Here is an 85,578-nt window from a genome sequence, read left to right as displayed (position 1 = left end):
CCCGTTTTTTGGAGGCGAAAGTTTTTTCAGGTCGTTGTAGGGTTGTCGCAGGTAAACCGTTTTGGGTTGGTTTTTCAGGTTGTTCGATGTTCGATAATGTTCCTGAGATGCTTCCTTATATATATTAGGACCGTAAATATTCTTCCATAGCCCCGATTGAAGCGGGTATCCCACGCCTTTTCGCGTGGATACGAGCGGAAAGCGGGACTGAATGTTCTTGAAAAGGGTCTGGTTGTAGCTCCTGAAGAAAAGAAAACTACTTCTTAGTAGCGGCTTTTTTATACCAATGATCCATCAGCGCATCATAATCGACAGGGTTTGCAGATTCCTGTCTGACCAATCTCCCGCTGATGAAGGCACGTTCCAATATGGTTTCGATCAGATAATCCTCATTGACATCGTACGGAGCGTACTTTGTTTTAAGGTTAATGTCGAATAATTTGGCGGTGCTGTTAGACCAAAAGGCCTTCCAGCCGCTTTTATATTCCTTAATAAGGTCAAAGGTAGTGTTGCCGGTTTGGCGATGAATCAGTTTTACCAGGATTTGGCCCTGCTTTCTGGATAGTTTCTTGAGTTTCTCTGTAAATTCATTCTCGATATAGTCTTCCACTATCTTCAGATACTTTTTCTTCTCTCTATTTGTTTTCAGGTTGGCCATAGTCCTGTTGAGGACAGTCAGCCGTTCCGAAGCGATTTTCGCATATGGGTACACCTTATATACCCTGTTCTGAAGGATCAGGTATGCTTTTTTACTTTCGTAACTCAGCTTCTCTTTGCTGATGATCACCTCTTCCAATAATATAGGTGCACCGAGTATGGTATCGTTCTCTTCTGAAATTTCTTCGGTTTTAATACTGTCTTTTTTTACCACTTGGGCAACGGTACTGATTGAGATAAAGGAAATAAGCAAAAGATACTTGAATACATTCATTGGTAAGGATATTTGTTTTGTCAAAATTATACATTAAATATAACAACTCTAATGCCAAATTTATAAATTAGCAAAAAATTATTATATGAACTCTAAATCAATATTGAAGGAATCTTCCATCAAATTTCTTGAAAAATATTTAAACAATGCTTCCCCTACCGGTTTTGAAGCCGAAGGTCAAAAAATATGGATGGAGTATCTGAAACCTTATGTGGATACCTTTATTACCGATACGTATGGAACCGCAGTAGGAGTCATCAATCCTGATGCTCCTTATAAAGTTGTGATTGAAGGGCATTCCGATGAAATTTCATGGTATGTCAATTACATAACCGATAACGGATTAATATATGTGATCCGCAATGGGGGTTCCGATCATCAGATTGCACCATCAAAAATCGTAAACATCCATACTAAAAAAGGAATTGTCAAAGGTGTTTTCGGATGGCCGGCGATTCATACCCGCAACCGCGACAAAGAGGAAAACCCAAAAATCAGCAATTTATTTATTGATACTGGTTGTGAAACCAAAGAAGAAGTTGAGAATATGGGAATTCATGTGGGTTGCGTCATTACGTATCCCGATGAGTTTTTCATCATGAACGGAAATAAATTCGTTTGCCGCGCCATCGATAACCGTATGGGTGGATTCATGATTGCCGAAGTGGCGCGTTTGCTGCATGAAAACAAAAAGAAATTGCCTTTCGGATTATACATTACCAATTCGGTTCAGGAAGAAGTGGGCTTGCGTGGGGCAGAAATGATTACCAAAACCATCAAACCGAACGTTGCCATTATTACCGATGTTTGCCACGACACCACTACTCCAATGATCGATGTCAAAATTGAAGGAGACACCAAAATAGGAAAAGGCCCTGTAATTACGTATGCTCCGGCGGTACAGAACAACCTGAGGGAATTAATTATCAATACGGCTGAAGAAAAGAAAATCCCTTTTCAGCGCGCGGCTTCCTCCCGCGTAACCGGAACAGATACCGATGCATTTGCTTATAGTAATGGTGGCGTGCCGTCTGCGTTGATCTCGCTTCCGCTGCGTTACATGCATACGACAGTCGAAATGGTGCACCGTGAAGATGTGGAGAATGTGATCAGATTAATCTATGAAAGTTTATTGAAAATGGAGAATAATGAAACCTATTCTTATTTTAAATAATATAAGGAGCTTTTCCTGCTGTGTGCTGTATCCACGCGAAAATGCGTGGGATGCCGCTTCCATCAGGGCTAAAAAACAAAACAAATGAGGTACATCTATATCATGTTGAACATATTTGTCGGAACTTTCCTTTGGTCGATTATCAATCCAAAGGAAAGTTTCACTTGTTTTTTGGAAATTATTCCCGCCATAATAGGGGTTTTGATTTTAATATTGACGTTCAGGAGATTCCGATTTACGAATTTCACGTACTTCCTGATTCTGATTCACTGCATCATCCTTTTAATTGGTGGTCATTATACGTACGCTGAAGTTCCTTTCTTTGATTATATCCGGGAAGTTTTTCATCAGAGCAGAAACAATTATGACAAAGTGGGCCATTTTGCCCAGGGATTGGTTCCGGCAATGATTATCAGGGAATTGTTTATCCGTAAAATGGTGATCAGTAATAAAAGCTTTTTCAACTTCATTATCGTATGCGTTTGTCTGGCCATCAGCGCCGCTTACGAATGGATTGAATGGCTGATATCGATTTTAACCGGTGATGGCGGCGATGCGTTTTTAGGGACGCAGGGTTATGTATGGGATACGCAGTCGGATATGTTATTTGCAACCATGGGCGCGATAATTGGATTGATTTTGTTTTCAAAAATTCAGGACCGACAGATAGCCCAATTATAACCAAAAAAGCATCATTACGCTCCTTGGTAATAATGCTCATAGTAAACTTTCTTTACTCTCGCTATTTGTAGTTTTTTCAGATTTGGTCTAAAGGCTGTATATCTATTAGATTACTTTCGATTATTTGATTGTCTGCCGCAATAATTTCTTCAATAGTTTTGTCAATCAAAAAGGGCTGTACTTCATCCGAAATCGTACTCTCAATAATCTGATTGTCTTCTGCTATAAGATCTTCCGCCGATTTTTCGATGTATAAAAAAGTTACATCATGAGAAACTGCGCTCTCCGTAATTAAGTTGTTCTCCTTAATGAGTTCTTCGATTGGTTTATTGACGTCCAAAGAAATAACTTTTGCGGGATCCATTGTTGTGATTTCTTCGTCATATGTAAAGTCTTTAGGCTCCGAATTTACTGTTTCAGTCAGCATTTTATTGCTTAGTGCTGCCCTAACCTGTAACGAAGTAAAATGTCCAGGTCCATCCACATTAGTAATAGCGGTAGCATGGCTTAGATTTGCAAATGCTGCCACCGCTATTGCTAAATAAACTGTTGATTTTTTCATGATGATTTTTGATTTATGATGATTGATGATTGATTTTGATGATTGATTTTACATTGAAAGCTATAAACTTTAGACGCTTTAAATCGGTCGAACGTTACCGGATTTTTTAATTTTAACTTAATTTTAATTTTCTGGTGTTTTTTACCTTTATTACCAACACATAGTTTCAAATACCAGCTTGTATTTTAAAGGCTTAATGGTTTTGCTTCACTTGAAATAGTGCTTTCAATTATCCTATTATCTTCTGCGATGATTTCTTCAATTGGTCTTTCGATAAAAAGAAGACTTACTTCAGTAACTGGAGTACTATCAATAATCTTATTATCCTCAGCAATTACTTCTTCGATTGATTTTTCGATAAAAAGAAATGTCATTTCGTTGGAGATGGAACTTTCTGTTATCTGATTGTTTTCTGCGATTATCTCTTCGATGGTTTTTTCATAAGAAGTAAAAGCCAGGGTTTCCATATGAATGATTGTAGGGTCTTCTGTATTCACTGAATCTTTTGCATCGATGTCGCTTGAAGCTAAAATTGCTTCCTGATCTAACTGAAAAGTCTGTGCTGCTTTAAAATCATCCTGAGTGAATGATTGGCGTACATTAGCTGCTGAAAGAGCATTTGTGAAAGTAACTAAAGCGATTCCTAAAATGATTGAATTTTTCATGATAATTGAATTTAAATTGTTGTTGTTTTTTTCTGATTTTTTATTGTTTTTTACAACTGTGTAAAAGCATATAATAATATCCTATACAAATATATGTCTTAAAACAGGTATTGTGTATCGCATAGTACTTATATTTAACAAAATATTAACAAAATATCAATCTGCCCATACTTTAGAATATAAAAAGAGATAATTTTTAAGTAGTGGTTCTGAACGCCTTACTCTAAATAGATTGGGACAGTCCGTTACGACAAACGCAGAATAACTCCCCTGCATTCACTCTTAGGAGTTATTTATATAGCAAAAAAAAAACACCATCGAATAATGGTGTTTTCTGTTTTTGGAATAAATCAAAAAAAATTAGCCTTTTTTCAGCAATGCTATCGCTTCTTTTGCTTGCGACAACTCTGCATATTTCAATGCTGTGTATCCTCTTTCGTTAGTGGCGCCTGCCTTAGCCCCACTCGCCAATAAGATTTTAATGATTTCCACATTGTTGTAACGGGCGGCTATCATTAAAGGAGTCATTCCGTTGGAGGTTTCATTCACGTCTGCCCCATATTCGATAAACTTCTTAACCAGCTCCACTTCTCCTTTACTGATGGCAACCGCAAGCGGTGTTGCTTTGTCAAAAGTAATTACTTTTTGAATTGGAGCATGATCTCCGGCTGCCATAGAAACATTTGCAAAAGCTACTAAAGCAATTCCTAGATAAACGATTGATTTTTTCATAATGTTTTTGATTTTTTCCGCTGCGCTCCAAACTGTTCGGCTACGCCTCGGGTTGATTGATGATTGATTGTTTGTCAGAATATTAAAACTGATTAATATCCTATACAAATATATAGCTAAAAGATGGTATCATGTTTTACACAGTACCAAAATTAACTAAAATTTAACTTAAAGAAAACATTTGGAATCCAATAAAAAAACCGCCCAGAAGGCGGTTTGTATACTGTTACAGAAGATATTATTTATTCAGATAGGCCAACACATTCTTTTCGATACGTTCCTGAATGTTCGAAATATCGGCCTTGACAAAGGGTTCTCCCAATATCTTTCCATACAATTCGATGTAACGCTCCGATACGCTTGCAATATATTCCTCTGACATTTCGGGGATCTCCTGCCCGTATTTGCCTTGGAAACCGTTTTCAATCAACCAGCGTCGAACGAATTCTTTTGATAATTGCTTTTGCTCTTCCCCTTGGTCCTGTCTTTCCTCGTATCCTTCAGCATAAAAATAACGCGAAGAGTCCGGAGTGTGGATTTCATCAATAAGGACAATTTTCCCATCTTTGGTTTTACCGAATTCATATTTGGTATCCACCAAAATAAGTCCACGGCTCGCTGCAATACTGGTTCCTCGCTGATACAAAGCATAGGTATAATTTTCTAAAACCAGATAATCTTCTTCAGATACAATTCCTTTTGACAGAATTTCTTCTCTGGAAATGTCTTCGTCGTGTTCGCCGTTATCTGCTTTCGTAGAAGGTGTAATTATAGGAGTTGGTAATTTATCGTTTTCTTTCAGTCCATCGGGTAATGCAACACCGCATAAGATTCTTTTTCCCAATGCATATTCACGTGCCGCATGACCTGCCAGATATCCACGGATTACCATTTCCACCTTAAAAGGTTCACATAAATGTCCAACGGCAACATTTGGATCCGGCGTGGCAACTAACCAATTGGGAACAATATCCTGGGTCAGTTCCATGAATTTGGTTGCAATCTGGTTTAGGATTTGTCCTTTGTACGGAATTCCTTTGGGCATGACCACATCAAAAGCCGAAAGCCTGTCGGTGGCCACCATAACCAAAAGGTCATTGTTGATATTATAGACTTCACGTACTTTGCCGTGATAGACTGATTTTTGATTCGGGAAATTAAAGTCAGTAGTGGTGATGGTATTCATTTAGGTTGTTGTGTTGTTGTTTGCGCAAAAATAAGTCGTTTCCAACAGATTCACAACGAAGAACGGAAGTTTCCTGCAATAAAATTCCAAATGGACCCTTCTTATCATGTCTAGCCCCGAGTGCAGTGGAAATCCTTTCCCTTTTTATTTAAAAAGGAAAAGATTGAAGCGAAAAGCGGGACTATGATTTCTCGTTATTCCGATGCTTTTCGCTCCAATTATATTTTAAAAAAGTTGAGTAATATTCTAATCGTTATTCTCAATCTGTTTATAAGCATCAATCACCTTTTTAACCAAACGGTGTCTCACGATATCTTTATCATCCAAATAAATAATCCCGATTCCGTCCACATCTTTCAGAACCAAAATAGCTTCCTTAAGTCCTGAAATGGTTCTCCTTGGTAAATCGACCTGCCCCGGATCTCCGGTAATCATGAATTTGGCGCTTTTTCCCATACGGGTCAGGAACATTTTCATTTGGGAATGGGTCGTGTTCTGCGCTTCATCCAAAATTACGAAAGCTTCGTCCAAAGTTCGTCCCCGCATGAAAGCCAACGGTGCAATCTGAATAATTCCTTTCAGGATATAATCTTCCAGTTTTTCGTTGGGAAGCATATCGCGCAACGCATCATATAAAGGCTGCATGTACGGATCGAGTTTTTCTTTCATATCACCCGGAAGAAAACCAAGGTTCTCCCCTGCTTCTACAGCGGGCCTTGTCAGAATGATACGCTTGACTTGTTTTTCCTTCAAAGCTTTTACTGCCATCGCAACTCCTGTATAGGTTTTACCGGTTCCCGCAGGCCCGATGGCAAAAACCATATCATTCTTGTTTAACGAATCCACGAGTAATTGCTGATTGGCTGTCATCGCTTTGATGATCTTTCCGCCAACACCGTGAACTAAAATTTTGTCCTGGCCTTCCATTCTTCTGTCGTCCTGCACATCGCTTTGTATGACTCTTTCGATAACGTTGTTGTCAATATTATTATAACGTGTGAAATGGAGCATCAGTCGGTGGAAACGCTTCTCAAACTCGTCCAGTGCATCTTTTTCTCCAAAAACCTTTATCGTCGTCCCACGGGCAACAATTTTCAATTTCGGATAGTACTTTTTAATCGTTTCAAGATGAGTGTCTTGAGCGCCCCAAAAATCTTTAGGAGCGATGTCTATGAGCTCAATGGTTCTTTCGTTCAAATGGAGTCGTATTAAATTAAAAAATAATCACTTTATAATTATTAGCTTTGCATATCTCAAATTTAAGAAATTTTAAGATAAAATCCTTGTAATAGTTATAAACAATTTTATGTCAATAATTACCCTTACTACCGACTACGGGCTCAAAGATCACTTTGTTGGTGCTTTGAAAGGGAAAATCCTATCTGAATTCTCAGAAGCTACAATAATTGACATTTCACACAATATAGATCCCTTTAATACCGTCGAAGCCAGCTACATGATCAGCGCTGCTTATTCCAGCTTTCCGAAACGAACGGTACACCTTATTGGCGTGGATTTGGAACTCAATAAAGAGAACCAGCATCTGGCGATTCAATGGAACGATCATTTCTTTATCTGTGCCGATAATGGGATCCTCAGTATGCTGATGCAAAAAATGGTTCCGCAGAAAATGGCGGCCATTAATATACACGACCGCTTGCCTGTCGAAGCCACCGATCTGGACGTATTTGTTACCGTCGCCTGTCATCTGGCCAAAGGCGGACTCCTGAATGTCATCGGAAAGGAAATTACCGCCATCAAACAGGTAACCGAATTACAGCCTTTGGTATCAACCGACAAAAACTCCATCAAGGGCTATGTCATCTATATTGATCATTTCGGGAATGTCGTGACCAATATCTCCAAAAAAATGTTTCTGGATGTATCCAAAGGAAGACCTTACGAAATCGTCTTAAACGAAAGGCTGAAACAAAGCAATAAAAGAAACATCAAAAATATCTGGCCCAAATATTCCGACATCGCCAATACCGGGAATTATCCCGTAAAAAATTACGAAGGCGATAAACTGGCGATATTTAATGAAGCGGGATTCTTGGAAATTGCCATTTTCAGAAGCAACCCGGCCACCGTTGGAACAGCCTCGAGTTTGCTTGGAATCGGTTACAGGGATGTCATTACCATCAATTTTAATTAAAATATATGTTTGTACGAATAGTAAAGTTGAGTTTTCACGAGGAACATATTCCTGCTTTTCTGGAAAATTTCGAATTAATGAAAGAAAAAATCCGCAGTGCGCCCGGAAATAAATTCCTCGAACTGTATCAGGACAAAAACAATAAAAGTATTTTCTTCACCTATAGTTATTGGGAAACCGAAGCCGATTTGGAGAATTACCGGAATTCGGAACTTTTCTATGATGTCTGGACTTTTACCAAAAAATTTTTCAATGACAAACCCGAAGCGTGGAGCGTCGATAAATTAGTAAGTTTGCACTAATCATTTTCAAAATAACATTATCCAAATCTTATAAATGAAAGCCATATTATTACGTGAAATAAAATCCTTTTTCGGTTCGCCGATAGGATACTTGGTGATCGCCATTTTCCTTTTGCTCAACGGATTGTTCCTTTGGGTTTTTCAGGGCGATTACAACATCCTGAATTCCGGTTTTGCTGATTTAAGCCCATTCTTTACCATTTCGCCGTGGATTCTTATCTTCCTGATTCCTGCCGTTACGATGCGCAGTTTTTCGGATGAAACGAAACAAGGAACTTTAGAATTATTACTGACCAAGCCTTTAAGCATCTGGCAGATTGTCAACGGCAAATTTCTTGGAGCGATGCTGTTAATCGTTATCGCTATCATTCCGACTTTTATTTATGTATGGGTAATTTCCGGATTGGGAATGCCGGAAGGCAATATCGACATGGGAAGCACTATGGGTTCGTATTTTGGTTTATTGTTTCTGATTGCTGCTTATTCCGCAATTGGAATTTTCACTTCCACCCTATCCGACAATCAGATTGTGGCTTTTCTCCTTTCGGTATTTTTATGTTTCCTGTTTTATTTTGGATTTGAAGGTTTGTCAACGTATGTTCCAAGCATTGAAAATTTTATCTCTAAATTAGGAATGGAAACTCATTTCAAAAGCATGAGCCGTGGCGTTCTGGATACCCGGGACATCTTATATTTTGTGAGCGTAACCGTTTTATTCCTTTCGTTTACAGTGTTTAAATTAAAATCTTTGAAATCATAATGGTACCAATTAAAAATAGCAACGGGAAGACCTTATTGTTCATTATTGCCGCTTTATTGATCCTGAATGGCATCGGAAGCCAGTTTTTTCATCGTTTTGATTTAACCAAAGACAAAAGATACACGCTTTCGCCAACTTCGCTGAACATCATCAAAGAGATAAAAGATCCGTTGATTATTGATGTTTTCTTGAAAGGGGAATTTCCGGGCGAATTCAAAAAACTGCAGACTGAAACCCAGCAGTTATTGGAAGAATTCAAAGCCTACAATCCGAATATCGTTTTCCAGTTCGTCAATCCGTTGGAAAAGGAAGAAGAACGCGACACCATCATGCAATTTTTCATGGACAGAGGCATGACCCCACTCAATGTAACTTTGGATGACCGGGGAAAACAAACCCAGGAAGTGGTTTTTCCGTGGGCAACCGCGACTTATAATGGCCGTACCGTAAAAGTTCCGTTGCTAAAAAATATGATGGGCGCTTCGACTGCAGAGAAAGTTGTAAGTTCAGTACAACATCTGGAATATGCTTTCGCGAATGCTTTTAATACTATAGCTAAAGCCAAAGAAAAGAAAGTCGCCATCATCAAAGGTAATGGCGAATTACACGATTTATTAATGGCCGATTTCATAAAACAGGTCCGTGAGAATTATTACATCGGAACCTTCACCTTGGATTCTGTTGCCAAGAAACCCAACGAAAGTCTCGAATACCTGAAGAAATACGATTTGGCGATTATCGCAAAACCAACGGAGAAATTCTCAGATGAAGAGAAACTGGTGTTGGATCAATATGTAATGAATGGCGGTAAAACGCTTTGGCTTATCGATCAGGTGAACATGGAAATGGACAGCCTGTATAACGAGCAAGGTTCTACTTTGGCTTTCCCAAATGATCTGAACCTGAACGATATGTTCTTTAAATATGGTGTTCGTATCAATCCGGATTTGGTCAAAGATTTACAGGCAACGCCAATCGCGTTGGCTACAGGAGACAAAGGCAGCGCCGCACAATACACGCAATACCCATGGTTTTATTCACCTATGGTATATCCATCAGAAACCACAAAACATCCTATTGTAAATAATCTCGATGCGTTAAAATTTGAATTTGCAGGCGGGATAGACACGTTAAAAAACGGAATCAAAAAAACCGTTTTATTGCAGTCTTCCCCGTACTCCAAATTGGTCGGAGCCCCTGTTGAAGTGAAACTGGATATGGTTCAGGAACGTCCGGAACAAAGTGAATTCAAAGACACCGGAAACATTCCCGTAGCCGTTTTAATGGAGGGAGAATTTAATTCGATGTTTGAAAACCGGGTTTTGCCTTTTCAGGAAAAAACATTCACAACCAAAGGAAAAACCAACAAGATGATCGTTGTTTCCGATGGGGATATCATTAAAAATCAATTGGATAAAAACTACCAGCCACTGGAATTGGGTTATGACAAATGGACCAATAATCTTTACGGCAATAAGGAATTCCTGATGAATTGCGTCAATTACCTACTCGATGATAACGGACTTATTAACATTAGAAGCAAGGTTGTCGATTTGCCGATTTTGGATAAGGAAAAAGTATATGCCAATTATACCGCTTCGCAAATGATAACCGTCGGATTACCAATTGTTGTCCTGGCCATTTTCGGGGTAGCTTTCACATTCTTACGCAGAAGAAAATATGCCAAGTAATGTTAATAAAAACATTTTTAATATTTGATTGTTTAGGATATATTTGTAAAATGTAAAAATTAACGGTGACACTATTGTAGTGCCGTTTTGATTTAAAAAAAAGACCACAGATGAAGTTTATAGTATCGAGTTCGTACTTATTAAAACAATTGCAAGTATTGGGTAGTGTGATTAACAGCAGTAACACCTTACCTATTTTAGATAATTTCCTTTTTGAATTGGACAGTAAAACCTTAACCGTTTCTGCCTCTGATCTGGAAACTACAATGTCAGCCACTTTAGAAATCGATTCTACCAGCCAGGGAAGTGTGGCGGTTCCTGCAAAATTGCTTTTGGAAATCCTTAAAACGTTTCCGGAGCAGCCTTTAACTTTCACGGTTGAAGAAAACAGCACCATCGAAATCAGTTCTAATTCGGGAAAATATGCCTTGGCATACGCTCCCGGAGCAGAATTCCCAAAATCAGTAAACCTTGATGATCCGTCAACGACTTTAGTTCCTGCGGATGTTCTGGCAACTGCGGTAAGCAAAACTATTTTTGCAGCCGGAAACGATGATTTACGTCCGGTAATGTCAGGGGTTTTCTTCCAGTTTTCTCCGGAAGGTTTAACTTTCGTTGCAACGGATGCCCACAAATTGGTGAAATACGCGAGAACGGATGTAAAAGCGTCTCAGGTAGCGGATTTCATTATGCCAAAGAAACCGTTGAATATCCTGAAAAGTATTTTGGGTTCTTCGGATGCCGAAGTGAAGATTGAATACAACGACAGTAATGCAACGTTCTCTTTCGACAATTACATTTTAATGTGTCGTCTTATAGATGGAAAATATCCAAACTATGAAGCGGTTATCCCAAAAGAGAATCCAAATAAATTAATGATTGACAGAACGCAATTTTTGAATTCTGTACGTCGTGTGGCGATTTTCTCGAACAAAACCACACACCAGATCCGCCTGAAAATTGCCGGTGCGGAATTGAACATATCTGCAGAGGATATCGATTACTCCAACAAAGCGGAGGAACGATTGACATGTGATTACCAAGGTGATGACATGCAGATTGGCTTCAACTCCCGTTTCCTTACCGAAATGCTGACGAACCTTCAATCGGATATGATCATGTTGGAAATGTCATTGCCAAACCGTGCCGGAATCCTTACTCCTGTTGACGGATTGGAGGACGGAGAAACAGTAACCATGCTGGTCATGCCGGTAATGCTGAACAACTAGCTAATTAACCCCCTTTATATTTAGAAAACCGCAATTTCCCTAACCAGAAATTGCGGTTTTTTTTTTTATTACTCCACGTGAGTAAAAGTAAATTTATAATCAGGATGTTTAGCCAATAGCTCTTGTGCATCCTTATGGTTTTCTTCAAAAGTTTTCAGGTCTGTCCCTTTACAAATGCCATATGAGTAATGATATTTAAGAATTTCCAGATCTTCTTTAGTTACTTCCTTATCCATGGTACTGCAGCTCGACAGGAAACTTTTACAATCCCTGTTGTTCTGCAGGTAAAAATTGCCTAATGTCTGGATGAAGTTTTTCTTTAAAATCATCAGTTGCTGTTTCTCATTGAACACTTTTTGGGTATCCAGTTTAAGGCTTGCATTGTAAATCCGTTGTCTCACGTTCCACAAGATATAATACCCATCGTTAGTTGTAATTCTGTTTTCCCAATTGATGTCGGTCGGTTTATTGATACAGTAAATGAAGTAATTTGATTTCTCTTTTTTGTGTACCACCGATATTTTCAGCGAATCTACTTCCATATCCAAATATTTAAAAAATTTGGTCATTTCTCTTTTTTGGGAAGAAGTCACCGTCGAATCAAAGTAGACCTTAATCTCATCTTTCCAGATTTTCATCGTTGGTTTCGAAGTACTGTTTGGTTTTTGATTGGATTTATTATAAACAATCTCTTTATAAATCGCCAGGAAGGCAGGATCTTTCCTTTCATAGGCTACCTTAATTCCTTGTGGCTGCTTATATCCTGTAATGAATATCAGGGTATCATTTTTTACCACCAGAAACCCCAACGAATCAATCTTCCGGGTTTTATCGTTTTTCAGATTTTTATAACTGTCATAAGTGACAGCGGCATCATATTTAGGAAGTGGGTTTCCACCAGTTTTGCGCTGTGCAAAGGATAAAAACAAAAAAATGATAGAATAAAAAAGAAAAGGAATTTCATAGGATGGGTATAAGAGCCTCAAATATAGCACATTTAATCATCCTGAGAGCAAATCATTCATGTCGCGCAAAATCGGAATTTTCACCTATTCGTTATTCTTTCAGCGCTTCACTTTCACTACCCAACAATTTCATTTTTTTTATTTCCGGTTCATGCAGAGCGAGAATCGGTATTTCACAATGGTACGATAATTTCTTAGTCATGCTCGTATGAAACAAGCCATCGAGAAAACTGCGTTTGTAGGTCAGCATCGACAGCATATCAATTTTTTGGGACTTCAGGAACTCAAAAATAGATTCCTGCACATCATCGTGCGCCACGACAAAAAATTCTACAGGCTCGGCTGCGTAACGTTCCCGCCATTTTTCAATCTGTGCGGTCTTCACATCCGAATCAAACGTCTGCACATAGAGGCATTTGACCTGAGCCTTCATTTTTTTGGCCACTTCCAATACTTGCTGTAAGGCGGCCCGGTCCTTATTTCGGAATCGCGTGGTAAATCCTATTGTTTTGATTTCGGTAAATTTGGACTTCACCGGAACGCTCAGGACCGGCATCGGAACTTTCCCGATAACGGCCCCGGTATTGGAACCGAAAACTTTTTCTTTCCATCCCGAAACACCGTTGGTGCCCATCACAATCAGATCAATGTTTTCGGATTCAGCCAGATGCTCAATCGCGGGAACCAGATCACCCTGTTCCAGGACATGGCTCATTTTGATGAAACCCAGCTCGTTCTCTTCTGCTATTTTTCGCAGCGAAGGAATATGGTCCTTGAAGTTTTCAAATTTATTCAGTTCCAGAGTCTCATATACCTCCGCCACATACGATGGATAGCCCTCATAGGAAATTGGCGGCAGGTCGTATACATGAAGGCAAATTACTTCAGCATCCATAAATTTGGCCATCTGCAGCGCATACACAAATGCATTATTGGCCGTCTCAGAAAAATCAGTCGGAAAGAGTATTTTTTTCATGATCATCGGTTTACATTTGGCTGTATAAATTTACAGATTTTTTTTTACAAAACGACCTAACATACACTTTTTCAAAGAGTTAAAATCACACTATTTTCACCCAAATCCTTCGCTAAAAATATCCGGTTAAATCTTTGTAACTTTGCCGCCTTGAATACCAACTTATGATTTCACAAGATACTATTGTTGCTTTGGCCTCCCCTTCCGGCGCGGGTGCAATTGCCGTTATCCGGATTTCCGGTGAAGATGCCATTACTATTGCCGCTGCTGTTTTCCAATCGGTTTCCGGAAAGAACATCACCAAACAGAAAACGCATACGCTGCACTTGGGACATATCGTCGATGGCAGTAAAACAATAGATCAGGTGTTGTTATCCATTTTTAAAGGAACCAACTCCTATACAGGCGAAAATACGATCGAAATCTCCTGTCACGGTTCTTCCTATATCCAACAGCAGATTATCCAGTTATTGCTGCGCAGAGGCTGCCGTATGGCGAATGCCGGTGAGTTTACGTTGCGTTCTTTTCTCAATGGCAAAATGGACTTGTCGCAGGCCGAGGCTGTAGCGGATCTGATTGCTTCCGACAATGAGGCGTCGCACCAGATTGCGATGCAGCAGATGCGCGGGGGGTTCAGTAATGAGATTGCCCGACTTCGGGAAGAATTATTGAATTTCGCCTCGCTGATCGAATTGGAACTGGACTTTGCCGAAGAAGATGTCGAATTTGCCGACCGCACGCAATTCCGCGAATTATTGAACCGGATTGAATTTGTGCTCCGACGATTGATTGATTCGTTTGCAGTGGGGAACGTTATCAAAAACGGGATTCCCGTAGCGATTGTGGGTGAACCCAATGTGGGGAAATCGACGCTGTTGAATGCGTTGTTGAATGAGGAACGCGCCATCGTTTCGGAAATTGCAGGTACCACGCGCGATACCATTGAGGACGAATTGGTGATTGGCGGCATTGGTTTCCGTTTTATTGATACCGCGGGAATCCGGGATACGCAGGATGTCGTGGAAAGCATCGGAATCCGTAAGACCTTTGAAAAAATAGAACAGGCCCAGGTTGTTTTGTATTTATTTGAAAGTTTAAAGTTTAAAGTGCAAAGTTCGGAATACATAACGGAAATTGAAAAAATAAAGAATCAGTTTCCTTTAAAGCCTTTGGTTGTGGTTATCAATAAAATAGATCTGCTTTCAGAAAGTGAATTACTAAATATTAGAAAACAACTTGAAACTTTAAACGTTAAACTACAAACAATTTCCGCCAAGGAAAATCTGGGTGTCGAAGACCTCAAAAACCAGTTGCTGTCATTTGTCAATACCGGTGCGTTGCGCAATAACGAAACCATTGTGACCAACACGCGTCATTACGATTCGCTACTGAAAGCGTTCGAGGAAATCCAGAAAGTCAATTACGGGCTGCAGACCAATTTATCGAGCGACCTGATGGCCATTGATATCAAGGAAGCCTTATACCATTTCGGGATGATTACCGGTCAGGTTACCAATGATGAATTGCTGGGGAATATATTTGCTAATTTTTGTATTGGCAAATAACACAACAAAACTACACAAACTAAAATAAAAAATAACACACTAAAGCCTTTTAAATAAAGGCTTTTTTATTTTTATACAAAAACACGGTTTGTAATATTTTGTTATTTTTTGCAATATTTTGTACCATATTTGTACCTCAAATAAATATTTTTATTATTTTTGAACTCGCAGGAGAAATTTTGCCCCTTATTTACCCTTATTTCTTCTTATGTCGTTTTATATCGTTTTAAAGCCTAATAATATGAGTTCAAATATCATTGTAAAAAGAATCTGTGAACATTGCAAAAATGTCTTTGATGCCAAAACAACAAAAACTAAATATTGTTCACATATTTGTAATAGCAGAGGTTATAAGTTAAATCAAAAATTGAAAAAAATTGAAGTAAGCGATACAGAAACAAAATTAAAAGTTTCTAATTACGTTGTTGATGTAAATTCAAAAGATTTTTTAACCGTTAAAGAAGCCTCTACACTACTAAATATGTCTTCCAAAACTGTTTATAGATTAATTGAGCAAAAAGAATTAAATGCTTTCAATTTTTCGGTTAGAAAAACACTAATCAGGAGAAAAGATATTGATAGTTATTTTGAAAATAATTTGATAAATCCTGATTATGTTAATCCTAATAGAGAGAACGAAATTAATCGAGATAATTCTTATACCATCAATGAAGCTATTGAAAAATTTAATATTTCAAATGGGGCATTATATAACATTATCAAAAAACACAACATCCCAAAAAAGAAGTACGGAAAATATACGTTAGTAAAAAGAGAGGACTTAAACAAAATTTTTCAATAGCCGATTATGAGCAGAGTAACATTAAGAGAAAAAAAATTGAGTACTGGAAAAATAAGTCTTTATTTAGACTACTACCCTCCTATCATTAATCCTAAAAATGGAACGGAAACCCGTAGAGAATTTTTAAAGTTATATTTATTTGGCAATCCGAAAACAGCAGAAGAAAAAAAGCAGAATACAGAAAATTTTGACCTTGCAGAAATAATCAGATCCAAAAGAAATGTTCAACTCAAAAACAAAGAATTTGGTTTTAAAGATAATGTGGTATTGAATGTTAATTTTATAACTCTTTATAAAAGTGTTGTTGACGACTATTTTAATACTGGCGGTAAATCAAATCACAATTCGTGGAAAGCTTCTTTAAATCATTTAGAAAATTTTAGTGGAGGTATGATATTAACAAACAATTTAACCCTCGATTATATAAAAAAATACAGAACCTATCTTTTAAACGCAAAAAGCACAAGAAATTCAAAAGTTGACAAAAAGCTAACCAAGAATACTGCTTCATCTTATTTTAAAAATTTTATTGCTGTCTTAAAGATTGCATATAAACAAAATTTGATAGAAAAAAATTTAGCAGAAGATGCGGAATACATAAAAGAAGAAGAAACACATAGGGAGTACTTAACCGAAGAAGAAATTTCTTTGTTATGGAAAACTGAAATTAAAATTGAAAAAGTAAAATATATGGCAATATTTTCCGCTTTGAGTGGTTTGCGTTTTGTAGATATAAACAATCTCTATTGGGAGAACCTATTTAAAGACAAACACCAAGGGTATTACATATCATTAAGAGAAGAGAAAACAAAATCAATAAAAAATCATCCTATTTCTGATACTGCTTACAATATTTTAAAAACACAAAAAACTGATATTGGGCTTGTATTTGGAGGTGTTGAATATTCTCAAATAACCAGACCTTTAAAAGAATGGATAAAAAAATCAGGTATTAAAAAGAAAATTTCATTTCATAATTTTAGACATAGCTATGCAACTTTACAACTTGCAAATGGAACAGATATATATACCGTATCGAAATTATTAGGTCATAAAAACGTTTCTACAACACAGATTTATACCAAAGTAATGGACAAAAATAAAATTGAAGCCGCTAATCGCATAAATATTCAACTGGATGGATTATCTTAATATTTACAATTCAAATTACAATAAAGCATATAGAATTGGAGAAAGTTTTTTTAAACACAAATTAATACAATTCAACAAAGAAACCTTATCCTTTGGCAGAGCTTCCAATATTACACGAGAATTGATTGAAAATTTTGAAAAAAATTTTTCAATCAATAAGGAACATCAACTTTTTGAACTTAAAAATGTTTATCAAAATTCCCTACGCAATTATTCAAAAAATGAAATTGAATTGGTATTAAAAAATGAAGTAAAAAAAGGCTTTTTAAAACTCTCTTTAGACATCCAAAATACTAATTATACCCTTGAATCATTTATAAAAGAATTAGCCATACATAATGCAATAAATGAATTTTCAAGATTATTCAATAATCATTCTGATTTATTTAAAATGATGTATGATAATGATTATTTTGATTTGTTTGAAATAAAAGACTACAATCCCATTGATTTTAGGGATTCAAAAAATTATACCGATTTGTTAAATAGATTTTATCCATTAAAAAAATCGCCTGAAACATATTCAGAAAGTTTTTTAGAAACCTATACTGATGATATTATTGATGATTTAGAAAACAATCTCCCTTATTTTAATGAAAAAGAAAAAGCTTTTTTACTCCATTCAATCTATAAAATCATTGAAGAATCCAAATCAAACACAAAACTAAATAATACTGAATTTTACAAAGTATTGTCAATCGTGAATTTAAAAGATGATTCCTGTTTAGTGAGTGATAATTACAAAAACTCCGATTATTATAGAATATTAAGCGGTGGTTTAGAAAAAATAAGTTTAGATATTAAACTTCAAGATAACTTTATTGATATTTTAATATCTAAAACAAGGCAATTAAAACTTAAAAATATAACAAAGTATCTATCAGAAAAAAGTACTTTTTTAAAAGCTTCCATAGCAAGAAACAACAATAAAGCAAAATAACGCTAAATTTCACGTAAAATCCCCACACAAATTTATCATTTTCTCTAAAGTTTGATTTTAAAATTCAAATTTTAGAGAAATATTCGTTTTATATCCTAAATAAAAACGAATAAAATCAAAACTTTACAAGTGTTTTTTAAAACACACTAAAGAACACGGAAACGAACACACTTTTTCTGAATCAATTTTGGGATATGAAAAATCAACAAATTTATATGCTCTCAGAAGAAGGAATAAAAGTACTTGTAGAGCAAATTACGGAGAACATTAAAAAGGTACTTAATCCCTCTATTTCTTCAACCGAGGATGTCTTTATGAACATTGACGAAACGGCTAAACTTATCAATTTAGCCAAACCCAGTATTTATGGATTAGTTCATCAAAACAGAATTCCATACCATAAAAAAGGAAAGCGTTTATACTTTTTGAAATCACAAATTATTGATTGGTTAAAATCCGGAAAGAAAGATTCTAAAGATGATACAGAAGCCAAAGCCAATGAGTATTTAATGAAAAACCAACTATTTAATCGTTAATTATTAATCATGGATGTAAAAAATCTTAAAGATATTGATGATAAAATTGGAAACGCTTTTAAAACAAACAAAGAAATTGCAATTAATCAATTGGAACAAATAATTTCCAAGATGCCAATTGAAATCAAAACACTAATTAACGATGCGTTTGCTTTAAAAAGGATTCCAAAAGAATATTTATTAAGTTCAATATTGTTTGCTTATAGCAATGCTTGCGGTCTTGCCTTTTCAATAAAAGCAATGGGATATATAAATTATGCCAATTTATATTTTTCTATAATTGGAAGTCGTGGAGATATTAAGTCCCCAGCAATGGATTTAGCAACATTTCCTTTGGTAAAATATGACAATGAAAAATATAAAGAATTCAAGAAAAATAATATCGAATTGGAAGAAACTGAAAAAAGCGATAGAAAACAGTTATTTCTTCAAGATGCTACAATTGAATCGGCAATTTTTACCCATTATAAAAATAAATATTCAATTGGGATTTTTATAGATGAACTCTATTTCATTATTGAAAAAATGGCAAATAAAAGCAGTACGGAAGGCACAGCTTGGAGAACGTTCTTTTTGCAAGGAAACACTAATAAGTACATTGATATATCACGTAAAATCAATACTGAAACCATTGAAATTGCAATCCTGATTCTTGAATTTTATTTTATAAACTTCAAAATCGTTTTAGATGAAAATATCAATAAAAAAGAAAAATTACCAACTACCGAAGATATTATCCGATTAGCCATAAAAAACAATGCCAGTCAAAAAGATGTTGTTGCCATTACTGGAATGAATAAATCATCAATATCAAGAAAATGGAATAACGAATTAATGCAACTTGCAACTTGAGATTAACGCACAAAACCTCTAAAAAGCTAATAAAAACAATACTTAACAAGGATTAATTAAAATATTGCAAGTTGCAGGTTGCAAACCAAAAACAAGATAATTATGCTTCAAAAAACTAAATTGGAACTTGTATTTAATTCAAAAAGAGATTATAAATTAATTACTCCTTGTTGTGGTAGAAATAATACAGACGGAAAATTTATCAACTATAAAAATTTAAGCCCAGAGTATGGCTATTGTCATTCTTGCGGGAAAGCTTCATTACCCCCTGCTATATATGTTGATGAAACTGGAGAACAATACATTTGGAATGAATTAGAAAATAAATTTCAAACCGATTTAATTCTTCCTAAAAAAAGCATAATAAATGTGCCAAAACTAACGGTTCAAAAATTTGTAAATGAATCAATAATTTGGCAATATTTCAAAGTAAACCCCGAAAACAACCTCTTACAATATTTACGCAAAACTTATGGAGATATAAAAACTGAAGATGCGAAAGAAACTTATGCATTAGGTACAAGTAATGACGGAGGTATAATATTTTGGAGCATAAACAGTAATTTAAAAGTTCAAAAAGCCAAAATAGCTTACTATGAGACAAACGGTAAGCGAACTAATCAGTTTAAAGTTCCTTATAAAAATGAAAATGGATATTTCAACTGTTTATTTGGAGAACATTTGGTTTATGATAAAATTAAATCAAAGAAAACAATTGTATTAACTGAAAGCGAAAAAACAGCTATTATTGGCTACATTTTATTTCCTCAATATGTTTGGGTGGCTTATGGTGGAATTAACGGATTAACAGAAAATAAAGTAAGCCCTTTAATTGGTCATAATGTGCTAATCATTCCCGATATGAGCGAAAATGCGGTCAGTATAATTTTAAATAAAATACTATTTCTTATTTCATTGGGAATCAATGCTAAAATATGGGATATGACTGAAAGTAAAACTGACGAACAATTAAAACTTGAAGGAGTTTACAATAATGATTTGGAAGATGTTTTTAGAAAAACAATTGTTTAGTTATTTTTTCTATATTTTTTTGCAATTATAATAATAAATTATTGCAATGGCATTGCAATTAATATTAAGAAGCATTGCAATACCATTGAAATATCTCGCAATCCCTTTAAAATAAGGTATATTCATATTAAACATAATGCAAATAATTTATTATCATAATAATAAAAAATACTACTTTTACAATCGTGAAATGGATTAGTATAATATTTTCAGTCTACTTAATTGTGCTTTCCTGTATGCCTTGCGCAGATGGTGAAGCGTTTTCGGTATTGAAAAGAACTACCATAAGTGCTCAATCAAGCCAACATCAGGACAACAATGATGTTTGTTCTCCGCTGTGTATTTGTAATTGCTGTGGTTGTCAAGGCTTTGCTTTCGCACCTATCTATTCTTATAATTTTATTCCAAGTAGAATTTCAATTGAGAAAAAAGTACCGGAATACAAATCAATAATTGCTTCCAATTTCTTCGGAAGCATTTGGCAACCACCCCAAATAGCATAATGAAATCCGAGTAATTTCGGGTTATAGAGTTGTGGACTTTCCACATATCCAATAGGCATTAGTGCCTAATTACTCATTCATTATACAATTACAATGATAAATAAAATCATTAATTTTTCCGTAACCAACAAACTCATTACAGGAGTTTTGTTGGCAATATTTGTGATGTTTGGCATTTATTCATTCACACAATTAAGCGTAGATGCGTTACCCGATGTTACCAATAATCAAGTGCAGGTAATCACAAATGCACCCAATCTCGCCACACAAGAAGTCGAGCAGTTCATAACATATCCGTTAGAAACTGAGTTTAAATCATTATCCGATATGGTCGAATTGCGAAGTACAAGCCGTTCGGGTTTGTCTGTAATTACGATTGTCTTTAAAGATAATGTTGCGGTCAACATTGCTCGTCAGCGAGTAGATGAAAAAATAAAAACCGCTACAGATAATATCCCAAAGCAATACGGAACACCTGAATTATTGCCGCCAACAACAGGACTGGGCGAAATATTTCAATATGTTTTAGTGCCACAAAAAGGATATGAAGAAAAATATGACCTATCCGAATTAAGAACCATTCAAGATTGGATTGTGCGCCGTCAATTGTTGGGAACAGTTGGCGTAGTCGATGTAAGTAGTTTTGGTGGCAAATTAAAACAATACGAAGTTTCGGTAAAACCCGAACGCCTTTCTGCTAATAATTTAACACTGATTGAAGTTTTTGATGCCTTGCAAAACAACAACGAAAATACTGGTGGTAGTTACATCGACAAAGGTCCAAATGTATATTTTATTCGAGGAGAAGGATTAATCCAAAACCTAGATGACATCAATAATATTGTAGTGAAAAACAATTCAGGTGTTCCCATTTTAATAAAAGATATTGCCGAAGTAAAATTTGGTTTTGCACCTCGTTACGGAGCAATGACAAGAAACGGAAAAGGAGAAACTGTTGGTGGAATAGTTTTAATGCAAAAAGGAGAAAACGCAGTACGAGTAATTGAACGAGTAAAAGAAAGAATGAAATCCATCGAAAAATCATTGCCACAAGGAGTAAAATTAGATGTATTTATCGATAGAACTAAACTCATTGAGAAAACTGTCAGCACAGTTTCAACCAATTTATTAGAGGGTGCATTAATCGTTATTTTAGTTTTAGTCTTGTTTTTAGGAAGTTTAAGAGCTGGTTTAATTGTAGCTTCAGTAATCCCTTTGGCAATGTTATTTGCAATAATCATTATGAATATGTTTGGGTTAAGTGCAAACCTGATGAGTATGGGAGCATTAGACTTTGGGCTTATCGTCGATGGAGCTGTGATTGTAGTAGAAGCCACATTACATATTTTCTCGAAGCATTATAAAAACAATCATCTTACCCAAAATCAATTGGACAAAGAGGTTATCAAAAGTTCATCAAAAATTATGAGTAGTGCCATTTTCGGTCAAATCATTATCTTAATTGTGTACATTCCTTTATTTGTTTTAAGAGGTATAGAAGGTAAAATGTTTATGCCAATGGCACAAACAGTAAGTTTTGCCATTGTTGGAGCATTAATCCTTTCACTTACTTATGTGCCTTGGGCAAGTAGTCTTTTTTTAAGTAAAAAAATCAGTGACAAACCCAATTTTACCGATAGGTTTATCAATAAATTAAACAATTGGTATCAACCTTATTTGGTTAAAGCTTTAGAACGAAAATTTGCGGTTATCGGTGTTGCAATATTCTTATTCATAACCTCATTATTTATTTTCAATTCATTGGGTGGCGAATTTATTCCCGAATTAGACGAAGGCGACTTCGCAATCGAAGCCACTTTAAGACAAGGTACTTCACTCCCTCAAACGGTAGAAACATTTACACTAGTTGAAAAAATATTAAAACAATTTCCAGAAGTAATAGAAGTGGTAAGTAAAATTGGTAGTAGTGAAATTCCAACCGACCCAATGCCAATAAACAATGGAGACATTATTGTAGTTTTAAAAGATAGAAAAGAATGGACATCTGCTAACAATAACGAAGAATTAGCAGAAAAAATGAATGAAAAATTAAGTGTAATCCCAGGTTGCAATTTATCATTTGAACAACCCATTCAAATGCGTTTCAGTGAATTAATTGCAGGTGTAAAATCGGATATTGCCATAAAAATATTTGGTGATGATTTAGATAAGTTGTTTTCAGAAGCTAATAAAGCAGTTCCAATGTTAAAAAAAATTAAAGGATTAACCGATATTAAAGTAGAACAAGTTTCGGGAATGCCACAATTGGTCGTAAAATATAATCGTAATAAAATTGCACAATATGGTTTGAATATTGCCGATGTAAACCGAATTTTAAACACCGCTTATGCAGGTGGTACAACAGGCGTTGTATATGAGGGAGAACGAAAATTTGATTTAGTCGTTCGTATTCCTAAAAGTGAAAATACTGATATTGACGCTTTAAAATCATTATTAATTCCAACACCAAAAGGCAATCAGATTCCATTAAACGAAGTTGCTGAAATCACTTTCAAAACCGCACCATCACAAATAAGTCGTGAAGATGCACAACGCAGAATAGTAATTGAAGCAAATGTTCGAGGTCGTGATGTAGAAAGTGTAGTTTTAGAAATTCAACAAAAATTGGATGCCAAACTAAAATTACCCGAAGGCTATTTTATTAATTATGGCGGTCAATTTCAAAACTTGCAGGAAGCAAAAGGAAGATTGCAATTGGCTGTTCCTGTTGCACTTTTACTGATTTTCTTTTTACTCTTCCTGTCGTTCCGTTCGCTCAAAGAAGCCACCATTATTTTTTCAGCAATTCCTTTAGCATCCATTGGCGGAATTATTGCTTTATGGGTTCGTGGAATGAACTTTAGTATTTCGGCAGGAGTTGGTTTTATTGCTTTATTTGGAGTAGCGGTTTTAAACGGAATTGTTTTAATCAGTTACTACAATCAATTAAAAGACGAGGGCGAAGACAATCTTTTACAACGCATTTACAAAGGCAGTAGCGCAAGATTACGACCTATTTTGGCAACGGCAACTGTTGCTTCATTAGGATTTTTACCAATGGCATTAAGTACAAGCGCAGGTGCAGAAGTGCAAAAACCATTGGCGACTGTCGTTATTGGTGGTTTGCTTACTTCTACACTATTAACATTATTTGTTTTACCAGTTTTATATTATTTAGTAATGACACCAAAAAACATAAAAGTAAATCCAAAAATCGCAACAATTGTGGTGCTGTTTTTTAGTTGTTTTTCTTTCAATGCCAATGCACAATCGCAAGATTTAACTTTGCAAAACGCTTTGGATTTAGCAACCAAAAATTATCCAACAATCCAACAAGCAACATTGCAAACAGAACAACAACAGACACTAACTAAAACAGCAACAGTACTTGACCCTTTCAATATCAACAGTAATTTAGGGCAAATCAACAGCAAATTATTTGATTATAATATTGGCGTGGCACAAGGTTTTAAACTGTCCAATAAAGCCGAAAGAAACCTATTAAATCAAAATGTAGCAGTTGCGAAATCTTTTGAAGGCGTTACAAAAAACGAGTTGATAAAAAATGTTTCCAATGCTTATTTCTTTTGGCTTTACAATGTGCAACATTATAATTTATTGCTCGAAACGGATAACATTTTTGCCGATTATGAAAAGTATGCAGACAAGAAATTTCAAGTCGGAGAAACTAGTAAATTGGAAAAAGTAAACGCCTCTCTGCAACGCAAAGAGTTAAAAATGCAATTGGCTGAAGCCAATTCGCAGGTAGCTTTTTATGTAGCCGAATTACAAAAATGGACACGAAGCAACACAGCATATCAAGCACCAAAAAAATATGAAGCGTTACCCGAAATTAATGTAAGCGATAGCACATTAGTAAAAGACCATCCTGTTTTGCAGTTTTTGCAACAGCAAATTATCGCTAAAGAATTAGCCATAAAATCCGAAAAAGCAAAAGCAAATCCATCTTTCAATTTAGGTGTAAACGCACAAAGTTTAGACAAGGAAAATCCATTTTATTATGGTAGTGTTGGCATCAACATTCCATTATTCAGAAACGGAATAAAAGCAAAAACACAAGTCGCAAGGTTAGAAACCGAAATTGCTAAAAAGGAATTAGATAAATCACAACAAGAATTGTCAACCTTATTTTTACAACAATTTCAACTGCAAAAGCAATATTCGGAGCAGCTCAATTTTTACAAAACAGAGGGTTTGCCAATGGCGGAAACAATTGTGAATTCTGCACAACGCTTGTATAAATCGGGTGATATTGGTTATATTGAATATACTCAAAACCTAAAAGATGCCAACAAAATAAAAACCGATTATTTGATTGCAATGAACAATTACAATCAAACCATAATCAACATTCAATATTTATTAAACAAATAAAATACTAACGATGAAAAATAATATAGCACTCATAATCCTTTTGTTTTTGGGCGTAGTTTCGTGCAAGAATAATGATAAAGAAGCAACAATGAATGAAGCTTCAAAGGAAATACCGACCGAAAAGCCAACAACAGCAGTTGTAACCTTCACTGATGCACAGATAAAAGCCATCGATTTACAGTTAGGTAATTTTGAAAACAAAAATCTAACAACAACTTTAAAAATCAACGGAAAACTATCCTTACCACCACAATACCAAGCACAAGTAAGTATCTTGACTGGTGGAGTTGTAAAAAATATTTTCGTTCAAGAGGGCGAATTTGTAAGCAAAGGAAAAACTTTGGCAACAATCGCTAATACTGATGTTATACAACTGCAACAAGATTATTTAGAGAATAACGCCAATCTTTCGTATTTAGAAAAAGAATACGTACGTCAAAAGGAGTTGCGTGATGATAATATAAACGCAGGGAAAATCTACCAACAATCACAAAGAGAATTGCAAATTGCACAAGCCAAAAAAGAAACTTTAAAATCTAAATTAGCCCAATTAGGAATTAATGCCAATAATTTATCATCCAAAAATATTGCTTCAAGTATTGCAATTTCAGCACCGATTAGCGGTTATATTCAACATATCAATTTGAGTATGGGTAAATTTGCCGATGCGAATGCAATACTATTTGAAATTATCGATAACCGTTTTTTACATTTAGATTTAAAGGTTTTTGAAAAAGACATCCACAAAATTAAAATCGGACAACAAATAGAGTTTAGCGATGCCAACGATGTTTCTCATTCGCATCCTGCAACAATTTACGCTGTCAACAAAGCCTTTGAACCCAACGAACAAGCGGTATTGGTTCACGCCAAAATAAATGAAACAACCGAAACACTTTTACCCGGAATGTATGTAGAAGCAAGAGTGAAAATTGACAATTCCAATACAACAGCATTACCAACCGAAGCAATAGTAAATAATGGCAACGACCATTTTATATTTATTGCTACTGGCAAAAACACTTTCCAACAAATAAAAGTAACTATTGGTTCAACTGATTTGGGTTACACCGAAGTAAAAGCAATCGATGAGATTCCTGCAAATGCCAAGGTAGTAATTAAAGGAGCTTATTATTTACTATCAGAGTTAACCAAAGGAAGCGAAGAAGAATAATTAAAAACTAACAATAACAAAAAATAACTAATAATATATTAAAGATGAAAACATCAATAAAGTTTGCTTTAATACTTGGCTTTCTTGGTTTTACTACCTCTTTTGGAGCTCATATTGTAGCAGTTAATCTCCCTTTTTATGCAGAGAAAGTTGGTATAGGTTTAACTATGATAGGCTTGCTAATAGCCATTTATGATTTTGCAGAAATAATTGCAAAGCCTATATTCGGTGGATTGGCTGATAAAAAAGGAATGAAAAAAGCCTTATACCTTGGTATAATTATTTTTACACTTGCTTCGTTATTATATCCTTTTGTACCACCAAAATTATTAATAGTAGTAAGGTTTCTTCAGGGGTTAGGCGGTGCTTCGATTTCTGCTGTTTCACTAGCTATGGTGGGCATATTATATAAAGACAATAAAGGAAAAGCTTTTGGTATTTATAGTGCAATAAAAGGATTTGGTTATGTTGTAAGCCCAATCATTGGTGGAGCTATTGTTTTGAAAAGCAGTTTTACAGGCATATTTTATGCTTGTGCTGTTATAGGCATTATTGCATTGTTGCTTGCTTTTGCTTTACCCGCCGATAAACAAAAAAGCAGTGCTGCTTTCGACGATGATGATGACTTTTCATTTAAAAACCTTTGGATAGTTTTAAAAAATAAGACCTTAATGCCTTGGTTCTTAATTATAGTAATAAACATGTTTTTTGTTGGTATATTATTTGGTTTTTTACCTGTACGAATCCATGAATTGGGATATAACTCTTTTAATACAGGTTTAATATTATCCATAACAGCTATTTCCTATTTATTAGTACAGCCGATTGCAGGTTGGTTCGCCGATAAATTTAATGCTGTTATTATCCTACGCTGTGCCATGTTATTATCCTGCATTTCCACCGCATCGATACCATTTGTCAGCGGAATATTTTTAATCATAGTTTGCATTATTGCAGGTATCGGTATCGGTATTGTCTGGACAAATTCTGATGCTATGGTGAGTAATTTATCTGATGAAAAACAAATGGGAGCAACAATGGGTGTGGCAGGCTCATTTAAAGAATTTGGCGACATGATAGGTCCTTTGTTGATAGGTGTTATTTCGCAAGCAATAGGTTTAAAATGGGGCTTTGTAATTTGTGCCGCATTAGGATTTTTAGCATTACTAGTTACAATCATTGTTAGTAAGAATACAAAACCACACGTTAAATGACGCTGTTGCGACAAACACAGCACAAAAAATAATCATAACAAAAATGAAACACCAACACAAATACGATGCAAACGGTAAACAGCTTTGTTGCACGTTAGAAGAAAAAATTCATCATAAAACAGATAAAAAAACAGGTTGTTGTACAACACACAATGACCATGAACATTCAGATGATGACGGACACGACCATTCAGATACTGACCAAACTACATTGCAAATGTTTACACCTGCAATCATAAGTTTTACATTATTACTTATTGCAATTGTTTTCGATAACTATTTTCCTCAAACTTGGTTTACAGGCTGGGTGCGAATAGTGTGGTACATTGTCGCTTATATTCCTGTTGGATTTCCAGTTCTTAAAGAAGCATTTGAAAGCATTCGCAAAGGCGAAATATTTTCAGAATTTTTATTGATGTGCATTGCAACCATTGGAGCATTTTCAATCGGACAATTCCCCGAAGGTGTTGCCGTAATGCTGTTTTATGCTATTGGCGAAATATTCCAAACATTAGCAGTTCAAAGAGCAAAATCTAATATCAAATTATTATTAGACCAACGACCAGACGAAGCAACGGTTTTAAATGTCGGAAATGCAACCATCAAAAAAGCATCGGAAATTACCGTTGGTGAAATCATCCAACTCAAATCGGGAGAAAAACTGGCTTTAGACGGAAAACTGCTAACCGATTACGCTACATTCAATACAGCGGCACTAACTGGAGAAAGCAAGCCCGATACAAAAGCAAAAGGCGAAACCGTTTTAGCAGGAATGATAAACCTGAACACCATTGCACAAGTTGAAGTTACAACGGCTTACACCGATAGTAAACTGTCTAAAATACTCGAAATGGTGCAGGAAGCCACAGCCAAAAAAGCACCAACCGAATTATTTATCCGAAAGTTTGCTAAAATCTATACGCCTATTGTAGTGTTTTTAGCAATTGCAATTTGTGTGTTACCTATGCTTTCTGTTGATAATTATGTATTCAGAGATTGGTTATACAGAGCTTTGGTGTTCTTGGTTATTTCTTGTCCTTGCGCTTTAGTAATCTCAATTCCTTTAGGTTATTTTGGTGGAATTGGAGCAGCAAGTAAAAACGGAATTCTTTTCAAAGGTTCAAGTTTTCTTGATATAATGGCATCTATTCAAGTGGTTGTTATGGACAAAACAGGAACACTAACCAAAGGTGTTTTCAAAGTTCAAAAAGTAGTTGCTGTTGATGTTTCGGAAGCGGATTTAGTCAAATGGGTTGCAGCACTCGAAACCAAATCAACACATCCAGTCGGAACAGCTATCATTGAACACGCAAAAGGAACTGAAAAAGGCGCATCTGTAACCGATGTAGAAGAAATTGCAGGACACGGACTAAAAGGAAAAGTGGATGGAACCGAAATCTTAGCAGGAAACATAAAATTAATGGAAAAATTCAACATTAATTACGATGTCGAAATCGAAAACACTCCATTTACAATTATCGTCATTGCAATTAATCAAAAGTATGCAGGATATTTTCTAATTGCTGACGAAATCAAAGAAGATGCAAAACAAGCCATAGAAAGTTTACACAAAATAAACATCAAAACCGTAATGCTTTCGGGAGATAAACAAGCTGTTGTAAATGCCGTTGCAAAAGAGCTAAATATCGATTTAGCACACGGCGATTTATTACCCGAACATAAAGTTGAAAAAGTAGAGGAATTAAAATTGCAAAATCTGAAAATTGCCTTTGTTGGCGATGGTGTAAATGATGCTCCAGTAGTTGCTCTTGCTGATGCAGGAATTGCAATGGGTGGTTTAGGTAGTGATGCCACTATAGAAACTGCCGACATCGTAATTCAAAATGACCAACCGTATAAAATCTTTACTGCTATAAATATTGGTAAACAAACCAAGAAAATTGTTTGGCAAAATATCGGTTTAGCATTTACAGTAAAAGCAATCGTTTTGATTCTTGGCGCAGGTGGTTTAGCAACTATGTGGGAAGCAGTTTTTGCTGATGTAGGAGTAGCGTTATTGGCTATACTAAATGCGGTCAGAATACAAAGAATGAAGTTTTAGCTTAAACTATAATTAAAGACAGAAAACAGTTTTGAGAATTGCGGAATAAATCAAGAATTGATTTTAGTATCAAAACCATTGCAATGGCATTGCAATTAATATTTGAAAACATTGCAATACTATTGCAATATCTCTTAATTCCTTGTAGATTTGCAGAGTAATGAAATTTTTAACATTCATATTAGCAACAATAATTTTATTCTTGACTGTAAAGCCTGGAGTAGATATTTTATCATTGCAATCAAAGATTAGCAATAATTGTTGTGTTGATGGATGTTCATCATTAAATATTATTAAAAAATCTCACGATAAACAAAAAAAGTCGAAAGAACAGAAAAGTAAAACTTGTAATCCATTCCAAAATTGTAGCACTTGCATTTTAAGTATTTTACCAAGTACAATTACTATTCAAGCTTCAAAACATACAATTACAACTTTACAAAATTTTAATTACCAAACTACTTTCAACCCTCAGTTCAAACCTGATTTTTGGCAACCTCCCAAAATTGTTTAACAATATAAAATACTTCTTATTACCCTGATAAATTCAGAGTAACTATTTATTGTTAACAATTTAAAATCAAAAAAATGAAATTTATAAAATCATTAGTTTTGGCATTCATCATATTGATTGTCACAACAAGCATTGTGTCTGCTCAAGAAAAAACACAAAATACCGATAATACAAAAACTATCACTGTTAAAGTTAAGGGGATTAACTGTTCGATGGACTTGAAAATGATTTCTGCCAATGTAGAAAAATTGAAAGGTGTTAGCAGTTGCAAATCAGGCAAAATGGGAACAACTTCTTCATTTGTAGTAACATTTAATCCACTATTAGTAACTGAAAAAGAAATTAACAAGGCTATTGAAAATACCGGTAGTTGTGAAAATCCAGAAGAGAAATCATATAAAGTAAAACAGTAAACAAATAATATAGCAGGGTTTGTTCTTTCGGATAAACCTTGCCTTATTTTAAAAAAAATCACAATGAAAAAATATATCTTCATTGTTGTTTTACTGTTCCCCTATGGTGTATTCTCACAAACCATTTTAGGAAAAGTAACCAACGACAAAAAAGAACCTCTTATTGGTGCAAATGTGTATTGGCTTGACACAACCGTAGGAGCATATACTGGTCAAAAGGGAGAATTTGAGATAACAACCCAAGACATCGGCAATAAAAAATTAATTGCTGATTTTGAAGGACACATATCGGATACGATTGAAATCTCAAATCAAACCTTTGTTGTGTTTAAATTAAAAGTAGCAAAAACCCTTGATGAAGTAGTAGTCAAAAAACAGCGAGACGGAGTAATTATTTCTAACATTACACCAATCAAAACAGAAATTATTACTCAAACGGAATTGCAAAAAGCTGCCTGTTGTGATTTGGCTGGTTGTTTTGAAACGCAAACAACTGTACAACCACAAACGACTAATGTAATTACCAACTCAAAAGAGCTTCGTATTCTGGGATTATCAGGTATTTACAATCAGGTTTTAATTGACGGCTTCCCAATGATACAAGGATTATCATACACATACGGGATTAGCGGAATTCCTGGCACATTGGTTGACAATATCTATGTGTCAAAAGGGGCTAATAGCGTTTTGCAAGGATATGAAAGTATTAGCGGACAAATTAATGTTGAAACCAAAGACCCTGATAAAACTGATAAATTATTGCTTAATGTGTATATGAATAATTTTGAGGAAAAACATTTTAACGCCAACTATGCTTTTAAAAAAGCCAAATGGAGTAATCTTACAGCATTCCATACAGTACAACCTGCAAATAAAATTGACAGGGACAAGGATAACTTTCTTGATTTACCACAATTGACCCGCTATATGATTTCAAATAAATGGAAATACGGAAACGACAAAGATTGGGGTTGGAGCAGTAGAATTGGTTTGCGCTTTTTGAATGAAAAACGTATTGGTGGACAAACATTTTACAATCCAGATAGCGATCAGGGTAGCTCTTCTGTTTACGTGCAAACGATTAATACTAATCAGCCCGAAATTTGGACAAAAACTACTTATCGCTTTAATGACAATCATAAAATAACTTTGTTCGTTTCTTCATTTCACCAAGACCAAAAATCTTTTTTCGGAACGGTAAAATATAACGCACAGCAAACAAATTTTTATAGTAATCTGCAATATGAATTGGTTTATTCACAAAAACATTCATTAAAAACGGGTATTAGTTATCGTCTATTAAATCTTAATGAAGACATTGCTTTTACTGACACATCCTTGCAAAGAACTTACGCAGGGAATTACAAAAAAGCAGAGAATATTCCGGGTGTATTTGCTGAAAATTCGATGAGTTTTTTAAATAACAAATTAACTTGGATAGCTGGTATCCGAGGCGACCAACATAACCAATTTGGTTTTACTCTTACTCCAAGAACCTTATTAAAATATGATGTTAGCCCGAAAACTGTTTTTCGTGCCAGTATCGGAACAGGTTGGAGAACAGTTAATTTATTTAGTGAGAATATAGGTTTATTAGTTAGTTCCAGAGATATTATTTTTTCAGAACAATTAAGACCTGAAAGAGCAACAAATTTTGGAATTAACGTAACTCAAAAATTTGAAAGCAATAATCTTTCGGGTTATATTAGTGCAGATTATTATCGGACTAATTTTAAAAATCAAATTTTTCCTGACTATGACACCAACCCAACAAAGGCAATCATTAAAAACTTTACTGGAACAAGCATAAGTAATGGTTTTCAAACAGAACTTTATTTAAAAATTTGGAAACGCTTTGAATTTAAAGTTGGTTACAACTTTTTAGATGTTTACAGAGAAATAAACGGTACTAAACAATACTTGCCATTTAATCCTGCACATAAAGTTTTGACAACATATAGTTATAAACCTTTAACAAATAAATTCCATTTTGATGTAAATATCCACTGGTATGGTGAACAACGCTTACCTGATACAAAATCAAATCCCGCAGAATTTCAACGCCCTGATTTTTCACAACCTTATACTTTAGTAAATGCGCAATTTACTTATATTTTTAAGAAGGTTGAAGTTTATACAGGATGTGAAAATGTATTTGACTTCAGACAGAAGCAACCTATTATCAGTTGGCAAGACCCATTTAGTCAATACTTTGACACTTCGTCTGTTTGGGGTCCGACAAGAGGAAGAGAAATATATGTTGGCATTCGATTTAGAGTATTAAATTAAATGATGTTATAATCCCCCAATTTTAAAAGGATTGGGGGATTATTTAAGAAAAATTGAATTAAAAGTGTTACCTCTTTTCTTGAAATATTAAATGCAACAGGTTAGTATTTTTAATGTAAAGGCTTTTATAACAATTTAAGTAACTAAATTCTACTTTGATAAGTTGAAATTGGCAATATAGAATAGGGAGTTTCGCTTGCCAAGTTAGTGAGCAAACTCACAACTGATAAAACCCAGATTGTCCGTGTAATATATTTCATTTTGAAATTGTCAAGCCAAACCACATAGCAAGCAGTCCCCCGAAAATACTTGAACCGATGTAAAAAATTGCTGTTAAGTAATTATTTGTGTGTAATAATGAAATGTTTTCGGAAGCAAAAGTTGAAAAGGTTGTATAGCCCCCGCAAAATCCTGTAATGAGTAAAAGTTTTAAACTATTGTTTGATTGAATATTTTGACCTAGAATACCAACTAAAATTCCGATTAAAAAACAGCCAAAAATATTTGCAGCAAATGTCGCTAAAGGAAATGCGTTCGAATAATATTTAGCTGTCAATAAAGAAGTCAGGTAGCGAAAAATGCTTCCAAGTCCGCCACCAAGTCCAACGAGTATAATCTGTTTTATCATTCCTATTTGTCTGTCTTTAAGAGTTGAAGAAAAAACTCAAAAACCGTGTTGAGATAACAACACGAGATAAGAGTAAACATAACTATTTTGAAAAATAACTTCATTAAGACAAAGATATTAATTTACTATATAGATAGTTCTTAAGCATGGGAGAAAAAATTACGGGTGCAAGTCATGGAGTGTGCGAGGTATTGCATCAATAACTGTGACAGTAATTTTTTTTAGGAGCGTTGGGAAGGAGGCGCAACTGAAATCTAAAACGAATCCCTATTCCAAGTCGCCTAATGCCCGCTAAAGAAAATCCATAGTGGAAATATAAAAACTGCCATCATGGGTTAGTTATGTAGTTAAATATTTTCATAAAGATGCAATTAAAATCTTAGATATCGTGTTGCATTTACTCGAATTCCAAATCTGAATTCGTCGAATTGATTTTGTGATGTAGTGATTATGGTTTGTGAACCATTTAATTTATGATGTGCATATTCAATATGGAAATTGATTAACTTGTTTGTGTATGACAAATTATAATTGAGACCTAATTTTATGGCTTCTTCTGTTGCATTCTCTATTTGATTATTTAGTGCAACTAAATCATATCGTATAAATGGAACTAAATCTCCCAATTTATTGCTATCAAAAACTTGAAATTGTATTTGCCCGTAACCGCCTGTAACATTTAAATTTTGGTTGGAATAATTAGAATATATTGCTTCATATTCTACTGTATAATAATGACTTCCGATTTTGTTAGTATAATCTACATTGTTTTCAAATGTGAGTTTGTTTCCTGTTGCCAATGTATTCCCGAGATTTTCATTGTTTATTGCCGAAAGTAGCGTAAAACTTTTATTTTTAATGTTGCGTGTATGGTCGATTGCTAAACCTATATTTAGTTTTTCAGCACTTTTATCGTTTGAATTAATTAGTGATTGTGTTATTTTGACAGTTAGCGAATTCCAAAATTGAAAACTTGGATGGTCTTGATTAAGCGAGCCTCTATTGTCTTGCATTGATGCTTGTAAGAATGTTTTTTTTGACACTTGTGATTGAATTTGTAAGCCCCATTGTGTGCCGAAACTATTTGTACTGCCGTGCTGTTCGAGTATTAAACTTCGGTTTATTGTTGGCAAATTACCCGACGACAAATTATCTTCTCGTGAAAGTATGCTTGTGTTTTCCCCAAATAATATTCTGAATTTATTTGGATCATTTGCGTTTTGAAAAGTAACAAATAAATTTTCCCAAATTTTGAAGCGTTTGCTGTCTTGAAAAAAATTATTGTCCGTAAAATCAACTTCATAGAATAGTGTTGAACGGTACTTATTTCCATTTATTTTGAATGGGTAACTAGGTAACTGAAATTCCATTCCTTGTCGAGCTCTTCGCCACGCAGGAAGTTGATTTGGCGAAAATAATCTTTCGGCAAACGCCCAAGTTGTCCATTGAAAATCATTTTTTTTATACTGTAAACCTGCATAAGGATTATAAATAAAATGTTTGATGCTGTCATTCTGTGCAATTGAATTAATAAAACATAAGAGCAATAGTGATAGATATAAATGTTTCATTAGGTTTTTTTGGTATTAATATGAAATTTATATCGAATAAAACTTGCAACTATTAAAAGTATCAGACAAAGTTCCGAAACTAATTTCTCGGCATCGAAAACATCAATAGGGCGGTCTTTTAATTGCGGGTCCATTACTATTCCGTGAATTACAAATAACATTGCAGTACCATAAGAAATGAGGTGTATGTTTTTCCAAGTGCGAAAACTCATTTTATCTCTTACTTTTTTTTGTGTTGTTATGATAACCGTAAATATTGCAAACATGGAAAGAGTTCCAAGCGCAACAAATATTTTTTGTGTTGGCGCATTTATTGGAAAAATGATGTCAATAAATTTGAATTTTGCTGAAACATCAAATAGTAATAATGTTGGATGCAATACGACTAAAAATAAAGCGAAATATGCTGTCCAATTATGAAAATTGAACAGATTAATATTTTTAATTTTTTTGGGTAGCGTTTTCCAATAGGTTTGTCGTTTATAGTTTGTACTTAACAACATTCCTAAAATAAAATTAAAAGTTAACACCATGGTAGCGACTAGTCCTGTTAACGAAGAAAGGTCTAAAAATGATATGTTAAGCATTTTAGTATAATTTGATAATTAATAACACAGAAAGTTTTGTTTGAAGAACGTAATCCCTTTTCGGAGGTTGAGAGAATTTATTTTGGTAATTATTTAATGAATTTTTCATAGATAAATTTATTTTAAATTTAGTAGTAACCCCAACCCAATTTCTTTACCATTATAAAATGGAACTATCATTGATACTGTTTTTGCATCTTCAGTTGAATTGAATATTTTTGCTTTCATATAAGGATTTAGCCAATACGCAATTTTTGTGCTTAGTATTCCTATACCCGCACCTGCCGCAACATCAGTAAGCCAATGTTTATTATTTATTATTCTAAAAATACCCGTTGCTGTTGCGACCGCATAACCTGAAATTCCGTACCAAATAGATTTATCTTTGTATTCTTGCCAAAGGAATTCCGCACCAGCAAAAGCGGTCGCAGTATGTCCTGATGGAAATGAATATGACGTGCCATCAGGCCTTTCTATATTGGTTATGCGCTTTAGTGCTGTTACCGAAGTAAAAACCAACAAGAATGATGTTCCCAAAATAACACTTCTGTCTTTCAAATTATTTTTTCCTTGTATTCCGAGATTATTTAATGCGTAAACTGTTGCTGCTGGAGCATACTGCGAGAAATCATCAAAAGTGGTTCTTCCGTCAATATCATTTATAACTTCTTCCCTAATTTCAAGATTTAAATCTTTTAGGTAGTCGATTTTTTCAATACCTATAGCTCCGTAACTAATTAAAACGGTTGGAATAATAAGTTGCTTGTAATTGAACTTTAAATTTTGTTTGATACTATCCTTTTTAACTACTTCTTGTGCGGTTAAAGAAATTGTAATTAAAAGTATAGTAAGTAAAATTATGTTTTGTTTCAATGCTTTCATTTTTTAGTTTAATTAAAATGTCATATTTACTACTGCTAAAGTGTAATTTGAATTTGATGAAAATGAATAATGAAATTTTGGTTTTAAATTTTTTATCATTCCAACATTTGAATTTGTTTTTTCTGTAATTCTTCCCTTTACAATACTTTTCCCAATAATATACCCCATGAAAATTGCTATGGGATAATCTGATGCCCAATGCACTTTACTTTGCAACATTTCAAAACTCATCAAACCCATCAAAACAAATCCTACTGGCTTTATCCATTTAATTTCTTTATAATTTTCAGAAATTATCATAACTGTTGTCATTAGTGTTGTTAGATGACCCGATGGCATAGCATCATAATTAGGAGTGTTTTTTTGGTAAGCGCTGAATGAAGGAAATGGTCTCCAAGCTCCACCAGAGTTTCCATTCTCTTCTGCAATAAATGGACTTTCTCGACCAGTAATTCTTTTGAAAGGTTGAACTAATAGACCTGATGCAATTAAGCCTTCCATTATTTCACTAGATGTGTGAATCGCTCTGTAGTTTTTATTTATTAAACCATAAGTTAACAATCCACCTCCAACCAAAAGTGCTGTAAATCCATTTCCAACTCTATATATTCCTGAATTTATGTTTTTGGGGAACATTTTTATTGGTCCCGAGTAACTATGGTCAGGTTGAAAGCCGATTTGATTACCAAAAGTTCGTGAGTTGTCCGTTATTTTTTGGTCGAAAGGGATGATAGCTAATGTAGTTCCTACTGACGCACCGAACCAAATTAGATTGTTTTTTTGTATAAACATATTTCCCATTATGCCAAAATCATTTGGGATTTTGGTAATGAAATCAAAGAGTTTTGGCTTTTGATATTGATAGGATAAATTGTTATTAATCTTGAACTCTTGAGTATCTAATTTTTCAATTTTTGGGATTAAAATTTTTGAACTATCTTTTTCTTGTGCCAGCCCAATTTCTGTAAATGAGATAAAAAGTAATAATAGTACACACTTTAATGCGATTGAATTGCGTGCTAATTTTGAGATTTGTCTCATAATACATTTCTTTTAATTATTTCAACAACTTATGAGTAAAAAGATAATCTGCTGTTTGATACCACGAAATGGTTTCGTTTAGGAAATTTTCATCCATTGGTATCAACTTCAAACTATTATCTGCTTTATTCCACTTGTAAAAGTTTTGTCTTTTTTGGTCTGATAAAATCATCACTTTATCATTTTTCATTAAAACCAATTTTCGGTATGTGCCCACCAATGCACGCTCTTCAAAACTTGATGCTAAAATGTTTTTACCAAAGAAATTGCTTTCATAATTCCAATGAAGTAGCGAAAAGAATGTCGGAAAAACATCAATTTGAGAACACTGCTTTTTGATTTTTTGATTTTCATATTCTGACAGATTGACAATGAACGCAGGAATATGATAATTAGCAACATCTATTTCATCTTTACCTGCACTACTAGCACAGTGGTCAGCTATAATTATGAAGACCGTATTTTTGAACCACGGCTTGTTTCTAACTTTCTCAAACATTTCCCTAATGGCATAATCGGTGTATTTTACTGCTCCCTCACGACCTGTTCCTGACGGTATGTCTATTTTATTGTCAGGATAAGTATAGGGTCTGTGATTGGATGTAGTCATCACAAAATTTAGAAAAGGTTTACTTGATTTATAATGCTCGTCTGCAACTTTTATCATTTTAGAATAAATATCTTCATCACATATTCCCCAAGCATTTTCAAAAGTGACTTCATCATCATTTATATTATTCCTAAGCGTTTTAATTTTGTCATTCAAAATACTACCACGACCACGATCATAAATCGTAAAACCATTTCCACCAAAATATGCGTTCATATTATCAAAATATCCATCGCCACCATAAAAGAAATTCGCATTATATCCTTTCGATTTAAAAACATTTGAAATAGTGTATAAGTTTTGATTTTCAGGTCTTTTCACAATACTTTGTCCCGGTGTTGGCGGAATACATAAAGTCATTGCTTCCATACCACGAACCGTTCTTGTACCCGTTGCATATAAATTATCAAAAAAGATACTTTTTTGAGCCAGACTATCTAAAAATGGTGTTACATTTTGCTTATTGCCAAACTCTTTCATAAAACTTGCACTTAAACTTTCAACAAGAATAAAAACTACATTTTTCTTTATTGGTTGTTGATTTGTTGTATCTGAAATTGTTCGATGAATTGAGAGCGCATTGGATTGATAATTGCTGTTTTTATCATTTAATTTATTTCTAACTATACTAAAAGCTTCTTTGTTTTTTACGGAAGTGTAAAATTCATCGTAAACCATTTGATTGTTTCTGAAGGCAGCAAAAAAGGAATAAATCCCCGATTTCGAGATTTCTGAATTATAACGGTTGGATGACCATTCCGCCTGATAGTTTTTGATAAAAGCAATATAGATGAATGAAACTGTGATAGCAGAACCAAATAATACTATCCGACTTTTCCAAGTTGCCGTATTTGAAAATGTATTTGTAAAGGCAAGTCGTTTATGAAACAGCCATAGCACTAACGCTGTAATAATTAAGACACCGCCGATTAATAAAGGAAGCGGATATGATTCTTGAATATTGGCGATAACTTCATGGGTATAAATTAGGTAATCAACTGCAATAAAATTGAATCTTGTCTTGAATTCATCCCAAAATGTCAACTCGGCAAAAAAAGTAAATATCAAAATGAAAACAGTGAGTGAAGTAAAAAACCAAACCAATACTTTATCTACCCACGAACCAATCCAGCGATTCGGCATTAAAGAATAATATAGAATGGCAGTAAGACTTATAAAAGCAATGGTTCCTATATCGAAAAATAGCCCAGTAATTAATGTCCTGAATACATTAATAATATTCCACGAAACTTCGTCATACTCCCAAACTAAAAAAGCTATTCGTAAGATTTGTGAAGTGATAAGAAACCAAATTACGAAGTTATAAAGCAGGGCAAATCTTCCCTGCATAGATTTTTTTGCAAACATATTTTAATTTTAAATAGTTATTAATTTGAAAAAAATTATAAACTATAATGCAATCAATAAAACTCACTAAATCTTCAATTGAAGTTAGTCAAAGCCGATAAAGGCTATCTCTTATGTTTTATTTTGATTATAGCAGTAGAAAATTTGTTGCACAAGATTATGGCAACAAAGAATCCCTAAATAATTAAAATCAAATTAATAATGAGGCGTAAAGAATATAACGCCTTTGTGGAGGTTGACAGAAATTATTCTGGAAATTGTTTGTAGTTATTTTGGAAATAACTACAGGATAAAGGACAATTCGAGGTTGAAAATCAGATTCAACAACAGCTACTTTACTTTGAGTTGTAGTTTCGGGTATATTTAACTTTAAAGTATTTTGAGAAATATAACAATGACTTTCTTTTTCAAAATTTAGCTTTTCTTCATTATCTGAAAATTCAAAAACCGTGTTGAGATAACAACAGGAGATAAGAGTGAAAATGATTATTTTGAAATATGCCTTCATTAGGGCAAAGATATTAATTTGTTATCCAAATCATCTATTTTTTTATAATTCCTGAAGAAAAAAGCTGTGAAACATTTCTGTAACACGGCTTTTCCAATCAACCCAAATCAAAAACACGTTCAATGCAAAAATTATGGGTAAGGAATTGGATAAGGCAGTTGACAATTATATTTATAATAAAACATTCCAGTTTAATCATTGCAATTATCAAGATAAAACATTGCAATACCATTGCAATTATTGTTAGAAAATATTGCAATACTTTTTCAGGACGATACCAATACTATCATTGCTAATTAAATTAACTAAACTTGTTGCAAAACTTGTTGCAAAACTTGTTGCAAAACCATTGCAAAACCTTTGCAAAGAAACAAAGACTGAATTATTAAAAGGTAACACTAATGAGATTTTAAATAAGCAACCAAACTGAAAACGAGAAAAATTTGAAAGCAGAAATAAGAAAGGAAATTATGATACAAGTAAAACCTTTGCTAAATTTATGCACTCACTAAGTAGTATATTCAAATATTGTTGATGATTAAACTTTTCATTTCCATGTACCTTATTTGTACCTCATATCATTGAAGCCCTTTAAAATCAATAACTCTTTATTTCTGTATCGGGAAGTAGAGTAATTATGCATCTTTTCTTTACATCGAGTGTTGCTATTTTTTCTACCATTTTCATTAATGAAATCAAACAAAGATTTGTGTACAGGAATACTTTGACAAACGAGGATTTTGTGCAGATGAATGAGGTAATGATTATTTACAACTAATTTTATTCTGAAACTTCTTCAAGAAATTTACCAGCATTTTTTTCAAATACTAAATCAGCAACTATGTTGGATTCTTCTGGATGAATTAGAGTAACTAACTCATTTTTAACAATACTTTCCCATACAGTATGTTCTTCACTATTTATTTCTGATGGTTCTTCAGTTATCAAATAAAATTTATTATCTTTTAGAGACTTATTATATTTACTTGATAGCATTGAAATTAAAGTAAAATAATGACTTAAATTTTTGTCAAGTGTAGTTTTAGATTTCTCAAATGACATTGACTTTGCACCAATTAAAGAACCATTTAAACCAATACAATCCATTTCAAAAGGAAAATAAATTGAATTTAAGTTACTTGGAGAAAATTTATAATTAGTATGTATTTTATTGTTTACTTTTTCAATTAATTCATTTTGAACAATCGCTTCTATATTTATCTCGTGATGAATTACTATTTCATTTTTAAAAATAGTTTCATTAAAAAATAAATTTATAAGATTGTTAAATTTAAAGTCATCAACCTCATCAAAAAAGATAGTTGGCTTTGAAAATTGTAAAAGTCCGTTAGAATAATTACTTAAATAATTAATGTATGATACATCAGAAATTTTATCATATTTATTAAACAGGTTACGTTCATCGATATCATTATTTATAATATCACATTTGTTAGTTATCTGTTTTATAAAAAAGTCAATATCTACGTTCTTATCATTTAATAATTTTAGTGCAATGTTTTTCTTTTTATCTGATATGTAATATTTAAGTTTACTACCATCAAATAAAAGCATACCAATTGCAACGGTATCTCCTGCCGCTTTATTTGGTGCTAATTGAACTATTGTATAAAACTTTTTCATTGTCCTAATCGATAAACGTATTCTTCAAAAACTTTTTTATTTCTTTCATCGTTGAATAAAAATAACCTTAATTTTTCAATTTCAGTGTTATCTAAATCATAAAAACCACAAATTTGGCCTATAAAAGTATCAAAGTCTTGTTTACACTTTTCGATGCAAATATAGAAATATTCTTTTTCTTTGTTAATAAAGTCCGTGTTAATGTTAATATGTCTCTTTATTAATTTACCTAATTCTGAAACTAATATATGTTCGTTGTCAATTGGTGTGAATAAATCTGGGTCTAAACTTTGGTATTTTAAAGTGCTGAAAATAAATGCGTGATCAATTGGTATAACAGTATATTTATTATTTTCAAGCTTAAAAATAAGATTATAATTAGTGGGTTTTCTGTCGTCATTTTCAACCCAAGTATCAAATAATGCAATATGTAAAAATTCAAAAGGATTGCTGATTTTATTAAAAACGTTTTTTTTATGTGTAATTAATAATTCATTTACATCAATAGGATTTTGAATGTATTCAGATGCAAAACAAATAGTATCATAAAAATATGGTTTGTGATTATTAGATAATTCAGAATTTTCTATTAATTCTCTTGAAAAATTCATCAAAGCAAAATTAGCTCTTTCTATATTCCAATGTTCAAGACAAAATTGTGCAAAACATTCATTTATTAATGAAATTGGGGGAATTTTACCTTTGTCGTTTTTTGCAACGTAAATTTTATTATCGCTATCAATAACCAATAATGGACTATGCCCATCGGTATATATTTCTTCAATTATTGAAAATGCTTTGGTTATTTTAAATATCATTTCTAATTATATAAATAGTGCATTATTCTCTCATCTTCTAAAATATAGTTTCTCCATTTATCCTCAAATGTCAAATATCTATCATTAGGTGTAACATAAAGTAAATTAAACCAATCAACTACATCGTTAGGGCTGATTTTCATATTTTTTGTTGTTTCTAATTTTTTAAAGAAAATTTCGGTTACAACCATAAATAATTCTACTTGATTCCAATCAAATTTATCCCAAGTGATCGTGTATTTTTTTACTTTCGCATAGGCATTAAACATCTCTATTAGCATCTGTTTATTGATTTCTGTAGAATCTATTTTTATATGTTCCTTAATCCCAATTCCTTTATTAATATTTTTTCTTATCGAGAATATTTCTTCATTACTGAAATGTGCAAATTCAAAAGTAGGTTTTCTGCTATCTTCACAATCCTTCAATATTTTATTTTTTAATTCTTCATCAATTTCAACATCCTCAACTTTTCTTGATAAAAGTTCAGAAAATCCCTTTTATAGCAACTCTGTTTTTTCATCATTTAACTTGTAGTTTCTATCTAAATTATTTAATATAAAATCAAATGGATTATTTGGTATTATTGGTCCACAATTTTCATAGATAGACCGCAATACATCTTGATAATATTTTGTATTATGAACCATTAATTTTGAAGTTGCAATTTCCTCTAAAGAAAATGAAGTTGGAATCAATAAAACATCATCTGGTTTTTTGAATTTATTATCAACAATATAGTACCAAACATTTGTGTCACATATTACTAAAGGTTTTTCAAATTCATAAATTCTTTTTATTCTAACCTTTGCCATTTTTGTTTTATTATACAATTTCTTTTTAAAATATTTTTTTATTTTATCCCAAAACATATGCCCATCAATAGTTAACTGTTTGAAAAATTCTTAAGCGCAATCAATTTTTATCTGTTCAATTTGTCATAATGAAGAGTTGCTACCAACATCCTTTGTTTCACAACAACGTTTAATGTTTTGCACCATCTGTTCTTTCCCTTCCTAAGCCACCATACCCTTAACAAACACCTCAACAAATTCCTTCATTTTGGCTATGATACGATCACCGATTGTTCGCGCCTGAAGAACACTGGGTCTGTTGTCTAAACATTGAATAACTTCTTCTTTTATAGGTTCACGTCCATTATAGATATAAGCATCTATTAATGATTTGAATTGCGCATTGTCGAGATGCTCGTCTTCACACAGTTTACCCAAAGCCAGTACTTTTTGCTCTTGCCAGAATTTTTCAAATTCATCCTCAATATTATCCCCATCCTTTATGTGTGGCATGTTCTCATCAATGAATTTTTGAATCAATTCCCGTTTGCTTCTTAGTTGGATATCGCCACCCAATAAATCAATAATAACTTTTCTTTGTGCAGCTAAATCAGAAGCCTTAGCTCCTTTCATTTGTGCTAACAATTTCAGGATATAGGCAACGTTAATTTGATCTCTATGGATTAACTCCAGTTCAAAATCAATATCGTCCAGAATGGATGTTTTTTGTTTTTGATTGTCTTGTTTTACTTTTTCATACAAGTCCAGGTACTTGCTTTTATAATCTTCAAATTCCTGCTCATCAATTAGTAAATCATCCCAATCAAAATCTGTGTACGATTGCAATACATTCATCGCCCGCATCAATTTCCGGAAAGCCTGCACAAATTGTGCCTCTGCTTCTTCACTCTCTAGATCATTAACGCTTTGATAAGTCGGTGTAATCTCGCGTAATAGTTTCAATGCTTCATCGAATTTTTCGGCAATGGCTTCATAATCTGGCATCGTAACAACTTCAATGGCATCTTTGTTCGAAAACAAAGTAATGGCATCATCCGTAGATTTTTTGAGGTTTCTAAAAGATAAGATGTTCCCCTGCGACTTCTGCTCGCCCAATATTCGATTGGTTCTGGAATACGCCTGGATTAAGCCGTGTTGTTTCAGGTTTTTATCTACGTAAAGCGTATTTACTTTTTTAGCATCAAAACCAGTAAGCATCATGTTGACCACGATGACTATATCCAAACGGTCTTTTTCGTGGTCGAAGTTTTCTTTTTCACGATCTTTTAATCGTTTACTGATGTTTTGGAAATATTTTTGAAATGACTCACTGTCTTTGGTCGTATAACTGGTGTTGTACATTTTATTATAATCGCCAATGTATCGTTCCAGTTTGTCTCTGGTGTGGCTGGACTGATAAATGGTTTGTGGTTCAGCGGCGATATCAAATTCTTCATCATCGGGAAGAAAATCCTGTGCTTCGTCTGAATCTTCATTAGTGCCATACGTAAAAATTGTAGCAATCCGTAAATCGTGTTCTCCTGCATCCTTCTTTTGTTGAAAGAGGTCGTAATACTGAATAACATTATCAATACTGCTAACTGCCAGTAAAGCCGAATAGTCTTTACTAAAGGTTTTCTGATCGTGATAGGCAATGATGTAATCTACTATTTTATTAATTCTTTTGTTGGAATCGAGCACTTCTTTTTTGTCAATATCTTCTACTTCAATATCAATAAAAGCATTACTCTTGTTTTTGTACTTTCCAATATACTCAATCCCAAAACGCAATACATTTTGATCCCGAATAGCATCAGTAATCACGTATTTATGTAAGCAATTACCAAACAAATCTTTGGTGGTTCGTTTTCCTAAATCATTTTTAGATGCGTTTTCAGCAAATATGGGTGTCCCTGTAAATCCTATTAATTGGCTTTTCTCAAAGAATTTGGTAATGCGGTCGTGTGTGTCCCCGAATTGAGAACGGTGACATTCATCAAATATAAAAACGATTTTCTTGTGTCTCAAGGACTCAATGCTTCCTTTAAAACGTTCGGAAACTGCATTGTTTAATTTTTGAATGGTGGTTAAAACCAACTTTGTATTATCTGTCAATTGTCTTACCAGCGATTGCGTATTATCTGTAACGTCAACACTGTCTTTCTTGAAAGCGTTAAACTCGTTCATCGTCTGGTAATCCAAATCTTTTCTGTCAACTACAAAAACCACTTTATAGACTTCAGGCAATTCCATTACAATCTGGCTTGCCTTGAATGAAGTTAAGGTTTTACCGGAACCTGTGGTGTGCCAAATGTAGGCGTTATCGTTAGATTTTTTGATTTGATGGATAATAGCTTCGGTGGCAAAATATTGGTACGGACGTAACACCATCATGACTTTATGGGTCTCGTTAATTACGATATAATGTGCAATCATTTTACCTAAATGATCCGTGTTTAAGAAAGCCGCAGTAAATTCGGTTAACTCGGTGATGTTTTTATTTTTGTCATCAGCCCAAAAGAAGGTTTGTTTAACCGATTGCAATTTGTTGTTCGCTAAATATTTGGTATTAACTCCATTGCTTATCACAAACAATTGAACGTATTGAAACAAACCGTGATTGCTCCAAAAAGAATGGTTCTGGTAGCGATTGATTTGATTGAAGGCTTCCTTTATTTCAATACCCGAGCGTTTAAGTTCTATTTGTACTAATGGCAATCCATTGACCAAAAGTGTCACATCAAACCTGTTTTTGTAACTGCCTTCCAGACTGATTTGGTTGGTGACCTGAAATAAATTTTTACTGTTATCCTCACTATTGAAAAAACGAACATAAAACGAAGTACCATCTTCTTTGGTTAACTGAAAGCGATCTCGTAGCGTTTTGGCTTTCTCGAATACATTTCCTTTAGCTAAATGATTCAAAACCGCATCAAATTCTTTCTGAGTAAAGGTGGTTTGGTTAAAAAGTTCTAGTTGATTTTTGAGGTTGTAAACCAAAGCAACACCATCTTGAATTTGGACAGAGGTATAATCTAAGCCACGCAATTGCTTGATTAAGTTATTTTCTAGTACTGCTTCAGATTGGTGGCTCATTTACTCTTTAGTTTTTACTCTTCGTTTAAAATGAATTAATTCGAATTCTGCAATAGTTGGATATTCTTTGTTTATTAATCTTACATGATTAATAATATTCATATAATCAACTTCATCCTTAAATCTTGTCCAAGAAACTATAGGTCTAAATTCTATATTTTCTTGTATTCTTCTATCAACCGGAAAATGTGGAGGTTCACTAATTTTCCCATAACACCACAAATATTTCAAATAGAGGTTCAACATTTTTTGACTTACCCCAAAATTTAATTTTCCATTCTGAAGAATATTTGAAAATTGCCCAGTGAAATTACTTAATTTAATAATGTTATCGATATGTACCTCATCACTAACATGTTCATAAGAATAGACAGCTAATAATTCATTTTCAATATAATGTCTTGTTACCGTTTTAAATTGTTCTTTATTCTTATCAGATACATTCTTTTTATATACATAAGCCCGCTGAAAAGCAGCACCAAATGTTAATGTCCAAAATTCATTATGCAGAAATTTTTCTTTCATATAAATATCTTCTGCAACAACCCTTTTTTAAACTTTTTCGTTTGGACAAGTTGTTGGTTTACACTATGTATTTTTGAATCAATACTTGATAAAAAATTGGCGATTTTTTGTTGTTCTTTTAAACAAGGAATTGGAACTATAAAATCAGTTAATACTTCTTTTGTAATTGTTTTTATTGTTCCACCGGGAGCTTTTGTCTTTTCGATTTCAAAAAGTAAAAAAACAACATATTTAAAATAATCTACATCTGTTGGAAATTTATATGATTGAAAGATTAATAATGTTCTATCAACATAAGCGTCATATTGAGTCTTTGCAATTCTACCAATTGAACCTTGTATTGTAATTACCAATGTTCCTTCTTTAACAAAAACACTGTGTTCTGCACCTAACTTACTTATTTTATTTTTGGTTGTCTTTTTTAGAAGCATATTATTATCAACATCATACACTTGAATAAAAGGCATCCCATTTTCATCATCATACCATTTCGGTAAACCATAAGGTTGTGGAAAGCTACCTCTTCTAAATTTAGCAACCTCCCCCAACTTTTTCTCTTCCCAATCAGCATATTCTTCCCCATTCTCATCTTTAAACCGCAATGTACCCGAGAACAGTTGTTGCATTACCCCTTTTTTGTATTGTTGTAATAAAGCTGCTTTGCGGGTGAGTTGCTGTATTTTTTCATCCACGGAACTTAAAAACGAAGCAATTTTTTGTTGTTCTGGAAGGGAAGGGGTGTTAAAAGGTGTATTCTTTGCTTGTATAACAGTATAATGAGCTATAGTTCCAATGTGGGAAACACTTTTAAGGTGATTTTTAAATAATGGAGTTAGAAAGAAAGAGTATAAAAAATATCCACTTATATTTTCATTATTTTTAATCCACAATAGGTCAGCATCTTTAAAGTAAAGAGGATCATTTTTTTTTATTAAAAATGGAATGCCTATCGACCCACCTCCTGTAATTAGAAGATCATCTATTTTAACCTTACCTATCTTTTTTGAAAGAGAATTATACAACTCAAAAGAAATATACGCTTTTATGTTTTGTTTTCCATTGAACGCAGCTACTACATCACTTGACCTAAAAAAAGGAACACCCTCTTCGGTCCACTCCTCCTTGTGAACTCGTGCTGACGATGAAATTTGCACAATGTCTCCCAACTTCTTTTCATCCCAATCCCCATCAAATTCCTCAAATCGCAATTTAGGAACCAACGTTTTTTTAGCTGCGCTCCGTTCGCCTGCGGCTTGGGTCTTTTCTATTTGTAAGTTTGCTATACTCATTAAAATGGGGTTTCAATTCCTAATTCGGTACAAAACTCGGCAATCGCAGCATCAGTAGTTTTACTAACAACTGCTAACTCCCTTAATTCAGTAGTTACAGCCGCTAAATTTACAGCATCTTCTTCCTCAAACGTATCTACATAACGCGGTATGTTCAGGTTGTAGTCATTATCGGCTAGTTCGCTTAACAAAGCAACATGACTGTATTTTTCTTCAACCAAACGGTTTTCGTATGTACTGATAATTTTGTCAATGTCTTCGGATCGCAACATATTTTGGGTTTTCACCTTTTCAAAATATTGGCTGGCATCAATAAACAAAATATCTTTGGGATGGCTTCTTTTTTTCTTTAAGACTAAAACACAGGTAGGAATACTGGTTCCGTAAAAAATATTGGCCGGTAAACCAATTACGGCATCCAGGTAATTTTTATCTTTTATTAAATATTGTCGTATGTGTCCTTCGGCTCCTCCTCTAAATAAAACACCGTGTGGCAAAACAATGGCCATGGTTCCGTTATCGTCTAATTGATGTACCATGTGCTGTACAAAAGCAAAATCGGCTTTGCTGCTTGGTGCAAGTTTCCCATAAGCGGAAAAACGCTCATCGTTCATGTGCAAAGGACTGGCACTCCAATTAGCAGAAAATGGTGGATTCGCCACAATAGCTTCAAAACGCATATCATAGTGCTGTGGTCGTTCCAAAGTATCTTCGTTCTTAATATCAAAACGCTTATAATGCACATCGTGCATGATCATGTTCATACGACATAAATTGTAGGTCGTAGGATTCATTTCCTGTCCGTAAAAGGCACTCACATCGTTTACTTCTTTCGCCACACGCAACAATAACGAACCGGAACCACAGGTTGGGTCATAAACGCTCTTGAGCTTGTCTTTACCCACGGTTACCAATTGTGCCAAAACACTGCTGACTTGTTGTGGAGTATAAAATTCTCCGGCCTTTTTTCCGGCGCCACTGGCAAATTTTCCGATTAGGTATTCATATGCATCACCTAAAACATCACTGTCAGTATTTTCTAAATCAAAATCGATTTCATCTAAATGCACAAGTACTTTTACAATCAGTTCGTTCTTGTCGTTTTCTGATTTTCCTAGCTTATGGCTGGTTAAATCCAGGTCGGAGAACAGGTTGCCAAAATCTTCCTCGCTTTCAGAACCCATAGTACTTTGCTCAATGTGCGTCAATACAGCTGCTAAATCACCTAGGATAAAATTATGTTTTCCGCCTCCGTTACCGCGTTTTGCCAGTTGGGAGAATAATTCGGAAGGTTGTAAAAAGTAACCCAACTTATCTAAAGCCAATTGCTTAATTTCTTCCATCAGTGCTGCTTCGTCAGGATGTCCTTCAATTTCCTGAAAAGTCAAACCGTCTGGTTTGAGTATTTCATTGGCATACAAATCCATTTTTGTACTCAGGTACTTGTAGAAAATAAAACCTAATATGTAATCTCTAAAGTCATCGGCATCCATTTTCCCTCTCAAGGTGTTTGCAATATTCCAGAGTTGTTGTTCTAATTTGTGTTTTTGTTCAGCTGCCATTATAGGTTATTACTATTATGTTATGATGTAATGTTTAAAAATGTTGGTAACCCATCCCAAAGTTGATTAGATAAAGACAGGAATTTGTAAACTAACTATGTTAGATGCAGTATAGTAGGTTTTATTAACTCGAGAGTCTTCATTAAATTTTATTTATTGGGGCGGATATAATTTAACTTCCCAAACATACCAATAATAAAGTACTTACACAATCCCTAAATTTAGGGATATGAGATTGCTTCGTCGTTCCTTCTCGCAATGACAACTAAAACTTGTGACAAAAAAAATATTATTAAAATTTTATCACAACTTCTGTGACAAAATTTTTATTTTAAAATAAATGTCACAATATTTGTGACACGATTGCAAATACAGTAAAACTTGTCACAAATGAAAAATAACGTTTCAATCAAAAGTATCATTGGTTTATCCCAAGAAGAAACCGCAATGCTATTGGGCATTACTCGTAGCCAATGGGCGATGTATGCTTCCGGAAAACGGGATTTGCCGTTGACCTCCAAAAACCAACTGGCCACACTATTGTCGCAATTGCAAAAACCCAAACACAAATCTGCCGAAAGACAAAAAATTGCAGAAGCCGAACAAAAGGAAACGCAGGAATGGGTGAAACAGCAACTCCATAACCTAAAACATAATGAACTACTCCTAGATAAAAAGATCACTACCATTGAAAATAAAAGACAGGAATGTTTCGCGGCATTGGAAGCGGTTTCTTTTTTGGAATCACAACCCAATCCCAATACTTCCCTATTGAAAAGCATCCAAATCTGTGCAACGAATACCCTGCAAAAAAACAGTTTGTCCCAATTATTGGATCTTCAGCTAAAAAAAGAAAACGTCGAAATGTTAAAATTGAAAATTGGCAACAAAATTTCTCAGCCAGAAAAGTAATTGAATTTCAACCACATAAATATAACTTAAAAAGGGTTATTTTCTTACAAAATGTTAAAATTTCAAAACAGATGATTTGTCAGAATTTTTTGGCATCGATTTTGGAAACCGTAAGAATAATATTAACTTTTAAATTGAATTATTATGTATTCATTAAACAAGATTACCACAGTGGCCGATTGCGATGTATTATTAGCATGGGCAGAAAAAGAAAAATCCGATTTGACCTTCAAACAATTATCGGTGGAACGCGTTACCACAAACTACAGCAGCATCTCCGTAGAAATCGATGCGATCCTACAAGGTGTTGTAGCAGAAATTGCAGCAGTAGAAATGGTTATCGGTGTGTTACCGGACGGCCCGACCAAAGAGGATGAGATCAAACGAAAGACGCGATTGGAGTACAAACGGTTCTTATTGGAAAACCGGAAAGAGAGTTATGGTTCTGTAGCGCTTCTTGAAAAGGAACTGGATCTGGAACGTATCAATAAGGAACTGGATGAAACGGATGTTTTTATTAGTGGGGTTACGGTTCATAAAAGTACATTGTAGAGAAAGAGGTCTTCGGACCTCTTTTTTATGTTCATCCCTCATTACGGAGTGACGCCGAAGTAATATCCTGAGATTGCCACGCTTCGTTCCACTCCGCTCGCAATGACACTTAGGTACTGTCATTGCGAGGAGGAACGACGAAGTAATCTCACGCACTGTCATTACGAGGAGGAACGACGAAGTAATCTCAGATTGCCGCGCTTCGTTCCACTCCGCTCGCAATGACACTCGTGGTAGGCACCGTAATTGCGAGAAGGAACGACGAAGCAAAAAAGTAATTTCTTACATTTACACATAATCTGAATTATGAAACCCGGCTTTATTTACATCATCACAAATAAAAACAATACTACATTATATGTAGGTGTTACGTCAAACCTCCCTAAACGTATCAGTGAACACATTGAAAAAAGATATGCAGGTTCTTTTTCTTCGCACTACAATCTGAGCAAATTGGTTTACTATGAAGCTTTTCAGATGATTGGAGATGCTATTGCCAGAGAGAAGCAATTGAAAGCAGGCTCGAGAGCAAAGAAAATTGCTTTGACTAATATTGTAAATCCCGATTGGAAGGATTTGTATGAAGAAATAATGAACATTTGAAGTAATGAGATTGCCGCGCTCCGTTGCTCTACGCTCGCAATGACTCTCGAGGTAGAGACCGTCATTGCGAGAAAGAACGACGAAGTACTTAATGAGATTGCCGCGCTTCGTTCCACTGCGCTCGCAATGACATTCGAGGTAAGCACCGTAATTGCGAGAAGGAACGACGAAGCAATCTAAATACTTTCTCTCAAAATAGTATACACTAATTCTTTGGTAGCTTTTTGATCCTTTAATTTCGCCCTCACTACATCAAAACCCACTTTAAAATCACATCCCATTTTATAGTCGCTGCAACCATAAGCGGTTTTTCCTTTAAGAACGGTTCCTTTCGCACATTTCGGACAGAGTAAGGCGTCAGGTGTTGTCTTCGCGTCCGTTTTCTTAGGTTCTAATACGAGTTTGAAATTCTCATCAAAGCGAAGCAAACCTTCCACGGTGCCGGAATCGGTTTTGAAGTCTTTCAAGTTTACTGTCGACCCTTTTTGAAGTAATCGCAGGTATTGGTTCTCGGATATTTTTTTCTCTGCAAAAGTATAGGGCAATACAAAATTACAACCGGCTTTATAATCACCACAGCCATAAGCCGATTTTCCTTTTACGAGTGTCGCTTTTTTGCATTTCGGACAGGTTTCCGCCAAAATTCCTGCGGCTTTCTTTTTCTCCACGACCGCTTCTTGTTTTTGGATACTTCCGGCATGCGAAATATTGGCGCGGGTGGTTTCACTGCGTACTTCATACACCAGCGCTTCGACCATACGTTTCATATTGGCAATAAATGCTCCCGCCGTAAAAGTTCCTCTTTCAATATCTTTCAACTGCTTCTCCCAGGAACCCGTCAATTCTGCCGACTTGACCAATTCATTTTGGATGGTGTCAATCAATTGAATCCCCGTTGGCGTTGGCAATACCTGTTTTTTGTTCCGGACGATATATTGGCGTCTAAACAACGTTTCAATAATATTGGCCCGGGTGGATGGACGTCCGATACCATTTTCTTTCATCAATTCGCGTAAATCTTCATCGTCTACCTGTTTGCCCGCGGTTTCCATGGCCCGCAATAAAGTGGCTTCGGTAAACTGGTTGGGTGGCTTAGTTTCTTTTTCCAAAAACGAAGGTTCGTGTGGCCCTTTTTCGCCTACCACAAAACTGGGTAATATATCGGCTTCTCTTTCTTTGGAATTGGGGTCTTCAAAAACGACGCGCCATCCTTTTTTCAGGATTTCTTTTCCGGTGGTTTTGAAGGGTACATCAGCTGCTTTTCCGATTACGGTGGTATTGGCTACCAGACAATCGTCATAAAACACCGCAATAAAACGTTTAACTATTATATCATATACTTGTTGCTGATTGTACTGCAAATTGGATTGTACGCCCGTTGGAATAATCGCATGGTGATCGGTTACTTTTTTATCGTTAAACACTTTAGCCGATTTTATAATCTTTTTTCCCAACAGCGGTTGCGTCAACGCAGAATAATTGGTCAGCTTTTCCAAAATACCGGGTACTTTTGGATAGACATCGTTGGGTAAAAAAGTGGTATCGACTCTCGGGTAACTGACTACTTTTTGTTCGTACAGGGTTTGGACAATTTTTAAGGTATCATCTGCCGAAAACCCAAACTTGGTATTGCAATACACCTGTAAGCCTGTCAAATCAAACAGCTTGGGCGCAAATTCATTGCCGTTCTTTTTATCAACGGAAACAATTTCAAATTCACTTTCCTTGACTTTATGGGCCAGAATTTCGCCATCTTCCTTTTTCAGAAAACGTCCTTCCTCATAGTTGAAAAGTGTCTCCCGGTATAAGGTCTGCAACTCCCAATACGGTTGCGGTTTGAAATTCTCAATTTCCTTGAATCGGTCCACCACCATCGCTAAAGTTGGGGTTTGCACCCGGCCGATAGACAATACCTGTTTGTAACCGCCATGTTTTACCGTGTACAAGCGGGTGGCATTCATCCCGAGTAACCAGTCGCCAATGGCTCTGGAAAAACCGGCATAGTATAAATTATCGTAATTGGCGGATGGTTTTAAGTTTTCAAAACCTTCTTTAATCGCTTCGGTGGTTAAGGACGAAATCCATAGGCGTTGTACTTCGCCTTTATACTGGGCTTCATTCATGACCCAGCGCTGAATGAGTTCTCCCTCCTGCCCCGCATCCCCACAGTTGATGACCACATCGGCTTTATCAAACAGACTTTTTATAATCCTAAATTGCTTTTGAATTCCTGCATTTTCGACCACTTTAGTTTCGAATTTTTCGGGAAGCATGGGCAGGTTGTTCAGATTCCAACTTTTCCAATGGGGTTTGTAATCGTTCGGTTCTTTTAAGGTACATAAATGCCCAAAGGTGTAGGTTACGGCATAACCATTGCCTTCGAAATACCCATCGTGTTTGGTATTGGCTCCTAAAACGGATGCGATTTCGCGGGCTACACTTGGTTTTTCGGCAATACAGACCTTCATTTTTTTCTGTTGATTTGAAGGTGCAAAATAGGAATTTAGAATTTGGTATTGAAAATATTTTTATCAGCGTACTGTCATTACGAGGAGGAACGACAAAGTAATCTCAGATTGCCACGCTTCGTTGTACTCCGCTCGCAATGATAGTCGTGGTAGGCACAGTCATTGCGAGAAGGAACGCCGAAGCAATCTCGCTATGTTACACTTCACTCACAATGACTGTTGTGTTTAGATTTTCGTTAAAAAAAAATATCCCCGCTTCTGGGGATATTGTCTAGCTGAATATCGTGAGGCATCATTAGATAAGGTATTTGCATTATTTTTTAACATAGTGCAAATTGCTCTTAACACCCTTTGTTAAGCTGTATGTGATTGAGGCAAAATAACCAACTCTCGTTCTGGTTTCTGTAAAAGCCGATATCTCTTTAGGACCAGTGGTAGGAATTTGTTCATTCACTCCATAACCACTTTTTAGGACTTCAATTCCTTTAACACTTCCGCCAACAGTAAAACAAAACCGTTCATATCTCCCTAAAACAGCGCTTGGGCCGAAATAGAAATTATTACTCTGAATTTTTCCGTCAACTATATTAACACCAATTCCTGCAGTAATGCCAAAGGTAGTCAAAGACGAACTCCTAAAAGTGGTGGTAACTGTACCAAGGACAGAAGAGAAGTAACTATAATCAGCCTCTTTTCGTATGTAGTCTTTTGTAATGGTATAAACAGGGGCATCTCCAAAATAGCTTCCTGCCAAACCTACTCCAAAGTCTAATCGCATTCCTCCTCGGGTAAACTCCCGGTGAGAAAACTTTTTCTCATCGTGATAACCATTCTCATCAATTTTTCGTTTTTTGATTGAAACATGAAATATAGCTACATCATTCATTGGCTGAACCGGAGATGATGTAAAAACATAAGACTGAGGATCTTTTAGTGTTTTAATAGCTAATTTCATTGTTTCTATACTCTCTAAAACATTTGTTTTTTTTAGTTCTTCATACATTTTATTAGCTTCATTTTTAGATGATTCAAAGTCATCAAACAACTTTCGCCGACCGCCGAAGTCAAAAAAGATTGCCAATTCCATATAGCTTTCCTTTAAAGCGTCAAAGTGAGAGGATAGAGAACTATATTCCTTTTTGAAATCATCATAGGCATCCGTTATTTTTTTAAATTCATTGTTCAACGAGTTTACTTGTTTTTCATCGCATTTAATATTAAAGTCAGTTGGTGTTAACAAAGGATCTTTACAGAATGTCCGCAAATCAGAATAAAGATTCTCAATTTTAATAATTTCAAAATATTTATTTTTTAAAGTTGAAAAATTTTTGTTATAGAGTATCCCATCTTCAGTATATTTTTTGATATAATGATCGTAATCGGGAATATCATTAGAAGCGGTGTCAATTTTTAAAGTTGTATCTCTGATAAGTTCTTGTTTACTTTTAATCATATCATTATTTTCTTTAATCTTGGTTTTAAGAGCAGAATCTTGATTAACTTCTACTTTACTAGCAGTGAGAGAAGAATCTTGATTAACTTCTACCTTTTTTAACTCTTGATTAAGCGTTTCTTTTATGTGTTCTAGCTCTGTTACAGTGCGCGTGTCCTGCAACAATTGTTGATTTAAATTAACAAGTTCCTTAAATTTTTTCTTGAATCCATCAGTAATGTATTTGGATAAATCCTCTTCCAAAACTGAAACAGGTTGTTGACTTGTAACTGAAGATGGAAAGACAGAACTTTCTACTTTTTGTTGCTCAGAAACTTCCATGTCTTTTTTTAATTTTGTTATATCATCTTCTTTCCAGGATGAATCAGCAAGTACTGAGTCCACACCTTTGATGACAACGTTATAAGCCAGTCGATTAATGTTTTTTATTCTATAAACAACAGGCGCATCTACTTTTGGGGATAAATTATTTCTTGTATAAGATCCTTTTGTAAAATCATATTCTACAACATAAGTATTGGTGTTTGCTATGTTAACATTTCTGTTTTCATTTGAATTATCCCTCTTTTCATCGATAGCCTTATCAATCTTTTCCTTTGCTACTGTAATTATTTTATTGATAATTGAATCATCTGCTGCAGATTTAATATTTTTTTCCTGGTTTTCATCAAGGTTCGTGTCTATTTTTTTACCGGCTTTGTCACTGGTTGTCTCACTGGTGGTCTCACTGGTTGTCTTACTGGCAAGAGTATCATCACTGAGTTGACTGTTGATTTTTTCATTGATTTTCTCCTCAATTTTAACATCAATATTTTTGTTGACGCTACAATTAGTAAAGAACAGTAATAGACAACTGCATGACCAAAGCATTGTGTAATTGGTAATTTTTCTCATAAGTTGGTTGTTTAGGTTAATCCCCTACTACGATTTGTAAGAGAATTCTATAAAATTAAAAAAAAATATTAATTGTAAGAAAATATCTACTACAAAAGCATGAAATAGTAAGATTGCCGCGCTCCGTTGCACTGCGCTCGCAATGACATTCAAAGTATACACGTCATTTCGAGAAGGAACGAGGAAGCCAGTCATTGTGAAAAAGCGGAACGATGCGAGGAGGAACGACGAAGCAATCTCACACTCCTACACTGCGCTCGCAATGACAGTCGTGATAGGTAACGTCATTGCGAGGAGGAACGACGAAGCAATCTCACACTCCTACACTGCGCTCGCAATGACAGTCGTGGTAGGCATTGCGAGTAGGAATAACGACCCAGTCAGATTGCCAACTCCGTTGCACGACGCTCACTATGACATTCTAAATTGTTAACCCTACTCTCTCTTTAAACTTAAACTCCACAACAATATCAAACTGTTTCTTCTCACTACTGAACTTTCTAATCACCACACTGTCACACCAATAGTGCAGGTTAACGGTAGGAAACAGACGTTTGGCACTTTCAAGCTTTTCGGGAGTCAGGCGTCTGGCAATCGAAATATGCGGCTCATTGTTTTTAAACTCGGTATCCACCTGCAGTGAATCATGAATTTGGTTCATAAGTATTTTAAGACTGGCTGTTGAAGCCGCATCGGGAGCTATAAAAAATGCGCCGTTTTTGGGATACGTGCCAAAGTCATTAAACGTCACTTCAAATGGTTGCAAAGGATCACAGATAGCCATCAATTCCGTTTTGACAGTTTCCAGTTCCGCTTCAGAAGCCAGGAATTGATTGATGGAGATGTGCGCCCACGAGTGTATGCTGTTGAACCAGCCTACCTCACTGTTCAGTTTTTCTTTCATTTCCTTTACTTCAGAAATGATATCTTGGGATGGGGATATCGCTATGGAATACAGCTCTTGCATGGTAATGGGTTTTGTAGTTAGATAAAAAATAACGATGAAACAAATAGTCAAATTGCTCAAAAACAATAAACTGAGATTGCCACGCTTCGTTACACTCCGCTCGCAATGACATCCGAGGTATTGGCTGTGCACGCCACGATTGCGACGAGGAACGGGATTGCCGCGCTGCGTTACACTCCGCTCGCAATGACATCCGAGGTACTGGCTCCGTTGCACTGCGCTCACAATGACACTAAACCCTCAGTTCCCCTTCATTCATTAAATCCGGTTCCTTTCCGGTAACCGCCGCAACTCCCATTTTCAATAAAGTAACCAATTTATTATCTTTGGGATCCCAATAAAAAGCATGCAGTGGCTGAACCCGTATCGCGGTAAGATTGGGATCATTTACTCCTTCAAACCAGGCATCATCGGAACTTTGATAAAGCTCTTTTATCATATTTATATCCGTACTGATAAAACCTTTTCCGTACACATTTAAGAACCGCATCGCACTTTTATCTGCATACAGCAGGTGCATGTCATTATCAATTGCAAGGTTACTATTGTGATGGCTGTCCTTTCCGCTCAAAAACCAGATATCACCATTATCGTCTACTTTTTTAGTACTCATCGGCACCATATGCGACGGCTTATTGCCGAGTTTGGTGACCATGATCGCAAAATCAATACCAACGGCTAACTCCTTGATTTTTTCTTTTGCTTCTTCGCTATACAGATTTTTAGTACTCATAACTTATGGTTTTTAAAGGTGGAAATTGTAACTCCTAAAGTTAAATAGATATTCGCTAACGTTTAAAATCTTAACCAATAATTAACTCATTTACTGACACTTACGCAGAATATTATTCAGCATAATGCTGTAATTTTACATAAAACAAACACCGATGAAAAAACATTTCAATATCATAATCGCCGGAGCGGGAGGTATTGCCGAAGCCGCGGGTTTGATCCTGATGGAATGGAGCGAGGTCACTCCTACCCTTTTCATCGGAAACCGGACGCTCTCCAACGCCCAAAAAGTGGCGCAATGGATTGAAGAGGGCACCACCAAACCGGGCCGGGTTACTCCCTTTCATCTTCCTGAAAGCGGCCTGACTGACGAAATGAAAACCATCCTGCAACAGGGCGATATCATCCTCGACTGTCTCCCCGGAAGCCAGGCTCCCCGAATGGCACAACTCGCCAAAGACTACCAACTGCACTACGCCAACCTGACCGAATACGTCGCCGAAACCAACGAAATTACCACTCTCGCCAAAGATGCCCAAACTGGTTTTATACTCCAGACAGGCCTCGCTCCGGGATATATCGATTTGCTCGCCAACGGATTATTTCAACAATTTTGTTCTGACTATAAAGTTGACAAAGTTGACAAATTGGAGTTCAAAGTCGGCGCCCTCACCAGACATGCCGTTGCACCCCATTATTATGGCTTCACCTGGAGTCCCGTGGGCGTCGCTACTGAGTACCTGAAGGATGCCATTGTACTGCGGGATTTTACCAAGACAACCCTGCCCTCACTTTCCGAACGGTCTATTATTATCATTGGTGGAATAGCTTACGAAGAGGATCTTACCTCAGGTGGTGCCGCGGATTTGCCGGATGTCCTTGCGGGAAAAGTGCGCTCGCTCGACTATAAGACCCTACGCCATCCCGGACATTATGCATGGGTACAGGAACAGCTGGTAGGTTTCAGAACTTCGGGACAGGCCATTGAAATACTACAGCAAAAGATGGAAGCAGTAATTCCCCATATTGAGGACGACCAGATTGTTTTGTATGCCGCCGTTGAAGGTAAAGACGCGGACGGATTCTTACGCCGACGCGAAACAGCCAAACGCATTGTTCCCCAAAAAGTAGGCAGACACGAATTGCGGGCGATACAAACCACTACCGCAGCACCGTTGGTTCAGGCGGCTCAACTCCTTCTAGAAAACCAGTTGAAGGGCGTGATTCTCCAAAGCCAGATCGACCCCATCGCGTTCCTGAGGGGAAATTATGTGACTAAAGTGTATGGAAACTAAATTATATAGTAAAGCACTCCAGATAGCACAGTTTGTCGTGGTGTACAACATCATTGAAGGAATTATTTCAATAATCATAGGGTATCAAAACGAAAGCCTGACCCTCATCGGTTTTGGAGCTGATAGCGTCATTGAGGTCGCTTCCAATCTTGGCGTGGTTTATATGATAAAGAGAATCCAAAGAAATCCCAATAGTGACAAGTCAAATTTTGAAATAAGCGCTTTAAAAATAACAGGTTGGGGATTTTACCTTTTAAGTTTCAGTTTGCTCCTTGGAGGAATCCTCACTATATATCAAAAACATAAACCTGAATTTACGCCATTCGGTGTTCTGGTTTCTGTAGTATCCATTTTAGTTATGGTATTTGTTTCCTATAACCAGTTAAGAATTGGCAGGACATTACAGTCAGAACCCATTATAGCCGATGCGAAATGCACGATTGTCTGCATCTATATGAGCCTTGTTTTATTGGTCTCCAGCGCCATTTATTATTTTACTGGTTTTGGGTATACGGATGCATTAGGTGCTTTCGGCTTACTCTATTTTTCTGTAAAAGAAGGAAAAGAATGTTTTGAAAAAGCATATAAAAAATCAAATTGTAATTGAAACAACCAATTCAAGTTTTTTGTATATTTGATTATCATGACAAGCCAATATACTTAAAAAGTGCACACATGGACTATAAAGATCTTCCGAAAATTTTACACAGTAAATACATACCAACTTCTGAATTTTTTAGTCAGATTATTGACAGTTTGCAGGATTATTCCATCTTTACGTTAGATACGGAACTCAAAATCAACAGCTGGAGTTCGGGTTCGACAAACATATTTGGTTACGAAACCGAAGAAGTCATCGGAAAAAATTTTGACATCATCTTTACAGACGAAGATTTAAAAAATGAAATTCCCAAAAAGGAAATTGATATCGCTTTAAAAGAAGGCAGATCCACAGATAACCGATGGCATGTTACTAAAGACAAAAAATTATTTTATGCTAATGGGCTGGTTTTTCCACTCATTGGAATCGATGGAGAGATGTTGGGTTACGTCAAAATACTTCGTGATTTAACCGAAATAAAAAGAGCGGAAGACGCGGCAAAAATATATATGAAAGAACTGGAAGAACTCAACACTCATAAAGAGAGTGTTCTTGCGATACTTTCCCATGATTTAAGAAGCCCTCTTGCAGGCATTATCGGAACCGCTGAATTTTTGAAATTGAATTTTAGAGATATGGAGGATAATGACAGGCAAGAGATGCTGAATCTTCTTCACGAATCCTCAAAAAAAGAGCTGAACATGCTGGATTATCTGGTGGAATGGGCCCGAATAAAATACGCATCGGATGTGTTTTCTCCCTCAAAAATCGAATTGATGGAACATGTGGAAAAGGTTTTTGATACCTTAAAAGATACCGCCGCTATAAACACTATTAATCTTCACCATGAAATTGAAGAAAATGTATCGGTGTTTGCAGACAGTAAAATGGTACTTTCTATTATTCAAAATATAGTTTCCAATGCCATTAAACATACTCAAAAAGGAGGCGAAATAACCGTTTCTGCAAAAAAACAGGACAACAAACTTACAATTCAAATAAAGGATACAGGAATGGGAATGTCCAAAGAAATACAAGAAAAACTTTTTACCCCACAACTGAAAACGCTGACAGAAGCCAGGGAAGAAAATAAAGGAGCCGGAATAGGATTATTGTTAGTCAAAGGTTTTTTAGAGAAAAATGATGGGGAAATATGGGTAGAAAGTGTGGTAGGTCAAGGTTCTTCTTTTTATTTTACTTTACCAATCAGCAAACCATTAAATGAAATAAAAGAATCCAATTAAGCATTTTAATCCGGTTACGTTTCTTAATTAGGAATTGACCAGAGTCTGCAGAATTAAAGTGAATCAGTCCTCACCAGCCAATTTAAAGTTTATTGTATCTTTGACTTTCAATTACAAGTCAAAACAATTAAAAATTACCACATGGCCCATAAAGATCTCCCTAAAATCCTTCAAAATAAATACATACCAACTGCCGATTTTTATAGTCAGATAATTGACAGTCTGCAGGATTATTCAATTCTTACGTTAGATACGGAATTCAAAATCAATAGCTGGAGTTCCGGTTCGACAAACATATTTGGTTACGAAACAGACGAAGTTATCGGACAGAGTTTTGACATCATCTTTACAGACGAGGATTTAAAAAATGGAATTCCGAAAAAGGAAATTGATACGGCTTTAAAAGATGGCAGATCCACAGATAACCGATGGCATATTACAAAAGACAAAAAAAGGTTTTACGCTTATGGGTTGGTTTTTCCTCTCACAGGAATAGATGGAGAGATGCTCGGCTATGTCAAAATACTTCGTGATCTAACCGAAATAAAAGAGTCGGAAGACGCGGTAAAAAAATATACGAAAGAATTGGAAGACCTGAACACTCATAAGGAGAGCGTTCTGGCAATACTTTCACATGATTTAAGAAGCCCTCTTGCAGGTATTATCTCAACCGCTAAATATTTGAAAACAAATTTTGAGGATATGAAGGCAAGTTCGGTTAAACAAATGCTTGAACTTCTTTATAAAGCTTCTACGGATGAGCTGGAAATGTTAGACTATTTATTAGAGTGGGCAAGAATAAAATACGCCTCGGATGTATTTTCCCCCACAAAAATCGAATTGGTAGAACATGTGGAAAAAGTTTTTGATACCTTAAAAGATACCGCCGCCATAAATACAATTAATCTTCACCATGAAATTAAAGAAAAGGTGTCGGTGTTTGCAGACAGTAAAATGGTACTTTCCATCATTCAAAACATAGTGTCTAATGCTATAAAACATTCACACAAAGGTGGAAAAATAACCATCTCGGCCAAAGAAAAAGACGACAGACTTATCATTCAGGTAAAGGACACGGGAATCGGAATGTCTAAAGAAATACAGGAAAAACTGTTTACTCCACAACTAAAAACATTATCCGAAGCCAGGAAAGAAAATAAGGGAGCCGGAATAGGATTATTATTGGTCAAAGGTTTTTTAGAAAAAAATGAAGGGGAAATATGGGTAGAAAGCGTTGAAGGTGAAGGTTCTTCTTTTTATTTTACTTTACCAATTACCAAATCATCAACTAAAATAAAAGAATCCAAATAAAAACAGCGGACCATTGCACAATACCCAATAATGTAAATAAATGTACTATGAAAAAAATAATGGTGTTGTTAGTGCTAATGTATTCGATTGCACACTTTTCTCAAAGCGCTGAACAAAAAGAGGATACTAATATTTATGCAATAGCTGGGATTGATGTTAAACCAGAATTCCCCGGAGGATTGGATAAATTAAAGTCTCTTATAGATGAAAGTTACCTCAAAGCAGGATTTGAATCACATGTAAAAGAAAAAGTATTTTCCATGTTTGTGATAGAAAAAGACGGTTCGCTCACCGATATAAAAATTGTGCGGGGTCTTGATCCTGTTAAAATTAAAGAGTTGCTTCGTATATTAAAAAGCCTGCCAAAGTGGAACCCGGGAAAAAAGAACGGACAGATCGTTAGAGTCCTCTATCCCCTTCCACTAATGATTGGTAATTAAGCACCGCAATGGGACGCGGACGCTATATTCTTATTAGTAAATGATCAAATTAATTTCATGAAATTAAACTTCTCTCTTTAAATCTTTACTTTTTGCTACATCACATTGGTATCCTGCTCAAAAAACACAGACGGAAAATGGGATGACAATATTAAACTTTCCCAAACACAGGTTGAATTTAATGCAAATGCAAATTCAGTCACTATTACAACTGAACCCAAATCCTGGGGGTTAAATGGAATCGCACTTAATAGTGAGCCTGTTGCTATCCAACAAATAGATTACTCTTCGCAAAATTTCATTGTACGAAAGCCCGAATTTATCCTGCAAAGGATAAATCGAAACAGAATTATTGTGAGTGCCAATGCAACAAACCAGGAAAAAATTTTACTTATTAGTCTCCAAAATGGTGATTATTTCGATGGGATAAAAGTAAAACAAAAGCAAACTAACTAAAATCTTTGATTCTTTGCGAAAAAGGTATATGTTGGATTTAATTAAGAATCCTTTCATAATAATAGTACACCTGCGCTGGTCCGTAGAGGGAATTTTCAAAATTCCAGTCGTATTTTAAAACCAATTCAGTATCGGTTACTTTAATAATATATATATTATCATAAACATATATTTTAAGTCGGTTCCCTTCCACTATCTCCCAATCATCCGTCTCTGCATAAAGAGTACAAATACCACTATCAGTCATGTAATAGCTGTTTTCAAAAACTACCCGATTATTGAATTGTAAAAAACTCAGACCGCAATCTGCATGTTTAAAATCAGCATAATTAGAATACTTTATATTCCCATCATTATTTTCATCAAATCCTATTTTTATGATTTTCCATCTGCCCACCAGTAAATTTTCGGGGGAACTTTCTACCGGCATGTCAATATAAGTAGTAGAACTGCCCTCACCATCCAAAAATCCAAAATATACATTATTTCCTGTCGGAAAACCACCTGTGTTACCGCCACCTGTGTTATCGCCGCCTGTATTGCCACCACCTGTATTGCCACCACCTGTGTTACCGCCGTTATCTACAGGTCCTTGAAATTGTGTCGAAGGATCTTCTGAACATGCAACCAATACTAATAAATACAATATGAATATTGGTAATTTAAGTAAATTTTTCATAGCTTTTTTTATTTATAATTACCTTATTCAAAGGTAGTTATAATAACTATAAGTGAAAAGTAAAACTAAATCAGATGTCAATTAAACAGTCGAAATCGAAACGCAGAAATGTGAGCAGAACGACAGCGCGTAAGTGTAATACTGCACAGCCGGCCTGATCCGGTAGCATTTTAAACGGTAATTATATTTTTCGGATAATGGAAAAAGAGGGCCGTTAATCACTTGAGCCACCCCGTGACGCTGATCAGGGTATTTTGGGTAACCAGCACTTCGTGAACCAGCTCATTACTTTTGAAGAATATAATACAATCAGATTCATCGATTTGCTTTTCATAGCCTTAAAATGTAGCTTTACATCTCAATCTTCAAAACGATGAAAGTAAAACATTTAACCTTACTGATGTTATTCCTGATCCCAAATAACTCCTAAACACTGCAACAATGAACCAGCACTTTATCATAAGAAACGCCCATCCGGAAGAATACGAAACAATCGGCCAACTCTTAGTCAATGTCTATTCGCAGTTAGACGGTTTCCCAAAACCCGCCGTACAACCCAATTATTACAACATGCTGGCGAATATCGAGACGGTTTTAAACAATCCCACAACGGAATTACTGGTAGCGGTTTCCCCCGAGAATGATATCGCCGGAGCAGTCGTGTATTTTGGCGACATGCAGTATTACGGTTCGGGTGGGATTGCTACCCAAGAACAGAATGCAGCTGGTTTCCGGTTGCTGGCAGTAGAGTCTTTTTTCAGGGGAGAAGGAATTGGCAAATTGTTGACCAACGAGTGCATCCGTAAAGCGAAAGAAAACAACTTAGTCCAGATGATCATTCACAGCACCAAAGCAATGCAAACCGCTTGGGGTATGTATGAGAATATGGGGTTCAAAAGATCCGAAGATTTGGACTTCATGCAGGGAGAACTTCCGGTATATGGTTTTAGATTACCGCTATAATTAAAAAGTCCTTCTGGACTGGGAATCAATAATAAATTTTAAAATCCAACTCTTCACACAATCCACCATAATTCTTGAACATATTTCGTTCAATAGCGTCAATCTCCACATAATTCTGGCACATCTCAAAGTATAAAATGTCGAATACGGTACTCGAGATAAAATCTATATTCCGGGCATATCCCGACAATGCTAAAGCTCCGGTTTTCTTCAGGAACTCTTTAGCTTTGTCTTCTTCAATAAAAAGGGTTTTACAACTCCCGAAATGGATGATCCTGTCCGCCAGCTGATTCTCGAATTCATGTCCAATCTGATCTAACGAATAATCTTCATCCCCAATCTGGATTTTGTTTTTCCTTCCGTGAAAGGCCAGATAGATGATGGTGTATTTCTTATACGCTCTCTTGTCGTTAAGCAAAGTATGGAGCCTGCTGCAAAATTCCTCATATGTACAGCAGCTTTTGTAAATGGTATCAATCACCAGGTTGGCCTCCAGCAATTGCAAAGCGCTCTGCACCGAACTTTTTTCACGCAAATCCGATTCCCAATCGCCTTCAAGGCAAAAGATATTCTTGTCATATTGGTTGGCTATCGGCATCTTGTAGTTGTTTTAGTGAACTTTAATAAAATTGACCGTCGACATAAAACCAGCTTCCGTTTTCAAATGCAAATGCAGATTTTTCGTGATGCATTTGCTCCTTCCCGCTTCCATCTGTAAAATATGCCTGGAATTCCACCGTATCTTCCGTGGCGGAAATAACTTTCAACTGTATCCAGATATTACTCGTTGCCCATTGCTTGATTTCAGATTTCGAATAATACTTCCTTTGCAAGGGATGGGTGGTTTCCATCAGATAATCAATCGCATGGGTGGCATACGCCGAATATCGGGAACGCATTAATGTTTCCGCCGTGGGTGCTTTCCGGATTCCGTTGATAAACGGCTCACAACATTCATTGAACATTGCAGCCGAACCACAGTAACACGTTTTAGAATAACTCATTGCATTCATTGGTGAAGTTAATCTTTTGATGCAGTTGATTCAGCAACACCTGATACCGACTGATTTCCATCAGGTCATCATTCTCTTCCGAGAAATCCAATAGCTCGTCCAGTTCTCCACTTACATTAGCAAGCAGGTTGTTGGCTTCCTTATTTTGCTTGTTCGCAATCAAATCAATTATTTCCTGAACTCTGCCTTTTATCGCAGTGAATTTATTGTTTTGCATAATTTCTGTAATTTAGTGTTTTAGTCTTTGGGAGGGTTATTTTCGTTGAATTTCCGGACGATTTCTTTTAGTTTTTCCTTTCGGAGAATAGCCGCATTTTTGACTTTAGCCTGCTCTTTGTGCAGCTTATCATTATGCTTTTTGATATTTTTTTCAGTATTTCTGCTCATGGGGTTCTGTTTTAAGATTACTTCGTCAGTTCGCGTCGCTGAGGTGCTGGATTTCCCGTTTGATTTGGTCTAAGGTCTTATTGGTATATATAAGTTCATCTATTATTTTTTGACGCAAGTCATCAATATCATCTTCATCAAAATACCTCGCCCATGACGTTAATTGCTGCAGGTTCCGGATTTGTTTGATTCTTTTGGTAGTATCCAAACTGGTGCGAAGGATAGCTTTTTTATCATACTTCGGATTTTTTCGGTGTTGGTAATTGACCGTATTGTTTTTATAATCAGCTTCGATATAATACAACTCATCAACCGCATTATCAGGATAAAATTCGGTCCAGAACGCAAAACCCATTTTGAATTTGGATGCCGTTTCCGGAACCATTGGCTCGAGCCTCCATTTGCTGTTGGCCAGCCTTCCCCAGTGATTGGAATACCGATACATGCCCGATTTGGTAAAATAATAGGCACTGCCCGACTTGCTTACATAAGAGTATTCCTTACCTTCCAATTCGGCGGAATCCATTTCTTTAAAAACACAGAAGGTATTTTTAAAAGAATTGGGTTTTACATTGTATTTTTTTTCCATATTCAAAAAACAAAGGCGTGCTTTAATTAATGGTTTAGCAATACCTCTTTAAACAACAAAGTTAATGAAAATCCTGTTAAAGACGGAAACTTCCCGAATATAGATACGACTTTCTGCTACATATTTCTTATATTTATGGCTTTAAAACGAAGTGTTTCCCTAAGCCTGTCATACAAGATAATGGAATCTAAAAAAAAATTGTCAAAAGCTTTCGATTGGTTCTTCAAGAGACCTAGATATTCAGGTTTCCTAGTTTTCCTGATCCTTTGCCTTGTGGGTGTTTTCATTGTCTATCAGCGCTATCACATTGTGAAAGAAAATGAGAAACGGGAAATGAGTAACATTCTTACCGTTGTCGAACAAAACATTGACCAATCCCTCAAAAACTGCTATACCACGACCCTAACCCTCGCTCTTACTTTAAATGACAAAGGCGTTCCTGAAGATTTTAATCATATTGGAGCCAAACTTGTAGCTTCCAATCCGACTATTAAGGCCGTCCAGCTGGTTCCTAACGGAGTTATATCATACATCTATCCGATGGAAGGTAATGAAGCCGCAATGGGTTTAAATATTCTGAAGTCACCAATCCTAAAGGTAGAAGCCTTACGGTCCGTTAAAAACCAAAAAATGTATTTCGCAGGGCCTTTCGAATTAAAACAAGGGGGATTAGGGATTGTCGGAAGACTTCCGGTTTACAAAAATAACAGATTTTGGGGGTTCTCTGCAGTAGTTATAAAATTGGATGAATTTTTAGATTCCGCCGGAATTAAATCCATAGACCAATCCAAATATTATTTCCAATTTTCCAAACAAAATCCTGTTACCGGCGAAGAAGAGTTTTTTCTTCCTGATAAAAGGGATTTTACTGGTAAATATTTTATATCCACTCATATTCCTGATGGAGACTGGAAATTATACCTGATCATAAAAAAGGCATACACACTTCATTTGTTCATGTTAATTCCCGCTATTTTATCTTTGGTAATTGCTATCCTTTTAGGGGTTTTCACAACTACGCTTTTACGAAAACCAGCCGAATTGCAACGATTGATACACAACCAGGCATCAAAACTTCTAAATAGTGAAATTAAGTTTAAAACTATTTTTGATCAGGCTGCTGTGGGTATTGGCCACGTCGATACGGAAACCGGCGTCTTTATAGAAATCAATAAACAATATTGCAAATTACTCGGATACTCTCAGGAGGAAATGAAAGAGAAAAACTTCCAATCTATAACATATGCTGATGATCTTGATGAAGATTTAGGATTTATGGAAGACCTTAAAGCCGGCAAAATAAGGGAGTTTTCGATGGAGAAACGATATGTAACCAAAAACGGCGAAATTATTTGGGTTAATCTCTTTGTTTCCCCGTTATGGAAAATCAATGAAACACCTACCACACACATATCAATTGTTGAGGATATTACACTTCGGAAACAGGCCGAAGATTTGATTAAAAAAAGTGAAGTACGATTTAAAAGTTTATTTGATGACTCTCCTATTCCATTGTGGGAGCAGGATTTCTCAGAAGTTAAAAAGTATCTGGATGAACTTAATCTGATGGGCAAAGATCCTAAAGTGGTCGCCAATTATCTGTATGAACATCCGGAGGTTGTCAGCAATTGCATTTCTTTGGTAAACGTAATCGATGTCAATTATGAATGCCTGCGGCTTCATAAAATTGGAAGCAAAAATGAATTGACAAAAAGCCTTTCAGCGCTTCTGGATAAAGATTCTGCAACTGATTTCGTCAAAATTTTGATGGCAATATGCAAAGGTGAAAAGAAATTCATTATGGATTCCCGCGTTAAAACCGCTGAAGGTCAATATCGGGATATCGATTTGAGATGGAATGTTATTCGCGGTTATGAAGAAACATTAGAACGCATTATTGTTTCTACTGAAGATATCACCGTCCGAAAAATAAATGAAAAAATAATCCTAAATTCCCAAAATAAGATTAGAGATTTGGTGAATTCCATTGATGGAATTGTTTGGGAATGCAATTATTATACTTTGGAACTGACCTTCATCAGTAAAAAAGTAGAAGATATTTTAGGTTATACACCATCCGAATGGATGTCGGATATTAACTTTTGGGAAAACCATATCCATCCTGATGACAAGGAAGCTGTGGTCACCGCATTCCGAAATATAGTTAATGACAATGAGCATGAGGATTCCGAATACCGGATGATTACTAAAGATGGTAACATCGTTTGGGTCCGGGAAATTATCAATGTCGTTTTTGAAAACAACAGGCCGGTCAGTCTTCGTGGAATTATGATTGATATTACCAAAACCAAAGAAGCGGAAAAGGATCTGAACAATTCTTTTTATTTGGTCACAGAACAAAACAAGCGGCTATTGAATTTCTCCTATATCGTTTCACATAATTTACGTTCCCATACCAGTAACATTGAATCCATCATCGATTTAATAGAAGGTTCGGAATCTGAGGAAGAAACATTGCAAATGATTAAGCTACTAAAAACGGTGTCTGTTTCATTAAATGAAACTATGAATAACCTGAATGAGGTGGTTAATATTCAAACAAATATTAGCCTGATATCCGAAACGGTACATTTGAAAAGCTATATTGAAAAGATAAAAAATATCCTGTCGGAACAGATTGCGTTAAAAGATGTTACCATCATAACCAATGTCGACGACGAGGATACGTTAACCTATAACGCCGCATATCTGGAAAGCATCCTGCTGAACCTTATTTCTAATGCCATACGGTACAGCAGTCCCGATCGCAAGCCCGTGATTGAGATTAAATGGTACAAGAAAAATGAAGGACACATTCTTGAGGTTTCAGATAACGGAATTGGTATTGACATGAAAAAGAACGCGGATAAAATTTTCGGAATGTATAAAACGTTCAGCGATCATCCGGATTCAAGAGGTATCGGACTATTTATTACAAAAAATCAAATTGATGCCATGGGTGGAAACATCAGTGTAAAAAGTGAAGTTAACGCAGGCACTACTTTTAAAATATATATCAGATGAGAAAAAAGATAATCTGGGTTGTAGATGACGACCCTATTTTCAAAATAATCGTACGGAAAATTATTGAAAAGTCGGAAATGTTTGAAACTCCCACTACTTTTCAACATGGACTAGATGCTATTACGGCTTTGAAAAATTCTTTGGACGAAATCACGAAATTACCTGACGCCATTATCCTGGATATAGACATGCCGGTAATGGACGGATGGGAATTTATGGAAGAGATGATACGGCTTAAACCTCAAATAACAAAAAAAATTGCAATCTATATTGCCAGTTCCTCCATTGCCGCAGAAGATAAACACAAAGCTAAAACCTTTCCTGATATCTTAAATTACTTTTCTAAACCCGTTACTCTTGAGAATCTGCATTTAATAGCTTCATCCGATTAAAAAAAAAAGAGCAGTACGAAACTGCTCTTTTTTATAATTCTATTTATTGTAAAATTACTTAACGATTATCTTTTTAATTGTTGTTTTTTCGCCAGAAATCACTTTTGCCAAATACAGTCCGGAGGCCAGATTAATATTCAAACGTGTATTTCCCATAAACGAACTGCTGAATAATTTAGAACCTGCTAAATTGTAAATTTCTATCAACCCTTCGTCAACCCCTGAAACAGTAATATAATCTTTTGCCGGATTCGGATAAACAACCATTCTCACATCAGTTGCATCATGTGTTCCCAATGCCGAAAACCAAGGCTGTCCAGCGTTTGCTCCCCAAATATAGTCGGCTAAACTCGGATAATCGATAAATGGATTTCTATTCACCTGCCAGGTATAAATATAATTGTTTCGGTTCATCTCGAAATCATCGGATGGATCGCTCATGTTCCAGGTTAGTAAAGTGGCTAAATCTCCAATATAATAATCCGGATTTTGAGGCGGATTTCCATTGACAACATTCAAGGCATTGTATCGGACACTCATATAAAATACGCCTCGTGCCACATCCCCACGCCAACTGCCTGCAGAACCTACAGGCCCATTATAATCAACACCATAGTTTCTTTCATTTCGGGAACTGTTTTCCTGCCCGTCTTCAGCGCGAATATGATGTGCATCTCCGTGACCCGTCAAAATATCATTGGCATCAGTTGGCAACCATGTATTGATTCCGTCCGGCGTCGAAGAGGTTCCATCTGTAAATCCGCCACGGGACTGACAATAAATATGTTCCCGGTTCCATTTACCCACAATACTGTTATCGGACTGTACATCCAATTTAGAGCGTGGCTGTTCTACATACATCAACCAAACCTGGCTACTGTTCGCCGGATTTTGATCGGCTACATTTAAAATATCATAAACATCGCCATAATTATGAGCATGAACTACCGCCGGATTAGCAATAATATCCTGAAGAGCCTGTTTCAATGCTGCTCCCGCCAATCCTTCCAGAGAGCTGTAATATCCTGCAGGAGCAGTGCTTGTAACCTGACCATAAGTAGGATTCAACGGAGTTCCCCAAGGGGAAACCACAAAGTTGATATCGTTGACTCTTACCGCAATGTTATTATTCAGAATAATATATTGGGATGGAACGGTACCTAAGGTGATCCTCATGGTCTCGTCCCCTTCATTGACCCCATCATTCAGAAGCTGGATTACTTTTGAAGTTGTATTCGTTCCGTTTGGAATAGTAACATTTAAACTTCCGGTGTAATCTGCACTATTAAAAGCACTATTATTAAGTGTAAATGAAAAATTTAAATCGGAGGTCACATTGCTGTCGGTTGTAAAAGTAATAGTCATGGTCTGTCCCTCCGTTAACGGGGCAGATGGTGTAAAAGTAGTTCCAATTCCGTTGTAAATAATTCCTGACCCATCATTGTTGGTGCGGGGTGTTGGCGTTTTTACTTCATAGGTTCCATCCGATTTTCTTTGAATGGATTGCGAAGCTGCCAAACTGTTTACATTTTCATTGTAACAAACAGTTTCTCCAAAAATCGACATCAATGTCGATGGTTGCGTCGTAGCACCATTGCTGTATGCTAATGCGTCAATCAGATTGGTAGACGAAGCGGGTGTGGCCAATGGGAAATTGATAGCATTACCTAAATAGATAGCCACCGAATCAGGGCCATTTTGAATGGTATTTTGTGGAAAAATCAAAGATGCAGCAGGTGAAACCTGAAGATTACCGATAAGGATATTACCGTTTCCATCGGTGACCAATCCATCCAGATCAATAGCATAATAACTTGAAGTACCGGAATAAGGTGCTGTACTGCCGGCATTAAAAAACACCACTACATATCCGTCCAATGAAAAATTGGGTGTGGTGGATTTTATTTCAACAAACTCTTTCACATCGGTAGAAGCCGTATCCGGATCGAGTTCGTTTATCACTAATTGGCCATAAGACAGGCCTGACACTAATAATGTCAATAGAAGAACGTATTTTTTAAACATTTTCGACGATTTAGGGGGGACAAATATAGAAATAAATTCAACATAAGTACTTATTGATTTGTTAAACAATTGAAAATCAATCTTTTTTACGTCAAAAAACAAAAAAATTTTAAACTTATTTAAAAAAGTGTACCTTTGCAAAAAAATTGTCGATTTTGGAAGTCCACAAAATGCTTTCATGTTAATAGACAAAGAGTTATCCCATTTATGAAAAAAATAGTTGAATACCGCAAACTGCTAAATGTAGAAAAAACTGCAGAGCTTAAAGATTTAAAAACAATTTATCGCAATGCGATGAAGGAAGCGCATCCTGATAAATTTCAAGGTGATGATGCCGGATTGAAGGCTGCTGAAGAAAATAGTAAAAAGATCATTGAAGCCTACCACTTTTTGGTAAGTATCAATCCTGAAACTATCAAACAAAATTTACCTGAATACACCGAAACGATCGCTACTTCTACAATTACAGATTATAAATTTGTGGATGGACGATTGATTATCAATTTCTCAAACGGAAGTGTTTACGAATACATCAGTGTTCCAAAAGCAACTTATGTGAAAATGGTAAACGCTGATTCGCCTGGAAGATTTGCAAAAAGACACATTCTTAATGCTTTTACCTGGAGAAAAACAATCAACCAGGATTAATCTGATACATACAATATTAAAAGGTGCTCCTCTATGGGCACCTTTTTTTATACCCTTTGGCAAAGCAAAAAAGGTTATTTTTGCTTAAAATTATTTTAAATGGTTGAAGCTTTAGGATATTTCGGAGCATTACTTATTGGATTAGTTCTAGGCCTTACGGGTGGAGGAGGTTCCATTTTAACTGTTCCCATTCTGGTGTATATCATGGGTCTGAATCCGATTACCGCTACCGCCTATTCTCTTTTTATTGTAGGTACCACTTCCGCCTTTGGAACATTCCAGAATTTAAAAATAGGAGTCGTAGATATAAAAACCGGACTTCAATTTGCTATTCCTTCATTAATTGCTGTTTTTCTGACCCGTAAATTCCTTGTTCCTGATATTCCTGAAGTTGTGTTTGAAAAAGGCGGTATCATCCTTACAAGAAGTACCCTGTTGATGATTCTCTTTGGAATTGTAATGTTTGCAGCCTCTATTTCAATGTTGAAAAAGAAATCATTCCAGGTTCCCGATAAAAATCCGAATCTTATTTTGACCGTTATTAAAATTGCACTGGTAGGAGTTTTAATTGGATTGATTGGTGCCGGCGGTGGTTTTCTGATTATTCCTGCGCTGGTTTTTATGGCCAAATTGCCGATGCGAAAAGCTATTGGAACTTCCTTACTAATTATTGCAATCAATTCGCTTATCGGTTTTACCGGCGATATCGGAAACATTGAGATTGACTGGATATTTCTATTAAGTTTTTCGGGTGTAGCCATCATAGGGATTTTTCTCGGCCTCTATCTCAGTAAATATTTAAATGAAGGCCAGCTTAAAAAGGGTTTCGGATGGTTCGTTTTAGTGATGGCCCTATTTATTTTAACTAAAGAATTATTTTTTAGATTGTGATTTTATTAACCTTATGGCTTTAACTTTCTTATTATTTTTGCACCATAAATTTTAAAAAATGAAAATACAACAAATTTATACCGGCTGTATGGCTCAAGCCGCCTATTATTTGGAAAGCAATGGCGAGGCAGCCATTTTTGACCCTTTACGCGAGGTTCAGCCCTATATTGCTAAAGCCCACGCAGATCAGGCAAAGATTAAATATATTTTTGAAACGCATTTTCATGCCGATTTTGTTTCGGGACATCTTGATTTAGCAAAAAAAACCGGAGCCCAGATCATATACGGCCCAACCGCAGCACCTGAATTTGAAGCTGTGATTGCAACAGACAACCAGGAATTTAAAGTTGGAAATTATACCGTCAAAGCAATCCATACGCCAGGCCATACTTTAGAAAGCACCTGTTATCTTTTAACGGATGAAAATGGCAAAGAACACGGAATAATCACTGGAGACACTTTATTCATCGGGGATGTAGGCCGTCCGGATTTAGCGCAGGCTCTGGTGGAAGATTTAACCACCGAAAAACTCGCTTCCTTTTTATATGATTCGCTGCGAAATAAAATAATGACTTTATCGGATGACTTAATCGTGTATCCGAGCCATGGCGCCGGTAGTGCCTGCGGAAAAAACATGAGCAAGGAAACCACAGATACGTTGGGCAATCAAAAGAAAACTAACTATGCTTTGCGTGCTGATATGACGCGTGAAGAGTTTATAAAGGAACTGTTGGATGGATTGGGAACGCCTCCGGCATATTTTCCTCAAAACGTGATGATGAATATTCAGGGATATGAAAGTCTGGATCAGGTCATTGAAAAATCATTAAAACCCCTGCAACCGTACGAATTTGAGGCGTTAGCAAATGAATCAGAGGCCATTATTCTTGATGTCCGTCATGAAAACGATTTCGTTAAAGCACATATTCCAAAATCCATATTCATTGGAATTCAAGGCAATTTTGCACCCTGGGTTGGTGCTTTAGTTATGGATGTAAAACAGCCCCTGTTATTGATTACGCCAGAAGGAAAAGAAGAGGAAGCTATTACCCGACTTTCAAGAGTGGGATTTGATCATGTTATAGGTTATCTTGAAGGCGGCATCGAATCCTGGAAAAAAGCAGGATTTGAGACGGATTCTATAGCTTCCATTTCTCCGGAACAATTTGCATCCGAACTAAATGATAAATGCATCATTGTAGATTCCAGAAAACCAACGGAATATGAAGCGGAACGCATAGAAAATGCTTTAAATATTCCGTTAGATACCGTTAATTCAAATTTGGATTCCGTTCCAAAAAATGACAATTTCTATCTGCATTGTGCCGGCGGTTATCGTTCGGTAATCATGGCCTCGATATTAAAATCCCGTGGCTATCATAACATGGTGAACGTTGAAAAAGGAATGAGCGGCATTAGAAATACATCGGTTCCACTAATCCATTTTGTATGCCCTTCCACTTTGAAGTAATTCAAAATTAAATAATAACAAAAAATTAAGCGCTGAAATGATACAGAACTTATAATTTTAAATACTTTTGCAATCTAAAATCCAAAATAATTAATTAGAAAATGAAAAAAATTCTTTTATTACTTACCGTTTCAGCCGTTTTGTTCTCATGTAACAAAGCTGGAGAAAATGAATACATCATTACCGGAACTATCGAAGGTGCAGATGGTAAAACTGTCATTCTTGAAAAACAGGATGAAATGGGACAACTTAAGTCAATCGATACCGTAAAAATTGAGAAGGGTACATTTACTTTTAAAGGAACAGCTAAAGAGCCAGAAATGCATTTACTTCAGCTAGAGGCCGCTCAGGGTAAAGTACCATTCATTTTAGAAAATGGAGATATTGAGATGAAAATCAATAAGGACAGCATCAACATGACAAAAGTTATCGGTACTTATAACAATGACGAGTTAAATAACTATAAGGAAGCCGGAATGAAGATTCAGAAGAAAATGATGAAGTTTCAAAAGGACAATATGCAGAAAATGCAGGAAGCACAACAAAAACAAGACACCGTTGTGATGAATGGCCTTAGAAAAGAATACAGTCAGTTTGAGAAAGAATTTATGAAACAATCTGATGAATATGTTCCTGCACACCCAAAAGCATTCATTTCTGCTTTGCTTATTGAGGGAATGTTCAATCAGATGGACCCGGATCTTGCAAAAATTAAAAAATTATACAACGGTTTGGATAAATCTGTAAAAGATACCAAACCAGGAAAGTCTATTAAAGCCAAATTGGATAAAATGTCTGGAGTGGCTACGGCAGTTCCAACAGAAGTTGGTACAATAGCTCCTGATTTCAGTGCTCCTAATCCAGAAGGAAAATCTATTTCTTTGAAACAGTCAATGGGGAAAGTTACCTTAATTGATTTCTGGGCTTCATGGTGTAATCCATGTAGAGCGGAAAATCCTACCGTGGTAGCATTATACAACGAACTTCATGCAAAAGGATTTAACATTATTGGTGTATCTTTAGATAAAGATGCTACAAAATGGAAAGATGCTATTGCTAAAGATAAATTAGTATGGAACCAAATCTCAAACTTAAAGTTTTGGGATGAACCAATTGCGCTTACGTACGGTGTGAAATCAATTCCTGCAACGTATCTTTTGGACGCTTCAGGTAAAATAGTAGCAAAAGATTTACACGGTGACGCTCTAAAAGCAAAAATTATCGAGCTTTTAGGAGCATAATCATTACCGAAAGTCCATAAATAAAAAAATCTCCTTATCGGAGATTTTTTTATTTTATTCAATTTCAAGCAATTGAAAATTGTACAGAAAATTAGTTCGGAATTAGTTTGCAAACACCAAAACTGTTGTTATATTTGCAACCGCTTGCAAGAGATGCCAGTCATTTCTTGACCGATGGGGAGATACTCAAGCGGCCAACGAGGGCAGACTGTAAATCTGCTGTGTAAACTTCGCAGGTTCGAATCCTGCTCTCCCCACGATTGTAAAATCAATCAATCTCAAAACCCAGTAAATCTTATGATTTACTGGGTTTTTGCTTTTCTGATTCTTTCAAAATATTCATTCAATCTAAAAACTAAGGGTCAAAATCGAGACCCTGAAAAAGATGCAAATCTGGGTTCTCACAAATTTTCTTAAGCCTTGCAAACACAATGCTCTAACCTGTTCATTATAAAGTTCAAAATGTACTTTATTACGCTGGAATTTAAATTGAATAATAATCAAAAGGTTAACATTATGAAAACAAAAATATTGTTACAATTTTATACTAAGAGCACAAAAAATACGCTGATAACTCAAAGTTGCTTTATATTTGTGAGGGTCCGGTAACATTCACGCCACTGGACGTAGTGGAAACCATAAGACAACCTCAGGTATGACAATTGAACCTATAGTTAAATATATTTCAAATCTCGTTGATGTTTCTGATAACGAGATAAAACTACTATCTCATTTTTTCAAACCATCAAGTTTTCCCAAAGGGACAATCATTGAAAAGGAAGATGTTGTTGCTGAGAAACTATATTTTGTAAGGAAAGGTTTTGTAAGGTCATTTTTTAGTAAAGAAGGCATAGAAATTACAACTCAGATTATAGGTGAAAATAAATTTATAACAAGCTTTAATAGTTTTACCTCAGGAATTACTTCAAAAGAAAATATTCAATGTATCTCAGATTGTGAAGTATTTTATATTACCAAATCAGATTATGAGATACTATCCAATAAAACCGTTTTTTGGGGTAGTTTCTGCAGACAGATTTATGAAAAGATTATTAGTAACAATCAGCAGAGAACGATTGATTTTATAGCACTTTCCGCTGAAAAACGATACTTGAAATTGCTGAAGGAACAACCGGAAATCATTCAAAATGTACCAATCCAATTTATTGCTTCTTACATAGGAATCAAGCCGGAATCTTTGAGCAGGATCAGAAAAAAAATAATTTCCTAACATTTATCAAGTAGTATTCTTTTACAAAAACTGAACTTTGCATCAAAATTTAAAAACTTATAAAGATGCATCAAATAATTCAACTTTCCATTTTACCATTTGGTATGATAAATTGTTTTCTCATAAAAGGAGAAATAAAACACATTTTGGTTGATACAGGTATTCCCAACAGCGAGGCAAAAATTATCAGGCAACTAAAGAAGCATAACATCAAATTAGAAGATATTGGCTTAATCATCATAACTCACGGTCATATTGACCATTTTGGAAGTGCAAAAGAATTAAAGGACATTTTAAAAGTTCCCGTTCTTGTACACGACTTAGATATAAAGGCACTACAAACTGGAAAAAGTATGGTGGAGACTTTAAAGCCTAACAATAAAATTTGGGACATTATACTTAAACCAAAATTAGCAAAAGATACAGCATCGCCTTGTTTACCAGACATAATATTAAATGATAATGAAGAGTATGATTTATCAATTTATGGTATAAATGGGTGCGTAATTCATACACCGGGACACACTCCGGGCTCTTTATCTATTGTACTTGAAAATGGAGATGCTATAATAATGGATTTAGCGTCGTCAGGAATATTGCTTGGTGGAATTGCATTCAATTCAAGAATGAAACATCCACCTTTTCACGATAATTTAGAGCAAGTCAAAAAAAGTTTAGAGAATATCCTTTCATTAAATACAGAAAGATTTTATCTTGGACATGGAAATTCAGTTTCAAAAAAGTCTATAATTAGTTATATAGACAAATTTTTGACCGAGCGAAGCGAATTGACGCAGTAATATTCATATGCTGAAAAACTTATTGAATATAGTGTTGTAAAGGATTTAAAGAAATAAATACTATTGCCAACATCAATTTTAAACAATTTAATAAACATACTTATTTAATGATTACGAATAAAAATGCTGTCCATGCGTTACTGTCAGAATATAAAAAAGCAATCCTCGAATTACAGCATGCAATCCAAAATATTTCTGTTGAGGACTTGACCTTTATAGTTGATACCAAAACTGATAATCCGGATTGCCAATCAATTCAAACTGTTCTTTCCCATGTTGTGCGTTCTGGATATTCATATTGTGTTTATATTCGGAATTTGAGAAATGAAAATGTATTATGTCCTGAAAAAACGAACCGCGGATCTATTTCTGAATATTTAACAGATTTAAATAATGTTTTAAAATTTACTCATGAAACATTTCATACAATTTCTGATAAAGAGCTCGAGAGGTTCAAGGAATCTGAAAAAATAAAAACTTCTTGGGAACAGGTATACGATATTGAACAAATGATGGAGCATGCAATTGTTCATGTTTTACGACACAGATTACAAATAGAAAATTTTAAAGCTAAAATGTGATTTCGTTGCTTTTTAAATGATTCAATAGTATTCCATCCCACTGTTCATTTTTTATAAAGCAGTTCCTTTAAGTAAACAGCGATGTCATTCTGTTTAGCAAATATATTTTCTTGAGAGTGTCGAACAGTACTACTGGGAAGCGTTAAGGTTTTCATTTTTATTCCGGTAAATTTAGCTTTAACAAATATTTATTGATTGTTCGATAAATATTAGCTAATTTTGATTTGTTAAATAATTAAGATGAACAGATTTCACATAATAGTAATCATTATTCTTGGTATCTTCCTGGTACCGGATAATGCTGTGGCATGTGAAAAAAAAAGTATTACAACAGAAAAATCCTGTTGCAAAAAAGAATCTACTTCTAAATCAGAAAAAAAGTCTTGTTGCGATAAAAAAGATAATTCAGGAAAAGAGTGCGGTGGTAAATGTGGACATTCCAAATGTGGGTGCCCATCATCTATAATTACTGTTTTAAATTTTTATGGTGAAATCCATATTAATAATAGTATAGATTTCATTTCCGAAAAACAAAAATTTTATAATTCAGAAACCTTTATATCTTCTGGTTTCTATTCTCTTTGGCTTATACCAAAAATAAGCTAAATCCCTTTTTTGACAGCCATAAGTGTGTCAAATCCATAGCTATGAGCTATAAATTTCCAAACAGTTTATGAAAAATTTCTATACTTTTTAAGTGTAGCTAAATATATTTCTATTCCCTAAACTGTTTGTTTAACCAATTTTATTTTATCAATAAATCAGAGAAATCTTTGATTACAACATTATTAAAAGATGAAAAATTCATTTAAAAAAATAATGATAGTAACTTTTGTATTGCTATCAATTACAATCAATGCGCAAATTAAAAACGCAAAAACAGAAACAGTAAAAGTATTTGGAAACTGCGGAATGTGCGAGACTACAATAGAAAAAGCAGGTAGCATAAACAAAATTGCTAAAGTAGATTGGAATCAAGATACCGGTATGGCTACCCTGACTTATGATACAAAAAAAACCAATCAGGACGAAATATTGAAACGCATCGCGCTGGCGGGTTATGATAGCGAAAAATTTCTTGCACCGGATGATGTATATAACAATCTTCATGGCTGCTGCCAATATGATAGAGAGGCCAAAGTTGCCGTAAAAACCGAAACTAAAGCAGACCCAAGCGATAGCAACGAGGCGAAGCTTATTGCAGCAACAAATGAAAAACAGGAAGTAAACCAACTGAAGCCAGTCTTTGATAATTACTTTTTACTAAAAGATGCCTTAGTTAAATCAGATGGTAAAACGGCTTCAATAAATTCTAAAGAACTGCTTTCGGCAATCAATGCCGTAAAAATGGAAACATTGAAAATGGATGTTCACATGGTTTGGATGAAAGTATTGAATGAGGTAAAAGAAGATGCCGAGCATATTTCAGATACTCAGGACGTAAAACTCCAAAGAAATCAATTTATGACTTTATCAAAAAACATGTACGAGCTTTTAAAAGTATCAAAGACAGAAACACCAACCTATTATCAGTTTTGCCCAATGGCAAATGGCGGTAAAGGAGCCAATTGGTTAAGCAAAGAAAATACAATTAAAAATCCATATTACGGTTCACAAATGTTGAGTTGTGGTAAAACGGTAGAAACAATAAAATAACAAGCACCATTCTGCCTGGCGTGTTACTGAAACTCGTCAGGTTTAAAAAAATAAAATATGAAAAAGTTAATTATGATGCTGGCAGTAGCATTAATCCCCTTTTTAGGAACAGCCCAAATAAAGAAAGCAAATATTCAGGCTAGTGGCTTAACGTGTAGCATGTGTAGTATTGCGGTGTTAAAATCATTAAAAACAGTGGCATTTATTGAGAATATAGAAAGTGATGTAGAAACCTCCACGTTTAAAGTAACGTTTAAAGAAGGTCAGAATGTAGAATTAGATGCTTTGCAAAAAGCAGTCGAAAAAGCAGGTTTTTCAGTATCTAAATTAACTTTTACAATGAATGTCGATAATTTGAATATCAAAAATGCTGCACACACAGCGGTTCAGGGGAAAACGTTTCACTTTGTCAATGTAAAAGAGAAAACGCTTAATGGCGATGTCGAATTTAAATTACTCAATAAAAACTTTATATCCGCTAAGGAATTCAAAAAAGTAAAAGACAAATTGAGTACTGAAACAAATACGAGGGTATATAACGTGACGCTTTAAACATAAAGAATGAAAAAAATAGTAAAATTAGTTTTCTTTTTATGTTTAAGTTTTCAGATGAATGCTCAGGAACTTTTTGTTTTTACAGAGCCGGCAAGTAATATTCCTGCAAATGTTTTGAGTACGCGGTTAATGTCTTCGTTCTATAAGGAAAGGTATGAAAGTGGAACCAATATTCATTTCATGCCGGAAATCCGATACGGAATTTCAAGTAAGCTAATGGTCCAGGGTCAGGCTTTCATTAGCAATCGTAACGAAAATTTAGTTTATGAAGGAGGCGGTTTTTATGCACAATACAAATTCTTGAATAATGATGAAGTAAAAAAGCATTTCAGAATGGCTGCCTATGGTCGTGTGAGTTTCAATAATGCCGACATTCATCAGGAAGAAATAGAAACAGTCGGACACAACTCTGGTTTTGAAGCAGGTATTATCGGAACGCAATTATTACACAAAGTCGCAATTAGTTCGTCGTTAAGTTTTGAACAGGCAATGAATAATGAGAGTTATAGATTTCCTGATGAACAATCAAATAGTGCGATAAATTACACACTCTCAGTAGGAAAACTGATGTTACCTAAAAAATATACAGGGTATGATCAAACAAATTTCAATTTAATGTTGGAGTTTTTGGGTCAACGACTCAATGAAAACGGAAAATCTTATTTAGACATTGCGCCGTCAGTGCAATTTATTTTGTTTAGCAGAGCCCGTTTGGATTTAGGGTACCGCCACGAATTATACAGCACAATGTATCGAAGCGCGCCCAATGGATTCACCTTCCGATTGGAGTATAATTTTTACAATGTGTTTTAAAATTTGAAAAACAATTGAACTTTATAAAAATTAACAATAACTGACTTACAATTAAACAATTATCATTAAATTTAAATAATAAATTAACATGAAAAATATAGCAAAAATCAGCATCATCGTTTTAGTTTTCTCACTTACTTCCTGTAAGGATAATAAAACAACCAATCAAAATGATACTAATACAGATGCGACAATAAAAGAACAAAGTAAAGATGATGAGCAACTATATGCTTGCCCTATGCATCCTGAAGTAACAGGTCACAAAGGTGACAAATGCCCTAAATGCGGGATGGAATTAACAGAACCAGTTGTACAAAATGAAGCAGCTCATGATCATACTGATGGTAGTCATAATCACGATGATGCAACAACCGTTGAAGTCAATAATGAAGCTGCATCCGTTACCCAAACAACATTCTCTACAAATGAAATAATTTCTGATTATTTAAAATTAAAAAACGCATTAACAAAAGACGATACAAAGGGTGCAGCCAGCGCAGGTAAAGTATTATATGCAACTTTTAATAAGGTAAAACCCAATTCAATAGATGCAAAATTGAAAAAAGAATATCTTGATATAGCCGATGATGCCAAAGAACACGCCGAACATATTGGTGATAACTCAGGTAAAATTGACCACCAAAGAGAACACTTTGCCATGTTGAGCAAAGATATTAACGATTTAATAAAAGCTTTTGGAACAAAACAAAAACTTTATCAGGATTATTGCCCAATGTATAATGATAATAAAGGTGCAATTTGGATTAGTGAAACCAAAGAAATCAAAAACCCTTATTACGGTTCACAAATGCTTAAATGCGGGTCAATGAAAAAAGAATTGTAAATGAAAAAAGCAATCAGGATAATAGTCACAATAGGATTTATTGTTTTTTTGCTAATGCAGTTATATCAACCTGCCCGTAATTTAGATGATGGGCAGGTTTTACCCGAACATTTTACAAAAGTATATCATGTCCCGCAGAATGTGCAGGCCATTTTGCGAACTTCTTGTTATGATTGTCACAGTAATAACACTAATTACCCTTGGTATTCATACATACAACCAGGACGGATTTTCATGGAAAATCACATTAAAAAGGGAAAGAAGGACTTAAACTTTAGTGAGTTTGGTAAATATTCTAAACGAAAACAAGGCAGCAAATTAGAAGCTATTATCAAACAAATGGAATCGGGTAAAATGCCCATAGCCTCCTACACGTTACTACATAAAAAAGCATTAATAACACCTACTCAAAAAAAGGAAGTAATCAATTGGATTAATATAACAAAATATAGTCTTTCATTAGAAAACTAATTGTTATGGTAGAAAAATTAAATATCATTTTCGTTAAAGAATATTTTTTTGCAATAAAGTTACAGAACGCGGTATGAGACGGCAATTTCACTCTCACCCGCTATTATATCGATATGGGTTGGGATCAGGAATCACAATTATATAGTAAGTACATTTTATAAATTTAATTTAAACATTATGAAAATCAAGTCAATTTTATTAGGTACTGCAGCTGCACTATTACTGGCAAACTGCAAAGAAAAGACAGAACAAACAACTGAAATGGAAACAACAGTTACCGATACAGTTAGCAGTGAAACAGGTCACGACATGAATCATTCCGATGCTGTATCTGGAGAATCCCCGATTATGGCATCTATGCAAAAAATGATGGAGAAAATGCATCAACTGGAGAAAACCGGCAATGCTGATTATGACCTCGCTGCTTCAATGAAAGAGCATCATCAAGGCGCCATTGATATGTCTGCTGCGGAAATTAATTCGGGTACTGATGCCAAGCTCAAAGAAATGGCTCAAAAAATGACGGAAAAGCAACAAATGGAAATTAAAGAATTGGAAGGCATAATGTCACAATCAAAAGGCGGTGTCAAAAATTATGATGACAAGGATCAAGGATTGGGTAAAGCAATGATGGACAATATGAAGTCGATGATGAAAATGACAGAACCTACAGGCTCAATTGATAAGGATTTTGCTACTATCATGGTAAAGCATCATCAAGATGGAATCATGATGGGTCAGGCGATTTTAAAATACGCCAAAAATGCAAAGTTTAAATCAATGACTGAAAAAATGATTACTGATCAAAACAAGGATATTAAAGAACTGGAAAGCTGGTTAGCAGCACATTAATATTAAATCATTACAACGGCTTTCAGAAAATGAATCCTTAGTTGCCGGATCGGAATAATTCAAAAAAAAACTAAGCAAAAAGCGCAATCTTAATTTTAACTCTTATGGTAGAAAAATTAATATCCTTCTCGTTAAAAAATAGATTTGTT

80 protein-coding genes and 1 tRNA gene (1 of these 81 cut by a window edge) are annotated in these 85,578 nt (G+C 35.2%); 48 read left to right on the top strand and 33 right to left on the bottom strand.

Translation table 11 applies throughout. The annotated features are described in order from the left end of the window. Nucleotides 1-256: 256 nt before the first annotated feature. The gene (locus FNW07_RS12715) at nt 257-931 is read right to left on the bottom strand and encodes a DUF4294 domain-containing protein (RefSeq protein WP_126744276.1); all 675 of its coding nucleotides are present in this window, start codon (nt 929-931) and stop codon (nt 257-259) included. Nucleotides 932-1,016: 85 nt separating this feature from the next. On the opposite strand from FNW07_RS12715, the gene FNW07_RS12710 reads away from it, so the two are divergent. Next, nucleotides 1,017-2,105, top strand: a complete 1,089-nt coding sequence (locus FNW07_RS12710) for a M42 family metallopeptidase (RefSeq protein ID WP_126744277.1) — start codon at nt 1,017-1,019, stop codon at nt 2,103-2,105. A gap of 84 nt (nt 2,106-2,189) precedes the next feature. Continuing rightward, entirely contained in the window at nt 2,190-2,786 is a 597-nt protein-coding gene (locus FNW07_RS12705) for a DUF2238 domain-containing protein (RefSeq protein WP_126744278.1), read from the top strand. 76 nt (nt 2,787-2,862) lie between these two features. On the opposite strand, the gene FNW07_RS12700 is transcribed toward FNW07_RS12705, so the two are convergent. From FNW07_RS12700 to FNW07_RS12680, 5 genes are all read right to left on the bottom strand, one after another. After that, nucleotides 2,863-3,348 (bottom strand): hypothetical protein, encoded by a 486-nt coding sequence (locus tag FNW07_RS12700; protein ID WP_126744279.1) that lies wholly within the window; start codon nt 3,346-3,348, stop codon nt 2,863-2,865. A gap of 185 nt (nt 3,349-3,533) precedes the next feature. Then, nucleotides 3,534-4,013, bottom strand: a complete 480-nt coding sequence (locus FNW07_RS12695; protein ID WP_126744280.1) for a hypothetical protein — start codon at nt 4,011-4,013, stop codon at nt 3,534-3,536. 360 nt (nt 4,014-4,373) lie between these two features. After that, on the bottom strand, nt 4,374-4,745 hold the full coding sequence (locus FNW07_RS12690) for an ankyrin repeat domain-containing protein (protein ID WP_126744281.1): 372 nt from the start codon (nt 4,743-4,745) through the stop codon (nt 4,374-4,376). 238 nt (nt 4,746-4,983) lie between these two features. Then, nucleotides 4,984-5,931, bottom strand: coding sequence for a phosphoribosylaminoimidazolesuccinocarboxamide synthase (locus FNW07_RS12685; RefSeq protein WP_126744282.1), 948 nt, complete (start codon nt 5,929-5,931; stop codon nt 4,984-4,986). A 246-nt stretch (nt 5,932-6,177) separates the two neighbouring features. Further along, nucleotides 6,178-7,128 carry a PhoH family protein gene (locus tag FNW07_RS12680; protein WP_126744283.1) on the bottom strand — a complete coding sequence of 317 codons (951 nt, stop codon included), beginning with the start codon at nt 7,126-7,128 and terminating at the stop codon, nt 6,178-6,180. Between the two features lie 109 nt (nt 7,129-7,237). Here FNW07_RS12680 and FNW07_RS12675 point away from each other — a divergent pair, with 109 nt between their 5' ends. The 5 genes from FNW07_RS12675 to dnaN all read left to right on the top strand — a co-directional run bounded on the left by FNW07_RS12675 (nt 7,238) and on the right by dnaN (nt 12,068). Further along, a complete protein-coding gene (locus FNW07_RS12675; RefSeq protein ID WP_126744284.1) occupies nt 7,238-8,086 on the top strand; it encodes an S-adenosyl-l-methionine hydroxide adenosyltransferase family protein in 849 nt (282 codons plus the stop codon). A gap of 5 nt (nt 8,087-8,091) precedes the next feature. Next, a complete protein-coding gene (locus FNW07_RS12670) occupies nt 8,092-8,388 on the top strand; it encodes a putative quinol monooxygenase (protein ID WP_126744285.1) in 297 nt (98 codons plus the stop codon). Between the two features lie 34 nt (nt 8,389-8,422). Then, nucleotides 8,423-9,148, top strand: a complete 726-nt coding sequence (gldF, locus tag FNW07_RS12665) for a gliding motility-associated ABC transporter permease subunit GldF (RefSeq protein WP_126744286.1) — start codon at nt 8,423-8,425, stop codon at nt 9,146-9,148. Next, nucleotides 9,148-10,839 carry a gliding motility-associated ABC transporter substrate-binding protein GldG gene (gene gldG / locus FNW07_RS12660; RefSeq protein WP_126744287.1) on the top strand — a complete coding sequence of 564 codons (1,692 nt, stop codon included), beginning with the start codon at nt 9,148-9,150 and terminating at the stop codon, nt 10,837-10,839. Before gldF ends, gldG begins: the two co-directional genes overlap by 1 nt. Before the next feature lie 110 nt (nt 10,840-10,949). Next, a complete protein-coding gene (gene dnaN / locus FNW07_RS12655) occupies nt 10,950-12,068 on the top strand; it encodes a DNA polymerase III subunit beta (protein ID WP_126744288.1) in 1,119 nt (372 codons plus the stop codon). Nucleotides 12,069-12,136: 68 nt separating this feature from the next. Here the strand turns inward: dnaN and FNW07_RS12650 are convergent, their stop codons facing one another. Both FNW07_RS12650 and FNW07_RS12645 read right to left on the bottom strand, forming a co-directional pair. Beyond that, nucleotides 12,137-13,054, bottom strand: a complete 918-nt coding sequence (locus tag FNW07_RS12650; protein ID WP_126744289.1) for a hypothetical protein — start codon at nt 13,052-13,054, stop codon at nt 12,137-12,139. A 70-nt stretch (nt 13,055-13,124) separates the two neighbouring features. Further along, nucleotides 13,125-14,009 carry a universal stress protein gene (locus FNW07_RS12645; protein WP_126744290.1) on the bottom strand — a complete coding sequence of 295 codons (885 nt, stop codon included), beginning with the start codon at nt 14,007-14,009 and terminating at the stop codon, nt 13,125-13,127. A 164-nt stretch (nt 14,010-14,173) separates the two neighbouring features. Between FNW07_RS12645 and mnmE the strand changes: the two genes are divergently transcribed. From mnmE to FNW07_RS12575, 14 genes are all read left to right on the top strand, one after another. Further along, nucleotides 14,174-15,574 carry a tRNA uridine-5-carboxymethylaminomethyl(34) synthesis GTPase MnmE gene (mnmE, locus tag FNW07_RS12640; protein ID WP_126744291.1) on the top strand — a complete coding sequence of 467 codons (1,401 nt, stop codon included), beginning with the start codon at nt 14,174-14,176 and terminating at the stop codon, nt 15,572-15,574. A gap of 241 nt (nt 15,575-15,815) precedes the next feature. Further along, the gene (locus FNW07_RS12635; protein ID WP_158626855.1) at nt 15,816-16,376 is read left to right on the top strand and encodes a helix-turn-helix domain-containing protein; all 561 of its coding nucleotides are present in this window, start codon (nt 15,816-15,818) and stop codon (nt 16,374-16,376) included. Between the two features lie 6 nt (nt 16,377-16,382). Continuing rightward, on the top strand, nt 16,383-17,528 hold the full coding sequence (locus FNW07_RS12630) for a site-specific integrase (protein ID WP_126744293.1): 1,146 nt from the start codon (nt 16,383-16,385) through the stop codon (nt 17,526-17,528). Further along, complete coding sequence (locus tag FNW07_RS12625; RefSeq protein ID WP_126744294.1) at nt 17,515-18,468, top strand: hypothetical protein; 954 nt, start codon at nt 17,515-17,517, stop codon at nt 18,466-18,468. The genes FNW07_RS12630 and FNW07_RS12625 overlap by 14 nt, the downstream gene beginning before the upstream one ends. Before the next feature lie 194 nt (nt 18,469-18,662). Next, entirely contained in the window at nt 18,663-19,004 is a 342-nt protein-coding gene (locus FNW07_RS12620; RefSeq protein WP_126744295.1) for a helix-turn-helix domain-containing protein, read from the top strand. A gap of 9 nt (nt 19,005-19,013) precedes the next feature. Then, nucleotides 19,014-19,856 (top strand): DUF3987 domain-containing protein, encoded by an 843-nt coding sequence (locus tag FNW07_RS12615; RefSeq protein ID WP_126744296.1) that lies wholly within the window; start codon nt 19,014-19,016, stop codon nt 19,854-19,856. A 102-nt stretch (nt 19,857-19,958) separates the two neighbouring features. Continuing rightward, nucleotides 19,959-20,888, top strand: coding sequence for a DUF6371 domain-containing protein (locus FNW07_RS12610; RefSeq protein WP_126744297.1), 930 nt, complete (start codon nt 19,959-19,961; stop codon nt 20,886-20,888). A gap of 185 nt (nt 20,889-21,073) precedes the next feature. Then, nucleotides 21,074-21,391, top strand: a complete 318-nt coding sequence (locus FNW07_RS14040) for a DUF6660 family protein (protein WP_370511513.1) — start codon at nt 21,074-21,076, stop codon at nt 21,389-21,391. A 93-nt stretch (nt 21,392-21,484) separates the two neighbouring features. After that, nucleotides 21,485-25,786, top strand: a complete 4,302-nt coding sequence (locus FNW07_RS12600; protein ID WP_126744298.1) for a CusA/CzcA family heavy metal efflux RND transporter — start codon at nt 21,485-21,487, stop codon at nt 25,784-25,786. A 10-nt stretch (nt 25,787-25,796) separates the two neighbouring features. Continuing rightward, a complete protein-coding gene (locus FNW07_RS12595) occupies nt 25,797-26,960 on the top strand; it encodes an efflux RND transporter periplasmic adaptor subunit (protein ID WP_126744299.1) in 1,164 nt (387 codons plus the stop codon). A 44-nt stretch (nt 26,961-27,004) separates the two neighbouring features. Further along, nucleotides 27,005-28,174, top strand: a complete 1,170-nt coding sequence (locus FNW07_RS12590) for an MFS transporter (RefSeq protein WP_126744300.1) — start codon at nt 27,005-27,007, stop codon at nt 28,172-28,174. A 43-nt stretch (nt 28,175-28,217) separates the two neighbouring features. Next, the gene (locus tag FNW07_RS12585) at nt 28,218-30,236 is read left to right on the top strand and encodes a heavy metal translocating P-type ATPase (protein WP_126744301.1); all 2,019 of its coding nucleotides are present in this window, start codon (nt 28,218-28,220) and stop codon (nt 30,234-30,236) included. Nucleotides 30,237-30,824: 588 nt separating this feature from the next. After that, nucleotides 30,825-31,163: a heavy-metal-associated domain-containing protein gene (locus FNW07_RS12580; RefSeq protein ID WP_126744302.1), complete on the top strand. Its 339-nt coding sequence runs from the start codon at nt 30,825-30,827 to the stop codon at nt 31,161-31,163. A 63-nt stretch (nt 31,164-31,226) separates the two neighbouring features. Next, a complete protein-coding gene (locus FNW07_RS12575) occupies nt 31,227-33,452 on the top strand; it encodes a carboxypeptidase-like regulatory domain-containing protein (RefSeq protein ID WP_126744303.1) in 2,226 nt (741 codons plus the stop codon). A 256-nt stretch (nt 33,453-33,708) separates the two neighbouring features. Here the strand turns inward: FNW07_RS12575 and crcB are convergent, their stop codons facing one another. The 14 genes from crcB to FNW07_RS12505 all read right to left on the bottom strand — a co-directional run bounded on the left by crcB (nt 33,709) and on the right by FNW07_RS12505 (nt 50,375). Further along, a complete protein-coding gene (gene crcB / locus FNW07_RS12570) occupies nt 33,709-34,080 on the bottom strand; it encodes a fluoride efflux transporter CrcB (protein ID WP_126744304.1) in 372 nt (123 codons plus the stop codon). A gap of 371 nt (nt 34,081-34,451) precedes the next feature. After that, on the bottom strand, nt 34,452-35,651 hold the full coding sequence (locus FNW07_RS12565) for a hypothetical protein (protein ID WP_126744305.1): 1,200 nt from the start codon (nt 35,649-35,651) through the stop codon (nt 34,452-34,454). Then, on the bottom strand, nt 35,651-36,238 hold the full coding sequence (locus tag FNW07_RS12560; RefSeq protein WP_126744306.1) for a ferric reductase-like transmembrane domain-containing protein: 588 nt from the start codon (nt 36,236-36,238) through the stop codon (nt 35,651-35,653). The genes FNW07_RS12565 and FNW07_RS12560 overlap by 1 nt, the downstream gene beginning before the upstream one ends. Nucleotides 36,239-36,355: 117 nt before the next feature. Next, nucleotides 36,356-37,120, bottom strand: a complete 765-nt coding sequence (locus FNW07_RS12555) for a phosphatase PAP2 family protein (protein ID WP_126744307.1) — start codon at nt 37,118-37,120, stop codon at nt 36,356-36,358. Nucleotides 37,121-37,132: 12 nt separating this feature from the next. Then, the gene (locus FNW07_RS12550) at nt 37,133-38,161 is read right to left on the bottom strand and encodes a phosphatase PAP2 family protein (RefSeq protein WP_126744308.1); all 1,029 of its coding nucleotides are present in this window, start codon (nt 38,159-38,161) and stop codon (nt 37,133-37,135) included. A gap of 16 nt (nt 38,162-38,177) precedes the next feature. Further along, a complete protein-coding gene (locus FNW07_RS12545; protein ID WP_126744309.1) occupies nt 38,178-40,139 on the bottom strand; it encodes an LTA synthase family protein in 1,962 nt (653 codons plus the stop codon). A gap of 1,288 nt (nt 40,140-41,427) precedes the next feature. Continuing rightward, entirely contained in the window at nt 41,428-42,291 is an 864-nt protein-coding gene (locus FNW07_RS12540) for a hypothetical protein (protein WP_126744310.1), read from the bottom strand. Next, complete coding sequence (locus tag FNW07_RS12535; protein WP_126744311.1) at nt 42,288-43,109, bottom strand: HipA family kinase; 822 nt, start codon at nt 43,107-43,109, stop codon at nt 42,288-42,290. The genes FNW07_RS12540 and FNW07_RS12535 overlap by 4 nt, the downstream gene beginning before the upstream one ends. 2 nt (nt 43,110-43,111) lie before the next feature. Beyond that, nucleotides 43,112-43,537, bottom strand: a complete 426-nt coding sequence (locus tag FNW07_RS12530) for a hypothetical protein (RefSeq protein ID WP_126744312.1) — start codon at nt 43,535-43,537, stop codon at nt 43,112-43,114. Between the two features lie 72 nt (nt 43,538-43,609). After that, nucleotides 43,610-43,981 (bottom strand): hypothetical protein, encoded by a 372-nt coding sequence (locus FNW07_RS13825; RefSeq protein ID WP_158626856.1) that lies wholly within the window; start codon nt 43,979-43,981, stop codon nt 43,610-43,612. Between the two features lie 144 nt (nt 43,982-44,125). Next, nucleotides 44,126-46,999, bottom strand: coding sequence for a type I restriction endonuclease subunit R (locus FNW07_RS12520; RefSeq protein ID WP_126744313.1), 2,874 nt, complete (start codon nt 46,997-46,999; stop codon nt 44,126-44,128). Next, nucleotides 47,000-47,524 carry a hypothetical protein gene (locus FNW07_RS12515; protein ID WP_126744314.1) on the bottom strand — a complete coding sequence of 175 codons (525 nt, stop codon included), beginning with the start codon at nt 47,522-47,524 and terminating at the stop codon, nt 47,000-47,002. Next, nucleotides 47,521-48,813: a restriction endonuclease subunit S gene (locus FNW07_RS12510; RefSeq protein WP_126744315.1), complete on the bottom strand. Its 1,293-nt coding sequence runs from the start codon at nt 48,811-48,813 to the stop codon at nt 47,521-47,523. The genes FNW07_RS12515 and FNW07_RS12510 overlap by 4 nt, the downstream gene beginning before the upstream one ends. Beyond that, nucleotides 48,813-50,375 carry a type I restriction-modification system subunit M gene (locus FNW07_RS12505; protein ID WP_126744316.1) on the bottom strand — a complete coding sequence of 521 codons (1,563 nt, stop codon included), beginning with the start codon at nt 50,373-50,375 and terminating at the stop codon, nt 48,813-48,815. Before FNW07_RS12505 ends, FNW07_RS12510 begins: the two co-directional genes overlap by 1 nt. 390 nt (nt 50,376-50,765) lie before the next feature. Between FNW07_RS12505 and FNW07_RS12500 the strand changes: the two genes are divergently transcribed. From FNW07_RS12500 to FNW07_RS12490, 3 genes are all read left to right on the top strand, one after another. Then, nucleotides 50,766-51,287, top strand: a complete 522-nt coding sequence (locus tag FNW07_RS12500) for a helix-turn-helix domain-containing protein (protein WP_126744317.1) — start codon at nt 50,766-50,768, stop codon at nt 51,285-51,287. Nucleotides 51,288-51,431: 144 nt separating this feature from the next. Next, nucleotides 51,432-51,839: a hypothetical protein gene (locus tag FNW07_RS12495; RefSeq protein WP_126744318.1), complete on the top strand. Its 408-nt coding sequence runs from the start codon at nt 51,432-51,434 to the stop codon at nt 51,837-51,839. A 306-nt stretch (nt 51,840-52,145) separates the two neighbouring features. Then, entirely contained in the window at nt 52,146-52,442 is a 297-nt protein-coding gene (locus FNW07_RS12490) for a GIY-YIG nuclease family protein (RefSeq protein WP_126744319.1), read from the top strand. Nucleotides 52,443-52,618: 176 nt separating this feature from the next. Here FNW07_RS12490 and FNW07_RS12485 read toward each other — a convergent pair whose 3' ends face one another. From FNW07_RS12485 to FNW07_RS12470, 4 genes are all read right to left on the bottom strand, one after another. Further along, complete coding sequence (locus FNW07_RS12485) at nt 52,619-54,910, bottom strand: type IA DNA topoisomerase (protein WP_126744320.1); 2,292 nt, start codon at nt 54,908-54,910, stop codon at nt 52,619-52,621. A 313-nt stretch (nt 54,911-55,223) separates the two neighbouring features. Beyond that, nucleotides 55,224-57,257 (bottom strand): hypothetical protein, encoded by a 2,034-nt coding sequence (locus FNW07_RS12480; RefSeq protein ID WP_126744321.1) that lies wholly within the window; start codon nt 57,255-57,257, stop codon nt 55,224-55,226. 421 nt (nt 57,258-57,678) lie between these two features. Next, nucleotides 57,679-58,224, bottom strand: a complete 546-nt coding sequence (locus FNW07_RS12475) for a 2'-5' RNA ligase family protein (protein ID WP_126744322.1) — start codon at nt 58,222-58,224, stop codon at nt 57,679-57,681. Nucleotides 58,225-58,456: 232 nt separating this feature from the next. Next, on the bottom strand, nt 58,457-58,957 hold the full coding sequence (locus FNW07_RS12470; protein WP_126744323.1) for a pyridoxamine 5'-phosphate oxidase family protein: 501 nt from the start codon (nt 58,955-58,957) through the stop codon (nt 58,457-58,459). A gap of 154 nt (nt 58,958-59,111) precedes the next feature. On the opposite strand from FNW07_RS12470, the gene FNW07_RS12465 reads away from it, so the two are divergent. The 5 genes from FNW07_RS12465 (at nt 59,112) to FNW07_RS12445 (ending at nt 63,847) form a co-directional block, all read left to right on the top strand. Continuing rightward, nucleotides 59,112-60,251, top strand: a complete 1,140-nt coding sequence (locus tag FNW07_RS12465) for a saccharopine dehydrogenase family protein (protein ID WP_126744324.1) — start codon at nt 59,112-59,114, stop codon at nt 60,249-60,251. Next, nucleotides 60,241-60,858, top strand: a complete 618-nt coding sequence (locus FNW07_RS12460) for a cation transporter (RefSeq protein WP_126744325.1) — start codon at nt 60,241-60,243, stop codon at nt 60,856-60,858. The genes FNW07_RS12465 and FNW07_RS12460 overlap by 11 nt, the downstream gene beginning before the upstream one ends. 68 nt (nt 60,859-60,926) lie before the next feature. Then, nucleotides 60,927-62,096, top strand: coding sequence for a PAS domain-containing sensor histidine kinase (locus FNW07_RS12455; RefSeq protein ID WP_126744326.1), 1,170 nt, complete (start codon nt 60,927-60,929; stop codon nt 62,094-62,096). A 141-nt stretch (nt 62,097-62,237) separates the two neighbouring features. Next, the gene (locus FNW07_RS12450) at nt 62,238-63,407 is read left to right on the top strand and encodes a PAS domain-containing sensor histidine kinase (RefSeq protein ID WP_126744327.1); all 1,170 of its coding nucleotides are present in this window, start codon (nt 62,238-62,240) and stop codon (nt 63,405-63,407) included. Between the two features lie 47 nt (nt 63,408-63,454). Continuing rightward, entirely contained in the window at nt 63,455-63,847 is a 393-nt protein-coding gene (locus tag FNW07_RS12445; RefSeq protein WP_126744328.1) for an energy transducer TonB, read from the top strand. Between the two features lie 493 nt (nt 63,848-64,340). On the opposite strand, the gene FNW07_RS12440 is transcribed toward FNW07_RS12445, so the two are convergent. Beyond that, a complete protein-coding gene (locus FNW07_RS12440) occupies nt 64,341-64,982 on the bottom strand; it encodes a hypothetical protein (protein WP_126744329.1) in 642 nt (213 codons plus the stop codon). Between the two features lie 441 nt (nt 64,983-65,423). On the opposite strand from FNW07_RS12440, the gene FNW07_RS12430 reads away from it, so the two are divergent. Continuing rightward, nucleotides 65,424-65,945 (top strand): GNAT family N-acetyltransferase, encoded by a 522-nt coding sequence (locus FNW07_RS12430; RefSeq protein ID WP_126744330.1) that lies wholly within the window; start codon nt 65,424-65,426, stop codon nt 65,943-65,945. A 25-nt stretch (nt 65,946-65,970) separates the two neighbouring features. On the opposite strand, the gene FNW07_RS12425 is transcribed toward FNW07_RS12430, so the two are convergent. Genes FNW07_RS12425 through FNW07_RS12410 form a run of 5 tightly spaced genes read right to left on the bottom strand, consistent with a single transcriptional unit; the run spans nt 65,971 to nt 67,934 of the window. Continuing rightward, nucleotides 65,971-66,543, bottom strand: coding sequence for a DUF6642 family protein (locus tag FNW07_RS12425; RefSeq protein WP_126744331.1), 573 nt, complete (start codon nt 66,541-66,543; stop codon nt 65,971-65,973). 22 nt (nt 66,544-66,565) lie between these two features. Beyond that, nucleotides 66,566-66,949, bottom strand: coding sequence for a YchJ family protein (locus FNW07_RS12420; RefSeq protein WP_255512770.1), 384 nt, complete (start codon nt 66,947-66,949; stop codon nt 66,566-66,568). Beyond that, nucleotides 66,936-67,175 carry a hypothetical protein gene (locus FNW07_RS12415; protein ID WP_126744332.1) on the bottom strand — a complete coding sequence of 80 codons (240 nt, stop codon included), beginning with the start codon at nt 67,173-67,175 and terminating at the stop codon, nt 66,936-66,938. Before FNW07_RS12415 ends, FNW07_RS12420 begins: the two co-directional genes overlap by 14 nt. 20 nt (nt 67,176-67,195) lie before the next feature. Continuing rightward, nucleotides 67,196-67,345 carry a hypothetical protein gene (locus tag FNW07_RS13820; protein ID WP_185964649.1) on the bottom strand — a complete coding sequence of 50 codons (150 nt, stop codon included), beginning with the start codon at nt 67,343-67,345 and terminating at the stop codon, nt 67,196-67,198. 25 nt (nt 67,346-67,370) lie between these two features. Further along, nucleotides 67,371-67,934, bottom strand: coding sequence for a hypothetical protein (locus FNW07_RS12410; RefSeq protein ID WP_126744333.1), 564 nt, complete (start codon nt 67,932-67,934; stop codon nt 67,371-67,373). Between the two features lie 135 nt (nt 67,935-68,069). Between FNW07_RS12410 and FNW07_RS12405 the strand changes: the two genes are divergently transcribed. After that, nucleotides 68,070-70,958: a PAS domain S-box protein gene (locus tag FNW07_RS12405; RefSeq protein WP_126744334.1), complete on the top strand. Its 2,889-nt coding sequence runs from the start codon at nt 68,070-68,072 to the stop codon at nt 70,956-70,958. Then, entirely contained in the window at nt 70,955-71,350 is a 396-nt protein-coding gene (locus FNW07_RS12400; RefSeq protein WP_126744335.1) for a response regulator, read from the top strand. The genes FNW07_RS12405 and FNW07_RS12400 overlap by 4 nt, the downstream gene beginning before the upstream one ends. A gap of 54 nt (nt 71,351-71,404) precedes the next feature. Here FNW07_RS12400 and FNW07_RS12395 read toward each other — a convergent pair whose 3' ends face one another. After that, on the bottom strand, nt 71,405-73,375 hold the full coding sequence (locus FNW07_RS12395) for an endonuclease (protein ID WP_126744336.1): 1,971 nt from the start codon (nt 73,373-73,375) through the stop codon (nt 71,405-71,407). 207 nt (nt 73,376-73,582) lie between these two features. Here FNW07_RS12395 and FNW07_RS12390 point away from each other — a divergent pair, with 207 nt between their 5' ends. The 16 genes from FNW07_RS12390 to FNW07_RS12315 all read left to right on the top strand — a co-directional run. Then, a complete protein-coding gene (locus FNW07_RS12390; protein WP_126744337.1) occupies nt 73,583-74,023 on the top strand; it encodes a KTSC domain-containing protein in 441 nt (146 codons plus the stop codon). Between the two features lie 99 nt (nt 74,024-74,122). Beyond that, nucleotides 74,123-74,914 (top strand): sulfite exporter TauE/SafE family protein, encoded by a 792-nt coding sequence (locus tag FNW07_RS12385; RefSeq protein ID WP_126744338.1) that lies wholly within the window; start codon nt 74,123-74,125, stop codon nt 74,912-74,914. A 58-nt stretch (nt 74,915-74,972) separates the two neighbouring features. Continuing rightward, nucleotides 74,973-76,385 carry a rhodanese-like domain-containing protein gene (locus FNW07_RS12380; protein WP_126744339.1) on the top strand — a complete coding sequence of 471 codons (1,413 nt, stop codon included), beginning with the start codon at nt 74,973-74,975 and terminating at the stop codon, nt 76,383-76,385. Between the two features lie 101 nt (nt 76,386-76,486). Continuing rightward, the gene (locus FNW07_RS12375; RefSeq protein WP_126744340.1) at nt 76,487-77,626 is read left to right on the top strand and encodes a TlpA disulfide reductase family protein; all 1,140 of its coding nucleotides are present in this window, start codon (nt 76,487-76,489) and stop codon (nt 77,624-77,626) included. A gap of 176 nt (nt 77,627-77,802) precedes the next feature. After that, nucleotides 77,803-77,883 (top strand) — tRNA-Tyr (locus FNW07_RS12370). Nucleotides 77,884-78,281: 398 nt separating this feature from the next. Continuing rightward, nucleotides 78,282-78,857 (top strand): Crp/Fnr family transcriptional regulator, encoded by a 576-nt coding sequence (locus FNW07_RS12365; RefSeq protein ID WP_126744553.1) that lies wholly within the window; start codon nt 78,282-78,284, stop codon nt 78,855-78,857. A gap of 65 nt (nt 78,858-78,922) precedes the next feature. Next, nucleotides 78,923-79,657, top strand: coding sequence for an MBL fold metallo-hydrolase (locus FNW07_RS12360; RefSeq protein WP_126744552.1), 735 nt, complete (start codon nt 78,923-78,925; stop codon nt 79,655-79,657). Between the two features lie 107 nt (nt 79,658-79,764). Beyond that, on the top strand, nt 79,765-80,238 hold the full coding sequence (locus FNW07_RS12355; protein ID WP_126744551.1) for a DinB family protein: 474 nt from the start codon (nt 79,765-79,767) through the stop codon (nt 80,236-80,238). A 240-nt stretch (nt 80,239-80,478) separates the two neighbouring features. After that, a complete protein-coding gene (locus tag FNW07_RS12350) occupies nt 80,479-80,844 on the top strand; it encodes a hypothetical protein (RefSeq protein WP_126744550.1) in 366 nt (121 codons plus the stop codon). A gap of 189 nt (nt 80,845-81,033) precedes the next feature. Beyond that, complete coding sequence (locus tag FNW07_RS12345; protein ID WP_126744549.1) at nt 81,034-81,894, top strand: DUF3347 domain-containing protein; 861 nt, start codon at nt 81,034-81,036, stop codon at nt 81,892-81,894. Nucleotides 81,895-81,951: 57 nt separating this feature from the next. Further along, entirely contained in the window at nt 81,952-82,446 is a 495-nt protein-coding gene (locus FNW07_RS12340; RefSeq protein WP_126744548.1) for a heavy-metal-associated domain-containing protein, read from the top strand. Nucleotides 82,447-82,455: 9 nt separating this feature from the next. Further along, a complete protein-coding gene (locus FNW07_RS12335; RefSeq protein ID WP_126744547.1) occupies nt 82,456-83,262 on the top strand; it encodes a hypothetical protein in 807 nt (268 codons plus the stop codon). A gap of 88 nt (nt 83,263-83,350) precedes the next feature. Then, nucleotides 83,351-84,106: a DUF3347 domain-containing protein gene (locus tag FNW07_RS12330; RefSeq protein ID WP_126744546.1), complete on the top strand. Its 756-nt coding sequence runs from the start codon at nt 83,351-83,353 to the stop codon at nt 84,104-84,106. Next, nucleotides 84,107-84,577, top strand: coding sequence for a heme-binding domain-containing protein (locus tag FNW07_RS12325; protein WP_126744545.1), 471 nt, complete (start codon nt 84,107-84,109; stop codon nt 84,575-84,577). Between the two features lie 177 nt (nt 84,578-84,754). Beyond that, nucleotides 84,755-85,429: a DUF305 domain-containing protein gene (locus tag FNW07_RS12320; RefSeq protein ID WP_126744544.1), complete on the top strand. Its 675-nt coding sequence runs from the start codon at nt 84,755-84,757 to the stop codon at nt 85,427-85,429. Nucleotides 85,430-85,533: 104 nt separating this feature from the next. Continuing rightward, nucleotides 85,534-85,578, top strand: the 5' end (the start) of a protein-coding gene (locus FNW07_RS12315) for an efflux RND transporter permease subunit (protein WP_126744543.1). Its footprint extends 1,251 nt past the window's final position; the window shows 45 of its 1,296 coding nt (coding positions 1-45); its start codon is at nt 85,534-85,536; its stop codon lies beyond the right edge, outside the window.

The organism is Flavobacterium sp. GT3R68, assembly GCF_007109225.1.
Taxonomy (GTDB): Bacteria; Bacteroidota; Bacteroidia; order Flavobacteriales; family Flavobacteriaceae; genus Flavobacterium.
Note: the sequence above shows the minus strand (reverse complement) of the source record. Positions and strands in the feature narration are given on the sequence as shown.

Excerpts from the sequence above, each read along its gene's own strand:
- FNW07_RS12715 (WP_126744276.1), bottom strand. The coding sequence starts at position 931 with ATGAATGTATTCAAGTATCTTTTGCTTATTTCCTTTATCTCAATCAGT.
- FNW07_RS12710 (WP_126744277.1), top strand. The coding sequence starts at position 1,017 with ATGAACTCTAAATCAATATTGAAGGAATCTTCCATCAAATTTCTTGAA.
- FNW07_RS12705 (WP_126744278.1), top strand. The coding sequence starts at position 2,190 with ATGAGGTACATCTATATCATGTTGAACATATTTGTCGGAACTTTCCTT.
- FNW07_RS12700 (WP_126744279.1), bottom strand. The coding sequence starts at position 3,348 with ATGAAAAAATCAACAGTTTATTTAGCAATAGCGGTGGCAGCATTTGCA.
- FNW07_RS12695 (WP_126744280.1), bottom strand. The coding sequence starts at position 4,013 with ATGAAAAATTCAATCATTTTAGGAATCGCTTTAGTTACTTTCACAAAT.
- FNW07_RS12690 (WP_126744281.1), bottom strand. The coding sequence starts at position 4,745 with ATGAAAAAATCAATCGTTTATCTAGGAATTGCTTTAGTAGCTTTTGCA.
- FNW07_RS12685 (WP_126744282.1), bottom strand. The coding sequence starts at position 5,931 with ATGAATACCATCACCACTACTGACTTTAATTTCCCGAATCAAAAATCA.
- FNW07_RS12675 (WP_126744284.1), top strand. The coding sequence starts at position 7,238 with ATGTCAATAATTACCCTTACTACCGACTACGGGCTCAAAGATCACTTT.
- FNW07_RS12670 (WP_126744285.1), top strand. The coding sequence starts at position 8,092 with ATGTTTGTACGAATAGTAAAGTTGAGTTTTCACGAGGAACATATTCCT.
- gldF (WP_126744286.1), top strand. The coding sequence starts at position 8,423 with ATGAAAGCCATATTATTACGTGAAATAAAATCCTTTTTCGGTTCGCCG.
- gldG (WP_126744287.1), top strand. The coding sequence starts at position 9,148 with ATGGTACCAATTAAAAATAGCAACGGGAAGACCTTATTGTTCATTATT.
- dnaN (WP_126744288.1), top strand. The coding sequence starts at position 10,950 with ATGAAGTTTATAGTATCGAGTTCGTACTTATTAAAACAATTGCAAGTA.
- FNW07_RS12645 (WP_126744290.1), bottom strand. The coding sequence starts at position 14,009 with ATGAAAAAAATACTCTTTCCGACTGATTTTTCTGAGACGGCCAATAAT.
- mnmE (WP_126744291.1), top strand. The coding sequence starts at position 14,174 with ATGATTTCACAAGATACTATTGTTGCTTTGGCCTCCCCTTCCGGCGCG.
- FNW07_RS12635 (WP_158626855.1), top strand. The coding sequence starts at position 15,816 with ATGAGTTCAAATATCATTGTAAAAAGAATCTGTGAACATTGCAAAAAT.
- FNW07_RS12630 (WP_126744293.1), top strand. The coding sequence starts at position 16,383 with ATGAGCAGAGTAACATTAAGAGAAAAAAAATTGAGTACTGGAAAAATA.
- FNW07_RS12625 (WP_126744294.1), top strand. The coding sequence starts at position 17,515 with ATGGATTATCTTAATATTTACAATTCAAATTACAATAAAGCATATAGA.
- FNW07_RS12620 (WP_126744295.1), top strand. The coding sequence starts at position 18,663 with ATGAAAAATCAACAAATTTATATGCTCTCAGAAGAAGGAATAAAAGTA.
- FNW07_RS12615 (WP_126744296.1), top strand. The coding sequence starts at position 19,014 with ATGGATGTAAAAAATCTTAAAGATATTGATGATAAAATTGGAAACGCT.
- FNW07_RS12610 (WP_126744297.1), top strand. The coding sequence starts at position 19,959 with ATGCTTCAAAAAACTAAATTGGAACTTGTATTTAATTCAAAAAGAGAT.
- FNW07_RS12600 (WP_126744298.1), top strand. The coding sequence starts at position 21,485 with ATGATAAATAAAATCATTAATTTTTCCGTAACCAACAAACTCATTACA.
- FNW07_RS12595 (WP_126744299.1), top strand. The coding sequence starts at position 25,797 with ATGAAAAATAATATAGCACTCATAATCCTTTTGTTTTTGGGCGTAGTT.
- FNW07_RS12590 (WP_126744300.1), top strand. The coding sequence starts at position 27,005 with ATGAAAACATCAATAAAGTTTGCTTTAATACTTGGCTTTCTTGGTTTT.
- FNW07_RS12585 (WP_126744301.1), top strand. The coding sequence starts at position 28,218 with ATGAAACACCAACACAAATACGATGCAAACGGTAAACAGCTTTGTTGC.
- FNW07_RS12580 (WP_126744302.1), top strand. The coding sequence starts at position 30,825 with ATGAAATTTATAAAATCATTAGTTTTGGCATTCATCATATTGATTGTC.
- FNW07_RS12575 (WP_126744303.1), top strand. The coding sequence starts at position 31,227 with ATGAAAAAATATATCTTCATTGTTGTTTTACTGTTCCCCTATGGTGTA.
- crcB (WP_126744304.1), bottom strand. The coding sequence starts at position 34,080 with ATGATAAAACAGATTATACTCGTTGGACTTGGTGGCGGACTTGGAAGC.
- FNW07_RS12565 (WP_126744305.1), bottom strand. The coding sequence starts at position 35,651 with ATGAAACATTTATATCTATCACTATTGCTCTTATGTTTTATTAATTCA.
- FNW07_RS12560 (WP_126744306.1), bottom strand. The coding sequence starts at position 36,238 with ATGCTTAACATATCATTTTTAGACCTTTCTTCGTTAACAGGACTAGTC.
- FNW07_RS12555 (WP_126744307.1), bottom strand. The coding sequence starts at position 37,120 with ATGAAAGCATTGAAACAAAACATAATTTTACTTACTATACTTTTAATT.
- FNW07_RS12550 (WP_126744308.1), bottom strand. The coding sequence starts at position 38,161 with ATGAGACAAATCTCAAAATTAGCACGCAATTCAATCGCATTAAAGTGT.
- FNW07_RS12545 (WP_126744309.1), bottom strand. The coding sequence starts at position 40,139 with ATGTTTGCAAAAAAATCTATGCAGGGAAGATTTGCCCTGCTTTATAAC.
- FNW07_RS12540 (WP_126744310.1), bottom strand. The coding sequence starts at position 42,291 with ATGAAAAAGTTTTATACAATAGTTCAATTAGCACCAAATAAAGCGGCA.
- FNW07_RS12535 (WP_126744311.1), bottom strand. The coding sequence starts at position 43,109 with ATGATATTTAAAATAACCAAAGCATTTTCAATAATTGAAGAAATATAT.
- FNW07_RS13825 (WP_158626856.1), bottom strand. The coding sequence starts at position 43,981 with ATGTTTTGGGATAAAATAAAAAAATATTTTAAAAAGAAATTGTATAAT.
- FNW07_RS12520 (WP_126744313.1), bottom strand. The coding sequence starts at position 46,999 with ATGAGCCACCAATCTGAAGCAGTACTAGAAAATAACTTAATCAAGCAA.
- FNW07_RS12515 (WP_126744314.1), bottom strand. The coding sequence starts at position 47,524 with ATGAAAGAAAAATTTCTGCATAATGAATTTTGGACATTAACATTTGGT.
- FNW07_RS12510 (WP_126744315.1), bottom strand. The coding sequence starts at position 48,813 with ATGAGTATAGCAAACTTACAAATAGAAAAGACCCAAGCCGCAGGCGAA.
- FNW07_RS12505 (WP_126744316.1), bottom strand. The coding sequence starts at position 50,375 with ATGGCAGCTGAACAAAAACACAAATTAGAACAACAACTCTGGAATATT.
- FNW07_RS12500 (WP_126744317.1), top strand. The coding sequence starts at position 50,766 with ATGAAAAATAACGTTTCAATCAAAAGTATCATTGGTTTATCCCAAGAA.
- FNW07_RS12495 (WP_126744318.1), top strand. The coding sequence starts at position 51,432 with ATGTATTCATTAAACAAGATTACCACAGTGGCCGATTGCGATGTATTA.
- FNW07_RS12490 (WP_126744319.1), top strand. The coding sequence starts at position 52,146 with ATGAAACCCGGCTTTATTTACATCATCACAAATAAAAACAATACTACA.
- FNW07_RS12485 (WP_126744320.1), bottom strand. The coding sequence starts at position 54,910 with ATGAAGGTCTGTATTGCCGAAAAACCAAGTGTAGCCCGCGAAATCGCA.
- FNW07_RS12480 (WP_126744321.1), bottom strand. The coding sequence starts at position 57,257 with ATGAGAAAAATTACCAATTACACAATGCTTTGGTCATGCAGTTGTCTA.
- FNW07_RS12475 (WP_126744322.1), bottom strand. The coding sequence starts at position 58,224 with ATGCAAGAGCTGTATTCCATAGCGATATCCCCATCCCAAGATATCATT.
- FNW07_RS12470 (WP_126744323.1), bottom strand. The coding sequence starts at position 58,957 with ATGAGTACTAAAAATCTGTATAGCGAAGAAGCAAAAGAAAAAATCAAG.
- FNW07_RS12465 (WP_126744324.1), top strand. The coding sequence starts at position 59,112 with ATGAAAAAACATTTCAATATCATAATCGCCGGAGCGGGAGGTATTGCC.
- FNW07_RS12460 (WP_126744325.1), top strand. The coding sequence starts at position 60,241 with ATGGAAACTAAATTATATAGTAAAGCACTCCAGATAGCACAGTTTGTC.
- FNW07_RS12455 (WP_126744326.1), top strand. The coding sequence starts at position 60,927 with ATGGACTATAAAGATCTTCCGAAAATTTTACACAGTAAATACATACCA.
- FNW07_RS12450 (WP_126744327.1), top strand. The coding sequence starts at position 62,238 with ATGGCCCATAAAGATCTCCCTAAAATCCTTCAAAATAAATACATACCA.
- FNW07_RS12445 (WP_126744328.1), top strand. The coding sequence starts at position 63,455 with ATGAAAAAAATAATGGTGTTGTTAGTGCTAATGTATTCGATTGCACAC.
- FNW07_RS12440 (WP_126744329.1), bottom strand. The coding sequence starts at position 64,982 with ATGAAAAATTTACTTAAATTACCAATATTCATATTGTATTTATTAGTA.
- FNW07_RS12430 (WP_126744330.1), top strand. The coding sequence starts at position 65,424 with ATGAACCAGCACTTTATCATAAGAAACGCCCATCCGGAAGAATACGAA.
- FNW07_RS12425 (WP_126744331.1), bottom strand. The coding sequence starts at position 66,543 with ATGCCGATAGCCAACCAATATGACAAGAATATCTTTTGCCTTGAAGGC.
- FNW07_RS12420 (WP_255512770.1), bottom strand. The coding sequence starts at position 66,949 with ATGAGTTATTCTAAAACGTGTTACTGTGGTTCGGCTGCAATGTTCAAT.
- FNW07_RS12415 (WP_126744332.1), bottom strand. The coding sequence starts at position 67,175 with ATGCAAAACAATAAATTCACTGCGATAAAAGGCAGAGTTCAGGAAATA.
- FNW07_RS13820 (WP_185964649.1), bottom strand. The coding sequence starts at position 67,345 with ATGAGCAGAAATACTGAAAAAAATATCAAAAAGCATAATGATAAGCTG.
- FNW07_RS12410 (WP_126744333.1), bottom strand. The coding sequence starts at position 67,934 with ATGGAAAAAAAATACAATGTAAAACCCAATTCTTTTAAAAATACCTTC.
- FNW07_RS12405 (WP_126744334.1), top strand. The coding sequence starts at position 68,070 with ATGGCTTTAAAACGAAGTGTTTCCCTAAGCCTGTCATACAAGATAATG.
- FNW07_RS12400 (WP_126744335.1), top strand. The coding sequence starts at position 70,955 with ATGAGAAAAAAGATAATCTGGGTTGTAGATGACGACCCTATTTTCAAA.
- FNW07_RS12395 (WP_126744336.1), bottom strand. The coding sequence starts at position 73,375 with ATGTTTAAAAAATACGTTCTTCTATTGACATTATTAGTGTCAGGCCTG.
- FNW07_RS12390 (WP_126744337.1), top strand. The coding sequence starts at position 73,583 with ATGAAAAAAATAGTTGAATACCGCAAACTGCTAAATGTAGAAAAAACT.
- FNW07_RS12385 (WP_126744338.1), top strand. The coding sequence starts at position 74,123 with ATGGTTGAAGCTTTAGGATATTTCGGAGCATTACTTATTGGATTAGTT.
- FNW07_RS12380 (WP_126744339.1), top strand. The coding sequence starts at position 74,973 with ATGAAAATACAACAAATTTATACCGGCTGTATGGCTCAAGCCGCCTAT.
- FNW07_RS12375 (WP_126744340.1), top strand. The coding sequence starts at position 76,487 with ATGAAAAAAATTCTTTTATTACTTACCGTTTCAGCCGTTTTGTTCTCA.
- FNW07_RS12365 (WP_126744553.1), top strand. The coding sequence starts at position 78,282 with ATGACAATTGAACCTATAGTTAAATATATTTCAAATCTCGTTGATGTT.
- FNW07_RS12360 (WP_126744552.1), top strand. The coding sequence starts at position 78,923 with ATGCATCAAATAATTCAACTTTCCATTTTACCATTTGGTATGATAAAT.
- FNW07_RS12355 (WP_126744551.1), top strand. The coding sequence starts at position 79,765 with ATGATTACGAATAAAAATGCTGTCCATGCGTTACTGTCAGAATATAAA.
- FNW07_RS12350 (WP_126744550.1), top strand. The coding sequence starts at position 80,479 with ATGAACAGATTTCACATAATAGTAATCATTATTCTTGGTATCTTCCTG.
- FNW07_RS12345 (WP_126744549.1), top strand. The coding sequence starts at position 81,034 with ATGAAAAATTCATTTAAAAAAATAATGATAGTAACTTTTGTATTGCTA.
- FNW07_RS12340 (WP_126744548.1), top strand. The coding sequence starts at position 81,952 with ATGAAAAAGTTAATTATGATGCTGGCAGTAGCATTAATCCCCTTTTTA.
- FNW07_RS12335 (WP_126744547.1), top strand. The coding sequence starts at position 82,456 with ATGAAAAAAATAGTAAAATTAGTTTTCTTTTTATGTTTAAGTTTTCAG.
- FNW07_RS12330 (WP_126744546.1), top strand. The coding sequence starts at position 83,351 with ATGAAAAATATAGCAAAAATCAGCATCATCGTTTTAGTTTTCTCACTT.
- FNW07_RS12325 (WP_126744545.1), top strand. The coding sequence starts at position 84,107 with ATGAAAAAAGCAATCAGGATAATAGTCACAATAGGATTTATTGTTTTT.
- FNW07_RS12320 (WP_126744544.1), top strand. The coding sequence starts at position 84,755 with ATGAAAATCAAGTCAATTTTATTAGGTACTGCAGCTGCACTATTACTG.